Raw genomic sequence first — 108496 nt, 5'->3', positions numbered from 1 at the left:
CAGCCTGGTGCGCCGGGCCCAGACCGGCAACGTGCAGAGCTACCTGAGCGCCCTGCTCGCCGGCGCCGTGGTCCTGGCGATCGCCACCGCCGTCCTCGCCAACGTCAACGCCGGATCGTGAGCCGAGAGTCAGCCGTGATCGATATCAGCCCGTCCGTGATGCAGTTCCTTCTGGCGTTCACCGTGGCCGCACCGCTCCTCGGAGCCGTCGCGGCCTTCCTGCCCGCCCCGCCCGGGCTCAAGGGCAGGAGCCCCGAACAGGCCGTGCTCCGCCACGGCGTCACCGTCACCGGTGTCATCCTCGCCGCGGCCGTCGCCCTCACCCTGGGCTTCGACCACGACGCCCCGTCCCGCTTCCAGGCGACGACGGACATCAGCTGGATCCAGGCGCTGAACATCCGGATCCACCTCGGCATCGACGGCATCTCGCTCCCCCTCCTCCTGATGACCGCGCTGCTGTTCTTCCTCTGCGCGGTGTACAGCTACTTCAAGCTCCCCGCGGGCCCCTCCCCGAGGGCCTTCGTGGCACTGCTGCTCGTCCTGGAGTCCGGCACCCTCGCGACCTTCGCCGTCCTCGACCTGATGCTGTTCTTCCTCGCCTTCGAGATGGTCCTCATCCCGATGTACTTCCTCATCGCCCGCTGGGGCGGTGCTCAGCGGCAGGCCGCCGCCTGGAAGTTCATCCTGTACACCCTCCTCGGATCCGTGGTCATGCTCCTCGGACTGCTGCTGATCGGACTGAACAGCGGCACTTTCGACATGGTGGCACTCGCCTCTGACAACGGCCGCGGACTGACGCACACCACCCAGATCCTGGCCGTCCTGGCCATCGGCATCGGCCTCGCCGTCAAGACCCCCATGTGGCCCCTGCACAGCTGGCTGCCCGACGCCCACACCGCCGCCCCCACCGTCGGCTCCGTGCTCCTCGCGGGCGTCATGCTGAAGATGGGCACGTACGGGTTCGTCCGCATCCTGCTCCCCGTCGCCCCCGACGGCATGCACACCTTCGCCCCCTACCTCGGCGCCTTCGCCGCCGTCGGCATCGTCTACGGGTCCCTCGCCTGCCTGGCACTGACCCGCAAGGGCGCCAAGGGCGACCTCAAGCGCCTCATCGCGTACTCTTCCGTCGGCCACATGGGCTTCGTCCTGCTCGGCATCGCGACCATGACCCCCACCGGAGTCAACGGCGCGCTCTTCGCGAACATCGCCCACGGCCTGATCACCGGCCTCCTCTTCTTCCTGGTCGGCGCCCTCAAGGACCGCTACGGCAGCAGCGACCTCGACACCCTCGCCGGAGCCACCGGCGCCGCCCTCTACGGCCGCGCCCCCCGCCTCGGCGCACTCCTGGCCTTCGCCGCCGTCGCCTCCCTCGGCCTGCCCGGCCTGGCCGGGTTCTGGGGCGAGATGCTGGCCCTGTTCGGCGCCTTCGACCCGGCCGCGGGCCTGTCCCGCCCGGCCTTCCTCACCTACATGGCCGTCGGCGCGTTCGGCACCCTGCTCACCGCCGCCTACCTGCTGATCGTCGTCCGGCGCGTCTGCATGGGCGACCCGAAGGCCGGTCCCGAGCTCACCCTCGCGGACGTCCACCGCTACGAGTTCGCCGCCTGGACCCCGCTCGTCGCCCTCACCGTCCTCGCCGGCCTGTGGCCCGCCACCCTCCTCGGCCTGACCGACCCGGCCGTCCAGAAGCTCCTCGCAGGAGGCAACGCATGACGGCCCTGACGGCCCTGGCCGCCGACACCCCCAGCCTGGTCCAGTCCGTCGACTGGCTCGCGATCACGCCCGTGGTCGTCCCCGCCGCCGTCGCCCTGCTGGTCCTGGTCGCCGACCTCTTCACGCCCGAGGCCCGCAAGCCCGTCCTCGGCTGGATCTCCGTCGCCGGCCTGGCCGCCGCGACCGCCGCCCTGCTGCCGCTGCGCGCCGGCGACCGCACCACCTTCTGCCTCACCGCCGACCCCGGCGCGTGCAGCTATACCGCCGACCACTTCGCGCTCGTCGTCCAGTTCCTGGTCCTCGCCGGAGCCCTGGTCACCGCCCTGCTGTCGGTCACCGTCGTCCGCGAGGGCCGCATCCCGGCCGGCGAGTACTGGTTCCTGCTGCTCTCCTCCGCCGCCGGCGCGGCCCTGCTGCCCGCCTCCCGCGACCTGGCCACCCTGATCGTCGCCCTCGAAGTCGCCTCGCTGCCCGCCTTCGCCCTCGTCGGCATGCGCCGCGGCGACCGGATGTCCTCCGAGGCCGCCCTCAAGTTCTTCCTGTCCTCGGTCACCGCCACCGCCGTCTCCCTGATGGGCGTCAGCCTCGTCTACGCCGCCACCGGCACCCTGCACCTGACGCGGGTCGCCGAGCGGCTGGAGGACGTCCCCGCGCAGCTCGACACCCTGGCCATGGCCGGCGTCGCCCTCACCCTCGTCGGCTTCGCCTTCAAGACCGCCGCCGTCCCCTTCCACTTCTGGGTCCCCGACACCTACGTCGGCGCCCCGCTGCCCGTCGCCGGCTACCTGTCGGTGATCGGCAAGGCCGTCGGCTTCACCGGCCTCATCCTCGTCACGGTGATCGCCTTCCCCGCGTACTCCGACGTCTGGGGCCCCGCCCTGGCCGTGCTCGCCGCGCTCACCATGACGCTCGGCAACGCCGCCGCCCTGCGCCAGTCCCCGGACCGCCCGCAGAGCGCCGTCCGGCTGCTCGCCTGGTCCTCCGTCGGCCAGGCCGGCTACCTGCTCGTCCCGATCGCCGCGGCCGCCTACTCCGACCGCGACCAGATCGGCTCCACCGTCGCCTACGCGCTGATGTACGCCGCCGTGAACCTGGGCGCCTTCGCCGTCGCCGCGCTGGTCGCCCGTACCAAGCCGCTGCACCGGATCGCCGACTACCGCGGCCTGTACGCCGAGCGCCCCGCCGCCGCCCTGTCGCTGGCCTTCTTCCTGCTCTGCCTGGCCGGCCTGCCGCCGGGCATCATCGGCCTCTTCGCCAAGGTCACCGTCTTCCGCTCCGCGGTCGACGCCGGCCTGGGCTGGCTCGCCGTGGTCATGGCCGTCAACGTCGTCGTCGCCCTGTACTACTACCTGCGCTGGACGGCCCTCCTCTTCCGCACCCCGGAGGCCGAGGCGCAGACCCCGGCCGTCACCAAGGCCCCCTGGCCGCTCACGGCCGCCATCGGCCTCACCGCCGTGACCGCCCTGGTCCTGTCCGGCGCCCCGCAGCTGGTCCTGCGCTTCGCCGCCGGCACCCTCTTCCCGCTGTAGCCCACCCCCCGCCACGGGACCTCACCCGTACGGAGCAACGTCCCCCGCCGCCCCCGGTCCGTGCCACCGGGGCGGCGGCGCGCCGCCGTGCCCCGGGAACCAGACGCCGCCACCTCGCGTTGACCACAGAGGGAAGGTCCACTGGACCGAAGACCCTCAGATCCACGACGGGGCTCCCCTGACGCACCACTTGGAGGGCGTACCGTGCACCGCCGGCACAACGGGCTGAAGACCGCCGTACTCCTCGGCGGGATGTCCGCACTCATCATCGTCATCGGCAGCTTCTTCGGCCGGGGCGGCCTGATCGTCGCCGTCCTCGTGGCCCTCGGGACGAACGCGTACGCGTACTGGAACAGCGACAAGCTGGCTCTACGCGCGATGCGCGCCCGGCCCGTCAGCGAGTTCGAGGCCCCCGAGCTCTACCGCATGGTGCGCGAGCTCTCCACCTCCGCGCGCCAGCCCATGCCGCGCCTCTACATCTCGCCGACCGAGGCCCCCAACGCCTTCGCCACCGGCCGCAACCCGCGCAACGCCGCCGTCTGCTGCACCGAAGGCATCCTGCGCATCCTCGACGAGCGCGAGCTGCGCGGGGTCATCGGGCACGAGCTGAGCCACGTCTACAACCGCGACATCCTCATCTCGTCGGTCGCCGGAGCCCTGGCGTCCGTGATCATGTTCCTGGTGAACTTCGCCTGGCTGATCCCGGTCGGCCGCTCCAACGACGACGAGGGCCCCGGCATCTTCGGCATGCTGCTGATCATGATCCTCGGGCCGCTGGCCGCCTCCGTGATCCAGCTGGCCATCAGCCGCTCCCGCGAGTACGAGGCGGACGCCTCCGGGGCCCAGCTCACCGGCGACCCGCTCGCCCTGGCCGGCGCCCTGCGCAAGCTCGAAGCCGGCACCCAACAGCTTCCGCTGCCCCCCGAGCCCCGCCTGGAGACGGCGAGCCACATGATGATCGCCAACCCCTTCCGCCCGGGCCAGGGCCTCTCCAAGCTGTTCTCGACACACCCTCCGATGGCCGAGCGCATCGCCCGGCTCGAACAGATGGCAGGCCGCAGCCAGTGAAAACCATCCTGAACGTCATTTGGCTCATACTCAGCGGGATCTGGCTGTTCCTCGGCTACTGCGTGGCCGGCCTGATCCTCTGCATCACCATCATCGGCATCCCCTTCGGCGTCGCGGCCTTCCGCATCGCCGTCTACGCCCTCTGGCCCTTCGGCTACACCACCGTCGAACGGCGCGACGCGGGCGCACCGTCCTGCGTCGGCAACGTCCTGTGGCTGATCCTGGCCGGCTGGTGGCTGGCCCTGGGCCACATCGCCACCGGCATCGCCCTCTGCGTCACGGTCATCGGCATCCCCTTCGGCATCGCCAACTTCAAGATGGTCCCCCTCTCCCTGCTCCCCCTCGGCCGCGAAATCGTCCCGACGGACGCCCCCTTCGCCGCCCGGTGACGGCGGGCCCGCGCTACGCCCTGCGGGGCGAGGACGAGGACCACGACGAGGAGCGGCTGTGGGCCCTGTGCGGGGAGGCGGAGAACCTCTTCGCCGACCCGCCGGAGCCCCCGCGCCGCCACTACGAGCTGCTGGGCTGCGCCTTCGAGGGTGCGTTGCCGCAGGCGCCGGGCTTCCTGGTCCTCAAGCCGCTCGACAAGAACGGCGAGCCCCTGGGGGAGTGGTACCTGGAGGACGCCCGCGTCCTGGCGACCCGCCCGTGCGCCCGTGACCTGTCACGGCTGGACGTGACCATCGAGGCCGTCCGCGCGGAGCAGCAGCCGGACTACCCGCAACGGGTCGCCCTGTCGGTGGGCTTCGGCCTCTCGGACATCGACGACCGGCCGCTGGGCCATTTCCGGGACCTCGCCGAGGTACTGCCCGTGGCGGATCCGGAGCCCCACCCCGTCCGCCTCCTCGGCTGCTCCCTCCACGGGCCGCTGCGGGACGTGGTGGAGGGCCGGAAGACGGGGCGTCTCGCCTACCGGCGCCTCGACGCCCTCGACACCGCGGGTGAGGTCCTCTCCGTCGCGGGGCACCCGGACATCGTCGCCTGGGAGCCGTCCCCCCGCGGGCCCGGCCTCTACGACCTGACCGTGCACATGGACCCCCAGCCCCCGGTCGTCGCCGGGATCTGGCCGCTGTGGCGTGAGGGCCGCCCGGTCGTCCCCAACCTGTGGGCGGCCTTCGACGCCTCCGGCCGGGCCCGCTGGCTGGACCCGGCCCTCCACCACCGCGCCGGCCCGGACCGCCCGGCCGGCGGCACCTACCACCTCGACGGTCGGCACGTCACCGACTACGAGGGCTTCTTCTGCGCCCTCGGCGAGGCGGTCAACGGCCCCGGCGGATACTTCGGCCGCTGCCTCAACGGCGTCTCGGACGCCCTGGGCGGCGGATTCGGGGCGACGTGGCCGTTGACCCTCGTCTGGCACGACCACGAGACGGCCCGCCGCTGCCTCGGCGTACAGCCGCTGACCTTCGGCCCGGCGTCCTTCACCGAACTGCTCGACTTCTTCCGGGAGAAGCGCGTCGAGGTCGTCCTCGCCTGAGTTGTCCACAGGCCTCGGCGGCTGTCGGTGCTCTGCGTCACCATGAACACATGAACGAGACCGAGCAGTTGCTGATGCAAGTCACCGGCCGCGTACGCGACTCCGTGCGCGAGCGCGGAAAGCCCCTGCCCCCGCCCCTGGCGGAAGGGGAGACCGGCCGGGCGGCGGCCGTCCCCGGCTCCCCCCTGCCGCCCCTGCTCGCCGCGCTCCACACGCGCGTCGGCGACGGCGGATTCGGGCCCGAGTACGGACCGCTGCCGCTGCGTCAGGCCATAGCGGCGTACGAGGGGGCCGCGCCTCCGACTGGGGCCGGCCGGAGGGCATCCTGCCGATAGCAAGGCAGCTGGCCCGAGTTCAGCGTCGGGATCTGGGCAACCCGCCCCGCGCCGCGTAGGCCAGCGCGCCCAGCGCCAGTACCGCCGCACCCGTGACCGCCGCGGCGGCGGGCAGGGCGCAGGCCAGCAGGACACAGCCGGACAGCCCCACCGCTGCCACGGCACGACCCTTGACATCTGAACCGAGAGTCCATGCGGAGGCGTTCGCGATCGCGTAGTAGGCCAGCACTCCGAAGGAGGAGAAGCCGATCGCGCCCCGCAGATCGGCGGTCGCCGCGAGCACCGCCACCACCGCGCCCACGGCCAGCTCCGCGTGGTGCGGCACCTGATGCCGGGGATGCACGGCGGCCAGCGCGCGCGGCAGACGGCCGTCCCGGGCCATCGCCAGCGCGGTCCGCGACACCCCGAGCACGAGGGCCAGCAGGGAACCCAGCGCGGCCAGCGCCGCGCCCACCCGGACGACCGGGACCAGTCCGGGCCGACCGGCCGCGCGCACCGCGTCGGCCAGCGGGGCCGACGACCCCGCCAGCGCGTCGGCACCGAGCACCGACAGGGCCGCCACCGCCACGGCGGCGTACACCAGCAGGGCGATCCCCAGCGCGAGCGGCACCGCGCGCGGGATCGTGCGCTGCGGATCACGCACCTCCTCACCCAGGGTGGTGATCCGGGCGTAGCCCGCGAAGGCGAAGAACAGCAGACCGGCGCCCTGCAACAGCCCGGCGGGCCCGCCCCACGCCCCGCCGCCCAGCCGCCCCGCCCCGGCGGCCCCCGAGGTCAGGCACGCCACGACGACAGCGGCCAGCACCGCCAGCACCGCCGCCACGATCAGCCGCGCGATCCGGGCGGACTTCTGCACCCCGCCGTAGCCCGCGGCGGTCAGCGCCACCACCGCCGCCACGGCCACCTCGTGCTCCCGCCCCGGCCACACGTACGCGCCCACGGTCAGCGCCATCGCCGCGCAGGAGGCCGTCTTTCCGACGACGAAACCCCAGCCCGCCAGGTATCCCCAGAAGGGGCCCAGCCGCTCGCGCCCGTACACGTAGGTCCCGCCGGAGGACGGATAGCGGGCGGCGAGCCGCGCCGAGGAGTGCGCGTTGCAGTAGGCCACGACCGCCGCCAGGGCCAGCGCGGCCAGGAGCCCGCCGCCCGCCGCGCGCGCCGCCGGGGCGAGGGCGGCGAAGATACCGGCACCCACCATCGCGCCGAGCCCGACCACGACGGCGTCGAACACCCCCAGGGTGCGTTTCAGCTCGTTGTCCACGCGCGGAGGGTAACCGCCTCAGATGACGCCCTCACGGCCGGCCAGCGGCGTCCGCTTGCGCTCCCAGCCCTCCAGCGCCGTCAGACAGGCGTGGTCCATGTGCCGCAGGCCGCTGAGGTCGAGCCGCACCGCCGGACCGGGCGGCAGCGCCTCCAGGGAGTCCAGCAGCTTCGGCAGCCGCAGGAAGCTGGCGTTGCCGATCACCCGCACGCACAGCTCCCCGTCCTCCCACACCTCCTCGACGTGCACGTGGGAGGTCTCCCAGGCGGCCTTCGCCACGGCGAGGCACAGGCCGATCAGCACCCCCTCGAAGAGACTGGTGGCCAGGACCGAGACGGCCGTCACCACCAGCACCACCGCCTCGCCCCGGTGCGTCCGCCACAGGGCGGCCACCGCCCGCGCCGGCAGCAGCTTCCAGCCCGCGTGCAGCAGTACGCCGGCGAGCGCCGCGAGCGGCACCACCTCCAGCACCTGCGGCAGCGCCGCCGCGAACAGCAGCAGCCAGCCGCCGTGCAGGATCCGCGCCGCCCGGGTGCGGGCCCCCGCCTCCACGTTGGCGGAGCTGCGCACGATGACGGCGGTCATCGGCAGGGCGCCGAGCAGCCCGCACACCGCGTTGCCGACGCCCTGGGCGACCAGCTCGCGGTCGTAGTCCGTGCGCGGCCCGTCGTGCATCCGGTCGACGGCGGCCGCACTGAAGAGGGTCTCGGCGGAGGCGATCAGCGCGAGCGCCACCACGGTCCCCACCGCCCCCACCGAGGCCAGCGCGCCGAAGTCCGACCACCCCGGCGGCGACACGGCCGCCAGCACCCCGGTCACCCGGACCGTCTCGACTGGCAGCCGCAGCAGCACGGCCACGGCGGTGGCGGCCGCGACCCCGACGAGCGCGCCCGGCACGACCCTCAGCCGCGCCGGCACCCGCCGCCACAGCACCAGCACGGCGATGGTCCCCGCCCCGAGCGCGACGGCGGCCCAGTCGGCCCGCGCCCCGAGCGCGTGCACCCCGACCACCTTGTCCAGGGTCGCCACGGGGGCCCGCACCCCGCCGAGGGCGTAGAGCTGTCCGGCGATCAGCACCAGGCCGATCCCCGCCAGCATCCCGTGCACCACGGCCAGGGAGATCGCCCGGAACCACCGCCCGAGCCGCAGCGCGCCCAGCCCCAGCTGGACCAGGCCGGCGGCCAGCACCAGCACCCCCAGCGCGGGCAGGCCGTAGGCGCCCACGGCCTCGTAGACCAGCACGGTCAGCCCGGCGGCGGGCCCGCTGACCTGGAGCGTGCTGCCCCGGAACCAGCCGGTGACCAGCCCGCCCGCCACCCCGGTGACGATCCCCAGCTCGGCGGGCACCCCGGAGGCGACGGCGACCCCCACGCACAGCGGGAGCGCCACGAGCGCGACGACGACGGACGCCCCGAGGTCCGCTCGGAAACTGCCGGCCCCAGGCATGCGGGAACCCCCTTGTGAGCACGGTGACGGATGCCACCCAGCCTGTGGGGCGCGCCCGGCCCCGCCCAGTGGCCACCGGGGGGCCGGCCCGGGGCGTGCGCCGCACACGCCGGGCACACACCACGGGCGCCGCAACGGCGAAGGGCACAACGCGGGCGCCCGCCGGGAAGCCCCCGGCGATCCGCCCCCGTTGTGCCCCACGGGGTCCGATCGGCGCAGTACGCGCAGGTCAGCGGTAGTTCACGAACTGGATGGCGAAGTCCAGGTCCTTGCCCTTGAGGAGGGCCTGGACGGCCTGGAGGTCATCGCGGCTCTTGGAGCTGACGCGCAGCTCCTCGCCCTGGACCTGGGCCTTGACGCCCTTGGGGCCCTCGTCGCGGATCATCTTGGCGACCTTCTTGGCGTTCTCCTGGGAGATGCCCTCCTCGATCGAGGCGAAGATCTTGTACTCCTTGCCGGACAGCTGCGGCTCGCCGGCGTCCAGCGCCTTCAGCGAGATGCCGCGCTTGACCAGCTTGGTCTCGAACACGTCGAGGACGGCCTTGACGCGGTCCTCGGAGTTCGCCTCCATGAGGATCTTGTCGCCGGACCAGGCGATCGAGGCGCCGGTGCCCTTGAAGTCGTAGCGCTGCGAGAGCTCCTTGGCGGCCTGGTTGAGGGCGTTGTCGACCTCCTGCCGCTCGACCTTCGAGACGATGTCGAAACTGGAGTCGGCCATGTGCTGTGGCTCCTTGAAGTCGGCTGTGGTGTGCCCCGGAGGGCCGCGGCCGGACATCCCCGGCCCGCTCGGCAAAGCCTAGCCACCGCACCCGGGTGAAGGGCTGATCAATCCGGTGGCGAAGCACCCCCGCACATCAGGTATCGTTTACGTCGTTGCCAGGGAACGACGCCGAAAGGCGGAGAGACCCGGGCGGCATCCCATGGCGGTGTGCCCGAGTGGCCAATGGGAGCGGACTGTAAATCCGTCGGCTTAGCCTACCCAGGTTCGAATCCTGGCGCCGCCACGCGAGTGGAACCCCCGTTCATCTGCGGAAACGCAGTGGGCGGGGGTTTCTTCGCATAGCCGCGGGCAGCCCGCGCCTAGGGAGCGGCGACCGTCAGGTGATAGGTCGCGTCGACCCGGAAGCCGTTCGCGGCGGCCGCGTCGATCTCCAGGACGAACTGGCCCGGCGGAAGCGGGTCGAGGGCGCACCACAGCCCCCAGGACACCTGCGGTATCCCCATCACGGGGAAGGGCTTCGAGGTGAACTCGCGCAGGGGCAACGGCGAGCCGTTCAGCGCCGCGGACGCCCGTGACGCCTCCAGCCGCCACGGCTTCGTCAGGAACGGCACCGCCGGGCGCCTGGTGTTCAGCACTGGGAAGAACAGCGGACGCCCCGTCGGGACGCCGCACCGGCGCACCACCCGGCCGCCATGGGTCCCCGCCAGGAACCACACGTCCCCGGGCTGCCGCCGCCCGGCGTACGCGCCGGTCGCGTCCGCCACCGGGCTCTCCTCCGCCGGGGCCGACAGCACCCACTTCCACCACCGGGCCGCGAGCCGGCCCCCCTCGGCCGCGCCGACCCGCCAGTTCCCGTCGCCCATGCCGTGTCCCGGTCCCCCGTACGGCCGCCCCCTGCGGCCCGATTCCGGGTGACCCTATCGGCCGCCGCCGCGCACCGAACCGGGCGGCCGGTCGTCCACGGGGCGTGAAACGGACTCGGACCCACGCGGAACGGGCGCTCCCGTGGGCGGTCTGACGGGCCGTCGGCACCCGGGGCGGGACGGGCTCAGTTGCCCGCGACGTCCTTCACCGCGACCGGGACCGGTGTCGAGCCCGACAGGAGCTCCAGCGTCAGACCCGCCGTCGCCGGGGTCTCGACCAGCTCGGCGAGGACCGCCGCCACGTCGTCGCGCGTCACACTGCCCGGCCCCGTGCGCGCCTCCAGCCGGACCAGCCCGGTACCGGGGTCGTCGGTCAGCACGCCGGGCCGCACGATCGTCCACTCCAGACCGAGCCGGGTCCGCAGGTGGTCGTCGGCCTCGCCCTTGGCCCTCAGGTACGCGTCGAAGACCTCGCCCCCCTCGTGCCGGGAGTCCGCGCCCATCGACGAGACCATCAGGAAGCGCCGTACGCGGGCCCGTTCGGCGGCGTCGGCGAACAGCACCGCCGCGCCCCGGTCCACGGTCTCCTTGCGCGCCGGACCGCTGCCGGGACCGGCGCCGGCGGCGAAGACCGCCACGTCCGCACCCTGCAGGATCCCCGCCACGTGCTCCACGGAGGCCGACTCCAGGTCGCACAGCACCGGTTCGGCGTCGACCTCGCGCAGATCGCCACCCTGCTCGGGGTCCCGGACGATCCCGGCGACCTCGTACCCGCGCGCGGCGAGCAGGCGCTCCAGCCGCAGCGCGATCCGACCGTGTCCACCCGCGATGACGATGCGCATGTCCCGACCGTACGACGACCCGGGCGCCCCCGCCCGCGAACGCCGCCCGGACCCTCAGGGGCCGGGCTCCATACGGCCCTGCCGGGGCAGGTCCAGGGCCACCGCGACCGCCGAGTCGCAGTACTCCCGTACGGCACTCGTCCGGGCTACCACCCGGCCCCGGTGGATCACGATCCTGCTGTAGGCCAGCGACAGCACCCCCGCGATCCGCTCCCCGCGCACGGCGAGCAGCTCCGCCGGGAAGCCCGCCTCCACCCGCACCTCCGGCAGGGCCATCGCCTCCCGGGCGGCGGCGCTGACCGCGTCGTACGCCTCCGCGGCGCGCAGCCCGCCCTGGGAGGCCAGCAGGTACGCGGCTTCGAGGGGGTCGCCCCGCCCGACCGGGTTCCCCGCGTCCCGCAGCGCCCCGCTCCCGGCGGCGACCCGGACCCCGGCGGCGCGCAGTAGCCGGACGGGGGCGGTGCGCAGGCCGCGCCGCTCCAGGGCGGCGCAGTCGCCCTGCGGCAGGCAGGTGACCCGTACGCCGGCGGCCGCCAGCTGTTCGGCGGCGCGGGCGGCGGCGTCCAATGGCAGCCGGGACAGTCCGCCGCAGGGGCCGATGGTCACCCCGGGCCGCAGCCCCCCGGCCATCGCCGCGAGCCGGGCGAGCCGGCCGGGGTCGTCACCGTCCGTGTGCAGGTCCACGGGGCAGCCGTGCTCGGCGGCCAGCTCCAGGACCGCCTCGACGAAGCCCGTCGGGTCGGGGTCCAGGTCGGGACAGCCGCCGATCACCGAGGCGCCCATCTTGACGGCGTCGCGCAGCATCGCCAGCCCGTCGGCCCCGGCCACCCCGGTCAGCAGCCGGGGGACCGCCACCGTCGTCAGGTCGGTGAGCCCCCGCAGGGAGCGGCGGGCCTGGAGGGCGGCCTCCATCGGCCCCAGACCGTGTACGTCGCCGATCCGGACGTGCGAGCGCACGGCCGTGGCGCCGTGCCCGAGCTGGAGCAGAGCCGCCTCGGTGGCCCGGCGCTGCACCTCGTCGCGGGCGTACGAGACGGGCCCCTCGCCGTCGGCGGTCAGGGCGGTGTCCCCGTGTGCGTGCGGTTCGGCCGGGGCGGGCAGGAGCAGGTAGCCGCGCAGGTCGACCCGGGCCAGGGCGGGCGCCGGGAGGCTGCCCGCGGTACCGACGGCCTGGATGCGGCCGCCGCCGAGCCGGACGTCGACGGTGCGCCCGTCGGTGAGCCGGGCACCGGTCAGCAGGAGTCCCGTCGGAGGCCCCGTCTCGGGGGCGGCGCCACCGCCGGGAGTACGGGCCGGGGGGCGCCCCGGGCCGTCGGGCGGGGTGCGGCCCGGCCCGCCGGCGGAGCCCCGGCCCGGACCACCCGGGCTCCGGGAGGGGCCGCCCGCGGACCCCTTGGGCGGACCGGCGCCCGGCCCTCCGGAGGAGGTCCCGCCAGGCCCCCCGGCGGAGCCGCCGGGCGGGCCTCCCGCCGGGTTGCGGGGGGAGGGGGAGGGCTGCTGCGGCTGGCTGTCGGACATCGCGCTCCTGCGGTGGCTCGGGCGGTTCCTGTGCCGTGGCCGCAGCCCGCGGCCCAAGATCACGCAGCGTGCTCAGAGCCTAGGGCGCGGGGCTGCCCGGTTCGCGGAAGAGCGCAATAGTCGTACCGGTGTGGTGCCCGCACGCCCCGCTGCCCCCACCGCTGTGACGCCGGCCACAAAAGAGGCGGAAAATGGCCCGAGAGGCGCCGGAGGCCGATCGGGAAACGCGTGCGGACCTCGTCCGAGCCCAGGCCCCCCAAAGGATTTGGGCGATCGGCGCGCAACCGTGTAATGTCTTCCTCGCTCGCCCCAATAGCTCAGTCGGTAGAGCGTCTCCATGGTAAGGAGAAGGTCTGCGGTTCGATTCCGCATTGGGGCTCTGGTGAGAGAGGTTCCCCGCCCTCGGGCGGGGAACGGATCTCATCAAAGCGGCGTAGCTCAGTCGGTAGAGCAAGCGGCTCATAATCGCTGTGTCACCGGTTCAAGTCCGGTCGCCGCTACCAACACCCAGTAGCCGATTGCGGGGTCGGTCTCCCGATCGGCTACTCTTTTATGCGTTCATCCGTCCCATAGTCCGTCAAGGAGCACTCACGTGGCTGCCACCGACGTCCGCCCGAAGATCACGCTGGCCTGCGTGGAGTGCAAGGAGCGGAACTACATCACCAAGAAGAACCGGCGTAACAACCCGGACCGCATGGAGATGAAGAAGCACTGCCCGCGCTGCAACTCGCACACCGCGCACCGCGAGACCCGCTGATCACTGGCGAAGTCTCCGCATAGGCACCTTCACGAGGTCGTCCCCTTCCAGGGGGGCGGCCTCGTGTCGTTTCCGCACCGGTTCCCTGATCCGGAGCCCCTTCAACAGGAGGTAGTGAGCCATGGCACTCGACCAGACCTTCGTGGGGCGGACCTACCCGCCCACCGAGCCGTACGAGGTCGGCCGGGAGAAGATCCGTGAATTCGCGGTCGCGGTGGGCGACGCCAATCCGGTCTACACCGACCCCGAAGCCGCCAAGGCGCTCGGTCACCAGGACGTGATCGCCCCGCCGACCTTCGTGTTCGCCATCACCTTCGCGGCGGCCGGCCAGGTCGTCGAGGATCCGCAGCTGGGCCTGGACTACAGCCGCGTCGTGCACGGCGACCAGAAGTTCGCGTACGTGCGCCCCGTGCGCGCGGGCGACCGGCTCACCGTCACCTCCACCATCGAGGCCGTGAAGTCCCTCGCCGGCAACGACATCATCGACATCCGCGGCGAGGTCCACGACGAGTCCGGCGAACACGTCGTCACCGCGTGGACCAAGCTCGTGTCCCGCGCCCCCGAGGAGGCCTGAGATGACCGCGCAGATCCAGTACGCCGACGTCGAGGTCGGCACCGAGCTCCCGGCCGCGTCCTTCCCCGTGACCCGCGCCACGCTCGTCCGCTACGCCGGCGCCTCGGGTGACTTCAACCCGATCCACTGGAACGAGAGGTTCGCCAAGGAGGTCGGGCTGCCGGACGTCATCGCGCACGGCATGTTCACGATGGCCGAGGCGATCCGCGTCGTGACCGACTGGGTCGGCGACCCGGGCGCGGTCGTCGAGTACGGCGTCCGCTTCACCAAGCCGGTCGTGGTCCCCAACGACGACCAGGGCGCCCTGATCGAGGTCACCGCCAAGGTCGCCCAGAAGCTGGACGACAACCGCGTACGGGTCGACCTGACGGCCATGAGCGCCGGTCAGAAGGTCCTGGGCATGTCCCGCGCGGTGGTCCGGCTGGCCTGACCGGCCGCCGCCCGACCGACGGGCCGAGGCGCGGGGGGAGACCCCCGCGCCCCCCGCGACCCCTTCCCCAGCCCCACGCCCCCGCGCGGCCGCCTCCTTGACTTAGTTAGTGATTGAGTACTAACTTACTGTCCATGGCAAGGATGAGTGCGGACGAGCGGCGCGAGAGCGTCATCCGCGCCGCGATCCACGAGTTCGCGCGCGGCGGCTACCACGGGACCTCCACCGAGGCGATCGCCCAACGGGTCGGGGTCTCGCAGCCGTACCTTTTCCGCCTCTTCCCGGGCAAGAAGGCCATCTTCCTGGCCGCCGCCGGCCGCTGCCTGGAGAACACCCGCAGGGTCTTCGCCGAGGCCGCCGACGGGCTGCAGGGCGAGGAGGCCCGCGCCGCCATGGGCGAGGCGTACATCCGGCTGATCGCCGAAGAGCCGGCGATGCTCCAGATGCAGCTCCAGATGTACGTCGCCGTCGCCGCGGCCGAGGCCGCCGGCGACCACGAACTCGGCGAGCTCGTGCGGGCCGGCTGGCTGGAGCTGTGGGACACCGTCGGGATCCCGCTCGGGGACGTCCACCAGACCACGGCCTTCATGGCGCAGGGAATGCTCATCAACACCCTGTCCGCCATGGGGTTCCCGTCCGGCCACCGGATCTGGGACGGCTTCCCGGGTGCCGTCGACAAGGCGGCCGGCTCGGTGCGCCGCCCGGCGGGCGAGCGCGCGGTGTGAGGAGCGGGGCCGAACGCGGCCCCGTACCCGTCTGCCCTCGAAAGTTAGTCAGCAATAACTAACAAAACTCTTCCAGGGGGAAGCATGACCCAGCAGAAACTCGGACGGTCCGCGGTCTGGGCCCTCGTCCTCACCGGCGCCGCCGGCTTCATGGCCGCCCTCGACAACCTCGTCGTCACCACCGCCCTCCCCGCCGTCCGAGCCGACCTCGGCGGCAGGCTGGAGGACCTGGAATGGACGGTGAACGCCTACACCCTCACCTTCGCCGTCCTGCTGATGTTCGGCTCCGCGCTCGGCGACCGCTTCGGCCGCCGCCGGCTCTTCACCGCCGGCCTCGCCCTCTTCACCGCCGCCTCCGCGGCGGCCGCCCTCTCGCCCGACATAGAGCGGCTCATCGCCGCCCGCGCCGTCCAGGGTGCCGGAGCCGCCGTCATGATGCCGCTCAGCCTCACCCTCCTCACCGCCGCCGTCCCGGCCGCCCGCCGCGGCATGGCCCTCGGCATCTACGGAGCCGTCACCGGCCTGGCCGTCGCCAGCGGCCCCCTCATCGGCGGCAGCCTCACCGAGCACATCTCCTGGCAGTGGATCTTCTGGCTGAACGTGCCCATCGGCCTCGCCCTCCTGCCGCTCGCCCGCCTGCGCCTGGCCGAGTCCACCGCCCCGGACGCCCGCCTCGACCTCCCCGGCACCCTCCTCATCAGCGGCGGCCTCTTCGGCATCGTCTACGGCCTGGTCAACGCCAACGCCCACGGCTGGACCAGCGCCCCCGTCCTCACCGGCCTGCTCGCCGGCGCCGCCCTCGTCGCCGGCTTCGTCCACCACGGCTTCCGCAACGCCAACCCCGTGCTCCCCATGCGGCTCTTCCGCAACCGCGGCTTCTTCGGGATCAACGTCGCCAGCCTGCTGATGTACCTGGGCATGTTCGGGTCGATCTTCCTGCTCAGCCAGTTCCTCCAGGGCGTCGCCGGCTACTCGCCCACCGAGGCCGGCCTGCGCATGCTGCCCTGGACCGGCATGGGGATCGTCGTCGCCCCCCTCGCCGGGATCCTCTCCGACCGGATCGGCGGCCGCCCGGTGGTCGTCGCCGGACTGGCCCTCCAGGCGCTCGGCCTGGCCTGGTTCGCCCTCGTCCTGAGCCCCGGCGTCACCTACGCCGCCCAGCTCCCGGCCCTCGTCCTCAGCGGGATCGGCATGTCCCTGTACTTCGCCCCGGCGAGCCACGTCCTCATGTCCACCGTCGCCCCCGGCGACCAGGGCAGGGCCTCCGGCACCAACAACGCCCTCCGCGAGGTCGGCGGCGCCCTCGGAGTGGCCGTCCTCGCCTCCGTCTTCTCCGCCCACGGCGGCTACCGGACCCCGCAGACCTTCACCGACGGCACCGTCCCCGCCCTGTGGATCGGCGCCGCCGCCGTCGCCGTGGCCGCCGCCCTGGCCCTGCTCGTCCCGCGCCGGACGGGGCCCGCCCCCGCCCCCGCGGCCGCCCCGGAGCCCGTCCCCGCCCACGCCGCCTGACCCGGCCCACGAGAAGGAGACCCCGCCATGCCCGACATCCCCTGGTCCACGCCCACCCAGGCCTCCCCCGACGCCGAGGTCTACGTCATGGCCTCCCGCTTCGAGACCGGCACCCTCACCGGCGCCCTCAGGTTCTTCCTCAAGGCTCCCGGGATCATCGCCCAGATCCGCAAGGCCCCCGGCGCCCACGGCGTCGCCCTCCGCGCCCGCGTCCCGCGCCGGACCTTCCTCACCCTCTCCGCCTGGGAGGACCGCGAGGCCCTGTACCGCTTCGCCCGCAGCGAGCCCCACCGCTCCAGCTCCCGCGCCGCCGCCGCGTACATGCGCGAGTCCGCCTTCGCCTACTGGACCGTCCCCGCCCGCGAGCTCCCCCTCACCTGGGCGGAGGCCGAGCGGCGACTGGACGAGCAGAAGCGGGGCCACTGAGTGCCCCGCCGGGAAGCGAGGGGGACGGACCGTACTCTTGTCCCCGTGCAGGAACTCCACGACGCCCCCCTCGCCCCGCTGACCACCTTCCGCCTCGGCGGCCCCGCGGCCCGGCTGGTCACCGCGACCACCGACGCCGAAGTGGTCGAAACCGTCCGCGCCGCGGACGCGAGCGGCACCCCGCTCCTGATCATCGGCGGCGGCAGCAACCTCGTCATCGGCGACGAGGGCTTCGACGGCACCGCCCTGCGCATCGCCACCACCGGCTTCACCCTCGACGGCACCACCCTGGAACTCGCCGCCGGCGAGAACTGGAGCGACGCCGTCGCCCGTACCGTCGAGGCCGGCCTCGCGGGCATCGAGTGCCTCGCCGGCATCCCCGGCTCCGCCGGCGCCACCCCGATCCAGAACGTCGGGGCGTACGGCCAGGAGGTCGGCGACACCATCACCGAGGTCGTCGCCTACGACCGCACCACCGGCGAGACGGTCACCCTGACCGCCGCCGAATGCGCCTTCCGCTACCGCAACAGCCTCTTCAAGGACCGGCCCGACCGCTACGTCGTCCTGCGCGTGCGCTTCGCCCTGGAGGACGCCGGCGGCCTCTCCGCCCCGATCAAGTACCCCGAGACGGCCCGCGCCCTCGGCGTCGAGGCCGGCGACCGCGTCCCCGCCGCAACCGCCCGCGAGACCGTCCTGCGGCTGCGCGCCGGCAAGGGCATGGTCCTCGACCCCGCCGACCACGACACCTGGTCCGCCGGCTCCTTCTTCCACAACCCGATCCTCACCGACGAGGCCTACGCCGCCTTCCTCGCCCGCGTCCAGGAACGCCTCGGCGCCGACACCGCCCCGCCCGCCTACCCGGCCGGCGAAGGCCGTACGAAGACCAGCGCGGCCTGGCTGATCGACAAGGCAGGCTTCACCAAGGGCTACGGCACCGGACCCGCCCGCATCTCCACCAAGCACACCCTCGCCCTCACCAACCGCGGCGGGGCCACCACCGAGGACCTGCTGGCCCTGGCCCGCGAGGTCGTCTCCGGGGTCCACGCGGCCTTCGGCGTCACCCTCGTCAACGAGCCGGTGACGGTCGGCGTCCGCCTCTGAGATGAACTGCCCCCTGCACGGGGCCGGTACGGACCCCACGCGCCTCGTGGGACGCCAGATCAGCCGGGTCGTCGCCTCCTGGCACATCTGCGAGGGCGAACGCTCCGAGGCCCCGCTCGACGTCTGGCTGATCGACAGCACCGGCGAGTCCACCCGGATCACCACCGGGTCCGACCAGTGCCTCATCGTCGAGTCGGCCCCGCCCCACGAGCCCTACGACCTGGGGGAGTGGGGCCGGATCGAGGTCGGCGAGGACCTCGGCGACCACCCGTTCCTGCGCCACCTCGGCCAGACCGTCGAATCGGTCGCCGAGTTCGCCCTGCCCGAGCAGGGCCGCACCCACCTGGAGATCGGCTTCGCCGACGGCCACCGGGTACGGGCCGACTGCCACGAAGGGGACCTGCGGCTCACCCGGTGAGCCAGTGCCCGATCCCGTCCAGCAGCTTCGCCTTGACCTCCTCCGGCGCCGCCGAACCCCGCACCGACTGGCGCGCCAGCTCGGCCAGCTCCGCGTCCGTGAAGGCGTGGTGGCGGCGGGCGATCTCGTACTGGGCCGCCAGCCGCGACCCGAACAGCAGCGGGTCGTCCGCGCCCAGCGCCATCGGCACCCCGGCCTCGAAGAGGGTGCGCAGCGGGACGTCCTCGGGCCGCTCGTAGACCCCGAGCGCGACGTTCGAGGCCGGGCACACCTCGCAGGTGATCTGCCGGTCCGCGAGCCGCTGCAGCAGCCGCGGATCCTCGGCGGCCCGTACCCCGTGGCCGATGCGGGAGGCGTGCAGGTCGTCCAGGCAGTCCCGGACCGAGGCGGGCCCGGTCAGCTCCCCGCCGTGCGGGGCCGCGAGCAGGCCGCCCTCACGGGCGATGGCGAAGGCCCGGTCGAAGTCGCGGGCCATGCCCCGGCGCTCGTCGTTGGAGAGACCGAAGCCGACGATCCCCCGGTCGGCGTAACGGACGGCCAGCCGCGCGAGGGTGCGGGCGTCCAGGGGGTGCTTCATGCGGTTGGCGGCGATCAGTACCCGCATGCCCAGGCCGGTCTCGCGGGAGGCCGCGTCGACGGCGTCGAGGATGATCTCGACGGCCGGGATCATGCCGCCCAGCAGCGGGGCGTAGGAGGTGGGGTCCACCTGGATCTCCAGCCAGCCGCTGCCGTCCCGCACGTCCTCCTCTGCGGCCTCGCGGACCAGGCGCCGGATGTCCTCGGGCTCGCGCAGACAGGAGCGGGCGGCGTCGTAGAGCCGCTGGAAGCGGAACCAGCCGCGTTCGTCGGTGGCCCGGAGCTTGGGCGGCTCCCCGGCGGTCAGGGCGTCGGGCAGGCGGACGCCGTACTTGTCGGCCAGCTCCAGCAGGGTCGACGGGCGCATCGAGCCGGTGAAGTGCAGGTGCAGGTGGGCCTTCGGCAGAAGCGTGAGATCGCGTACGTGCTCCATCTGGTGATCCTGCCGCATCGGTCACCCGATTGGCAGCGGATTACCTGAACGGGACATTGCCCGAACGTGAATCCGACGGGCGCCGGGGCCCCGCCGGGCCCGGAAACGCCGGAGCGGCGCCGCCCCCGGTGGGACGGCGCCGCTCCGCGGGTTTTTACTAGGCCTTGGCCTCGGCCAGGAGGTTCTGGATCCGGGTCACGCCCTCGACCAGGTCCTCGTCGCCCAGGGCGTAGGACAGGCGCAGGTAGCCGGGGGTGCCGAAGGCCTCGCCCGGAACGACCGCGACCTCGGCCTCGTCCAGGATCAGCGCGGCCAGCTCGACCGAGGTCTGCGGGCGCTTGCCGCGGATCTCCTTGCCGAGCAGCTCCTTGACCGACGGGTACGCGTAGAACGCGCCCTCCGGGGTCGGGCAGAGGACGCCGTCGATCTCGTTGAGCATCTTGACCATCGTCTGGCGGCGGCGGTCGAAGGCCTTGCGCATCTCGGCCACGGCCTCCAGGTCGCCGGAGACGGCGGCCAGCGCGGCGACCTGGGCCACGTTGGAGACGTTGGACGTGGCGTGCGACTGCAGGTTGGTCGCGGCCTTGATGACGTCCTGGGGGGCGATGACCCAGCCCACGCGCCAGCCCGTCATCGCGTACGTCTTGGCGACGCCGTTGACGATGATGCACTTGTCGCGCAGCGCCGGGACGAGCACGGGCAGCGAGGTGAACGTCGCGTCGCCGTAGACCAGGTGCTCGTAGATCTCGTCGGTCAGCACCCACAGGCCGTGCTCGGCGGCCCACTCGCCGATCGCCTTCGCGTCGGCCTCGCTGTACACCGCGCCCGTCGGGTTGGACGGGGAGACGAACAGGACGACCTTGGTGCGCTCGGTGCGCGCCGCCTCCAGCTGCTCGACGGAGACCCGGTAGCCGGTGGTCTCGTCGGCGACGACCTCGACCGGGACGCCGCCGGCGAGGCGGATCGACTCGGGGTAGGTGGTCCAGTACGGGGCCGGGACGATGACCTCGTCGCCCGGGTCGAGGATCGCCGCGAAGGCCTCGTAGATGGCCTGCTTGCCGCCGTTGGTCACCAGGACCTGGGACGCGTCCACCTCGTAGCCGGAGTCGCGCAGCGTCTTGGCGGCGATGGCCTTCTTGAGCTCGGGCAGGCCGCCCGCCGGCGTGTAGCGGTGGAACTTCGGGTCGCGGCAGGCCGCGACCGCCGCCTCGACGATGTAGTCCGGGGTCGGGAAGTCGGGCTCGCCCGCGCCGAAGCCGATCACCGGGCGCCCGGCGGCCTTGAGGGCCTTGGCCTTGGCGTCCACGGCGAGGGTCGCGGACTCGGAAATGGCGCCGATACGGGCGGACACCCGGCGCTCGGAGGAAGGCGTTGCAGAGGTCATGCGGCCAATCGTCCCAGACGCTCCGGAAGCCCCGCACACCGTTTCAGTCACCGGACGGAGCAGGTCCGGATCTTCTCCGTTCGACGTCAGGGCCAGGACCACGTATGCTCTGCTGTCGTTGGTCCTCACCGAACGCCCCGGGGCGCGAGCACTCCGTGCACTCGCTCGGATGCGGTAGGTTGGGAGCACAAAGGGTCGTAGCTCAATTGGTAGAGCACTGGTCTCCAAAACCAGCGGTTGGGGGTTCGAGTCCCTCCGGCCCTGCTCCACACTCCTTCGGATGTGTGTGCGCAGGTACGTATTTCGATGCAACGCCGTGCGGCGCAACCGGGCGCGGCTACGGCCACGACCCGGATTCAGGTGAGAGACGTGACGGACGCCCTGGGCTCCATCGACATGCCTGACGCCGACAGCGACACGCGCGAGAAGAAGGCCCGCAAGGGCGGCAAGCGCGGGAAGAAGGGCCCCCTGGGCCGCCTCGCGCTGTTCTACCGCCAGATCGTCGCGGAACTCCGCAAGGTCGTCTGGCCCACCCGCAACCAGCTCACGACGTACACCACCGTGGTGATTGTCTTCGTCGTCATCATGATCGGTCTGGTGACCGTGATTGACTATGGGTTCCAGGAAGCCATCAAGTTCGTCTTCGGCTGATCCCCGCGGAGGGCGGCGCCTGATGGGTGCCGCCCCTTTTCGCATGTTCCACCACCTTTTTGTATCCAGGAAGAAGCAGCCACCGTGTCTGACCCGAACCTGAACGCGAGCCACGACTCCGTCGAGTCCGTCGAGGACGAGCTCGACATCGTCGAGGCGGCAGACGCTGTGGACCCGGACGAGGCCGAGCTCGCCGACGCCGAGGCCGGCGTCGCCGCCGAGGACGCCGCGCTGCACGTCGAGGACTCCGGAGACGAGACCGACTCCGACGACGACGCCGAGGCCGAGGAAGCCGACGAGGACGCCGAGGACGAGGGCGACGTCGAGGCGGCCGCCGAGGACGCGGAGGAGGCCGAGGAGGCCGCTCCCGCCGAGCCCGTCGACCCGATCCAGGCGCTGCGCGACGAGCTGCGCCTGCTCCCGGGCGAGTGGTACGTGATCCACACCTACGCGGGCTACGAGAAGCGCGTGAAGGCGAACCTGGAGCAGCGCGCCGTCTCGCTGAACGTCGAGGAGTTCATCTACCAGGCCGAGGTGCCCGAGGAAGAGATCGTCCAGATCAAGAACGGCGAGCGCAAGAACGTCCGGCAGAACAAGCTGCCCGGCTACGTGCTCGTCCGCATGGACCTGACGAACGAGTCCTGGGGCGTCGTCCGCAACACCCCCGGTGTCACCGGCTTCGTCGGCAACGCGTACGACCCCTACCCGCTGACCCTGGACGAGATCGTCAAGATGCTCGCCCCGGAGGCGCAGGAGAAGGCCGCCAAGCAGGCTGCCGAGGAGGCCGGCCTGCCGGCGCCCGCCGTCAAGCGCACCATCGAGGTCCTGGACTTCGAGGTCGGCGACTCGGTCACCGTCACCGACGGCCCGTTCGCGACGCTCCAGGCGACGATCAACGAGATCAACCCGGACTCGAAGAAGGTCAAGGGCCTCGTCGAGATCTTCGGCCGCGAGACCCCGGTCGAGCTGAGCTTCGACCAGATCCAGAAGAACTGAACCGAGGGCGGAGTGACCTGGGCTGATTGCTGAATCGGCCCAGGTCGGCCCACATAAGGCCCACATTCATCGGTCACTCCCCCTCTCAGTTCAGACGTGCACGCCGCCCCGGAAGCTTCGGCCCGGGGCGGCGTTGTCGCAGGTCAGGTCGAAACCATTACACCCTGACCGTCACCTTGTCCACACTCAGAGTGGCGGCCTGGTGAATGCGGCGTTCAGCACAGCCAGGTCGCGGAACATCTGTCCCGGCCGCAGATGGCCGTAGGTGCTCAGGGTGTAACCCGGGGTCGCGTGGCCCATGTAAAGCGACAGGGCTTCGATCGGGACGCCGTTCTCGAGGCACCACCTGGCGAAGAAATGCCGCAGAGCGTGGAACCCGTCCGTCCGCTCTTTCGAGTGATTGCGATCACCTCGGGGCCGTGGGTCGATGATCCCGGCCCGCTCCAGGGCTGGATCCCAGACCGAGCGGTTGAACGTGTTCCTGTGAAGTGCGCCACCCTTGGGGTCGGTGAAGTAGAGCGTGCGGGTCTTCTTGGGCCACCGGCTCACGTCCCGCTCGCCCTGGCCCTCGTAGAACGGCAGGGTGACCCTGGCCACCCCATGCTCCCGAGCATGCCTACCCAAGGCCGCGCTCAAGTGTTCCGTGAGCGGGACCTCGCGGTCCTCCTTGTCCTTCAGGGGCTTGAAGATCAACACCCCTGGAAGCCCTTCCTCACGCCGCTCCAGCAGCTGGACCTGCCAGCGGACGTGGACCACAGATCGCGCGTGATCTACGTCGTCGGGGCTCAGCGCGAATCCTTCGCCCTGGCGAAGCCCAGCCCAGGCCCCCGTACTCCCCAGAGCCTGGTACTGGCTCGGAAGGTTGGAGATCACGCCGGTGGCCTTGGCTTCCAGCCAAGGGATGATCTTGGCCTTGTTCGCCTTCGGCGCCTTGAGCTGGCCCAGCGCAGCGGCGTTCAGCTGGGGAGCGAGCCCCTGAAGGATTGCGCTCCGCAGCAGCATCTTGGCGGTGATCAACACGTTCCGCCGGGAGGAGGCCGCGCCGGGCAGTTCGGCTGTCCAGCGTTCCAGCGCCGCCAGGTCGAGACTGTCCAGCAGGTGCTGGCCCAACTCCGGCACGATGTGGAGGCGCAGGTGGCGCTCCCTGGCCGACCACGTCGCGGGATCAAGGCTGCGCTTCATCTCCAGCCACTCGCCGGCGTAGGTGCCGAACCTCACCTTCCGCCTCGGTGTCCCGTGCTTCCCGTTCTCCAGCTCAAGAACGATCTTCGCGAGGGCCCGGTTGGCGGCCTCCAGATCCAGTCCGGCGGGCTCGTCGATACGCCTCTGCGTGACGGGGTGGTACCCCCGCAAGCGGTACCGGTTCGCGCCGACGTGGTGCTTGCTGGACGGAACATCCCGATCGTCGGGAAGATCTCCGCAGGTGACACAGGCAGTCACGGCTTCGCCCCGCTTTCGCTTCCGGTGCCACCGGTCATCCACCCACACCTGCGCCATGCCGCTCCCACCCCGAGTCGATCTTCAGTCAGGGTGGAACCGTAGGTGTGGGGTGTGGAGGCGGAGTGGTTTTCAGCCGCCGATCGACTTGAGGTGGCCGAAGCGGGCTTGTCCTGAGTCAACCGTGAGGGGCGGCATCCCCCGCGAGACTGGTGGGGGAGGGATGGCAGCTGCAAGGCAGGCGTCATCGTGGTTAGAGTGCCCATAGGCCCTCTCTCCTGTCGTGGTGTGGGGCCCCTCGAGGCCCCGCTGTTAGGTCTGGGCTTCACCGCCCCCGGATGTTGGATCAGCGGCACGAGAGGGCCATCTCGTGCCGGGTGCTGAACCGCTTTCCGGGGGCCATTGTGTGAGCCCGCCGCATGTCTACAGCGCCCCAGTTCATGATCGGAAGCCGGGCAATGGGCGCCTCACCTGGGGAAGTCGGAGCCTGCGATCAGATCATCGGGCGGCTCAGGACCTGCTTTCCCGTCAGCTGTCGGCCGCATTGTCACCGAGCCGGTAAGCCCAGGCCACGACCTGCGCGGTTCGGCGCCCGCCGGAGCGGCGGAACGGTTCACCCGGTGCGGTGACGGCAGCATCTCGGCTCATTGACCAGGGCCGGGCAGGGGACGTCGCTGACCGCCATGCGAGGCCGGGCCCGTACGATCAGCTAGCCTCCGGGCCGGTGCGACGGCCCGCCGTATGCGGGTGCCGGTCCGGGGGCACCTCAGGTCGCTCGTTGGAGTGATGGAGGGCTTGCGCCACCTGTGCCGGCGAGGTGATGTGAGTCGCCTGCCGCGGATGTCCGCTGACCATCGCTGTATGACCAGACTCCCGATCGAGATCTTCCACGACCCCGAGCACCAAGCACTTCTCGACGTCACCCCGCCTGCCTACCTCGAAAACGTCGCTGCCTACCTAGCCGCCACCAGTGGCTTGGCCAACGAACTGGCCGCCTTCGACCGGCACAGCTTCGGCAACGCCGACATCGCCGAGGAATGCGCGGCCATCGACGGCGACCCTGTTCCCGGACCCGCCGAACAGCGGGCCGCGTCTCTCCGCACGATCCTTGATCAGGAAGAGAACATCGGAACTTGGACGGCCGCCCTCCACACCCTCGCGGGCGGGCTGGAGGACGGGGACACGGACCTGCGAGGGCTCCCGGAATTCCTCGCTGCCGAAGGCGCCGCGATCGTCTCCGCCCTCGCCTACGTCCGTGCTGAGGCACTGGCGTGGTTCCTCGCAGCGGAGGGGCACGTCTCGGCCGACCTGCTGTCCGTGGAGCGCGGCACGGTCCGCGTCGGGGGCCAGACGCTACCTGTAGGAGCGCTCCTCAACCTGCCAGCCTGATCATGCGACAGCCGGGCACCTGCCATCGGAAGCCCACCAGAGAGCGGGGCCACCGTCCCCCCGGGGTGGCCCACGGGGCTGGCGCGATGCAGACCACAGGTCGGCAGGATCCGGCTTACCCACGCTCGGCTTACTTACGCCGGGTCTAATCTCACGATCATGGACCTTGACCGGTGCCGTGCGCTCCAGGACCTGGATATCGCGATCGACCGTGTGCTCTCCGGGGTACCCAACCACCATGTGCGCTGGGTACGAGGGGAGCTCCGGCGAGCAGTCCGTGACGACCGCCTCGACAAGAACTGCTGCCGGGCCGTCACCGACCTGTTCAACCCCCACAACACCCGCCGATTCCTGGAGGCCGCCGAGCGCGACGACGTGCGGGCAAGGCCCCGCAAGAGCGGCAAACCCTCCGCCCACTCCGCCCTCAAGCGCCGTACCGTCCTACGGCGGATCGCGAAGGCGGCCGGGGTGAATCTCTCCCTACCCCCGGGGCCGCCGCAACCCGCTCAGCACCAGCCCGCAAACACCCGGCAGCGCGAGAGCCTATGGCGCTTCGTCACGGCCTACCCAGAGACACTTCCTCGAGGCTCGACGCGGTGGCGGGTCATGGTCCGCCTGGCAGCCGTCGTCGGCATCGTCATGGACACCGGAGCCCGGACCGGCGAACTCGCGAACCTCACGACCCAGTCACTCGCCATGGACCTATCGACACTGACCATCATGCGGCGAGCCCAGGGAGGCGCGCAGCTGGTCGAAACCATCCCTCTCGGAGCCAACACCCAGCACGCCGTCCGTAGATGGCTGGAGCTCCGCCGCGACATCGTCGCGAACCTTGAGGGCGGGATGAATGCCCTCCTGGTAACCGTCCACGGCGGCGGACAGCACCCCAACGGCCGCCACGGTCCGCGCCCGGCCGGGATGCCCCTGAACGAGGACACCTTGCGCGGCTGGTACACGGATGCGGTCCGCACGCTGAACACAGAGATGGCGGGGACCTACGGCTGGTGGGAACCGATGCCCCGGACGCTGGAGGCGCTGCGCCGCAGCAGTAAGCCGGTCGCCGCCTGGGCTGCGCCCCCGGGACCCTCCCCCCGAAACACAGCGGCGACGGCCGCGTAGCCACCCCCTGCGGGTGGGTTGTGTCCGGGTACGAACTGGAGCCGTGGAGGGATCGTGGGGAACAACAAGGCCCGTGAACGGGCGCCGCGTCCGCTCGATACGAACCGGCCGTCGTGGGAGCGGCAGCGCGGGGAGTCTGCGGCGACGTACCGCAGGTTCCTCGCTTTCCGGGACCTGGCCAAGCGCTCTACGCCGGAGCTGCACCGGGCGCTCACGGGCACGCCGTGGGAGGTCGGGGAGTCGCGGCTGTACGACGAGCGCAAAGCGTGGTCGTTCGAGGAGCGGGCGGCGGACTGGGACCGGCACGAGCAGCGCATCGAGGACGCCGCCCAGCTGAAGCGGGTGCGCGCCGAGCGGGATTTCCTGACCAGGCTGAACTACACGCTGGCCAAGCGGTCGGGGATGCATCTGACGAAGCTGCCGGTGGAGGCGTGGGAGGTGGGCGAGCATCTACGGGCGGTCAGCGAGGGCACCCGCAACCATGTGCTGCTGACGCGGGAGACGCCTTTGGTGCAGGTGAACGCGAAGGCGGAGGCGTCCGCGCAGGCGGTGGCCGGGGGTGGGCTGCTGGCCGGGGCGGTGGAGGGCGGGTCGTGGGAGCAGGTCCGGGGGGAGATGGAGGCGATGCTCGCCGGAATGGCGGGCGGGGCCGGGGCACTGGCCGAACGCTTCGACGCCGACGATGACGCGGAAGGTGACGGGGAGCACCCGGGCCGGCGCGGGGATGCGCGGTGAGTCCTGCGACGCGGTGGCGGCGGATGGCCCGCCTGTGGGCCGATCCGTGCACGGTGATGCGGGAGGCCGAGATCGCCCCGGACCCCTGGCAGAAGGACATGCTGCGCAGCTGCCCGGGCGGCGGCCGCTCGGGGGTTTTGGTCGGCGGCCCCGGCACCTTGAAACGGTGCATGGTCGTCGCCGGGCGGCAGCTGGGCAAGTCCAGCTCGGTGGCGGCCCTGGTCGCCCACCGGCTCCTGACCGACCCCGGCCCCCACGGGCGTGGCTGTCTGGTGCTCTTGGTCGCCCCCTCGCAGCGCACCGCCGCCGAACTCCTGCTGAAGGTGCGCGGCTACCTGAGGCTCCTGGGCGTCGCCCTGGAGCAGGACTCGGCGACGATGCTGTCCCTGGAACGGCTGGGGTCGCGGTGCGTGGCGCTGCCGGGGACGCCGGTGTCGGCGCGTGGCTGGTCGGCGGTGTCGATGGTGATCGTGGAGGAGGCGGCGTTCGTCCAGGAGGCCACCTATCTGGCGTTGCGGCCGACGCTGATCGCGTCGGGCGGAGATTTGGTGGCGATCACCTCGGCGGGGCAGCGCGGCACGTGGGCGCACCGGATCTGGACGCGTCAGGCGTCCTGGACGCGCTTGGAGGTGCCGTGGCAGGCCAGTCCGCGTTTCGCGGCACAGCCCGAGGAGATCGCCGAGCTGCGGGCGTCGATGCCCGCGCAGGTGTTCGCGACGGAGATGGAGTGCCGGTGGGGTGCGGCGGGCACGTCGGTGTTCGACGCTGCGGCCGTGGACGCCGCGCTGCGGGAGACGGGGCTTGAGGACATGCCGGTGATCACACCGCTCGCCGTCAGACTCGGACAGCAGGAGGTGGCGTAGGTGGCGGTAGTGGGCGTGGATATCGGGCAGGCCCGAGACGTGGCCGCGATCACCGTCATGGTGCCCACTGGGGCCAGGAAGCCATCACGTCGCCGGCCAGGTGACGGCCGTCACCTGCCGCGGCCCGTGTGCCTGCCGGTGTGGACGGTCACCCATTTGGAACAGGTGCCGCTCGGGACCCGGTACGACCGGCTCACTGCTCATGTCGCGGACATCGCCCGCCAGTACAGGGCCGCCGGACAGCCGGTGGTGGTGGCCGCCGACCGCACAGGGCTGGGGCGTCCTGTCGTGGAATCGCTGCGGGACCAGGCGGCCCCGGCGACCGTCCTGGGGGTGACCTGGACCAGTGGGCAGCGCGTCGGCGGGGTGTGGCCCGACCCCAACGTGCCGCGCGCCTACCTCCTGAACGCGCTCGCGCTCGCCCTGGAGCAGCAGGCCTTCCACGTCCTGCCCGGTCTCGGCGAGGGGGCCGTGCTGCGGGAACAGCTCCTCGCCCACACCCAGACCTCTCACCTCGGCGACCTGGCCGCGTCAGCGGCGCTCGCGGTCTGGACGGGGGACTGGCTGGCCGTGGCGGGGCAGAACTCCTCCGAACGGGTCAACTCGCTGGGCCGGGATGCCGATACAGGCAGGTATGGGCAAGAAGACGAAGTTTGAGCGGCCTGTGGTGGGTGTGTCGGTAGGCGGGGCGATGGCCCCCACCGGCATCGCCGTGATCCTCTCCACCTCCGCCGGGTCGATGGTGCGCGCCCACTCCGAGCAGACGAATGCCGGTACGCCGCTGCGGGCTCTTGCCGACCACCTGGCCGCCGTGTGCGGCCAGTACGAGCCCGCTCCGGTGCGGGTGGTCCTCGACATCAGCCACATCGACACCCCCGCCGCCCGTAATCTCGCGGCCGACCTGCGCGAGGTCGCCTCCGTCAAACTCGTCGCGCTCCCGGAGTCAGGGGGCGCAACCCGCCGCCCGCACGGTGTCCGGGTGATCGAGCGGCGCGATGTGATCGGGCCGTGCGCGAGCGCCCTGACCGACGGGCGACTCGCCCTGGGCCGGGGCGCCCAGGCGGCCGCTCTCGCCGATCTTCTGCACGCCTACACCCCACCCGCCCCCGGCGTCCGCGACGGTGAACGCACCGACGCCGTCCTGATGGCCCTCGCCCTGGCCGTCACCGAGAACACCACCAAGGGCGGACTGCGGCTCTTCGAGTTCTCCGACATCCCGATCGTCAGCCAGGCGGTGCGCAGCGCCGGGGGCTATCTGGCCGCGACCGGCCGGACCGCCACCGCCGCCCGCCTCAACGGCGAGGAGGTGTCCATCGAGGAGCTGGCCGCCCGCTACCCCCGCATGCAGCCCAGGCCGACGAGCTTCGCCGACATCCGCATCGACCGGAACTCCACCGACCAGGACCGCCACTCCTACGCCGACTCGGTCGGCGCATACGAGGCCCGCGCCAACCAGCGACTTCACAACCAGAGCGGGAGCCTGTGATGTTCAGGGGCTGCGGTTTCCTGCGGAGAGAGTTGACGGCGATGGCAAAGCCGACGAGGCGGGGTCAGAACAGCTGCGGCTGCTCCAAGGTCATCAGGACGCCGTCCCTCGGCTCCTCGGCGTCGGGCAGTGGCTGCTGGTACGGGCCGCCGAGTCGAACGCGAGCCATGCTGCCGGGGCACAACACCAGCGCACGCGGAACCCGTTTGTGGTCATGGAGTGCGCCGACTCCGAGCGCGGCGGTCGGGTGTGCCGCGTACACGCCGTCACAGAACGGACACCGCACGCGGGGCAGGCTGATGGGCATGGCCCCAGCGTGCCCGATCAACAGCAGTGCGCACACTCCCCTTCGCCTCAACACCTTCCACTACACCCTCACCGGCCCGCCGCAGCATGGCCAACCGACACCGGACCCCGGGCCTGCGTTCCGCGAAAGAACTGGCAGCGACGGCCGCGTAGTCGGGCTGTCGGTCGGGTGCCGGGGGGGGGGGGGGGGATGCCGGTGCCGGGCCGGAGACCGGTTCGCCGGCGCTGGTGCTGGACGTCACCTTCCCCGCGGCGGGTGACTTCCAGCACCTCGGCCGGCGCGGTGCTGGAGGTCACCTCGGGGCCGGTGCGACACGCCGGGCGTGCGCGTGCGTGCACGGGGTGCGTGCACATGCGTGAATCAGGGGAGCGGGACGGTTCGCCGTTGTCCGCTTCCCTGCTGGCTGGTGGGCCGGGGGCGTAGCCCCTGCACGCCCCGGAGGCCCCGTGCCGCCCGCCACCGCAGCTCCTCGTCCTTCTCCGCGGCCCGCGCTCCTACCGGACCCGGCCGTGCAGCCGACCGTCTCGGTCTCCCTGGCGGCCCGGGTGCTGGGCATCAGCACCCGGCACGGCTACAACGGATGCCACAACGGGGACATCCCGGCGATCCGGGTGGGCCGTGCCGTGCGGGTGCCGACGGCCCGGCTGATCGACCTCCTCAACGGCCGCACGGGGGCAGTGTGAGCGCCCCCGCCGCTGCTGCAGCCCGTCCTGGTCCGGCTCGCCTGTCGTTCGCCGCCGATCGGCCGGTGTGGTCGAGGTGACGGGAAGCATGAGGCCGGCGCGTGTGCTGCTCGTCCTGGTCGCCGGACGCCGTGGTCGAGTGCGGGCCGGATGGTGGCATGACCACGGCCGAGGGCGCCCGCTCGTCCCTGCGGGCCGTGGGCGGGTGTTCGTCGCCGAGGACGCCCGGAGCGTCACCGGGCCGGTGTTCGTCGCGGAGGCCGCCGTGTGGGCGTCGCAGGGTGTGCGTGTGGATGTCACCGCCGACGCCGGAGCCCTCGGGCAGGATCTCCTCGCGCTGCTGCGGCCGGTCGTGGCCCGGACCGGCGGCACGGTCCTGGCCCGGCATGTGGCCGCCGACGGCGTCACGGGCGGGGTGCACGTCGCCCGGCTGCGGGCCGCGCTGCGCGACCACCGGGCGACCGGCCGCTTGTCGGGCTGGCACGGGCCGGTGTGGGGGCGCGGCCGGCGGCTCGTCGCGGCGTGGGCGTGCTGGCACACCGACCGCTACCCCGTCCCCCACCGGATCCTGGCGGAGCCGACACCCCAGTGGCCCGCCGAGTTCACCGTCCCCGAGCCGCCGGTGCTGCGCGCCCCTCCCCCACGACCGGCCGCCGAGGTCCAGGCCGCCTCCGCCCGGCAGGCCGAGCTGTGGCGGCTCCAGGACCAGATCCGGGCCGACGTCGCGGCCGTACGGGCACGGGCGCCCAGGCCCGCCGTGCACGACCTACGACCGGCCCCCTCCCGGGCGCGGGCCCGGTTCATCGAGTCCCGCCGACAGACCGAACAGGAAGGATGACCCTCATGGCGAAGACCCCGGCGCAGCTGGCCCTGGACGCCCGGCTCACCGCGAAGATCAGGTTCGACAACGCCCGGCGGCACGCCGCCGAGATCGCCCAGCCCCTGCGGGACCAGCACGCCGCTGAGCGGCGGGCCCGGGAACGGGCAGTCGCCAACGGCCGCGCCTTCACCTCCGACATGCCCATGGAGCAGATCCGCCCGGTCATCGAACGCCAGCGGGCCGAGTTCCGGGCCCTGAACCTGGAGCGGGCCATCGAGGCCAAGCTCCGGGCGACCCCGGCACCGGTCGCCCCGCCCCCCGGGGCGCCCGCGCACCTCCGGCAGGCGTACGAGGCCACCGTCGCCCGCAGGGACGCCCGTGCCCGGCATGAGGCCGTCCTCGACCAGCAGTCCGCCCAGGAAGCCGCCCGCCGCGCCCACTGGGCCCGACGCGACACCGAGGCCGCCCGCCGGAGCATGGCCGACCCGCAGTCCGTCCGCTACAAGGTCACGTGGTGAACGCGGAGTCGCCCGCCGGGCGGTGCGAGTGCGCACGGCAGTGGTGCGGGCTCCGCCACGGCACCCGGGCCGCCGCCTGCCAAGGCCCCGCCACCGCGAGCCTGCCCCGCTTCGACGGCCCCGACGGCGGCCGACAGCTCCGCGTCTGCGACCGCTGCGCGCAACGCGTGGCCTGGTGGCGTACCGACCCCGAACAGCGGACCCCGGCCGAGGAGATCGGCCCCGGCATGTACGCGCTGCGCGCCGCGTCCGGGATGGCGGTACCGCTCGGACGGTCCCCGGGGTGTCTGCCCTCCAGCAGTGCGCCGGCCCGCGTGCTCGACGTCACCTCCGCCGGGAGGGCCGCGTCGTGAACGACCCGGGGCCCGGCCGCCGACGGGCACCTGCAGAACGGCCGCGCCCCGACACGCCCGCCGCCGGGGAGCGGGGCGGCCGCCGCCGTACGGCGTAGCGTCGGAGGCACCTCTTCAGCGCAGAAGAAGGTGCCCGGGGCCGGGTTGGGAGACCTCCTCCGGTCCCGGGCGCGCACCCGCGGCAGGTGCTGGACAGCACACCGCCGGCGCAGGTGTTGCCCCTCACCTCGCCCGGCCGAGATCAGAGTGGTGCTCGGTCAGAGGAACTGGGGCGAGGCTTGGGACCGTCGTGCCTGCGCGACGGACAGGTCAGGCGGGCTCAGGGCTTACGGTCACGCGCACGCTGCTGACCTTCCCTACGAAGTTGCCGGAGCGGTGAGACCCGGCGGAGAGGATTTTCGGCATGATCGATTCACCAGCGCGATGGCCAAACGCCTGGTCCACCGGCAGCAGCCCGGACTCCTGCAGCGGCGCCAGGATCTTGTAGGCAGCCCAGCTCTCGGCTTCCTCGTCTCCGGCTTCGCCGCGTCCGTGTCGGTCGTCGTACAGGGTGATGGTGACTTCCTTGGTCACATCCTTCACCCGGAAGAAGTACGCCGCGTCGTTGCCCAGCTCAGTGCCTCCGAGGTACAGCAGGTTCCCGTCGCGCAGGTTCAAGTCGCGCAGGCTCAAGGAGACCTTTTCTGTGGCGTCCTCGCCCTCCTTGCCGAAGAGCTCTAGCACGCCGTACTCGTCACTCATGTGAATTCTCCGTTCGAACGGGGCAGTCGGACATCCAACAGCCGCCCCTCACTCGCAATGTGATCACCGAGCACCCCGGAAAGGTGACTCTCCGCGACGGCTCGTCGTCATGATCGTAAAGGTGGGACATGCCAGTGCGCAGCCGTTTGACCGGTGCGGCAGCGGGGTCGCGCAGCGGTCGCCGACCCCGCCTGAGGCCGTTGATACCTTCCCCCGTGTCGTGACGGCCCGGTCGCCGACGGATACCTGCAGAACGCCTGGCCCTTCGGCACTACTCACGCGTCGACACGTCGCCCACCAGGCAGCGGAGTGTGCCGCCGGAGCGCGTGACGTCGATCCCGCCCCTTCAGCCCAGAAGATGGTGCCCGGAGCCGAGCGATTGGGAAAAGACCTCCCCGGCCCCAGGAGCGCATCCGCGGCGGGTGCTGGAGAGCACACCGCCGGCGCTGGTGCTGATCCTCACCTCATCCGGCCGGGATGGTGCGCCGTCCGGGTGACACCCGCCCAGACCGGGCACGGCCAGCAGTCGCCCACGTGTTCACCGGACATGAACGAGAACGGCCCCGCCATCCCGGCACAGGACCGACGCGACCGCCCCACGACCCCTCCCAAGCGCCGCTGGAAGTCGATCGACGCCTGGTTCGCCGACGAGGGCCTGTCGTGGGCCGACACGCGCTGGCAGGCCCGGCCCGACCGGGACACCCGGCCCCGCGAGCTGTTCCCCATCCGGTAGACGGCGGCCCACCCGGTGACGTCGTGCGCAGGGTGGCCGTGGGACGACGGCTGCGCGGACTGCGGCGGTGACGGCGAGCCCACCGCGTGGGCGTGCTGCCCCGCCTGCACCGCCGACGTGTTCGCCGTGCTGCACCGGATTCGGGCGGACGCCGTCCGCCACGGCCGACCGCTGCCCCTCCTGGACATCTGCGACGCCGAACTCACGATGCCGTCACCCTGGAACCCCTCGGTCGGGCTCAGAGGGCGTTGATGGCCCGCCGCAGTTCGTCCTTGCTGATCATGTTGTCCGCGTCCGCGTCAGCCTCCTTCATCAGCTCGCTGAGCATGTCCTTGTACTGGCCCATCTGGCCAGCAATCCCCTGGAACACGTCCGCGTCTATGCGGTCGTCCTCCCAGATGAGCATCTCCTCGATGTGCTGGAGAAGCTCGTCCTTGAACTGCTGCTGGTCCATGCCCGCCCCCTTGTAGATCAGTTGATACGGCGCACCGAGCCAACCACACCGCCCCCCAGGCCCGACAGCGGGTACCCGGCCGGGTCTGCGGCCGACACCCACCGGCCCGCGGCAGGTGACGAGCAGCACCTGCGCCGGCGCCCATGCTCCTCGTCACCTCGAGCCGGGTCACGGCGGGGATTCGGCCCACGTCTCCGGACCACCGCCGCGCCACTCCACGAACTCGCCCGGGGTGAGGTCGAAGTCCTCGGGGGACTCCATCCCGGCCTGGCGGAGCAGCTCGGGAATGTCGGACGCCTTGTAGGCGGTGCCGAGGATCGTTCCGTCGTAGCGAACCCGGCGCCAGCCCCGCTCATCGGGCGGATAGATGATCAGCTTCGGTATCGGCATGTCTCCACCCTCCCGGCGGCTCGGCCGCCCCGCACCGCGAGGAGGCCCGACCGAGGCCCGGTACCCGGCCCAGCCCTCCCGAAGCTCCCGTGAGTCCCGGGACTACTGCCCGGGGGCCAGCGGGACCAGGACCAAGCCGTAGTCGCGACTGCCGTGGTCGCTTTCGCCGCTAAGGACGGTGATGACCGCGGTGGTGGGGTGGTCAATGGTGTCGGGGGCGGTGTAGGTGAAGGTGCCGGGGTCGAACGTGCCCTGGGGCCCCGGCACATCGACGGTCCAGACGAGGTCGTCGCGGAGCTGGTCGGGCGTGCCCAGGGGGGTGTCGCTGTTGCGGTGGGTCAGGGTGAAGGTGCGCTTCTGGCCGGGGGTGAGCGCGATGGTCGGCGAGGTGGCGTCGCTGTGCAGGAACAGGTCCGCTTCCAGGTGCTTGGCGAGGATGACGGCCTGGGTCTCGGCCTGGTCGTTGCTGAAGGTGATAACGAGAAGGCTGTAGAGCAGGCCCTTGGGGTTCAGGTCACCGAGCGTCACGCTGGCGTCGATGTAGGGGGCGGAGCTCTTGGCGATCTTGTAGTCCTTGGAGACCGGGACGTGCCGTGCTTCGCCCAGGCGCTCCTCGGGCATGGTGCCGGCGGTCATGTACCCGCGCACGGTGCCGTAACCACTCTCGTTCCTCCCCATCACTTCAGCCTGGTGCGAGGTGAGCACGGCGGGAGCCGACAGCGGTTGCGGGGCCGGACCTGCGGCTTCTGCGGCCCCCAGATCGTAGACGGCGTCCTCCTTCAGCGCCGCCACCTGCTCGCGGAAGAACGGGGCGGTCGGGCCGTAGAGCCTGCCGTTCGCCTCCGGATCCATCCAGGTGCCGGTGCGGAGGTCGAGCAGCAGCTCATCGCCGCCCGTCGTCGAGGCGGCCAGTTTCACCCGTGCCCTGAAGCCGTCGTTGTCGTAGTACGTCCAGGACCTGGTGATCTCCGAAATCCACGGAAGACCGGTTCGCCGCACCGAGCGCACGTGGTGCAGGTGGCCCCCCACGATCGGGATGAGGACCATCACCGTCTGGCCCGCGGCCACCTCTCCTTCTGCCTCGATGCGGGGCGCCCCCAGCTGAACGTGTTCCAGTGCCGTCCCGTCAACCCCCGGGTCGAGCCGCAGGGTGAGGGGCGCGAGCCTGCGTTCGGCGGTGGCCGCGTGGAGCGCCGCGAGACGCGCGTTGACCCGCTGTACGGACTGACCTGCCATGTCTTCTCCTCAAGCCGAAGGCGCCGATGCTTCCATGATCAGGAACAATCGGCAGCCACTTCGGCCCAGAAGCCCGGACGCACACGCCCACCACACGCGCCAGAACGCGGGACAGTCCGGGGGAGAACGCCGAATCGACTGACCCGGTTGGTTGCGTGCTGCTAGGACTGGAGACGACGTGATCACGTTCCCGTCGTTGATCTACTTCCCGGAAGGGCGTTCTCATGACCGACCACTCCACCCCTGAATCCACTGAGGCTTCGGCCGACACACAGCCTGCGGTGGAAGTCCTCTCCTTCGAGACAATCGAGGTCGACCTCGGCCAGGAGCTTCTCATCGGAGGGAAGCCGGTCGACTGGGCCGAGTAGGTATCCCCTTGTGGAGGCTCCGCCCCAGAGGTCCGCCGCCCGGAGCCTCCACGAACAACAACCTTCTGCCCCGCAGCTACGGGCTTACGGGGCTTTGGAGGAGTTACGCCCGAAGGGCGCCCCCGCGGGGGCGCCCTTCGGGCGTAACTCCTCCAAAGCCCATCTGCGGCGAAGCCCTCAACGGATGGCCACCGGCCCGCGCCAGGTGATGGCGAGCACGTAGGCCGGCCCAGGTGCTGTCCGTCACCCGCCGCGGCCGGGTGCTCCCGAGCACCACCCCGGCCGCCGTGGGTCGTTACCCACGTGCAGGTACGCAGGTCGTGGCGAGCGGAGGCAGAGTGGCTGATGAACGGCGCGAGCGGGGCCAGCACGTGGCCTCCCTCGGCTCCTCCCTCCGCTCGGGCAGGAACTCGCTGGGCACCGTGCCCAAGCTGCTGGAAGACCTCCTCCTCAGCGGCGGGTGGCGGGACTTCACCACCCAGCTCGGAGCCCGCGTCACCTACGCCGACAACGAGTTCGCGGCCTTCGTGACCACCCTGCCCCTCCAGGGCCTGGGGTCCAGCCTGGACCTCGTGGAACGGATCATCGGCGACCGCACCGACCTCCTCGCCGAGTTCTACAAGCTCACCCCCCGCAGGGACGGCCGCCCCCGGAAAACCCTGGATAACATCCCGGGTTTTTCGGATAGAAGCGACGACGAGTCGCCGCCGCCTCGCAGGGAAAGATCGGGCGGGACGTCCAGGGAAGCCGCGATCCGCCGCCTGGAACGCGAGCGGCCCGATCTCCTGGCGAGGGTCACGGCCGGGGAGCTGAGCGCACACCGGGCAGCGGTTCAAGCGGGGTGGCGCAAGAACAGCGCCACCATCCCCCTGGACGACCCGGAGGGCATCGCGGAGGTGCTGCTGCGCAGGCTCGACCAGGTCGGGGCCGCCGCCGTCCATACGGCCCTGGGCCGAGGCCTTGCGTCCCGGGCGACGACGAGGTGAAGGCAAGCACGGGGGCCGGCGGTGTGCTCACGGTCACCTGCGAGGCGGGCGTCACGTCCCGCGTCGGCGCCGCGTTGAGCAGCTGACGAAGCACCCCACCCCGAAGGAGACCCGATGCACGACCCCGGGTTCACCGAGCGCCACCTCACCACCTGGCAGACGCTCGACCAGGCCGAAGTGCGCGGCGTCGCCGCCGTGTGCGCGGCGGCTCTCACCAAGGGCGATCTCCTGCTCGACATCGCCCCTCTCGGCGAGAAAGGCGTGAACAACGGCAGCAAGTCCGTGATCGAGCGGTTCGCGGAACGCGTCGGCATCAGCCCGTCGACCGCCATGGAATACCGGGCGGTGGCCGCCTACTGCCACGACAGTAGGCGGGCGCAGATCGCCGCCACGGGCATCACCGTCTCGTACTCCGTGCTTCGGGACGTCGCGGTGGTCACGGGCGCGTACGCGGACGACGAGGACCGGTTCCGCCTGCTGGTGCGGGTTCTCGAGGACGCGGCTGCCAGCGGCCGGGCCCGGGTCGAGAGGAACGACTACCGGACCGCCCTCGACCTCGCCTCCTGCGCCCGGCCACAGGTCGCCGCGTCCACCGTGGCCCGGCCCACTGCCGTCGCCCTGGCCGAAGTCCCCCCGCCCCGGCCCCGGGGCGAGGAGGATGCCGTCCTGCGGGCCGCTGTCACGGCTCCCGCGCCGCCCGAGGACGTCGCCATGCAGATTTTCGGCGAGGTCACCATTGCCCGGCTGGCCATGCTCCGTGCCGTGACCCTCGCCAAGACCCACAGCGTCCAGTTCAGCCCGACGCGGGCGCAAGCCATCGCCGAGATGTGGGCCGCCACGAAGGAGGCCGGAGACCTCATCGTCGGGTTCACCACGGCAACGCCCCCGGACGACGACGCCCTGCGCCGGTTCCTGGACGAGAACGAACACCTCAAGTGAGCCGCCGCGGCGGGTGACGAGCAGCACCTGCGCCGGCGCCCGTGCTCGACCTCACCCTGGATCCGGTCACGGCGGGGATTCACCCCACGTCTCCGGGCCGCCCCCACCCCACTCCACCTGGCCAGGCGACTCCCGGCCTTCCGCGACACCACGGCACTCGGGCTCTCCGGCACCGGAGCCGCTCCGTGCCTACGGTGCTCAGGTCTCGTTGGTCAGATCATGAAGAAGATGCTTGCCGCCACAGCCCTCGCACTCACGGGCCTCGCATTCGCCGCCCCCGCGCACGCTAACGACGTAGCCGAGGTAGTCACTGGAGCCGCTAAGGGCACCTTCAGCGCGTCTCAGGAACCCAGCGGTCTCCTGGAGAAGGTCGCCCAGGAGGGCGAACTCCTCAAGACGGTCACCAAGCTGGGTGACTGATAGCCAGTTGCCCTTCGAGCAGCGCCGGTCCTCCGCCGGACCGGCGCCAGCGACCGGCCGCTGCCGGGAGGTAGCCCCGGCTCAGGGCGGGGATTCGGCCCACGTTTCCGGCCCGCCGCCGCGCCACTCCACGAACTCTCCCGGCGTCAGGTCGAAGTCTTCGGGGGACTCCATCCCGGCCTGGCGGAGCAGCTCGGGGATGTCCGACTCCCGGTAGGCGGTGCCGAGGATCGTTCCGTCGTAGCGGACCTTGCGCCAGCCCCGCTCATCGGGTGGATAGATGATCAGCTTCGGTATCGACATGACCCCACCCTCGCGGCCGCCGTGCCGGGCCGCACCGTGAGGGGGCCCGACCGGAGGCCCGGTACCCGTGCGGCGGCCTCTGCCGAGTAGCGGGTGCTGGAGAGCACACCGCCGGCGGCTGTGTGGTCCCTCACCTGCCGGGCTGTGGGGCGCGTCCGGACGGCGCACGAGCGGGCGCCGTCCGGGTGGGCGTACTCGGATCGCGGAGCGTGCCGCCTCGTGATATCCGCGCTTTTCGTGATCATCAGCCGCACAGGTTTCAGATCATCGGAAAGGCGCCTTGTGTCGAGTTCTGAGAGTGGTGCTGTGCGTCGGGCCAGCACCCGGGCCGTGTCGGTGGCCATCGTCGTGTCCGTGGGGGTGTGCGGCCCCTCCGCGCTCGCCGCGACCTCGTCCGGTGGGTCTGCGGACGGCAAGGTCATCTCCCGGATCGGGCAGTTCGTCCGCAGCGGCCCGGCCGAATCGGGCCGCAAGCTCGGCGAGTACAAGCCGGGCGCCCACGTCCGCTTGAAGTGCAAAGTGCGCGGCCAGAACGTCGACGGGAACTCGATCTGGTACCGGCTCGCAGACCGCGAGGGCTGGATGGCCGCCCGCTACGTGATCAACAAGAGCGACGTGCGCTGGTGCGCTGACGGCGACGGCGGTCACGGCAAGGGCACGCCCGGCCCCAAGGGCGACAAGGGAGACCCGGGCGAGCGCGGCCCGGCCGGACCGCAGGGCGAACCCGGCCGCGACGGCCGCGACGGCACCGACGGCCTTCCCGGCCCGGTCGGACCGCAGGGCCCGGCCGGGCCCCGTGGCGAACGCGGCCAGGACGGCGCCCCCGGCGCCCAGGGCCCGGCCGGTGAGCGCGGCCCCAAGGGCGATGCGGGGGCGAACGGCGCCGACGGCCAGAGAGGCCCGGCAGGCCCGCAGGGTCCGGCAGGGCCTTCCGGCCAGGACGGCACCCCGGGCGGCCAGGGGCCTGCGGGCGAGCGCGGCCCCAAGGGTGATCCGGGGATGAACGGAGCCGACGGCCCCGTAGGACCCCAGGGCCCTGCCGGTGGCCGGGGCCAGGACGGTGCCCCGGGCATCCAGGGGCCTGCCGGTGAGCGCGGCCCGGCCGGACCGCAGGGAGTGGCCGGACCCGCCGGTGCACGCGGGACGGACGGCGCCCCCGGGGTCGCGGGACCGCAGGGCATCCAAGGCGAGCGCGGACCGGCCGGACCCCAAGGGGCGGCCGGGCGTGACGGTGACACCGGTGCGGCCGGGCCGAAGGGTGATGCGGGCGAGCGCGGCCCGGCCGGGGCCAAGGGCGACCCCGGTTCGGCGGGACCCCAGGGCACTGCTGGCCCGGCGGGCCCGCAGGGTGAGCAGGGCCGGGACGGCGCTCCCGGACCGGCCGGTGCCAAGGGCGAGCCCGGCACCACCGGCGTCAAGGGCGACACCGGCGAGCAGGGCCCGGCGGGACCGGCTGGTCCTGGTGGTGAGCGGGGCCCGGCCGGGCCCAAGGGCGATGCCGGGCGGGACGGGACTCCCGGCCAGCCGGGAGCCGACGGCCGCGACGGTGCACCCGGGGCCAACGGCCGTGACGGACGCGACGGCGCCCCCGGTGCGCAGGGCGAGCCCGGCCCGGCCGGGGCCAAGGGCACCGACGGACGCGACGGTGCGCCCGGCGCCAAGGGCGATGCGGGCCCGGCCGGAGCCGCTGGCGCCCGGGGCGAGAGCGGCGAGCGCGGACCGGCCGGAGCCAACGGTCGTGACGGAGCGGTGGGCCCGAAGGGCGACGCCGGTGAACGCGGCCCCGCAGGTGAGAAGGGCGACAGCGGCGAGCGCGGCCCCGCCGGACCCAAGGGCGACCGGGGAGACACCGGAGCCGACGGCGCCAAGGGCGATCCGGGAACGAACGGAGCCGATGGCGCCCCGGGTGCCAAGGGCGACCGGGGAGAGACCGGTCAGGCCGGACCGGCCGGTGCCAAGGGCGACCGGGGCGAAGCCGGTCCCGCAGGACCGTCCGGACAGCGCGGCGAGCGCGGGGACAGCGGCCCCGCCGGACCCGCAGGCCCACAGGGCACCAAGGGAGACACCGGCGTTGCCGGACCCAAGGGCGACCAGGGCGACCGGGGCGACACCGGAGCCGCAGGCACCCAGGGCGTAGCGGGACCCAAGGGCGACACCGGCCCGGTCGGTCCCAAGGGCGACCAGGGCGAGACCGGCGCGCAGGGCCCTGCCGGGGCCAAGGGCGACCGGGGCGAGCGCGGACCGCAGGGCGAGACCGGCACGGCAGGCGCGCAGGGACCGGCCGGAGCCAAGGGCGACACCGGCGCTGCGGGCAAGGACGGCGTCGCCCGGCCCAGCCGGATCGTCAAGGGTGCGGACGTCACCATCCGCCCGAACTCCACCGCCACGGCGACCGCGACCTGCCCGGCCGGGACCACGGTCACTGGTGGCGGCTTCGACCAGGACGACAGCGTGACCTCGTTCGTCTACGCGTCATACCCCAGCGAGGACGGCCGCACCTGGACCACGAAGCTGAAGAACACCAGCCTCTCCGCCAGTGACGGCGGCACCCCGTACGCGGTGTGCATGCCCGTCGGCTGACCCACCCCGCACAAACAACCGCGTGCCACGGCGTCCCCGAGAAGTCGTGGCACGCGGTCCCCGTTTACGCGCCCGCGGCGGGTGCTGGAGAGCACCTCGCCGGCGGACGTGCTCGCCGTCACCTCACGCGGTGACCTGCTCGCGCCCGGAGGCGCGGAGTTCGGCGAGGTCGGGGATGCGGTTGTAGAGGGTGCCGGGGCTGACGCCGAGGAGTTCGGCGATCGAAGCGATGCTGCTGTCCGGGTCCGGGAGCAGGAGGCGGGCTTTGCGGATCAGCTCGTCGTCCATCTTGCGGGGGCGGCCGCCGACCCGGCCGCGTTCGCGGGCGGCGTCCAGGCCCTCGCGGGTGGCCTCCACGATGATCTCCCGGATGAACTCCGCCAACGCGGCGAAGACGTGGAAGACGAGGCGGCCGCCGGGGGTGGTGGTGTCCAGCTTCTCCTTCAAGGAGCAGAAGCCGACGCCCTGGGCGCGGAAGTCTCCGACGATGGTGACGAGGTCCTTGAGCGACCGGCCGAGGCGGGACAGGTCGGTGACGGCCACGGTGTCCCGGGGCAGCAGGACAGCCTGGAGCGCCTTGAGCTCGGGACGCTGGGCGTTGGCGCCGGTCTTCTTGTCGACGAAGACCCGCTCGCACCCGGCGCGGGTGAGGGCGTCGGTCTGCCGGTCGAGGCTCTGGCTGCGGGTGGAGACGCGGGCATAGCCGTAGAGGTGGCCGCCGAACTCGAAGGGCCGCAGGAGGTCCTCGATGTCGATGTCGTCGGCATGCAGGATGGCCACAGGGAGCCTCTCGATCGTCAGGAAACGGTACTCCGAACCTATCTGACGGCCCATGGGTTTCTGAATAGGTTTCTGACGATCGGATGCCCCGATCCGCCCGGTTCGGCCGACCTGTCCCGCGCATCGTCAAAAAACAATCGTTTTCTGACGAGCGGGGCGGTGGCTCCGGGGCGAGGTGACGCTCAGCACGGCGCCGGCGCAGGTGCTCATCGTCACCTGCCGCGTGGAACGCCGTGTGCAACATGTGGTGGTGAACGTGAAGCGTTGTGATGACTGCTATCTGATCGTCGGTGAAGGGTGCTGCTGCGGAGTGACCGTGGACGACACGCGGGCGCCGGTGGGCTTCGTCCTGAGCCGCATTCTGATCTCGCCGACCGGCTACGGGCACGTCGAAGACGGCTGCAACCACAACGTGGACGGCGACCTCGAAGCCGCCGGGTGGGGCTGGGTCCCGGACCCGTTGGCCGGACAGTGGGCCAGCATCAGTGAGCAGACACCCCTGCACGCCTCGGACGGCAACCTTTCGACCGCCGCCAAGCGGCGCTGTAAGCACTGCGCGCACTTCCTCCCCTAGGGAGTTCCCAGGCATCCTGGGGCCATGGACGACAAGCGATCAAGCACACCCGCCGTGATCGCCGCGCACGGCGAGCTGGACACCGACACCCTCGGGCCGACCGACCGCGCCCTGATGGAGGCCGCCGCCTCCCACCTCGTGGTCGTCCTCGACGCCTCCGACATGTCGTTCGCCGACTCCTCCGTCCTGAACATGCTGCTGCGCGTCCACCAGAGCGCCGAGCTGCGGATCGCGGCGCCGCAGCACCAGCTGCTCCGGCTCCTGGAGATGACCGGCGCCGACCAGATCCTGCCGCTCTTCCCGACGGCGCAGGCAGCGACCGCCGCCGACGCCGCGTAGCCAACCGGCCGAGGTGACGGGGAGCACCCGCGCCGGCGGAGGTGCTGCCGGTCACCTGCCACGGGTAGGGCCGTACGGGTGAGGGGCGTAGCCGGGCCGGTCGCCGTGTCGGTAGCGTGTGCGGCGCAGCAGACCCCATGGCCTCGCACTCGTGCTGGCGGCCTGGCTGGTCTCCTCAGGGTGGGGCGGCATCGGATCGCCCCAACGACCGGATCCTGCCCCCATTCATGTCTGCTGTGGGGGCCCGGTCGCAGCTCGGCGAACCCCGCCCGGGGATCGTCTCGTTTGCGACCTCCAGGGAATCCCCATGTGTGATCTGACCTTGCGCGCCATGCGCGCCTACTTCCGCTCCGGCGGCACCGATCAGCCAGCCTCCTGGATCTCGGGACCGGCCGAAGCACGCGGCCGCTCGTACATCGTTCTCGGCAACATCCACGGCGTCCTGGCCGTCTACCGGGTCGGCCGGGGCGACACCCTGCGCCGCGTCCAGGACTGGCCCGGGGAGCTGGGCCGATGAGCATCCTCGTACGAAAGCCCCGGGCTTCGCGGGCCCGCGTCGCCGAGCAGCTGTTGGACGAGATCTTGGCTCTCGGTCCGAAGGCCTCGGGCAAGCAGATCGGGTCGGCCGCGCAGCTGGCCCGCCGGTACCGGTGCTCCCAGCGCACCATGCGCAACGCCCAGGAGGACTTGAAGGAGCTGGGCGCGATCCGGTCAGAGAACGGCGTGGGCTTCTTCATCGTCTGACGCCGAGGTGACGGGCAGCACGGGTGCCGGCGCCCGTGCTCCTCGTCACCTGTCGCAGGGCGGAGCAAGGCCGGTACCTGTCTGGACCAGCCACTGCTATCGCTGTTGGGTGGACGTGGCGTGCAATTTCGCGCAAACAACGTGATGTTGGAGGCAGCCATGGCACTACGGTTCGTAGGTAAGGACCCGAACAGCGACACCGGGCAGTGCCCGTCGGTGTGGGTGGACGAGGACACCGGTGACCTGCTCGTGCAGGGCTGGAAGACGACCGAGGCGGAACAGGCCGAGTGCCGAAAGAGTGGGGACATCCCCGACTCCGAGGCAGTTGTCCGTGTCCCGGCCTCGCTGAGGAAGCTCTTGAAGGAGGCGTGCGATGACGCAGACCGACGTCGTCCCGGGCTTTGACGAACTCTTCGACGGTGCCCGCGTCTCCGCCCTCCACCTTGAGATGCGTGATGCCTACGGGGTGCCCGCCGAGTCGCCCGGGTTCGCGACCTGGTTGGAGACCGGAGAGCGGGAGATGGACCCGGAGTCGGAGTACTGGAGCTTCTGGGTGGGGTTGGTGCGGCGCACCGTTGCCCGGGGCGTGATCGTGCGGCGGGCCCGGGTCGTGTCCGAGCCGCTGTCGGACTACGCCCGGTACGGGCTGGCGGGGGCAGCCGTCAACGAGCTGGCTGGCGAGGAGGTCCGGTACCTGTCGCGCCGCCGGGCGTCCGACATCGCTCTGCCGGGGAACGACTTCTGGCTGATCGACGGCCGTCTGATCCGGTGGAACCACTTCTCCGGCAACGGCGCCCCGACCGGCGGCGAGATGTCGGACGACCCGACCACGGCCGCCCTGTGCGCGTCCGCGTTCACCGCCGTGTGGGAGCGCGCCACGCCCCTGGCCGAGTACAAGCCCTGACCGACGGCCTAGCGATGTCCTCGCCCCTGTCCAGTGCTCAGGAAGCCCGTGCCGCGCTCGCGCTGCGGCTTCGGCACCTGCGCCTGGACGCGGGCCTGGCCGGGGGTGAGCTGTCGGTGCGGTGCGGGTGGAACGGGGCGAAGACGTCCCGGATCGAGCACGGCAAGGCGGCCCCCTCGGATGCCGACATCCGGCTGTGGTGCGCGGCCTGCGGCGCCGAGGACCAGGAGGCCGATCTGATCGCAGCCGCCCGTTCCGCGAACTCCATGTACGTGGAGTGGAAGCGCCTGAACCGGGCCGGGCTGACCCGGCTGCAGAACGAGATCGTCCCGCTCCTGGACCGCACCCGCTCGTTCCGCGTCTACTGCTCGCACGTCGTCCCCGGCCTGCTCCAGACCCACGACTACGCCGCCGCCGTGATCACCGCGTACGGCACCTTCCACGGCAGCCCGGACACCAACGTGGACTCCGCCGCCCGCGCCCGTCTGGCCCGCTCCCGGGTCCTGCGAAAGCGGGGGCGCACCTTCGCGTTCCTCCTGGAGGAGTCCGTACTGCGGCCCGGTGTAGCGGACGCGGCGACCACCGCCGGACAGCTCGATCAGCTGCTGGAAGTGGCCGACCTGCCGCAGGTGTCCCTCGGGATCGTCCCGGCTGGGGCTGCCCGGCCCCTGTGGTCCACGGAGTCGTTCACCGTGTACGACACCGTCCAGGTCGGCATCGAGCTGCTGTCGGCGCGGGTCAGCATCACCGCCCCCGGGGAGATCGCGGTCTACGAGCGGGCCTTCGCCCAGCTCTCTGCTGTCGCCGCTTACGGTCCTGCGGCGCGTGCCCGGATCACCCGGGCCCGTGCCGCGTGCGCCTAGTCGTCCGCAAAAACCCGCAAAACCGTTGAGGGCCCGATGCGGGGATCCCTAGCGTCGTTGGTGTCGGGAACACTGACTCCGCATACCGGGGAGGCCCCTTGATGAGCGCGCCCACGCAGCCCGCCGCCGGCCGCGGTGCTGTGCATCACCTCTTACGCCGTGGCGAGGAAGTCGACGGCCCGCTCGTCCAGCTCGGACGCGCACCGGAGGCCGCGTGTCCGGAACGGGGCGAGGTCAGCGCGCATGGTCTTGACGGCCTTGCGGGTCCGTACGGAGCGGACGCCGTCCATGTGGTCCATGGCCTCCCCGTACGTAGCGCACGCCTGCTCGATGCGCCCGCGCTTGAGGTGTATCTCCGCCCCGGCGACGAGGTCCAGGGAGACGATCCGCGCGTAGGTTCCAGCGGGCCGGGTGGAGGCGGCATGCAGGTACTCGGCGGCGGCGGCCTGGTGGTCCCCCAGCGTCTCGAAGACCTTCGCCGTGCGGGAGAACACCGACGGCGCGGCCGGGCCCCACGCCAGGCCCCAGAACGGCATCTCGTCCCCGCGCTCGCTGCCCTGCTCCAGCAGGGTGCGGGCCTGAGCGACTTCGGTAAGCGCCGCTGTGCGAGCGCCGGTCTTGGCCAGGGTGTGGGCGTGGACGACGCGGAAGAGCGCTTCGGTCTGGGCGTCGACGCGGCCCTTGGCCCGGTTCAGGCCGGTCTCGGCGAGGCCTTGGCAGTGTTCGGGCCGGTGCAGCTTGAGGCCTTGCATGGCCATGGTGCGCATCACGAACCCGTCATGGCCGCGCAGGCCGGACTCGACGGCGAGGCCGTAGCTCTGGAGGTAGTAGCGCTGGGCGAGGCCCTGCTGTCCGGCGTCGTAGGACTTCCAGCCGAGCAAGTGCACGCCCCGGCTCGCGGCCGACAGCATCTGCGCGCGGATGTCCTCGCTGCGGAAGCGGCCCCGGATAAGGGGGGCGACGTCGTCGCGGAGGTAGGTGACCAGGGCGGAGCGTCCGTGCTGGCCGCCGTGGCGTTCGTCCATCTCGGAGAACATGCCGACCATGTCTCGGACGGCGTTCACCTCGGCCATGCCGATGACGTGGCTTCCGGTGCGGGCGGCGGCGGTGCGGGCGGCGATGTCGCGGACGTGGGCCAGGGGGAGGGCGGCGGCGGCCACGGAGTAGGCGGAGGTGGCGAGGAATCGTCTGCGGTCCAACTCGGCCCTCCACATCGGGATCAGGGAGTCGAGCGGATCACCCCCCAGGTTGAGCCCGATGCTGTCATGGCCCTCCGGATCGGAGGAGGTCAGGCCCAGGTCTGCCGGTGTCAGCAGCCGCCCTAATCGGCGCGAGAGCGCGACCGCGAGGTAGCGGGCGGTCTCCGCCTGTGGTCGGGCGCCCTGCACCCAATGGTCCACGGCGGACTTGTTGGTCCGCAGGGCCGTCCCGCACTCGGCGGCCACGGCCCGGACGGCCTTCGCGACGGCCTCGTAGGTCAGCCCGGACTCCGCGATCAGGTCGCGGAGACGGTCGTTCGGTGTGCGCGCGCTCATGAAGCACCTGCCCGTATACCCGATATACCGCTTGCCCTCGGCTACACGGTACCCCCGGCCGGTCACCGTGAGTTGAATAGCCGTCAAGCCCGAAAGGACGGCCGCCAAGCGGCCTTCTCGGTGCTGCTCTCGACCGGAACACCCCGTGGACAGGAGCCAGCGAATGACCAGCGTGACGACACCTCCCCTCCCTGCCCTGCTCAGGACGCCGATCACCCTGCCGGCGCAGGTGCTTCCCCTCACCCCCGGGGACGTGTCCGAAGATGTCGAACTGGCCCTGCAGCTCGCCGAGCACGCTTCGAACGGGGCGGCGGCTGCGCAGGTCCGCACCCGACTCCGTGCCCACATCGCCGCTCTCGCCGACCCGGCCCAGCGCTACGCCGAGCAGCTGCCCGACGACCGAGCACGGGACGTCGCGCTGGACACCGTCCGGTACGCCCGGAACCTGTCCGCCGCCACCGGCGGGGACCCGGTCGCCTGCCTGCGCCTGCTCGCCAAGCTTGCCCAGCACCTGGCCCGGTACGCCGCCGCTCCCAGGGCGCCCGACGCCCGCCAGGCCGCCTGGCGCCCCGGGCCCGGCCTTGCCCCCACGGCGGCCGGTCCCGGGGACTCCACCCGGCCGCGGCAGGTGCTCCACAGCACCTGCGCCGGCACCCCGACCCCCGCCCCGGTTCCCGGGACGGGACATGGGGGCACGGGCCCGTGCCCCCATGTCGTACGACAGAAGGAAGACGAGCGTTGAGCATCACGACGGACGAGCACGCCGAAGGCCTGCGGCGCGAGATGACGACCGCCATGGTCAACGGCGACCACATCGTCACCCCGGCGGTGCTGGCCGCGTTCGAGGCGGTACACCGCCATGCCTTCGCCCCGGAGGTCACTCCGGAGCGGGCGTACGTGTGGGACCTCGCCGTGCCGACGAAGAGGAACGAGCACGGCCTCACCATCAGCTCCGTGTCCGCGCCCTACATCCAGTCGATGATGCTGGAGCAGGCCGAACTCAGGCCCCGTATGCGGGCCGGTGAACTCGGCTCCGGTGGCTACAACGCGGCCCTGATGGCCGAGATCGTCGGGCCCGACGGGGTCGTGGTCACCGGTGATATCGACCAGGAGGTCACCGACCGGGCCCGCCGCCTGCTGGATGCCAACGGCTACGGGCACGTCCGGGTCGTCCTCGCCGACGGCGAGCGGGGCCTGTCCGACTACGCGCCGCTGGACGTCCTGATGGTTACCTTCGGAGCCTGGGACATCCCCCCGGCCTGGACCGATGACCTGGCGAAGGACGGCCGCCTGGTCGTCCCGCTGCGGATGCGCGGCCTGACCCGCTCCATCGCCTTCGACAGGGACGGAGACCGGCTCGTCTCTCGGTCGGCGGAGGTCTGCGGGTTCGTCAACGCTCAGGGCGAGGGCGGGCACGAGGAGCGGCTGCTACTGCTGCGCGGCAAGGAGATCGGACTCCGCTTCGATGACGGTTGGCCCGCCGACCCCGAAGCCCTCGACGGCGTCTTCGACACCGACCGCGTCGAGGCATGGTCGGGCGTCACCGTCGCCCGCACCGAGCCGTTCACCGGCCTCCAGATGTGGCTGGCGACCGCCCTGGACGGCTTCTGCCTCATGTCCGTGGACACCGACCTGGACACCGGCCTCGTCGCCCCCCAGAACAAGCAGGCGTGCCTCGCCCTCCTCGACGGCGACTCCCTGGCCTACCTGAGCATCCGCCGTGAAGGAGACCGGGCCGAGTTCGGTGTCCACGGCTACGGGCCCCGCGCCGAAGCCGTGGCCCAGGCCCTGATGGCGGAGATCCGCACCTGGGACCGGGACCACCGTGCGAGCGAGCCGGTGATCTACGCCTACCCGATCACCACCCCCGAGACCGACCTGCCCGCCGGGCGGGTCATCACCAAGCGGCACCGCCGCATCGTCATCTCCTGGCCCTACGGGGGCCAGGCCGACCACCGCACCACCGATGACAAGGAGAACTGACCATGTCCCAGAAGATCGAGCAGGCCACCACCAGCCTCGGCGAGTTCAACCTCGACGTACGGGTGGTGGAGGCCGCCGCCCCCGTCGCGGGTCTCCTGCGGTCCACCGACGACGGCTGCGGCTCCTCCTGCGGCGGCTCCAACACCGCGTGCAGCTCCAACGTCAGCGACCCCTCCTGACCGGAGCGCCGCGAAGGTGAGGCAGAGCCTGTGGCCGGCCGCGGTGCTCCACCTCACCTGACGAACACCACCTGCCGCCGGGCGCACCCCTCGTGCGCCCGGCGGCACCACGACACGACGTAACAAGGGGGCGGGCATGGCACGCGGGGCACGGCTCTACCGGCACACCGGGGCACTGATGGTGCGGGCCACCACCCGGCCCGGGTACGGCGTCCCGACCGTGGACGTCGACCTCACCGGTCCTGATGCCGCCGAGCGCGGCCGGGCCTGGCTCGCCGCCGTGTGGGAGCACCCCGGCACCGGGCGGGCCTTGGAGGCCGCCAGCCCCACCCTGGCCGACCAGACCGCCGCCACCCTTGCCGCACCCTCCCCAGAGCTGCGGCAGGTGCGGCGGCTCGTCCACTCAACCGCCGCCTACCTCCTGCGCTGGGAAGGCCGAGCCACCCCCTTCGGGCACTTCGCCGGTATCGCCCCGGCCACCATCGGCCCCCAGCCCGAAGCCGTATGGGGCACGCGGCACCGCGCGGTGCTACGGCCGGACGCCACGTGGCTGGGAGCGGTCGCCGACCAGCTCACCGCCGACCCCACCGTCCTGGAGACCCTGGCCGTCATGGCCAACCCGGCCGCCGCCCTGCGCGGCGGGCGTCTGGTCGCTCCGGGCCGGACCCCGCCCGAGGGCCTGGCGCCGCTGGAAGTCTCCGTCACGGCCAACGGCCCCGTCCGCACCGCCATGGACGCCGCCCGCACCCCGGCCCCGTTCCCGGCCGTCGCCAAAGCTGTGGCCAACGCCTTCCCGCACGCCGACACCGCCACCGTGCGCGCGATGCTCGCCCAGCTCCTCGCCCACGGACTGCTCCTGTCGGAGCTAGATGCCATAACCACCACCCCGGACCCCGTGGGGGTGCTGCGGGCCGCGACCCGCACGGCGCCCGTAGGTCCCACCCTCACCCCCACCGGGCGGGTGACCGGCAGCACCTCGCCGGCCTGGCCGGACACGGTCCTCGACGCCGAGATCACCGTGCCCGAGGCCGTCCTGACCGAAGCAGAATCGGCCGCCACGGTCCTCCTGCGGCTCTCCCCGCACCCCTCCGGGGTCCCGGCCTGGCGGGACTTCCACCAGCGGTTCCGGCAGACGTACGGCGTCGGCACGGCTGTCCCGCTCGCCGAGCTGGTCGGGGACGACGGCCTCGGCTTCCCGCCCGGCTACCTCGGGGCCGACCGCCCGGCCCCAGCCCGGCTGCTGTCCGCACGCGACGAGGCATTCACCGCCCTCGCCCAGCAGGCTGCCCTCGACGGGGCCCGCGAGGTGGTCCTCACCGAAGACGACCTCGCCCGCCTGGCCGTCACCGCCGACCTGGCTCCGCCGCCCACCGTCGAGCTCGCGTTCCAGCTCCACGCCGCCGACGCGCAGGCCGTCCGCCGGGGACGGTTCGAGCTGTGGCTGACATCGGCAGCCCGGCCCTCCTCCTCCATGGCCGGACGCTTCGCCGACCTCCTGCCCCCGTCCGACGCCAAGACCTGGACCACGGCCCTCGCCGGACCATCGGGCCCCCTGCCCGCACAGATCGACTTCCCAGCCCGCCGCCGCCACAGCGCCAACGTCTCCCGCACCCCCCACCTCCTGGACCACTCCATTTCCCTGGGCTGGCCCGCCGACCGGCCCGGCTCGATCGGCCTCGATGACCTGGCCGTCACCGCCGACGCCCACCACCTCCACCTCGTACGGGCCTCAACCGGGCAGAGCGTGGAGCCGCGCGTCCTGCACGCCCTTGAGCCGCGCGTGCTGACCCCGCCGCTGGCCCGCTTCCTCGCCGAAGTCGCCGGAGCCCGCCGCACCGCATGGAGGCTGCCTGACTGGGGCGCCGCCTCCCGGATGCCCTACCTGCCCCGGCTCCGCCACGGCCGGACCGTCCTGGCCCCGGCCCGCTGGCTCCTGCCCACCACCGCGTTACCCGGCCCAGGTGCGGACCGGGCCGTGTGGGAGGAGGCGTTGGCCGAGTGGCGGAAGCGCCAGGGCGTCCCGGCCCGCGTGGTGCTCGTCGAGACGGAGATGCGGCTCCCGCTGGACCTGGCGGCGCCGCTCCACCGCGAACTCCTGCGCGCCCGCCTCGCCCGAGGACGGGAGGTGGAAGTGCGTGAAGCACCTGCGCCAGCCGCAGGCTCCACGTCACCTTCCGCGGGCTGCTTCATGGGCCGCGCCCACGAGTTCCTGACCGTCCTGCACTCCACCCACCCCACCCAGAGCCCGTCCGGGGCCCTTGTGGCGGCGGCGGTCCCGGAGCTGCCCGGAGTGTCCCGGATGCTGGCGGCCCACCTCCACGGACACCCGGCCAGGCAGGACGAGATCCTGACCGGACACCTGCCCGGCCTCCTTGCCGGGCGGAGTCCGACCCCGGTGTGGTGGTTCGTCCGCCACCATGACAGCGCCCACCCCGACCGGGCCCGTCACCTGACCCTCGTCCTGCGGCTGGCCGATCCGGCCGAGTACGGGCCGACGGCCGAACGCCTCGGGGACTGGGCAGACGAGCTCCGCCGCCTTGGTCTCCTCGCCCGTATGGACCTGGCCACCCACCAGCCGCAGAACGGCCGCTACGGCCACGGCCCGGCCCGGGAGGCCGCCGAGCGGGTCTTCGCCGCCGACACCTTGGCCGCCCTCGCACAGATCACGTATGCAGCGCACAGTGGCACCCCGACCGAAGCCCTCACCGCCGCCTCCCTCGCCGATCTCGCCACCGCCTTCGCCCCCACACCGGCAGACGGCTGGGCCTGGCTGGCCGACCTGCCGCGCGAGGTCGCCGACAGCCCGGACGGCGACCTGGCCCGCCGAGCCCTGGCCCTCGCCGACCCCGCCACCCCGTGGCGCAACGAAGTGCGCGGCCGGGACCTGGCTGGGGCGTGGCAGGCCCGAGCCGTCGCCCTCGCCGCCTACCGGGACGCCCTGGCCGCCCAGCGCGAGGAGCCGATGACCGTCCTGCGCTCGCTCCTGCACCTCCACCACGTCCGCGCACTCGGCGGCGGCCCCAGGCCCGAGCGCACCACCCACCGCCTCGCCCGCACCCTCGCCCTCCCGCACACCCACCCCAAGAAGGCCCGTCGATGAACCCGGCCGCCATCCTCGAGACCCGCTACGGCCGCCGTCTCGCCGCTCCCGACCCGCAGGCCGGGCCGGAGCTAGGGCAGTCCCTGGTGAAGGGCCCGGCCGGGGTCGCCCTGTGGCACATCGAGCAGGCCCTCACCGAGGCTTCCGGATGGGAGCCGGTGACGGCCTGGCTGAAGGCGGCCACCCGCACCGACATCTCCGCCGCCAACACCAGCTGCCTCGCCTACGGGGCCCCAGCCCTCGCGTTCGCCCTGCACGCGGCGGGGGCCGACGGGCAGCCCCGCTTCGAGGCAGCCCGCACCCGCCTCGACACGGCGACCGCAGCCCTTGCCCACCGCCGGGTCGAGGCCGCCCACGCCCGCATCCGCTCTGGCACGCTCCCGGCGTTCGCCGAGTACGACCTCCTGCACGGCCTGACCGGCATCGGGGTGCACCTCCTTCGCCACCGGCCGGGCGACGACGCCCTCGCCGAAGTTCTCGGCTACCTCGTCGCCCTGACCCGACCCCTGACCGTGCAGGGCGAGACGCTGCCGGGCTGGTGGTGCGCCCACGACCCGCAGCGCCGCTACACCCCCGGAGGGCACGCGAACCTGGGGATGGCCCACGGCATCACCGGGCCCCTCGCCCTCCTCGCCCGGGCCGCCCGCCATGGAGCCGTCGTGGACGGACAGGAAGAGGCCATCGCCACCGTCACCGGCTGGCTGGAGAGCTGGCAGCAGCACGCGGACGCGGGCCCGTGGTGGCCCGAGACCGTGACCCGGCCGGAAGCGGCGGCGGGACGTACGCACGCGACCGGCCCGGGAAGGCCGTCGTGGTGCTACGGCACCCCGGGCATCACGCGGGCCCTCCAGCTCGCTGCCCTCGCCACCGGCGACACCCGCCGCCAGGAGGCCGCCGAGAACGTGCTGACTGCCTGCCTTACCGACCCCGCGCAGATCCGGCGGATCGGCCAAGGCGGCCTGTGCCATGGCACCGCCGGACTCGCCCAGACCGTCTGGCGGGCCGCCCGCGACGCCCGCACCCCCGCTCTACCGGCCGCCGCCCGCCGCGCCGGTGCCGCTCTCGCCCACCAGCTCGCCCACGAGGAACCGGGCCTGCTCGAAGGAGCCGCCGGGCAGGCCCTCGCCCTGGCCACCCTCACCCGCGACCGGGCGCCCGCCTCCGGCTGGGACTCCTTCCTCCTCATCGACTGAACCCGCGGCAGGTGCTCAAGAGCACCCCCGCCGGCGCCCGTGCTGACCATCACCTCGACTGGAGAGGAACCACCCGATGACCACCCCGCCCGTACCCCAGCGGACCGAACTCGCCGTCGTCGCGGTGCTGTCCGGACAGCCCCTCGACGTCACCGCCACCCGGACCGGCATCGACCCGGCCGAACTCGCCGACGCCATCGAGCTGTACCGGGCGGCCGGAGGGGCGGCCCTCGGCAAGCAGGCCGCCTGCCGTGACTGGCACCAGGTCCGGCTGGAGTTCACGGACTTCGACCGCGCCGAAGACACCGCCGCCGCCCACCTGGCGCCCCGCCTGCGGATGCTGGAGGACGCCGGGCTCCTGGGCGGCTGGTGGTTCATCCGCAAGGCCCCGTGCTGGCGCCTGCGGCTCCTGCCCGCCCCCGGCACCGACCCGGCCCGCCTACACGTGGCTGCCGCCGAACTGCTGGGCACCCTCGTGCAGTCCGGCGAAGTCCGGCGCTGGTGGCCCACCGTCTACGAACCGGAAGTCCTCGCCTTCGGCGGGCCCGACGGCATCGACATCGCCCACCGCCTCTTCCACGCCGACAGCCGCCACTTCCTCGACCGCGCCAGCTGGCCCGCCGGTCTCGGGCGCCGCGAGATGTCGATCCTGCTGTGCATGGCGCTGTTCCGGGGCGCCGGACTGGAGTGGCACGAGCAAGGCGACGTATGGGACCGGGTGGCCCGGATGCGGCCCCTGCCCCAAGACGTCACCGCCGATCACCTGGCCACGATGGGCGAGGGACTGGGGCGGATGCTCGCCATCGACACCCGGCCCCTCCTGGCCCCCGGAGGCAGCATGGAATCCGTTGCCCCGTGGCTGGCCGCGTTCACTACCGCCGGGCAGACCCTCGGAGGCGCCGCCCAGGACGGAGCTATCCAGCGCGGACCCCGCGAGGTCCTGGCCCACCACGTGATCTTCCACTGGAACCGGCACGGCCTGACCGGCCGGGCCCAGTCCGTCCTGTCCCACGCCGCCCGTGCCGTCGTGATGAACCCTCTCCACCCGACGCGCGCGGCCTGACTCGATCCGCGGTAGGTGCTGCCCAGCACCTTTGCCGGCCGGGTGCTCCGGCTCACGACTTCGAAGACCCGGACGGGTGAAGTTCCCGGCAGTCTGAGCTGGGGGCGCCCGGCTTCTGGGCGACTCGGCAGGTCCGACTCATTGATCGTGTGAGATTCGCGGTTATAAAATAACCGCCATGCTCACACCCGAGGATGCTTCCTTCATCACGGCTGCCGTCGAGGGCCTCGCCAGTCCCCTGTATGAAGCTCTCGATCACGGCTACACGGCTGCTCACGGCCACTACGACGAGGCCGGGATGACCGGCGAGGGGTTCACGAAGGGGCGCACGGACCTCGCCCGCGATCACACCCGCCGCTTCATCGAGCGCCGCCACAAGGACAGCTTCGACCTCGGGGGCTGGGAGCCGATCCATAACTCCAGCGGGCGCCTGCACCTGCGCAGGGAGATGATGACCCTGCGGCTGCTCCACGCCACCCCGTACGACATGATCCCGGCCCCGGGCCGCAACAAGGCGAGGATCAGCTACTACTACAATCGAACGGTCGATCTATTCGGCGTCCAGAGCAGCAACCTCCTCGCCGTGTGGCTCTCCCCGCCCGAGGAGGGCGGCGAGATCTCAGTGCGGATCGTTCGCCCGATCGGGGAGTGGAAGCCGGGTCGGCCTCCGAAGTTCGACCTCGATTTCGAGCTCCCCAGGAACACTGAGTCGTTCCACGGGTGGGAGTTCGTACCGGACGACAAGGGCTTGGCTCTGCCCTTCGAGTTCGAAGAAGACCAGCGCGAAGAGGGTGAAGGAAGTGGCGCATGATCCAGCCGAGCGCATCAGGACCCTGAGACTCCTCATGGGGCTCACGCAGGGGGAACTGGCGCAGGCAGCTGGAGTGTCACAGCCGCTGATCTCGCAGATCCAAAAAGGCATCAAGCCGGTCAGTGGCGATGTGTTGGAGCGCATCGCCGCCGCCACCGGCACCCCCATGTCGTTCTTCGACGTGGACCCCACTGACCTCCCCGCCGACACGCTGGCCTTCCGCAAGAAGGCCAGCGCGTCCGCCAAAGAGGTTGCCCGGGTGGAGTCGACGGTCAGGGAGGCGTACCGCGTCGCAGTACGCCTCATGGCGGAGACCCGGGTGCGCCGCACCGCGCTCCCACGTGCTGAAGGCGACCTCACTCCTGACGGCATCGAAGACCTCGCCGCGCAGACCCGAGCCGCCCTCGGTATCGCACCGGACGGGGTCATCGGGCACGTCATCCGCGCGTGTGAGCGCGCCGGAATCCCCGTCGTCCCCCTGCTCCTCATGGACGCCAGCGGAGAAGGGGAGGAGGTCGTGGTCGGCCACTCCGGCGCTTCGTGCTGGCGAGGCCAGGGGGAGCCCGCCCTGATCAGCTACTTCGGCGCCGGGCCCGGAGACCGCCAGCGCTTCACCACCGCCCACGAGCTCGGCCACCTGGTCCTGCACCCCGCACGCCAGACCGGTCTGGACCCCAAACAGGCGGAGTCGGAAGCGCACCGGTTCGCGGGTGCGTTCCTCCTGCCGAGAGAGCGTGCGGAGGAAGCATTCAGCGGCCCTCTGATGCTGCGGGAGTTCGCGGCATTGAAGCAGCGCTGGGGCATCTCCATCCAGGCGCTCGTAAACCGCGCCCACCAGCTCGGCTACATCGACCGCGCCCGGCAGGAGAGCTTGTACAAGCAGATTGGTGCCCGGGGGTGGAGGGCCAACGAGCCCGTCGTGGTGCACCCAGAGCAGCCCACGCTGGTCCGGGCGATGCTGGGGCGTAAGTACGGGGAGCCCCCGTCGCTCCTGCAAGCCGCTGAAGACCTCGGCCTTCACCCCGTGCTCATGAGGTCGCTGGCCCCTGACGTGGCCGCCGACCCGGCGCCCCGCGCGGTTGCGCCCGTCATCAGCCTCGGTGACCGCCGTCGCAGAACCGGGCGCCTTCAGGTTCTCTGACCCGGCCGGGCGGCCGCCCGGCCGCCCGGGCCACGGGTGTGGCCCGCAGCACGTAGGCCGGCCGACGTGCTGTCGATCACCTGCCGCAGGGGAGCAGGGTCACGCAATGGCGCGCGACCGGAGCCAGGGGGTATGCCCTCGCTCCTGCTTGTTCTGCTCGCTGTCGTCGTCCTCGGTGCCCTCGCCGGGTACGCCCTCCACCGCGCGGACACTGCCGACGTCCCGGCCGTGCTTACGTCGGCAGCCCGCACCCTGCCCGTCCTCGTCCTGGGTGCCATCGCGCTCGTCCTGGTCGATCCCGCTGACGTGCCGGGCGTGCTGCGGGCCGTCCTCCCGAAGTAGCCGCTGCTCTGCGAGCACATCCGGCTCGTCGTGGCCTTCGAGCTCGCCCGCCGAGAGCGCGTCATTCGCCATGGCGGTCCACCCGCAGGTGGCCGGTGCGCCGTGACGTCGGCGCATCGACTCCGCGGCAGGTGCTGGACAGCACACCGCCGGCGCGGGTGCTGCCCGCCACCTGCCGGACCGGTCACGCGGCGGCCGCCCACTCGTGGTGTCGGCCCTGGGCGTTGCCCGTCGCGAGCTCGCGACGCCACAGGGAGCCGGACGGGCCGAGCACCCACACCTCGTCCACCGGCGTCTCGCTGGTCTCCTCCAGCCCGTTCCAGTGCGGGGCCTTCTCGCCTCGGCGGCGTATCCAGACCTCGGCCTGGGCGGTGAGGCACGATTCGAAGGAGGCGTCCTCGTAGACGGCCGTCCCGTACTCGTCCAGGTACCGGGTGCGGGGCGGGCCGAAGGGTCGGCCGTTGTAGTCGGAGCGGGCGCCGGACCGGTTCTGGACCTCGTCCATCGCGGCCTTGAGTGACGGCCACACCTCCATCGCGCCGAACTCGCTGCGGTAGTCCTCCCGGTACCGCATGTAGATCGTGAGCTGGTGGGACATCGTCTTGCGGGCGCGCAGGGCCATCGTGGTCTCCAGGGTGGTTGGTTCGGCCGGGGCCGGGGCCGGGGCCGGGGCCGGGTGGGGGTGGGTGGGTCAGGCGGCCGTGACGCGGAAGGCTTCGGGGTCGGCGTCGGCGGTGAGGGGGACGCGGTGGGAGAGCATGTGCGCGGCGGTGAACCGGGCGGCCCAGGAGTGCCCGAACAGCCGGTCGTCGCGGTCACGCGTGGCCCACATCGCGGTTTTGTTCTCGCGCTCGACGTAGCCGATGAGGTCGCCCAAGCCCCGGACGACGCGGTACTTGCCGCGTCGGTCGGTCTTCTCGAAGGCCAGGTCGTACATGGCTTCGGCGTAGGTGCCGTCGGCGTTGATGTTCTCGGCGGTGGGGGCGATGGACATCGCGGGCTCCTCTCGGCGGGGGCGGCGTCTCCGCCCCACACTCCAAAAGATATGCGTATTGCGCGCATGAAACACTGGTGGTGCAGGTGCTCCCGAGCACACCCGCCGGCCCCGCCGGTGACCGCCCCGGCTCAGCTCCGGATCGCCGCCAGGATCTCCGCCGCGCCCGCCTCGATCAGGGCCGCCGCCACGACCAGACCGAGCTTCTCCGGCTCGTCCACCGGCCCCACCCTGGACGCTGAGACCTGCCGGTCACCGCGCAGTGAGGTCACGGCCGCCAGGAGCCGCAGCCTCCCGTCCTCACACAGATGCGCGTACGCGCCGACCGGCACCGAGCAGCCGCCGTGCAGCTCCGCCAACATCGCCCGCTCCGCGCGAACCTGGGCGTCCGCGACCCGGTCTCCGATCCCGGCCAGCAGCCGGGCCGTGGAGCCGCCGGAACGGACCTGGATCCCGAGGGCGCCCTGCCCGGGGGAGGCGGGGAAGACTTCGGGGTCGAGATATTCGCTGATCTGATCCTGGAGCCCGAGGCGGTGGAGCCCGGCCGCCGCCAGGACCACGGCGTCCAACGCCCCCGCGCCCTTCAGCCGGGCGAGACGTCCGGGGACGTTGCCCCGGATCGGAATCACCTCGAGGTCAGGGCGGTGGGCGAGGAGCTGCGCGGTCCGGCGCGGGGCCCCGGTGCCGACCCGCGCCCCGGCGGGCAGGGAGGTCAGGGTGTGTCCGCACAGCGCGTCGCGGACGTCCTCTCGCGGGCCGGGGGTGCGCATCATCGTTAGCCCCGGCGGGCATGCGGTGGGCAGGTCCTTGAGCGAGTGGACCACCACGTCCACCTCGCCCGCCAGGAGCGCGGCTTCCTGGTTGCTGGAGAACGCGGAGCCGCCGGAGGTCTTGGCGACCTCGGCCAGGGTCGGCGTCAACCGGTCCCGGTCCCCACCCTCCAGGATGATTTGCTGCTTGAAGACGACGCCGGGGAACATCGGCTGCCACTGAGCCAGCATCTCCCGCACCTGGGCCCGCGCAAGTGCGCTCGCCCGCGAGCCGACCCGCACCACACGCTGCTCGTCCATCAGATCCCCTGTCGCTCCAACGGCGTTGACGCGAGAGTAAGCGCCCTGGGAGGGTCCGGATTCCGACACGATGTCGTCCGGCATCCCTGTGCCGGCCGCCGTGCTCGAAGTCACCTCACCCCGTCAGCGGCAGCTCGACCGTGCGCACCTGCCGGAACGCCACCACCGGCGAGGCCTCGACGGGCGCGCCGGTGAGCATCGGCCCCAGCTCCAGCCACCCGGCCGCGCAGGTCCCGCATGCCAGCAGTACCCCGCGCCCGAACGGCACCTCGTACGCGGTGACGACGGCGGCCGGGTGGCGCCCACCCCTGGTGCAGGCGCCCCGGAACTCGCAGGCGATCACGCCGCCGACTCCACCGGCCGGGGACCCTGCGGCCCAGCCGGGCGGGTCGGGTTCAGCGTCGCCGGGATCACCGACAGCAGCCCGCGCATCCCCGCCGGGGGCTTGGCGTACAGCGACTGGCCGAACTGGTTGCCCAGCGCCTTCGCCGCCCGCTTCACCGCGACGGAGAACGCGGCCTTGTACGCCAGCTCGTGCGCCTCGCCCTTCTTCGGCTGGGAGCCGGTCTCGATGGAGACGCCCTCGTACGGGCCCAGGACGCCGCCGTGCGGGTCGTAGGCGGTCAGCCGGACCCGGACCCGCCAGGACACCCACCACTGCCCGTACGGGGCGCCGTCCTTCTTCACCAGGTCCTCGGCGATGCACTCCTCCGCCAGCACCTCCGTGGACCACATCCCGAACCCGAACACCCGGGTCAGCTCCGACTCCACGTCGAACGCCTCCAGGTGGTTGAAGCCCTTCCCGTCCTGCCCGATCCGGGACGGGTCCAGGGGCGCGCACAGGCGCCCGTACTGCTCGGGGTTCAGGCGGACGGGCATCCGGACGGTGTTGTTCGCGTGCACGGCGTTCTCCTTGCTCGTGGTGGTGTGGGGCGGATCCTGGTCCGCGGGCAGGTGAGGTGGAGCACCGTGGCCGGCGCCCGTGCTCCGCCTCACCTCGCGGGCGATTCAGCGGCGGCGGGGCAGGACCTTGTCCGCCGGGCCCGGGGTGAAGTAGCAATCCCTCTCCACCAGTCCGAGCGGCCCGGCGGGGGTGTAGGACTCCAGCGCGACCAGGTCGCAGTAGCCCCACTCCGCGCAGTCGTCGTCCCCGTTGATCCGCGCCCAGCCGAACGCCGTGCCGGTGGCCGGGTCGACCTCGGTGACGTACCAGTCCGAGGCGGACGTGAAGTAGTGCAGGTGAACGGTGGCCTTCTCGCCCTTGCCCTCCTGGCCGTAGAGGGCGGGTATCCGGCGCAGCTGGGCGGCGGTCGGGTAGAAGCGGTGGCCGCGCCGGATCCGGTGGACCTCGGGCATGGCGGTCAGGAACGGGGCGGCGGTGCGGTCGGCGGTCACGGGGGTCTCCTCGAAGCGGTGCGGGTGGGTGGTGAGGTCCGGCGGCCGGGCCGGGGAGGGGGTGGCCCGGCCGCCGGGGTTCAGTGCCGCCAGGGGTGCTCGTCGGGCACCGAGGACTGGCAGGTCTCGCAGATGAACTCGCCGTCCTCGGTCTGCATCCAGCCGACGTCGACCGTCTCGTCCAGCAGCGCCCAGGTGTCGCAGCCGGTGCACTGGACGATCTCCAGGTCGGCGGCCTTGGCGCGGATGAGGGTGGCGGTGAACATCGGTGCTCCTGGTGGTGGTTGGTTGGGGTGTCGGGCTCTCCCCCGACACCCCAAAATCTATGCGAGATTCGCGCATTAATCACTGATGGGTCAGGTGCTCCGGGACACCTTGCCCGAAGCTGCGCGCATCGCGCGGAACCGCGTCGCCGACGCCGTGCGGGCCTCGGTCGTGCATCGCGCTCCCAGCCGCCGCAGCTCCCGCCGGGAGGGCGCCTCGGGTAGCTCCTCGACCGCGCCCGCGAGGGCGCGCGCCGCCTCCGGCCGTGCCACGTCCACCGTCACCACCCCTTCCGCCCCGGCCAGGGTGTAGGTCCAGCTCCAAGCCTCCTCGGTCAGTACGTGCTCGCTGTGACGGCCGGGCGCGGCCAGCACCTGGAAGCGGCCGGGGCGGGCGGTGAACTCCAGCACGGTGGTGAGGGTGTCCATGGGGGTCTCCTTGTTCTCGGGGTGGGAGAGGTGGTGTTCGGCACGGCCGCCGACGAGGTGCTCGCCGACACCTGCCGCGGCGGGGTCAGATGCCCGTCGGGACTTCGGCCAGCACGATCCGGATGCCGCTCCCGGTCACCTCGACCGCCTCGAACCCCTCCCCGTAGACCGGCCACAGCTCCTCGCTGACGATGTCCGCAATCAGCTCCGCGAGATCGCGCTGGGCGCGGAACTCGGACTCTCGAAAGAGGGCCCCCGTGGTCACCTCGCGGCCGTCGACGTCCACAACATGGAGCCCGATCACGTCCGGCGCCCATCCGGCCGCGCCGAAGGCGACGTCGATGTGGGTGGCGTCGGCCCATAGGTCGGCGGCCGCGTCCCGGATCTCGGCGTGGAGCTCGCGGGCCGGGGAGACCGGCGCGGTGGTGATCGTGGTGGTGCTCATCGGTGGTGCCTTTCGGTGGGCGGTGCTCCCTGACGCCCCAAAAACTATGCGTGATTCGCGCATGAAGCACTGAGGGGGTGAGGTAACCTCCCTCACAGAAGACACGCGAGATTCGCACGTACAGGAAAGGGGCCCCGTGACCGCGCCGACCAAGACCGCCCGCACCGGCCGCCGCAGCATCACGGTGGAGCGCCGCGTGTGGGAGAAGGCCGCCACCCGGGGCCGCCCCGACGGCCTGCTGTCCGCCGCCGCCGTCCTGACGATGCTCCTGGCCGCCTACGGACGCGGGGACATCGCCATCGACCCGCCCGCCTACGAACGCGGCGCCCGCCTCGCCCAGGCCCCCGAGGTCCCCGACGAGATCTGGAAGCCCGCCGCCGACCGGGCCGGGCTCGAACTCCCCGCCACCGGCACCGGACGCGCCACCCGCACCGACCGCGCCGTGGTCCGCTCCATGAGCGAACTCGCCGAAGTCCTGCTGCGCGACTACGCCGAAGGCCGCGTCCGCATCACCGCCGTGCCCACCACCCTGGCCAAGGCAGCGGCGTGACAGCCGGACCCCAACCCGGCCCCGAGCCAACCCTGGCCGACACCCCGGAGGCCATTCGGAAGGCCCTGGGGATCCACGCCCCGCAGCGGCTCCCCGAGTTCGACGCCGCCCGCGCCGAGGCCACGGTGCAGGCCCGCAAAACCGTCAGCCCCGCCCCGCTGCACCGGCTCGTCTCGCACTGGGCCGTCGAGGTCGCCCACGCCCGCCGCCCCAACCGCCTTGCCCGCCTCCGCGATCTAGAGGCCGCCGCGCAGGACGCAGACGAGGAGGAGCTGCCCCGCGTCCTTGCCGAGATCCGAGTGATCGTCCTGGAGGCGACCACCGAGGCCGGGTTCACGCGAGACGGTTCCTGACTCCCCGTCCATGTGCTGTAGAGCACCGCGGCCGGCCTGCCGCCTCTGCCGCCCGGACAGCACGGACGAGCTGGGCGGCGACGGGCAGCAGTCGAACGGCCAGTACCCCGAGCGGCCACCCCTGCTGCACAATCCGCAGCTCGTCTATCAGCCGGACGGCCTCCCGGGCGGAGGCGATGGGCCAGGCTGCGGCCCGGTCGGCGAGGGCTTCGAGGTGGTCGGCGAGTTCCCCCAGGCACATCCCGGCGTAGTCGCCCCACGGGCCGCCCGGTACCGGTGCGTGCGCGTCCAGCTCGGTGACGATATGACGGGCCAGAGCGGCGGCGTCTGCCCCGCCGGGGAAGGCCGGGCGGTAGTCGTGTGTGGTCATGGGGTGGGCTCCTTCGTGGTGGGGTGGAGGGCGCGGGCCAGGGTTCGGCGGGAGACCCCGAGGCGGCGTGATGCCTCCGCCGCGCTGATGCCGGGTTCTTGGGCCACCAGGTCGCGGTAGCTGTCGGCGAGGGCTGCGCGGCGGGCGCTTGCCTGGTCCGCGCGGTCGGCGTTGCCCTGCGCAAGCGCCCAGGGAGCGGGGTCCGCCCCGGGGCGGGCAGGCGGTTCGGGCGCAGGGTGGGCAGGCCGGACGGGGTCGACCTGCGCATGCGACGTGACCTGCGGGTTTACGGCCCGCCCACCCTGCGCGTCTCCGGCCTGCCCACCAGGGCCCTCGTCGGCCTGCGCACCCACCCCCGGGTCGCCCTGGCCACCCGGGGCGGGCAGCTTCACGTGGACGCTGGCCGGGCGCGGGGACTCGGCCGCGTACGCGGACGCCCGCACTACCGGCACCCCCGTGGCCCCGGCCGCAGGAGCGACCGGGGGCGGACTGGCGGGCGGCAGGGCCCGGGGGAGAGGCACCCCATAGGCGGCCAGCTTCAGGCGGAGCCGGTCCTCGGCTGGAGCCCGGCGCACGCGCCCGTGCTGGGCGGACAGGCGGGCCCGGTAGACGAGCCGGTCCTGCTCGTCGGCGACGACCTGTTCGGAGGACGGCACGTCCAGCAGGACCATGCGCCGCCACTGGAGGAACGTCCGGCCGGGGTCGAGGAACCAGCGGGCCGCCCGGATATGAGGGCGGGGGCGGCCCTGGGTGAGGTCGGCGAGGCGGGCCACCGCGTGCCGGGCCGCCTCGACCACCACCACGAACAGGACAGGCAGCACCGCGTGCATCCCAGCCGCGACCAAGTCGTCCCACGGCGCCGGGTCCGGCCGGGCCGCCGTCGGCGCAGGCGTGGCGGCGGCCACGTTGAAGGCGATCGTCGCCGCCGTCAGCCCCCAGCCCACCCACCGCAGCAGCGGCATCGGCGCCCGTAGCCACGTCATCAGCAGGTCCAGCGCCAGCAGCACACAGATCCCCGCGTCCACCCCGATCGGCAGCCACGCCGAGATCCGCCCCAGCCCCTTCTCCTCCGCCAGGACCCGCACTGCCCCGTACGACCCGGCGAACCCGATCCCGGCCACGACGCAGGCCCCAGCGATCGTGACCACCACGAGCCCGCCCAGCACCCAACGGGCGGCCGTCGAGGAGGCAGGGGCGGGGACGCGGTGCACGAGACGGTTCTCCAGAAGGTCGGCGGGAGCGAAGAGGGATGCGGATGCCGGCGAGGTGCTGTGGAGCACCTGCCGCGGGTGGGCGGTCATTCCTGCGCCCGCACCAGGCGGTGCCATGCCTGCGTCCCGGCCAACTCGCCGCCCCACACACCGTGGCGCTGGCCGGTCTCCAGGGCCCAGGTCAGACAGCGCTGCCGGACTGGGCAGTCCAGGCACACCGAGCGGGCCGACCGGTAGCGGGAGGCGGACGTCTCGGGGAAGAAGTCCTCGGGGTCGGCGTCACGGCAGGCGGCGAGGTGCCGCCACCCCAGTCCGGGGGCGCACACCTGGTCGGCCTCGAACCCGGCGTCTTCGGACAGGTCGCCGGCGGCCGTGCTCCCGCTCACCTTCATGCTCGGACCGGTCATGCGGACTCCCGGTGGGCTGCCGCGTCGAACCCCCACCGGCGCCGCCGGGGGTGGCCCTGAGGAGCGCGGTCGCGGATGTGCGCCCGCAGCAGCGCCCCCTCGGACAGAACGTCGTCCACCGGGTCCCCGGGCACCCCGGGGGCGGCCATGGGTTCCAGGGCCGGGGTCCGGCAGTCGCGGCAGGTACCGGACTGCCCGGCCCTCAGCGGCCGGTCGCAGCCGGGGCACACGGCCAGCCCAGCCGCCCGGAACCCGGCCACACCCGCGACCGTCTCGGACGCCCGGTCGATGACGCTCATCAGCCAGGGCATCGGGTCCCGGACCGACTCCGGGGAAGCCAGCGGGCCTCGGGTCAGCACGTGCTCGACGGCACGGGTGATGGCCTCGGCCAGCACCGACGTGTGGGCGTCGGGGGCCAGCGTGTGCGAGGCCAGGTCGCTCGCGATGTGGCGCCGCAGCCGCTCGACCTGCCAGGCAGACATCCGGCGGCCCAGGGCGGCGGGGACCGCGTCCAGGACCCGGGCGACCCGGTCGGACGTCGGGCTGTCCATCCGCCCGAAGATCTTCCGGCTGTCCGCGCGGAGCGCGCCGCTTCCGACACCACGACGGCCCGGCGCCGTTGCGGACAGGCGGCCCGGGGCGTCCTCGCGGGCGGGCGTGCCGTCGCCGATGGCGGGTGCGCCCCGATCGCCTTCGGCGGACAACCCGAGATCACCTTCATTAGAACCATCAACAGCAACCCCATCGGGGTGAACCGCGTGGATAGCGTGATGGGGCCCAGGAAACGAGGGGACTGCGATCTCAGGCTCTGCAGCCCTCGGCAGCTCGATGACCTGCGCTTCTTCCTGGAGTGCTGGGGTCCTCTTCCTACTCCTGGAAAGCGAGGGGGCTGCGAATTCGGACTTCTCGGCCTGCTGGCGGGCCCAGGCGGTGTGGGCGGCGGCGACCGCCGGGAACCCGATCCGGCCCTTGCCGTGAAGGCCGCTGCTGGTGACCTCCCGGTAGAGGGAGAGGACGCCGTACTCCTGGAGGCGGCCCAGGATGACGGCTCCCTGCCCGGCCTTCCGGCGCCCGGGCAGCAGGCGGACGAGGGTGGTGGCGGGGCGGCCGTGGCGGGGGTCCGCGTTGCCGCCACGCAGGCGCACGGTGCCGTCCGGGCGGGTCTGCAAAGCCAGCACCAGGGCGGCCAGGCGCTCGGTGGCGCGTCCCTTGCCGCCACGCGAGGTGATGAGACCGGCCGGAGTGTTCGTCCAGCCCGGGGCGAAGAGGGCTTCGATCACCCCGAGGAACGTGGCCAGGGTCGGCTTATCCAGCGATGCCAGCGGGTGGGCGGGGTCGTACTGGTACCGGGTGAGGCCGACCAGTACCGGGATGGCGATGGTGAGGTTCGAGACCGCGCCCTCCGCCCGGCTGTGGGCGCGGGCCAGCTTGCCCTTGACCTTGTAGCCCTTGGCGATGACGCCGCAGGCCACCAACTCGCTCAGGGCAGCGTCGGCGCTGGGGACGCTGACACCCAGCCAGTTCGCCAGGTCACTGCGGCGGATGTTGGTAAGTGGGGTATCGGCCGACGACTGCGTCTTCGCCAAGATCACCACGAACGCCGCCAGAGCGGTGTCGGAGCAGTGCTTGGCCGGGGACTCGTGGAGGACCCACCGCACAGCCTCGTCCAGGACCCCTCGCGTGTTGGCCTGAGCGTCCTGTGTAGAAGAGGACAAGCACAGGGCAGTCGCGCGGGCGGCGGCCCGGCGGGCTGCCCGTTCGGCGAGGTCGGTCGAGGTATCGGCATCGGTGGGGTGGTTGCGTTGGCGGGGGATGAAGATCGGCGTGATCTCGCCGGTCTCCTCGCCCGGGATGGGCTGATCGGCTACCGTGGCAGCCGGACGAACGGTCACTTGACCTTCCGCTCCGTGTGTCGCTCGGAGCTCCCAGCCGGTGTCTCGCCAAAGTCAGCCGGTCGGGAACTTGATTACGCGGAGTAGCGCCCCGCCCCCTCGCGAGAGGGGGCGGGGCGCTGTCGTTTAGGTCATGACCGCCCCCGCAGTGGCGGGGCGCGCAGCCAGGGGCCCGGCCCACACGCGGGCCCACATGGGGGCGTGACGGGTGGGGGCGCATACAACGGTGCGGGGCGCATCCGCGCAGGCCACGCGGAAAGTGGTGGTGGGAGCGCAGGTCAGCGCGATACGCTGATCAATCCCAGAAGAACTGATCCAGATCTTCTGAGCGACGCTTCCGAGACAGGTCAGACCAGCCCGAAAAAGGCGGTCTGACCTGCTCGGTTTTTAGCCCCGCACCGATACCCGTTATCGTGGTGCGGTATGCCTCCATCCGGATGACCGGATGGAAGGCTGGAAAACTCTCACTAGGACCCGGAGAGAGCAATGCCTCCCAAGAAGAAGAAGGTCACGGGGCTTATCAAGCTCCAGATCAAGGCCGGTGCGGCCAACCCGGCTCCGCCGGTCGGCCCCGCGCTCGGTCAGCACGGCGTCAACATCATGGAGTTCTGCAAGGCCTACAACGCCGCGACCGAGTCGCAGCGTGGCATGGTCGTGCCGGTGGAGATCACGGTCTACGAGGACCGCTCCTTCACCTTCATCACCAAGACGCCGCCGGCCGCGCGCCTCATCCTGAAGCACGCCGGCATCGAGAAGGGCTCCGGCGAGCCGCACAAGACCAAGGTCGCGAAGCTCACGCGTGACCAGGTCCGCGAGATCGCCACGATCAAGATGCCCGACCTCAACGCGAACGACCTGGACGCCGCGGAGAAGATCATCGCCGGCACCGCCCGTTCCATGGGTGTCACGGTCGAGGGCTGATCAGCCCCCTCGCAGTTCCCCAGTGGTAGGGCCAAGCGCTGGTCCGTACCACGACTCCATGCCTGAAGCACTTACACAGGAGCAGAAGTGAAGCGCAGCAAGACTCTCCGCGCTGCGGACGCCAAGGTCGACCGGGACAAGCTCTACGCTCCCCTGGAGGCCGTCCGTCTCGCCAAGGAGACCAGCACCACCAAGTTCGACGCCACCGTCGAGGTTGCCTTCCGCCTGGGTGTCGACCCGCGCAAGGCCGACCAGATGGTCCGCGGCACCGTGAACCTCCCGCACGGCACCGGTAAGACCGCCCGGGTCCTGGTCTTCGCGACCGGTGACCGTGCTGCGGCCGCGGAAGCCGCCGGCGCCGACATCGTCGGCGACGACGAGCTGATCAACGAGATCGCCAAGGGCAACCGCCTGAACGAGTTCGACGCCGTCGTGGCGACCCCGGACCTCATGGGCAAGGTCGGCCGCCTCGGCCGCGTGCTCGGTCCGCGTGGTCTCATGCCGAACCCGAAGACCGGCACCGTCACCATGGACGTCGCCAAGGCTGTCACCGACATCAAGGGTGGCAAGATCGAGTTCCGCGTCGACAAGCACTCGAACCTGCACTTCATCATCGGCAAGGTCTCCTTCTCCGATGAGCAGCTGGTCGAGAACTACGGTGCGGCTCTGGACGAGATCATCCGTCTGAAGCCGTCCGCCGCCAAGGGCCGCTACATCAAGAAGGCCGCCCTCAGCACCACGATGGGCCCCGGCATCCAGCTGGACTCCAACCGCACCCGGAACCTCCTCGTCGAGGAAGACCCGGCCGCGGTCTGAGCCTCACGGCTCGCCTGAACGGCTGAACGGGCCCCTCGCCTCCCCCACGGGAGGCGGGGGGCCCGTTTCGTCGTTCCGGGTGGTCGATATCCGGTACGGCTTTCCGGTCTCCCTACCGTAGGGTCGGACAGTTGATCGATCACACCAGGGGTGGGGACTCCATGCTCGTGCACCGCAAGAAGACCGCCATGGCCGCGCTGGCCGCCGTACTCCTCGTAGGCGGCGCCACGACCGCCTGTGAGGGCGGCAAGAAGGACGACGGGGGCAAGGCGGGGGCCGCGCAGTCCGCGGCGCCGTCCACGGGAGCGCCGGCGGCGGGCAAGCCCGCGGGCGGGGCCGCCGAGGCCGCGCCGGCCGCCTACCTGGAGAAGGTGAAGAAGAACTCCGAGGAGATCACCTCGCTCCACTACGCCATGACCGGTACCGCGCAGGGCAAGCCCGTCAACGCGGACGTCTCCCTGCGCGTCAAGCCGGCCGTGGCCATGGCCATGAAGATCACCTCGCCGGGCGAGGACGCGGCGGGGGAGCTCCGTCTCGTCGACGGGGTCATGTACATGGGCTCCGAGGGCGCGTGGCTGAAGATCGACGTGAAGGGCGCCAATCCGGAGGCCGCCAAGCAGCTGGACGGCCTCGGCGCCGGCTCGGGCAACGCCGCCGAGAACCCCGGCGACCGCGCCGGCGACCTGCTGAGCGCCAAGGACCTCAAGACCGTCGGCGAGGAGACCATCGACGGCGTGAAGACCCGGCACATCTCCGGCACGGTCACCATCGAGCAGATGCGGGCCTCGCTCGCCACCCTCACTCCCGAGGCCAAGGAGCGCCGGGAGAAGTCCGTCCGAAAGCTGGAGGACGAGGGCATCAAGAGCATGAACATGGACATGTGGATCGACGAGAGCGACCACACCAAGCAGGTCCGCACCCGCGCCGAGTCGAGCAAGGGCCCGATGGACATGACGATGAAGTTCCTGGACTACAACAAGCCGGTCGACATCGCCGCCCCGCCGGCCGACCAGGTGGTGGACCTCGGCGCCAAGGGCTCCGGCCAGGGCTGAGGCATCGCTCCGGGCCCGCCGTGGGGCGGGTCCGGAGGGCGATTTGCTCTCCGTCGCATGGTTCGCGTACGCTTCCACAGAAGCCAAAGACCGCTGGTCGTTGCCGCGCCCGTAGAGGGTGTGGTGGCCGAAGGATCCGCTACTGCGGACGACCCGCGCAGGTGACTGTGGAATCGTTCCTGGATTTTCATCCGGTTGAGCTACGCCCTGACGCCTGCGTCGGGGCGTTTTGTATGTCAGCCCCTTCTGAGCGGTCCTCATCACCCGGAAGGAGGCCGACGCTCTATGGCAAGGCCCGACAAGGCTGCCGACGTAGCCGAGCTTGAGGACAAGTTCCGCAGCTCGAACGCCGTTGTGCTGACCGAGTACCGGGGTCTCACCGTGAAGCAGCTCAAGACGCTGCGTCGTTCGCTCGGTGAGAACGCCCAGTACGCCGTGGTGAAGAACACGCTGACCAAGATTGCGGCTAACAACGCCGGGATCACCTCGCTCGACGACCAGTTCACTGGTCCGACGGGTGCCGCCTTCATCACCGGTGACCCGGTGGAGTCGGCCAAGGGTCTTCGTGACTTCGCCAAGGAGAACCCGAACCTCATCATCAAGGGCGGTGTCCTTGATGGCAAGGCGCTGTCCGCCGATGAGATCAAGAAGCTTGCGGACCTCGAGTCCCGCGAGGTTCTGCTCAGCAAGCTGGCCGGCGCGTTCAAGGGCAAGCAGTCCCAGGCTGCCTCGCTCTTCCAGGCGCTGCCGTCGAAGTTCGTCCGCACCGCGGAAGCGCTTCGCGTCAAGCTCGCCGAGCAGGGCGGTGCCGAGTAATTCGGCTCGCGCACTGATCTACGCCGCCTAGTGCGTGGGTCGTAGCGGGCCGTTACGCCCGCCTCTCTATACATCCGGCACCTGCCGAATTAGTGGAAGGATCGCCCATCATGGCGAAGCTCTCTCAGGAAGACCTCCTCGCCCAGTTCGAGGAGATGACCCTCATCGAGCTCTCCGAGTTCGTGAAGGCCTTCGAGGAGAAGTTCGACGTCACCGCCGCCGCGGCCGTCGCCGTTGCCGCCCCGGGTGCCCCCGGTGCCGCTGCCCCCGAGGTCGAGGAGAAGGACGAGTTCGACGTCATCCTCACCGGCGCCGGTGACAAGAAGATCCAGGTCATCAAGGTCGTGCGCGAGCTGACCTCCCTGGGTCTGAAGGAGGCCAAGGACCTCGTCGACGGCACCCCGAAGCCGGTCCTGGAGAAGGCCAACAAGGAAGCCGCTGACAAGGCCGCTGAGGCCCTCAAGGCCGCTGGCGCCTCGGTCGAGGTCAAGTAACACCTCTGAGGCCGTCTGACGGCCTCAACCAAGGGCGATCACCCGTAAGGGTGGTCGCCCTTTGGCGTATGCGCAGTGCCTGACTTGCCCTGGTCTCGTTGGGGAGTAGGGTGATCTTCGTTGCCCCGACGCAGGGTCCGGAGATGATCCGCTCGGAGCACGGGGCCTTGACGAACGGCCAGCGGCGCGCAATTCTCAGTCCCGTCGTGAGGTCGCCCGGTTCGATCCGAGATCCGAGGCATGGATCGACTACGAAGAGGGCAGTACTCATACGCGCTCTGTGTGCGGGCGCTGCGGCAACGGCCGCGGTGTTGGTTGGACGCGGTGTTGGTTGAGGACGTGGGGAAGGGCCTGTTGCCGGTTGCCGGAAACCTGGTCTGGACATCAGTGAGCCAAGTGGCTACACTGACCCTTTGCGCTGCCTGTTAGCTGTCCCCTGCCCGTCGCCAGGGGCATGCCCACGCTAGAGCACACCGGATTGATACGCCCTGACCTGGTCTTTTAGTCCAGCTGGGGAGGTTCTGTCTTCTGTGTCGGCTGGGACCGGTACGCGCGTAGTGAGTCCGAGCCCTCGGAAGGACCCCCTCTTGGCCGCCTCGCGCAACGCCTCGACCAATACGAACACCGGTGCCAGCACCGCCCCGCTGCGCATCTCCTTTGCAAAGATCAAGGAGCCTCTTGAGGTTCCGAACCTCCTGGCGCTGCAGACCGAGAGCTTTGACTGGCTGCTCGGCAATGCCGCCTGGAAGTCTCGCGTCGAGTCGGCGCTTGAGAGTGGACAGGACGTCCCCACCAAGTCCGGTCTGGAAGAGATCTTCGAGGAGATCTCGCCGATCGAGGACTTCTCCGGGTCGATGTCGCTGACGTTCCGCGACCACCGGTTCGAGCCGGCGAAGAACTCCGTCGACGAGTGCAAGGAGCGCGACTTCACGTACGCGGCGCCGCTCTTCGTCACCGCCGAGTTCACGAACAACGAGACCGGTGAGATCAAGTCTCAGACGGTCTTCATGGGCGACTTCCCGCTCATGACCAACAAGGGCACCTTCGTCATCAACGGCACCGAGCGCGTCGTCGTGTCGCAGCTCGTCCGTTCCCCGGGTGTCTACTTCGACTCCTCCATCGACAAGACGTCCGACAAGGACATCTTCTCCGCCAAGATCATCCCTTCCCGGGGTGCCTGGCTGGAGATGGAGGTCGACAAGCGCGACATGGTCGGCGTCCGCATCGACCGCAAGCGCAAGCAGTCCGTCACCGTCCTCCTCAAGGCCCTCGGCTGGACCACCGAGCAGATCCTTGAAGAGTTCGGCGAGTACGAGTCCATGCGCGCCACCCTGGAGAAGGACCACACCCAGGGCCAGGACGACGCGCTGCTCGACATCTACCGCAAGCTGCGCCCGGGCGAGCCGCCGACCCGTGAGGCCGCTCAGACGCTGCTGGAGAACCTCTACTTCAACCCGAAGCGCTACGACCTCGCGAAGGTCGGCCGCTACAAGGTGAACAAGAAGCTCGGCGCCGACGAGCCGCTCGACGCCGGTGTGCTCACCACCGACGACATCATCGCCACGATCAAGTACCTCGTGAAGCTCCACGCGGGCGAGACCGAGACCGTCGGCGAGTCCGGCCGGGAGATCGTCGTCGAGACCGACGACATCGACCACTTCGGCAACCGTCGTATCCGCAACGTCGGCGAGCTCATCCAGAACCAGGTCCGTACGGGTCTCGCCCGTATGGAGCGCGTCGTGCGCGAGCGCATGACCACCCAGGACGTCGAGGCGATCACGCCGCAGACCCTGATCAACATCCGGCCGGTCGTCGCCTCCATCAAGGAGTTCTTCGGCACCAGCCAGCTGTCGCAGTTCATGGACCAGAACAACCCGCTGTCGGGCCTGACGCACAAGCGTCGTCTCAACGCCCTCGGCCCGGGTGGTCTGTCCCGTGAGCGGGCCGGCTTCGAGGTCCGTGACGTCCACCCGTCGCACTACGGCCGCATGTGCCCCATCGAGACGCCCGAAGGCCCGAACATCGGTCTGATCGGCTCGCTGGCCTCCTACGGTCGCATCAACCCGTTCGGCTTCATCGAGACCCCGTACCGCAAGGTCGTCGAGGGTGTCGTCACCGACGAGGTCGACTACGTCACCGCCGACGAGGAAGACCGCTTCGTCATCGCCCAGGCGAACGCCCGCCTCGACGACGACATGCGCTTCACCGAGAACCGCGTCCTGGTCCGCAAGCGTGGGGGCGAGGTCGACTACGTCGAGCCGTCCGACGTGGACTACATGGACGTCTCGCCGCGCCAGATGGTGTCCGTCGCGACCGCGATGATCCCCTTCCTCGAGCACGACGACGCCAACCGTGCCCTCATGGGCGCGAACATGATGCGCCAGGCCGTTCCGCTCATCAAGGCGGAGGCCCCGCTCGTCGGCACCGGCATGGAGTACCGCTGTGCGGTCGACGCCGGCGACTCGATCAAGGCGGAGAAGGACGGTGTCGTCCAGGAGGTCTCGGCCGACTACATCACCGTCGCCAACGACGACGGCACGTACACCACGTACCGGGTCGCCAAGTTCTCCCGCTCGAACCAGGGCACCTCGGTCAACCAGAAGGTCATCGTCAACGAGGGCGACCGGATCGTCGAGGCCCAGGTCCTCGCCGACGGCCCGGCCACCGAAGAGGGCGAGATGGCCCTCGGCAAGAACCTGCTCGTCGCGTTCATGCCGTGGGAAGGCCACAACTACGAGGACGCGATCATCCTGTCGCAGCGCCTCGTGCAGGACGACGTCCTCTCCTCGATCCACATCGAGGAGCACGAGGTCGACGCCCGTGACACCAAGCTCGGCCCCGAGGAGATCACCCGGGACATCCCGAACGTCTCCGAGGAGGTCCTCGCGGACCTCGACGAGCGCGGCATCATCCGCATCGGTGCGGACGTCGTCGCCGGTGACATCCTGGTCGGCAAGGTCACGCCCAAGGGTGAGACCGAGCTGACCCCGGAGGAGCGCCTGCTCCGCGCGATCTTCGGTGAGAAGGCCCGCGAGGTGCGTGACACCTCGCTCAAGGTGCCTCACGGTGAGATCGGCAAGGTCATCGGTGTCCGCGTCTTCGACCGCGAGGAGGGCGACGAGCTTCCTCCGGGCGTGAACCAGCTGGTCCGCGTCTACGTGGCCCAGAAGCGCAAGATCACCGACGGTGACAAGCTCGCCGGCCGCCACGGCAACAAGGGTGTCATCTCCAAGATCCTCCCGATCGAGGACATGCCCTTCCTTGAGGACGGCACCCCGGTCGACATCATCCTGAACCCGCTGGGTGTCCCGTCCCGAATGAACCCGGGACAGGTCCTGGAGATCCACCTCGGCTGGCTCGCCAGCCGCGGCTGGGACGTCTCCGGCCTCGCGGACGAGTGGGCGCAGCGCCTCCAGGCGATCGGCGCCGACCAGGTCGCCCCGGGCACCAACGTTGCCACCCCCGTCTTCGACGGTGCGCGTGAGGACGAGCTGGCCGGCCTGCTCCAGCACACCATCCCGAACCGCGACGGCGAGCGCATGGTGCTCCCGACCGGTAAGGCGCGCCTGTTCGACGGCCGCTCCGGCGAGCCGTTCCCGGACCCGATCTCGGTCGGGTACATGTACATCCTCAAGCTGCACCACCTGGTCGACGACAAGCTCCACGCCCGTTCGACCGGTCCGTACTCGATGATCACGCAGCAGCCGCTGGGTGGTAAGGCGCAGTTCGGTGGTCAGCGCTTCGGTGAGATGGAGGTGTGGGCGCTTGAGGCTTATGGCGCCGCGTACGCGCTCCAGGAACTCCTGACGATCAAGTCCGACGACGTGACCGGCCGCGTGAAGGTCTACGAGGCCATCGTCAAGGGCGAGAACATCCCCGAGCCGGGCATTCCCGAGTCCTTCAAGGTGCTCATCAAGGAAATGCAGTCGCTCTGCCTCAACGTGGAGGTGCTGTCCTCGGACGGCATGTCCATCGAGATGCGCGACACCGACGAGGACGTCTTCCGCGCGGCGGAGGAGCTCGGTATCGACCTGTCCCGGCGCGAGCCGAGCAGCGTCGAAGAGGTCTGACGGGCCTGGCCGGGGGATCGCACCACGATCCCCCGGCCGCCCCCGGGACCGTTCAGACCATGATTGAGACTCGACCCCGAAAGAGGGATTGACGCACAGTGCTCGACGTCAACTTCTTCGACGAGCTGCGGATCGGCCTTGCCACCGCGGACGACATCCGAACCTGGTCACACGGCGAGGTCAAGAAGCCGGAGACCATCAACTACCGCACCCTCAAGCCCGAGAAGGACGGACTCTTCTGCGAGAAGATCTTCGGTCCGACCCGGGACTGGGAGTGCTACTGCGGCAAGTACAAGCGTGTCCGCTTCAAGGGCATCATCTGTGAGCGCTGTGGCGTCGAGGTCACGCGCGCCAAGGTGCGTCGTGAGCGCATGGGCCACATCGAGCTCGCCGCTCCCGTCACCCACATCTGGTACTTCAAGGGCGTCCCGTCGCGCCTGGGCTACCTGCTGGACCTCGCGCCGAAGGACCTTGAGAAGGTCATCTACTTCGCCGCGTACATGATCACGTTCGTCGACGACGAGCGCCGTCAGCGCGACCTGCCGTCGCTGGAGGCCCACGTCTCCGTCGAGCGCCAGCAGATCGAGAACCGCCGCGACGCCGACCTCGAAGGCCGCGCCAAGAAGCTTGAGAGCGACCTGGCCGAGCTGGAGGCCGAGGGCGCCAAGGCCGACGTGCGCCGCAAGGTGCGCGAGGGCGCCGAGCGCGAGATGAAGCAGCTCCGCGACCGCGCCCAGCGCGAGATCGACCGCCTCGACGAGGTGTGGAACCGCTTCAAGAACCTCAAGGTCCAGGACCTGGAGGGCGACGAGCTCCTCTACCGCGAGCTGCGTGACCGCTTCGGCACGTACTTCGACGGTTCCATGGGTGCGGCTGCTCTGCAGAAGCGCCTGGAGTCCTTCGACCTGGAGGAGGAGGCCGAGCGCCTCCGCGAGATCATCCGTACCGGCAAGGGCCAGAAGAAGACCCGTGCGCTCAAGCGCCTCAAGGTCGTCTCCGCGTTCCTGCAGACCAGCAACAGCCCGAAGGGCATGGTTCTGGACTGCGTCCCGGTCATCCCGCCGGACCTCCGTCCGATGGTGCAGCTCGACGGTGGCCGCTTCGCGACCTCCGACCTCAACGACCTGTACCGCCGCGTCATCAACCGCAACAACCGCCTGAAGCGCCTTCTCGACCTCGGTGCCCCCGAGATCATCGTGAACAACGAGAAGCGCATGCTCCAGGAGGCCGTGGACGCGCTCTTCGACAACGGTCGTCGCGGCCGCCCGGTGACGGGCCCCGGCAACCGCCCGCTCAAGTCCCTCAGCGACATGCTGAAGGGCAAGCAGGGTCGATTCCGTCAGAACCTCCTCGGCAAGCGCGTGGACTACTCCGCGCGTTCCGTGATCGTCGTCGGTCCGCAGCTGAAGCTGCACCAGTGCGGTCTGCCCAAGGCCATGGCGCTGGAGCTCTTCAAGCCGTTCGTGATGAAGCGCCTGGTCGACCTGAACCACGCGCAGAACATCAAGTCGGCGAAGCGCATGGTCGAGCGCGGCCGCACGGTCGTGTACGACGTGCTCGAAGAGGTCATCGCCGAGCACCCGGTCCTGCTGAACCGTGCGCCCACGCTGCACCGTCTCGGCATCCAGGCCTTCGAGCCCCAGCTGGTCGAAGGCAAGGCCATCCAGATCCACCCGCTCGTCTGCACCGCGTTCAACGCGGACTTCGACGGTGACCAGATGGCCGTCCACCTGCCGCTCTCCGCGGAGGCGCAGGCCGAGGCCCGCATCCTGATGCTGTCCTCGAACAACATCCTCAAGCCGGCCGACGGCCGTCCGGTCACGATGCCGACGCAGGACATGGTCCTGGGTCTGTTCTTCCTGACCACCGACGGTGAGCTCCGTGACGTCAAGGGCGAGGGCCGCGCGTTCGGCTCGACCGCCGAGGCGATCATGGCGTTCGACGCCGGCGAGCTCGCGCTGCAGTCGTCCGTCGACATCCGCTTCCCGGTGGGCACCATCCCGCCGCGCGGCTGGGTGCCGCCGGTCGCCGAAGAGGGCGAGCAGGAGTTCCAGCCGGGCGACAGCTTCCGTCTGAAGACCACCCTGGGCCGCGCGCTCTTCAACGAGCTGCTGCCCGAGGACTACCCGTTCGTCGACTACTCGGTGGGCAAGAAGCAGCTCTCCGAGATCGTCAACGACCTGGCGGAGCGCTACCCCAAGGTCATCGTGGCGGCGACGCTCGACAACCTGAAGGCGGCCGGCTTCCACTGGGCGACCCGTTCGGGCGTCACCGTGGCCATCTCCGACGTCGTCGTGCCCGAGGCCAAGAAGGCCATCGTCGCGGGCTACGAGGCGATGGACGAGAAGGTCCAGAAGCAGTACGAGCGCGGTCTGATCACCAAGGACGAGCGCACGCAGGAGCTCATCGCGATCTGGACCAAGGCGACCAACGAGGTTGCCGAGGCGATGAACGCGAACTTCCCCAAGACGAACCCCATCTTCATGATGGTTGACTCGGGTGCCCGAGGAAACATGATGCAGATGCGACAGATCGCCGGTATGCGTGGTCTGGTGTCGAACGCGAAGAACGAGACCATCCCGCGTCCGATCAAGGCGTCCTTCCGTGAGGGCCTCACCGTTCTGGAGTACTTCATCTCCACGCACGGTGCCCGTAAGGGTCTGGCGGACACCGCCCTGCGTACCGCCGACTCGGGTTACCTCACCCGTCGTCTGGTGGACGTCTCGCAGGACGTCATCATCCGCGAGGAGGACTGCGGTACCGAGCGCGGCCTCAAGCTCAAGATCGGTACCAAGGACGAGGCGGGTGTCCTCCGCAAGGCGGACGACGTCGAGACCTCCGTGTACGCCCGCATGCTGGCCGAGGACGTCGTCATCGACGGCAAGGTCATCGCGCCGGCGAACGTGGACCTCGGTGACGTGCTCATCGACGCCCTCATCGCGAACGGCGTCGAGGAGGTCAAGACCCGCTCGGTCCTGACCTGTGAGTCCGCCGTCGGCACCTGTGCCTTCTGCTACGGCCGCTCGCTGGCCACCGGCAAGCTGGTCGACATCGGTGAGGCGGTCGGCATCATCGCCGCCCAGTCCATCGGTGAGCCCGGTACCCAGCTGACGATGCGTACCTTCCACACCGGTGGTGTGGCCGGTGACGACATCACGCAGGGTCTGCCGCGTGTCGTCGAGCTCTTCGAGGCCCGTACCCCGAAGGGTGTCGCCCCGATCTCCGAGGCCGCCGGCCGCGTGCGGATCGAGGAGACCGAGAAGACGAAGAAGATCGTCATCACGCCCGACGACGGCAGCGAGGAGACGGCGTTCCCGATCTCCAAGCGCGCCAAGGTCATCGTGCACGAGGGCGACCACGTCGAGGTGGGCCAGAAGCTCACCATGGGTGCCACCAACCCGCACGACGTGCTGCGCATCCTCGGCCAGCGTGCCGTCCAGGTCCACCTGGTCGGCGAAGTCCAGAAGGTCTACAACTCGCAGGGCGTGTCGATCCACGACAAGCACATCGAGATCATCATCCGGCAGATGCTGCGCCGCGTGACGATCATCGAGTCCGGCGACGCGGAGCTCCTCCCGGGCGAGCTCGTCGAGCGCTCCCGCTTCGAGACCGAGAACCGTCGTGTGGTCACCGAGGGCGGTCACCCCGCCTCCGGCCGTCCGCAGCTGATGGGTATCACCAAGGCCTCGCTGGCGACGGAGTCCTGGCTGTCGGCCGCCTCCTTCCAGGAGACGACCCGAGTCCTGACGGACGCGGCGATCAACGCCAAGTCCGACAGCCTCATCGGCCTCAAGGAAAACGTCATCATCGGTAAGCTCATCCCGGCCGGTACGGGTCTGTCCCGCTACCGCAACATCCGGGTCGAGCCGACCGAGGAGGCCAAGGCCGCGATGTACTCGGCCGTCGGCTACGACGACATCGACTACTCCCCCTTCGGCACCGGCTCCGGCCAGGCTGTCCCGCTGGAGGACTACGACTACGGCCCGTACAACGGCTGAGTCGCAGACGCGTAGCAACCGCAGGGCGGTCACCCGACAGGGTGGCCGCCCTGCGGCGTTACCGGCCCCGGGGCTCCAGGTACCGCTGGAGGTGGTGGAGGCGGGTGCGGGAAGGCGGGTGCGGGGCGAGCAGGAGCCGCAGCAGGCCGGCCCCGTCCTCCTCCGGCTGGGCCGTGAGCACCCGGGCGAGGTCCGGCCCGAAGCCCAGCGCTGCGGCGTGCCGGTCCGCCCGCAGTTCGGTGCGGCGGCCCACGGCGGCGATCAGGAAGGGCAGGGCGGCCAGGAGCAGCGGCAGGCCCAGGGTGAGCGTCAGCATCCGGTAGGCGGCCAGGCCGACGAGTGCGGCCGCCGCCACGACGGCGTACGTCGGCACGCCCCCGACCGCGCGCCGGCCCGAGCGGACGGTTGCGGCCAGCGCCCACCCGGCGAGCCTGCCGGGCAGCGCGTACCACCAGCCCAGCAGCTGGGCCCAGGAGTGCCCCGCGGTGTGGTGCCCGAGCTCGTGGGCGAGGACCGCCGCCAATTGGGAGGTCGGCAGGGTCTCCAGCGCGTGCCTGGTGACGATGACGAGATGCCCGCCGGCCCCGGAAGCCGTCAGTTCCCCGCTCTCCTCGATCCACAGCTGGTAGTGGCTGCCGTCCACTCCGGCCCGGGCCGTCACCTCGCGCCATACGGGTGCCAGGACGGCCAGCTCGTGCGGCAGGGGGCGCCCGAGCCGCAGCAGGTACCGGGCGAGCAGGGCTTCGGCGGGCCGGTGGAACGCGAGGGCCCCGGCCGCGAGCCACAGCCCGAGGGGCACCCCGTACGGAAGACCGGTGGCGGACTGGAGACCGCGGGCCAGCAGGCCGACCAGCACCAGGCTGAACAGGGCCCCGGGCAGGTGGAGGGCGAGGCGGCCGACGGCCGCGAGGTCGGTGGCGCGGCTCCGCGCCCGGTAGTGGACCCGGGTGCCGGGGGCGTGCCGGTAGGCGAGGTCGTCGCCGGGCCGGGAATCCTTGTCCACGGTCACCCCTTGGCCGGGTCGACGGGCGTCAGGCCGTAGCCGGGCGGCAGGTCCTTGACGGGGGGCTGGTCGGTCGTCCCGGACGCGGCGTCGGCCGAGCTGCCCGGGAAGCGTTGGGTGAGGACCTCCGTCAGTGCCCGGAAGGCGTGCCTTCGGGGCTCCGCCAACTCGTGGGTCTCGGCCTCCGCCGACTCGAACAGTTTCGTCACCAGGTCCAGCTGCGTCTGGACCAGCTGCCTCTGGTCCTCCCGCAGATTGGCCATCACCGTCTGGGTGTCTTCGGGGCTCTGGCTGAGGTACCAGGCCCAGGCGCGGGCCCCGCCCTGCTCCAGGTAGTGCTCGTACAGGCCGACCTTCTCGGACTGCAGCCGCAGGAGGGCGGCCCTGCGCTGCTCGGCCGCGGCGTCCGCGTCCTGCCCGAGGACGTCGGCGAGGATCTTGGCCTCGGCGTCCTGTCCGATGGCCTGCAGGTGGATCTGGTGCTCCACCGCCTGCTGGTTGCGGCGCAGGCGCAGCGTCCAGGCCGTCTTCAGGCCCGCCTCCGCCCCGAGCCGGGGCCAGTCGGCGGCGGATTCCAGGAGCTCTGCCTCGGCGGCGGCGCTGTCGGTCACCAGGTGCCGCCGTACGAGGCCCCGTGCGCGCTGTTCGAGTTCTCCCCGCAGGAGTGCCGGGACGTCGCGCTGCCCGCTGCCGACGAAGCGGATCGGGTCCTCCACCTGCCAGCGCAGCTCGACCTCGGCCTGGAACTCCAGGGCGTCGTTCGCGCTGGGCAGCGCGAGCTCGGTACGGACGAAGTGGACGCCCAGGTCCACCTCGTACACGGCGCTGTAGCGGGCGGTCGCTCTGGGACGGTGGGGTGGGCGGAACTCCACGTACTCGCCCTGATGTGTCGCGTAGACCAGGCAGTGGTCGAACCGGGTGTGGCGCTTGCGCCGCAGGTCCCACCAGGCGAGCTGGCGGACGCTGAGGACCGGGTCGATCAGCTCGGAGTGCCGGTCGGCGGCCTGTAACCAGTCGAAGTGTGCCGGTGACATGTGGGGCTCCTTGGGGTCAGGCACGGTGCAGGGCCGTGAGGAGGTCGTCTGCCGCGGCCGGGCGCGGGCCGCCGTCGTCGCCGCGCACTGTCCGCAGGAGGTGCTCGATGCGCTGTCGCGCGGTGGCGTCGTCCGCCAGCTTCGGCAGCAGGTCGGCGAGGGCCCAGGAGGTGGCGTCGTCCCGGTCGGCCGCGAGGACCCAGCCGCGCAGGACGTCCAGCGCGTTGGTGGTGAAGGCGGAGTCGCCGAGGGCGGCCCTCCACAGCCTGGGGATCCCGTGGGCGGCCGGTGTGCCGTCGAGGCGGGCCCGCCGGTACGTGCGCAGGACGAGCGGCAGGTCGGGCGTCTCTTCCCCCATGTGCCCGCAGGCGCCGAGGAACCCGGCCACGGAGACCTGGAACACCGAGCGATGGTCGTCCAGGGTGCGCAGGACCTCGGAGAGGACGTCCTCCGCCGCCTCGGAGAGCAGCAGCAGCTCGACCGACTGGGCGATCTCGTTCTCCAGCGGTCCGCGCCCGTCGGGGACGTACTGCTTGCGCGCCTGGACACGGAGCGCGGCGAGCGCCTCGCGGGGGCGTTCGGCGCCCAGCAGGCCCTGGACCCGGATGCCCACCCAGGAGAGCCTCGGGGCGTCGTCGGCGGTCCAGCTGTCGGTGATCCGCAGGATGTTCGGAGCCCCCACCCGGTGCGCCAGGGCCAGGGCGCCGACCGCTCCGACCCGCTGCTGGGCGTTGGGGGACAGCGCCCAGGGCTCGATGACCAGCGCCATCGCGGACGGCAGGTCGGTGAAGGCGAGCGCCCCGACGGTGGCCGCGGCCCGGGTACGGACGAAGGGCCGGCCGTCGACGATGAGCTTTCCGAGCCAGGCGACCAGGGCCGGACGGGCCGAGGGGTGGCCCGTCCACACCTCGCGCAGCAGGACGAAGGCGGTGCGGCTGTCCAGGAACTCGGCCTTGAGCTGCTCCACGGGACCCCACTCGGTCACCTCCTCGGCCGGGTAGGGGCGCGCGCGGGCCGTCCTCAGCCGGTTGTGGATATGGGTGCCGAAGACGGGGACGGCCTTGGGCCGGCCGGAGTCGACGGTCGCCTGGAGCTCCTGGAACAGCAGGTCGCTGAGTTCGGCGGTGAGGGCGTACGGGCCGGCGTCGAACGCGGCGAGGGCGATGAGGAACGCCTTCTCCCGTAGGTGGAGCGTGGCATCGTCGGCCTCGAACCACTTCCGCACCTGCTCGTCCAGCAGTTCCGCGGTCTTCTCCCGGAGGGCGTCCTCCTGGACCTCCCCCTGAACGAAGCGCTGGAGCTCGTGGACGTACGCGACCACCTCGCGCGGCTGGTGGGCGCGGGTGAGGAACGTGCGGGTCTCGGACAGTTCCAGCAGCCTGCGTGCGGTGGGTTCACCGACGGCCCGCTCCAGGTGGGAACGGAGGAGGCCCTCCGTTTTCGGTGCGGTCCAGGACCAGGTGCGGACGTCCTCCTCGATCCAGGGCCGCAGACCCGTGGTGATCACGAGGTGGCCGTCGTGCTTCAGGAGGTGGTCGCGGAGCGACAGCAGATGGGTCTCGCGGAGCGGCTCCTGGCGGGAGGTCACCAGGTCACACAGCACGTGGCCGGTGGCCTCGCCCTTCTGGATCTGCTCCAGGAGCGCGCCCGGGGTCGTCTCCCGGTCGATCGCGTGCACCGGGGTCGCACCCGCCCGTCGCAGCAGCATCAGGGCGGCGGTGCGGCGTCCGGTGGAGGGAACGCCGGTCAGCACCAGGACCCGCTCCTTGCGCAGGCGCTCCACGAGCTCCTCGAAGGGGGTGCCCTCGGAGACGAACGTGAGGGCCAGCCGGTCCAGCTCCTCTCCCGGAATCTCCCCGGAGGTCCGGGCGGGGCCGGAGGAGCCGTAGTAGTGGTGCTCGGTCTTGGTGACGTTGCCGTTGATCTCGCCGGCGACGACCCCGCTGTTGCGCCCGGTGAACCGGGCGGAGGCCGGGGCGTGCCGGACGATGTCGCGCAGGGTGTCCCAGGCGCGTTGCGGCGGGGCTTCCTCCCGCTGCGGGGCACCCTTCTCGTCGGAGCCCTGGTCAGGGCCGTCCTGATCAGCGGGTTCGGCCTGCTTGTCCGCGTCCGCCTTGGAGTCGGCGTGATCCGGGGCGGGCGTGGTCATCGGCCGTCACCCGGGGTCCCGTGGAAGGTGACTCCGCCGTTGATCACCCCGCCCTGGATCATCGGACCGTTGATCTGTCCCGCGACCACCCCGCTGTTCGTGCCGTGGAACTCCACCGCGCCGCCCCCGTCGGCGGCTGCCCGGTCCTGCCGCCGCGCGGGCGCGGGGTCCTGCGCGGGCGGGGCGGCGCCGGCCGCCGCGGGCACCGGGCCGTGGAGCCAGGCCTTCAGGGGACCGTTCTTGCTCTGCACCGTGACGGGATGGAAGGAGTCGGCCGGAATGCCCTGGTGGTCGTGGCGCACGATCCCCGCGTGTACGGACTCGGACACGCACAGGGCGATGTCCGAGCTCCCCTCGCGCAGTGCGGCGCGCAAGGTGTCGGCGTCCAGGAGGCGGCACGCCTGGTTGAGGTCGGTGCCGACCCAGCCGTCGACGGCGTCGACGGTGACGAAGCCGGTGGCGACCACCGCGCGCAGCCGGATCTGGGCCGCGCTCGACGCCATCCGGTTGACCTCCCTCAGCCGGGCCGGGGCCTCGGTGAGCAGGACGCGCAGCAGCAGCGGCAGCGAGGCGTTCGCGTCGATCATCACGAGTACGCCGTCGCCCCGGTCGGCGCGCAGGTGGAGCGTCTGGTCGATGCCGGCCGACTGCAGGACGCGCTCGACGACGTCGTAGAGCATGCGGCGCAGGTACGTCTGTTCCACGTCGTCGCGGTCGCTGAACTTCTCGATGTCGAGCAGGAGCAGGGTGCGGTTGAGCGGGTGGGTCATGGCTGCCTCCCAGGTCGCTTTCCGGTGCCGCTCCAGGGTGGGGGCGGCGGCGGGCGCGGTGTGAGGGCAGATGACCCACTGCGACTGTGACCGTGTGCACTGAACGCTCAGGCGTCGAGGCGGCCGATCCGCCGCAGGACGTCCGGCCGGACGATCACCACCGTGCGGCGTCCGGTGGAGACGACGCCCCGGTCGCGGAGGTCCTTGAGCGCGCACTGGACCATCTCGCGTGAGGCCCCGACCGCCCCCGCCAGCTCCTGCTTGGTCAGCGGTACGGCGATGTCCACCCCCTCCGTGCCGCGACGGCCGTGGGTGCGGGCGAGGTCGAGCAGCAGGGTCGCCAGGCGTTCGCGCACGCTCATCGAGGCGTGGGCCAGCTGCCGGCGGTCCGAGGCGCGGGTGCGTTCGGCGGTCAGGCCGAGGAGCGTGAAGGAGGCCGAGGGGCTGCCGGCCAGGAACTCACGGAACGCCCGGTGGTCGATGGCCACCGCCCGGACCCGTTCCAGTGCGGTGACGGTGGCCGACCGTGGACTTCCCGTGACGGCGGCCGATTCGCCGACGATGTCCCCGGGTCCGCGCAGCGCCAGGAGGGCCTGGTAGCCGGTGGGCGCCGAGGCGGTGACCTTGGTCCAGCCGCTCAGGATGAGCAGGACGTGCGTGGACGGCTCGTCCTGCTGGATCAAGGGGGAGCGTGGAGCGAACTGCAGCTCGCGCCCCAGCTTGCGTAACGCCGTGCCGTCCTCGTTCTCCAGGCGGGCCAGGAACGGGACGCGGTCGTCCAGTCCTCCGTCGCCCGGGAGGTATGCCGGATCCATGTGGCCCCCCGATCCATCGCGGGCGGTCAATCTACTGACCCAGGGGCCCTCCGGTCTGCGGAAACGGCGGGATTGGCGCCCCGGGGCCGGGTCCTGCCGGGGGTCAGACGCGTTCGCGCCGCCGGCGGACGTAGCCCGTCGTGGAGACCGAGGCCAGGGTGAGGAGGGCCAGGGTGGCTGCTGTCAGGCCTGGGGTGAGGCCCCTCGGGGTGTAGGTGCAGGAGAGGTGGTGGGTGCCCGGGGGGATGGGGATGGCCAGGAGGCCGTGGAAGTTCGTCGTGGGGGCGGTGCACTGCCAGCCCGGGATGTCCGTCATCGCGAAGACGGCGGTGCCGGTGGCGGTCGGGGGGAGGGTGGCCTCGATGGTGTGGCCGCCCACCCGGACCGATGTGGCGCCCGTGGTGGTGAGGCCGTGGACGCGGGTGTTCAGGGCCGTGCGGTTCAGGCAGCCGATCGGGTTCGGGCCCGCCGTGGCGTCTTCGGTGCGGGTTTCCGCCGTCGCGGTGACCGTGCCGGACGCGGGGACCGGGCCCAGGGGGAGGACCCCGGTCATGCGGTCCTCCAGGGGGAGGGTGCGGTCGCCGGTGCGGAGGGTGCCGTAGAGGGCGGGGGAGTACCAGTAGGCCTCTGAGCCCGGGGTGCAGGTGGCCGTGTACGTCTGGGAGGTGGCGGTGCCGGTGCGCGTGGCGTCCGGGACCTCGTAGAGCGTCGCGCCCAGGACCGTCTCCTGGCGGGCCCAGACGCTCGACGCCGGGTGGGGGGAGGTGTAGGGGGCGGGGCGGAGGGTGACCAGGGGAGGGGCGGGCTGCTTCGTCGCCGTCCAGGTGCCGGGGGCCGTACCCGGGCGGACGCGGGCGCCGATGGAGAAGATCGCGTCGAGGACCGGGTTGTCGGCGCCGAAGAAGGTGCGGCCGTCGTTCTTGTAGCCGTATCCCAGGGGCTCCAGGGCCTGGTACGTGGCCTCCGGGAGGTAGCTGCTGTAGTACTGCGGGCCCTCGGCCCGGAGGGCCAGGGCGTCGTTGTACGAGGTCTGCGGCGCGCCCGAGTCCGTCCGGTAGGCGGGCCAGCCGTCCACCATCCGGACCGCTTCGTAGTGGTTCGTGATCGAGCGGCTGGAGGTGGCGGCCGGCGCCGCCCAGCGTTCGCGGGAGCGGCGGGCGTCCGCGTTCGCCGCCGCGACCGTGGATTCGGCGAAGACCACCCCGATCATGAGGACCGCCGCCAGGGGGAGGAGGGCGCGGTGCCGTCCCGACAGGGACAGGAGCGTCAGGGCCAGGAGGGAGACGGCGCCGCCGGCCAGGACCGCCGGCCAGGTCCAGCCGCCGAAGTCGTCGGTGTGGCGCAGGACGAACGTGGCGACGACGAGGAGGCCGGCCGCCAGGGCCAGGTGCAGCGGGCGCGGCCGGTTGGCCAGGGCCAGCCAGGCCAGGACCACCACCATCCCGCTGAACACGAAGGCCTCGCGGTACGGGTTGCCGTTCGGGACCGCCAGGCCGTGCCACACGTACTGGGTCGGCGGGAACTGGAACGAGACCAGGACGAGCAGGGTCGCCGCCGCCCAGACCAGGCGGGTGCGGGCGGCGATGCGCGTGTTGAGCAGGAAGGAGCCCGCCAGGATCAGGCCCAGCGAGGCCACGTACAGCCGCGGCCGGCCGCCCCACAGGTGGGTGGCCGGGAGCATGCCGGCCAGGAAGACGTCGATGCGCACCGGGTCGAAGGCCGCGGCCTTCGTCGGCTGCGAGGCGCCGCTGGAGAGGAAGGACGGGAGGAGCAGGGGGAGGGTGAGGAGGATGCCCGTCGCGGCGGCCGTCGCCGCGCGCCACACGGCGCGCAGGCGCTGCGCCCCCGTCATCTCCAGGGTGAGCAGGCGGACGCCGAGCAGCACGCAGGCGGCCATCGTGGCCATCATCGCGGTGTAGAAGTTGCCGTACCAGGCGAGCGCGACCAGCAGGGCGGCGCCCGGCCAGCGCCGGCCCTCCAGGCACCACTCCACGGCGATGCCGAGGAGGGGGAGGGCGACCAGGCCCCACAGCCACATCGGGATGTACGAGGCGTCGCTCAGCGCCCACCCGCACAGGCCGTAGCAGGCGCCGAGGACCCCCCGCTGCCACCACGGGCCGGCCTGGAGCCTGCCCAGGTAGACCGTCATCAGCGCGGCGGCGGCGCCCATCGTCACCGGGGTGATCAGGAAGACGGCCAGGTCGACGTGGGCGCGCGGGACGAGGACGGCGAGCCAGGAGAACGGGTTGCCGAGGTAGGTGTAGTAGTCGGACAGGAACTGCTGTCCGAAGCCGCCGCGCCAGCTGAACAGGACGTCGCCGGCGGCCTGCCCGTGGACGAGGTCCCACAGGGCGCGGTGGAAGGGTACGTACTGGTTGGCCTGGTCGTTGACGGCCCGGCCGGTGTTGCCGAAGGGGAAGCTGCCGCGGGCCGCCCAGGCCGCGCAGAAGGCGCCCGAGGTGAGGAGGAAGGCCAGCAGGGGCCCGTACAGGCGGGAGAGGGCGCGCCCCCGCCGCGGCGGGGGCCCGGAGGGCGGGCTTCCGGCCGTCGTCGGCTCCGAGGTGACCGTCCCCAATGTCCTGCTCCTGGCGCTCGTACGTTTTGAACTGACTCGCTGGGATTCGCTGGCAGTGTAGTTCGCCCGCCCTACCATGCCGGTGTGGCCTGCGCACGGCCGCCCCGGCTCGGGCGGGCCACACCCAAGGGGCGCCTGAGCTGCGCGGCCGTGCGGGCGGTGGCTCCGGGGCCTATGTTTTGACCGGAGTGGATGCGGTGGGTACGCTCAGACCTTGTGCCTGGGGTGTGCCTGGGCTCCTGTGCGTGTCCATCAACCGCACGGCGAGCCGTATCGGCCACCGAGATTCATGCGTCTCCGTGCTTGCGCGGAGCTCCGCCGGATCCGACACACCCGACCGCGTGGGTCGGGAAAGTTCCAGGTTAGCTTCACTACACGGCACACAGAAACCGGAGAAGTAGTGCCTACGATCCAGCAGCTGGTCCGGAAGGGCCGGCAGGACAAGGTCGAGAAGACGAAGACCCCCGCGCTTGAGGCTTCGCCCCAGCGTCGTGGTGTCTGCACGCGTGTGTTCACGACCACCCCGAAGAAGCCGAACTCGGCGCTCCGTAAGGTCGCGCGTGTGCGTCTGACCTCCGGCATCGAGGTCACCGCTTACATTCCGGGTGAGGGTCACAACCTGCAGGAGCACTCGATCGTGCTCGTGCGTGGTGGCCGTGTGAAGGACCTGCCGGGTGTTCGTTACAAGATCATCCGCGGTGCGCTTGACACCCAGGCTGTCAAGAACCGCAAGCAGGCCCGCAGCCGCTACGGCGCCAAGAAGGAGAAGTAAGAATGCCTCGTAAGGGCCCCGCCCCGAAGCGCCCGGTCATCATCGACCCGGTCTACGCCTCTCCTCTGGTGACGTCGCTCATCAACAAGATCCTCCTGAACGGCAAGCGCTCCACCGCCGAGCGCATCGTTTACGGCGCCATGGAAGGCCTCCGCGAGAAGACCGGCAACGACCCGGTCATCACGCTGAAGCGCGCGCTGGAGAACGTCAAGCCGTCGCTTGAGGTCAAGTCCCGCCGTGTCGGTGGCGCGACCTACCAGGTCCCCGTCGAGGTCAAGCCGGGTCGCCAGTCGACCCTGGCCCTCCGCTGGCTCGTGGGTTACTCCCGCGCCCGCCGCGAGAAGACCATGACCGAGCGCCTGATGAACGAGCTTCTCGACGCCTCGAACGGCCTCGGTGCGGCCGTCAAGAAGCGCGAGGACACGCACAAGATGGCCGAGTCCAACAAGGCCTTCGCGCACTACCGCTGGTAGTCGCAACCCACATCGAGACCGAGAGAAGACTGAAGCCTTATGGCTACCACTTCGCTTGACCTGGCCAAGGTGCGCAACATCGGCATCATGGCCCACATCGACGCGGGCAAGACGACCACCACCGAGCGCATCCTGTTCTACACCGGTGTGTCTTACAAGATCGGTGAAGTCCACGACGGCGCTGCCACGATGGACTGGATGGAGCAGGAGCAGGAGCGCGGCATCACCATCACGTCCGCCGCGACGACCTGTCACTGGCCGCTCGAAGACGTCGACCACACCATCAACATCATCGACACCCCGGGTCACGTGGACTTCACGGTCGAGGTGGAGCGTTCGCTCCGCGTCCTCGACGGTGCCGTCACCGTGTTCGACGGTGTCGCCGGTGTGGAGCCGCAGTCCGAGACCGTTTGGCGTCAGGCGGACCGCTACGGCGTCCCGCGCATCTGCTTCGTCAACAAGCTCGACCGTACCGGCGCCGAGTTCATGCGCTGCGTCGACATGATCAAGGACCGCCTCGGCGCGGTTCCGATCGTGATGCAGCTGCCGATCGGTGCCGAGGCGGACTTCCAGGGCGTTGTCGACCTGGTCCGCATGAAGGCCCTCGTGTGGTCCGCCGAGGCCACCAAGGGTGAGATGTACGACGTCGTCGACATCCCGGCCTCGCACACCGAGCTGGCCGAGGAGTGGCGCGCCACCCTCGTCGAGCAGGTCGCCGAGAACGACGAAGAGATGATGGAGCTGTTCCTGGAGGGCGTCGAGCCCACCGCCGAGCAGCTGCATGCGGCCGTCCGCCGCATCATCCTCGGCTCCGGCAAGGGCAAGGGCGAGCCCACGATCACCGCGGTCTTCTGCGGTACGGCGTTCAAGAACAAGGGCGTCCAGCCCCTGCTCGACGCCGTCGTGCGCTACCTCCCGTCGCCGCTCGACATCGAGGCCATCGAGGGCCACGACGTCAAGGACGCCGAGGTCGTCGTGAAGCGCAAGCCGTCGGACGAGGAGCCCCTCGCCGCGCTCGCGTTCAAGATCATGAGCGACCCGCACCTCGGCAAGCTCACCTTCGTCCGGGTTTACTCGGGCCGCCTGGAGGCCGGCACCGCGGTGCTGAACTCCGTCAAGGGCAAGAAGGAGCGCATCGGCAAGATCTACCGCATGCACGCGAACAAGCGTGAGGAGATCGACGCGGTGGGCGCCGGCGACATCGTCGCCGTCATGGGCCTGAAGCAGACCACCACCGGTGAGACGCTGTGCGACGACAAGGCGCCCGTGATCCTGGAGTCCATGGACTTCCCGGCTCCGGTCATCCAGGTCGCCATCGAGCCCGCCTCCAAGGGCGACCAGGAGAAGCTGGGTGTCGCCATCCAGCGTCTCGCGGAAGAGGACCCGTCGTTCCACGTCCACTCGGACGAGGAGACCGGCCAGACCATCCTCGGCGGTATGGGCGAGCTGCACCTCGAGGTGCTGGTCGACCGTATGAAGCGCGAGTTCAAGGTCGTCGCCAACGTCGGCAAGCCGCAGGTCGCGTACCGCGAGACGATCCGCAAGGCCGTCGAGCGTCACGACTACACCCACAAGAAGCAGACCGGTGGTACCGGTCAGTTCGCCAAGGTGCAGATCGCGATCGAGCCGATCACGGACGCCGATGGTCCGGCGTACGAGTTCGTGAACAAGGTCACCGGTGGCCGCGTGCCGAAGGAGTACATCCCTTCGGTCGACGCCGGTGCGCAGGAGGCCATGCAGTTCGGCATCCTGGCCGGCTACGAGATGACGGGCGTCCGCGTCACGCTTCTCGACGGTGGCTACCACGAGGTCGACTCCTCCGAGCTCGCCTTCAAGATCGCCGGTTCGCAGGCCTTCAAGGAGGCCGCGCGCAAGGCTTCTCCCGTGCTCCTTGAGCCGATGATGGCCGTCGAGGTCACCACGCCCGAGGAGTCCATGGGCGACGTCATCGGTGACATCAACTCCCGCCGTGGCCAGATCCAGGCCATGGAGGACCGTCACGGAGCCAAGATCGTCAAGGGCCTCGTGCCGCTTTCGGAGATGTTCGGCTACGTCGGAGACCTCCGCAGCAAGACCTCGGGTCGCGCCAGCTACTCGATGCAGTTCGACTCCTACGCCGAGGTTCCCCGGAACGTCGCTGAGGAGATCATCGCGAAGGCCAAGGGCGAGTAACTCTTCCGAGTACACGCTTTAGGCTTGCCACCGGAGCCTCTGGGGCAACAGGAGCAACCCTCCCGTTGCCCCGGGGGAACCGGCTATCCAGCAAAGATCACCTGGCGCCGACGATCATCAAGGCGTACAGAACCACTCTCAGGAGGACCCCCGTGGCGAAGGCGAAGTTCGAGCGGACTAAGCCGCACGTCAACATCGGCACCATCGGTCACATTGACCACGGTAAGACGACCCTCACGGCCGCCATTACCAAGGTGCTGCACGACAAGTACCCGGACCTGAACGCGGCGTCGGCGTTCGACCAGATCGACAAGGCTCCTGAGGAGCGCCAGCGCGGTATCACCATCTCCATCGCGCACGTCGAGTACCAGACCGAGGCGCGTCACTACGCCCACGTCGACTGCCCGGGTCACGCGGACTACATCAAGAACATGATCACCGGTGCCGCGCAGATGGACGGCGCCATCCTCGTGGTCGCCGCCACCGACGGCCCGATGCCGCAGACCAAGGAGCACGTGCTCCTGGCCCGCCAGGTCGGCGTTCCGTACATCGTCGTCGCCCTGAACAAGGCCGACATGGTGGACGACGAGGAGATCCTGGAGCTCGTCGAGCTCGAGGTCCGTGAGCTGCTCTCCGAGTACGACTTCCCGGGCGACGACCTTCCGGTCGTCCAGGTCTCCGCGCTGAAGGCGCTTGAGGGCGACAAGGAGTGGGGTGACAAGCTCCTCGGCCTGATGGACGCCGTGGACGAGGCCATCCCGACCCCGCCGCGTGACACCGACAAGCCGTTCCTGATGCCCGTCGAGGACGTCTTCACGATCACCGGTCGTGGCACCGTCGTCACCGGCCGCATCGAGCGTGGTGTCCTGAAGGTCAACGAGACCGTTGACATCATCGGCATCAAGCAGGAGAAGACCACCACCACGGTCACCGGCATCGAGATGTTCCGCAAGCTGCTCGACGAGGGCCAGGCCGGCGAGAACGTCGGTCTGCTCCTCCGTGGCATCAAGCGCGAGGACGTCGAGCGCGGCCAGGTCATCATCAAGCCCGGTTCGGTCACGCCGCACACCGAGTTCGAGGCCGCCGCGTACATCCTGTCGAAGGACGAGGGTGGCCGTCACACCCCGTTCTTCAACAACTACCGCCCGCAGTTCTACTTCCGTACCACGGACGTGACCGGCGTCGTGACCCTCCCCGAGGGCACCGAGATGGTCATGCCGGGCGACAACACCGACATGTCCGTCCAGCTGATCCAGCCGGTCGCCATGGAGGAGGGCCTGAAGTTCGCCATCCGTGAGGGTGGTCGTACGGTCGGCGCCGGCCAGGTCACCAAGATCACGAAGTAATTCGTGTTCTGACCTGGTAGCTCGCACCAGCGGGCACCATGTGTGACAGAAGGGCCCCTTCCCCACCGCTCCGGCGGCGGGGGAGGGGCCCTTCTGCGTGTCGGGGAGACGCCTGGGGGAGGCCGTGACGGGGTCCGGGAGGCTCCGGGAGGCCGAGGCGGCGGGAGAGGGCCGGCGATGCGCCGGGGAGGGCCGTCTGGCCTGGGAGAACTCCGGCGCGCCGAGGGGTCCGCGGTTTGACGTGATCGCTCCGAGGGGTATTCTCTTCGGCCCGATTGGCCAGGTACGTGTCTCGTATGGCAGACTACTCAAGTTGCTCGGCTGTGTGCCGATGCTGCGCGCCTCCCGCCGGGAGGACCGGAAGCGAGTCCCACAGTACTCGTCGTCCTTAATCTGCCTCTCGGGGCAGCAATGAGGGCGGACGTACGGGAATCTTCTGGGAAGTGTCAGCACGGTCCGCACCAGGCACCCGGTGGGTGTTTCTCCCCCGATGCGCGGCCCAGGGCCGCACCCCCTTTGATGAGGGAGTTCCCGTATGGGGATTTTCTCGGAGGGAGTGCGACACGCCCGACCGCGTGGGTCGGAGGAGGGGCCGCGGAACCCCGTTCCGCAGCCGACCGGGAGCCAGAGCGTTTCCACACGAGACAGGACTACGGAGTAGCCATGGCGGGACAGAAGATCCGCATCCGGCTCAAGGCCTACGACCACGAGGTCATCGACTCCTCGGCGAAGAAGATCGTCGAGACGGTGACCCGCACTGGTGCGTCGGTCGCGGGCCCGGTGCCGCTGCCCACTGAGAAGAACGTGTACTGCGTCATCAAGTCGCCGCACAAGTACAAGGACTCGCGCGAGCACTTCGAGATGCGCACGCACAAGCGCCTGATCGACATCCTCGACCCGACGCCCAAGACCGTTGACTCGCTGATGCGCCTGGACCTTCCGGCCGGCGTTGACATCGAGATCAAGCTCTGAGAGGCGTCGAGAAGATGGCTAAGCAGATCAAGGGCGTCCTGGGCGAGAAGCTCGGCATGACCCAGGTCTGGGACGAGAACAACCGTGTCGTCCCGGTGACCGTAGTCAAGGCCGGGCCCTGTGTCGTTACCCAGGTCCGCACCAACGACAACGACGGCTACGAGTCGGTCCAGATCGCCTTCGGCGAGATCGACCCGCGCAAGGTGAACAAGCCCCTCAAGGGCCACTTCGCCAAGGCCGACGTGACCCCGCGCCGCCACCTGGTGGAGCTCCGTACCTCCGACGCCAGCGAGTACACGCTCGGCCAGGAGATCACGGCTGCCGTGTTCGAGTCCGGCGTCAAGGTTGACGTCACGGGCAACAGCAAGGGCAAGGGCTTCGCCGGTGTCATGAAGCGCCACAACTTCCGGGGCCTCGGCGCCGGTCACGGTGTGCAGCGCAAGCACCGCTCCCCCGGTTCGATCGGTGGCTGCGCCACCCCTGGGCGTGTCTTCAAGGGCATGCGCATGGCCGGTCGCATGGGTAACGAGCGCGTCACCACCCAGAACCTGACCATCCACGCGGTTGACGCGGAGAAGGGTCTGCTCCTCATCAAGGGCGCGGTCCCCGGTCCGAACGGCGGCCTCGTCCTGGTCCGTACCGCGGCCAAGGGGGCTTGAGGTAATGAGCACCATTGACATCCTTTCGCCGGCAGGCGACAAGGCCGGTACCGTCGAGCTCCCCGCGGAGATCTTCGACGCGAAGACCAGCGTTCCGCTGATCCACCAGGTCGTCGTCGCCCAGCTGGCCGCTGCCCGTCAGGGCACGCACAAGACCAAGACCCGTGGCGAAGTCCGTGGTGGTGGCAAGAAGCCGTACCGCCAGAAGGGCACCGGCCGCGCCCGTCAGGGTTCGACCCGCGCTCCGCAGTTCGCCGGCGGTGGCGTCGTCCACGGCCCGCAGCCGCGTGACTACTCGCAGCGCACCCCGAAGAAGATGAAGGCCGCCGCCCTCCGCGGTGCCCTCTCGGACCGTGCGCGTCACTCCCGCATCCACGTCGTCACCGGCGTGGTCGAGGGTGCCGCCTCCACCAAGGCCGCGAAGACGCTGTTCGGCAAGATCTCGGAGCGCAAGAACCTGCTCCTGGTCGCCGAGCGCTCCGACGAGCTGGCGTGGCTGTCCGCCCGCAACCTGCCCCAGGTTCACATCCTGGAGCCGGGCCAGCTGAACACGTACGACGTGATCGTCTCTGACGACGTGGTCTTCACCCAGGCCGCGCTTGAGTCCTTCGTGTCTGGCCCCAAGGCCGATGAGACCGAAGGGAACGAGGCCTGATGTCTGAGGCGACCGTTACCAGCAAGACCTTCACCGACCCGCGCGACCTGCTGATCAAGCCGGTCGTCTCGGAGAAGAGCTACGCGCTGCTGGACGAGAACAAGTACACGTTCATCGTCGCGCCCGGCGCCAACAAGACCCAGATCAAGCAGGCCGTCGAGGCGGTCTTCTCGGTCAAGGTCACCGGGGTCAACACGATCAACCGTCAGGGTAAGCGCAAGCGCACCAAGACCGGTTTCGGCAAGCGTGCCAACACCAAGCGCGCCATCGTGACCCTTGCCGAGGGCAACCGTATCGACATCTTCGGCGGCCAGGCCTCCTAACGGAGGTCTAGTCGTCCGGAATCGGACGAGGACTGAGAAATGGGTATCCGCAAGTACAAGCCGACGACCCCGGGCCGTCGTGGCTCCAGCGTCGCCGACTTTGTCGAGATCACGCGGTCCACGCCGGAGAAGTCGCTGGTTCGCCCCCTGCACAGCAAGGGCGGCCGTAACAACACCGGTCGGATCACCGTTCGCCACCAGGGTGGCGGACACAAGCGCGCCTACCGAGTGATCGACTTCCGTCGTCACGACAAGGACGGCGTGCCGGCCAAGGTCGCGCACATCGAGTACGACCCCAACCGCACCGCGCGCATCGCGCTGCTGCACTACGCCGACGGCGAGAAGCGCTACATCATCGCGCCGCGCGGTCTGCAGCAGGGTGACCGGATCGAGAACGGCCCCACGGCCGACATCAAGCCGGGCAACAACCTCGCGCTCCGCAACATCCCGGTCGGTACCACGATCCACGCGATCGAGCTCCGCCCCGGTGGCGGCGCCAAGTTCGCGCGTTCGGCCGGTGCCTCCGTGCAGCTGCTGGCGAAGGAGGGCGTGATGGCCCACCTCCGCATGCCGTCCGGCGAGATCCGTCTCGTCGACGCCCGCTGCCGCGCCACGGTCGGCGAGGTCGGCAACGCCGAGCAGTCGAACATCAACTGGGGCAAGGCCGGCCGCATGCGCTGGAAGGGCGTTCGCCCGACCGTCCGCGGTGTCGCGATGAACCCGGTTGACCACCCGCACGGTGGTGGTGAGGGCAAGACCAGCGGTGGTCGCCACCCGGTCTCCCCGTGGGGTCAGAAGGAGGGTCGTACTCGCTCGCCGAAGAAGGCTTCGAGCAAGTACATCGTCCGCCGCCGCAAGACGAACAAGAAGCGCTAGGAGCGGGTTTAGATGCCGCGCAGTCTCAAGAAGGGGCCCTTCGTCGACGACCACCTCGTAAAGAAGGTGGACGCCCAGAACGAAGCCGGCACCAAGAACGTCATCAAGACCTGGTCCCGTCGCTCGATGATCATCCCCAGCATGCTGGGTCACACCATCGCGGTGCACAACGGCAAGACCCACGTCCCGGTGTTCGTCACCGAGTCGATGGTCGGCCACAAGCTCGGCGAGTTCTCGCCGACTCGCACCTTCCGCGGCCACGTCAAGGACGACCGGAAGTCGAAGCGCCGCTAATCGCGGGGTGGTTACGACTATGACTAACACCGAAGGGACAACCATGGAAGCCAGGGCCCAGGCGCGGTACATCCGCGTCACGCCCATGAAGGCCCGCCGCGTGGTGGACCTCATCCGTGGCATGGATGCCACGGAGGCTCAGGCGGTCCTGCGTTTCGCCCCGCAGGCCGCGAGCGTGCCGGTCGGCAAGGTGCTGGACAGCGCCATTGCCAACGCCGCACACAACTACAACCACCCGGACGCCTCCACGCTGGTCATCAGCGAGGCGTACGTGGACGAGGGCCCGACCCTGAAGCGGTTCCGTCCGCGTGCCCAGGGCCGTGCCTACCGGATCCGCAAGCGGACCAGCCACATCACCGTGGTCGTCAGCAGCAAGGAAGGTTCCCGGTAATGGGCCAGAAGGTAAACCCGCACGGGTTCCGACTCGGCATCACCACGGACTTCAAGTCGCGTTGGTACGCCGACAAGCTGTACAAGGACTACGTCAAGGAAGACGTCGCCATCCGTCGGATGATGACGTCCGGCATGGAGCGCGCCGGCATCTCGAAGGTTGAGATCGAGCGCACCCGTGACCGCGTGCGTGTGGACATCCACACCGCCCGTCCCGGCATCGTCATCGGCCGCCGTGGCGCCGAGGCCGACCGCATCCGCGGTGACCTCGAAAAGCTCACGGGCAAGCAGGTCCAGCTGAACATCCTCGAGGTCAAGAACCCCGAGCTCGACGCTCAGCTGGTTGCTCAGGCCGTCGCCGAGCAGCTCTCCTCCCGCGTCTCCTTCCGTCGTGCCATGCGCAAGAGCATGCAGGGCACCATGAAGGCCGGCGCCAAGGGCATCAAGATCCAGTGCGGTGGCCGTCTCGGCGGCGCCGAGATGTCCCGCTCCGAGTTCTACCGCGAGGGTCGTGTGCCGCTGCACACGCTGCGCGCGAACGTGGACTACGGCTTCTTCGAGGCCAAGACCACCTTCGGCCGTATCGGCGTGAAGGTCTGGATCTACAAGGGCGACGTCAAGAACATCGCCGAGGTTCGCGCCGAGAACGCTGCGGCCCGTGCGGGTAACCGCCCGGCCCGTGGTGCCGGCGCTGGCGACCGTCCCGCCGGCCGTGGTGGCCGTGGTGGCGAGCGCGGCGGCCGTGGTGGCCGCAAGCCGCAGCAGGCTGCTGGTGCCGAGGCCCCCAAGGCCGACGCCCCCGCCGCCGCTCCGGCCGAGAGCACCGGAACGGAGGCCTGACCGACATGCTGATCCCTCGTAGGGTCAAGCACCGCAAGCAGCACCACCCGAAGCGCAGCGGTATGGCCAAGGGCGGTACTGAGGTCTCGTTCGGCGAGTACGGCATCCAGGCGCTCACCCCCGCCTACGTGACGAACCGCCAGATCGAGGCGGCTCGTATCGCGATGACCCGCCACATCAAGCGTGGCGGCAAGGTCTGGATCAACATCTACCCGGACCGCCCGCTGACGAAGAAGCCCGCCGAGACCCGCATGGGTTCCGGTAAGGGTTCCCCCGAGTGGTGGATCGCGAACGTGCACCCGGGCCGGGTCATGTTCGAGCTGTCCTACCCGAACGAAAAGATTGCGCGTGAGGCTCTCACTCGTGCGGCCCACAAGCTGCCGATGAAGTGCCGCATCGTCAAGCGCGAGGCAGGTGAGTCGTGATGGCGACGGGAACCAAGGCGTCCGAGCTCCGCGAGCTCGGCAACGAGGAGCTCGTTGCCAAGCTTCGCGAGGCCAAGGAAGAGCTGTTCAAGCTCCGTTTCCAGGCGGCCACCGGTCAGCTGGAGAACAACGGCCGGCTCAAGTCCGTCCGTAAGGACATCGCTCGCATCTACACCCTGATGCACGAGCGTGAGCTCGGTATCGAGACGGTGGAGAACGCCTGATGAGCGAGAACAACGTGACTGAGAAGACCGAGCGCGGCTTCCGCAAGACCCGTGAGGGCCTGGTCGTCAGCGACAAGATGGACAAGACCGTCGTCGTCGCCGTCGAGGACCGCGTCAAGCACGCGCTGTACGGCAAGGTCATCCGCCGTACGAACAAGCTCAAGGCTCACGACGAGCAGAACGCTGCCGGCGTCGGCGACCGCGTCCTCATCATGGAGACGCGTCCGCTGTCGGCGAGCAAGCGCTGGCGCATCGTCGAGATCCTCGAAAAGGCCAAGTAATCAGTCCGAGGGGCTTCCCTCGGATTCGTTCCGCCAGGCTCGGCCGGGGCTCCTTCACGGAGCCCCGGCCGGGAACCGGCAGACAAACAGGAGATAGACGTGATCCAGCAGGAGTCGCGACTGCGTGTCGCCGACAACACTGGTGCCAAGGAGATCCTTTGCATCCGTGTTCTCGGTGGCTCCGGTCGCCGCTACGCGGGCATCGGTGACGTCATCGTCGCCACCGTCAAGGACGCGATCCCCGGCGGCAACGTGAAGAAGGGTGACGTCGTCAAGGCCGTCATCGTTCGCACCGTCAAGGAGCGCCGCCGCCAGGACGGCTCGTACATCCGCTTCGACGAGAACGCCGCCGTCATTCTGAAGAACGACGGCGACCCTCGTGGCACCCGTATCTTCGGCCCCGTCGGCCGTGAGCTGCGCGAGAAGAAGTTCATGAAGATCATCTCGCTCGCGCCGGAGGTGCTGTAAGCATGAAGATCAAGAAGGGCGACCTGGTCCAGGTCATCACCGGTAAGGACAAGGGCAAGCAGGGCAAGGTCATCGCGGCCTTCCCGACCGAGTCCCGCGTCCTGGTCGAGGGTGTCAACCGGGTCAAGAAGCACACCAAGGCTGGGCAGAACCAGGCCGGCGGCATCGTGATCACCGAGGCCCCCGTCCACGTGTCCAACGTCCAGCTGGTCGTGGAGAAGGACGGCAAGAAGGTCGTCACCCGCGTCGGTTTCCGCTTCGACGACGAGGGCAACAAGATCCGCGTTGCCAAGCGCACGGGTGAGGACATCTGATGGCTACCACTCCGCGTCTGAAGACCAAGTACCGCGAGGAGATCGCGGGCAAGATGCGTGAAGAGTTCTCCTACGAGAACGTCATGCAGATTCCCGGCCTCGTCAAGATCGTCGTGAACATGGGTGTCGGCGACGCCGCCCGTGACTCGAAGCTGATCGACGGTGCCATCCGCGACCTGACGACGATCACCGGTCAGAAGCCGGCCGTCACGAAGGCCCGCAAGTCCATCGCGCAGTTCAAGCTGCGTGAGGGTCAGCCGATCGGCTGCCACGTCACCCTCCGTGGTGACCGCATGTGGGAGTTCCTGGACCGTACGCTGTCGCTCGCGCTGCCGCGTATCCGTGACTTCCGTGGTCTGTCGCCGAAGCAGTTCGACGGCCGTGGCAACTACACCTTCGGTCTCACCGAGCAGGTCATGTTCCACGAGATCGACCAGGACAAGATCGACCGTACCCGGGGTATGGACATCACCGTGGTCACCACGGCGACCAACGACGCTGAGGGCCGCGCGCTCCTCCGTCACCTCGGCTTCCCCTTCAAGGAGGCGTAAGCGAGATGGCGAAGAAGGCTCTCATCGCGAAGGCTGCCCGTAAGCCCAAGTTCGGTGTGCGTGCGTACACCCGCTGCCAGCGCTGCGGTCGCCCCCACTCCGTGTACCGCAAGTTCGGCCTCTGCCGCGTGTGCCTCCGTGAGATGGCTCACCGTGGCGAGCTGCCGGGCGTGACCAAGAGCTCCTGGTAAATCCCTCTCACCCTTTGGGTGTTGAGGTTTTCCAGACGCTCTCGGTAAGCATCAGGTCGGCGGACCGCCCTGCCCGCATGCCGTAGGCTTGTGGGGTTGGGCGTCCGCCGCCCTATCGACTTACTACGCCGTAGGTCCCCGTGCCGCACCCGTCCCGCCACCGAGTGGGGAGAGGGATGGCACATACAGGAAACCCCGGCGAGAGAGGCCGAAGGCCACTTTCATGACCATGACTGACCCGATCGCAGACATGCTCACGCGTCTGCGTAACGCTAACTCGGCGTACCACGACACCGTCGTGATGCCGCACAGCAAGATCAAGTCGCACATCGCGGAGATCCTCAAGCAGGAGGGTTTCATCACCGGCTGGAAGGTCGAGGACGCCGAGGTCGGCAAGAACCTCGTCCTCGAGCTGAAGTTCGGGCCGAACCGTGAGCGCTCCATCGCGGGCATCAAGCGGATCTCGAAGCCCGGTCTGCGCGTGTACGCGAAGTCCACCAACCTGCCGAAGGTCCTCGGTGGCCTGGGCGTGGCGATCATCTCCACGTCGCACGGTCTCCTGACCGGTCAGCAGGCAGGCAAGAAGGGCGTAGGTGGGGAAGTCCTCGCCTACGTCTGGTAGTCGGGAACGGAGGAAAAGCAATGTCGCGAATCGGCAAGCTCCCCATCCAGGTTCCCGCCGGTGTGGACGTCACCATCGACGGCCAGACGGTCGCTGTGAAGGGCCCCAAGGGTTCCCTCACGCACACCGTCAAGGCGCCGATCGAGATCGTCAAGGGTGAGGACGGCGTTCTGAACGTCACCCGTCCGAACGACGAGCGTCAGAACAAGGCCCTGCACGGCCTGTCCCGCACGCTGGTGGCGAACATGATCACCGGCGTGACCGCGGGTTACGTCAAGGCCCTTGAGATCAGCGGTGTCGGTTACCGCGTGGCCGCGAAGGGCTCCGACCTGGAGTTCCAGCTCGGCTACAGCCACCCGATCCTCGTCGAGGCGCCCGAGGGCATCTCGTTCAAGGTCGAGTCGCCGACCAAGTTCTCGGTCGAGGGCATCGACAAGCAGAAGGTCGGCGAGGTCGCCGCCAACATCCGCAAGCTGCGGAAGCCCGACCCGTACAAGGCCAAGGGTGTCAAGTACGCCGGCGAGGTCATCCGCCGCAAGGTCGGAAAGGCTGGTAAGTAGCCATGGCATACGGTGTGAAGATCGCCAAGGGCGACGCGTACAAGCGCGCTGCCAAGGCTCGCCGCCACATCCGCATCCGCAAGAACGTCTCGGGTACGGCGGAGCGTCCGCGCCTCGTCGTGACGCGTTCGAACCGCAACATCGTTGCTCAGGTCATCGACGACCTCCAGGGCCACACCCTGGCGTCCGCGTCGACCCTGGACGCTTCGATCCGCGGTGGCGAAGGCGACAAGAGCGCCCAGGCCCAGGCCGTCGGCGCGCTCGTCGCCGAGCGTGCGAAGGCTGCCGGCGTCGAGACCGTCGTCTTTGACCGCGGTGGCAACCGATACGCCGGGCGCATTGCCGCTCTGGCTGACGCCGCCCGCGAAGCCGGGCTGAAGTTCTAAGCCCCGGTTCCGGGACTCACGGACGTAACAGAGAGAGGTAATCCAATGGCTGGACCCCAGCGCCGCGGCAGCGGTGCCGGTGGCGGCGAGCGGCGGGACCGGAAGGGTCGCGACGGTGGCGCTGCCGCCGAGAAGACCGCTTACGTTGAGCGCGTTGTCGCGATCAACCGCGTCGCCAAGGTTGTCAAGGGTGGTCGTCGCTTCAGCTTCACTGCGCTCGTCGTGGTGGGTGACGGTGACGGCACCGTAGGTGTCGGTTACGGCAAGGCCAAGGAAGTTCCCGCGGCCATCGCCAAGGGCGTCGAGGAAGCCAAGAAGAACTTCTTCAAGGTTCCCCGCATCCAGGGCACCATCCCGCACCCGATCCAGGGCGAGAAGGCGGCCGGCGTTGTCCTGCTGAAGCCTGCTTCCCCCGGTACCGGTGTGATCGCCGGTGGCCCGGTGCGCGCCGTTCTGGAGTGCGCCGGCGTTCACGACATCCTGTCGAAGTCGCTCGGCTCCGACAACGCGATCAACATCGTGCACGCGACCGTGGAGGCCCTCAAGGGTCTGCAGCGTCCCGAGGAGATCGCGGCTCGCCGTGGTCTGCCGCTTGAGGACGTCGCCCCCGCGGCTCTGCTTCGTGCGCGTGCAGGGGCGGGTGTGTGATGGCTCGCCTCAAGATCACGCAGACGAAGTCGTACATCGGCAGCAAGCAGAACCACCGCGACACCCTCCGTTCGCTCGGGCTCAAGCGCCTGAACGACGTGGTCGTCAAGGAGGACCGTCCCGAGTTCCGCGGCATGGTGCACACCGTCCGCCACCTCGTGACGGTTGAGGAGGTTGACTAATCATGGCTGAGAACAGCCCGCTGAAGGCTCACAACCTCCGTCCGGCCCCCGGTGCCAAGACCGCGAAGACCCGTGTCGGTCGTGGTGAGGCGTCGAAGGGTAAGACGGCTGGTCGTGGTACCAAGGGTACGAAGGCCCGCTACCAGGTTCCGCAGCGCTTCGAGGGTGGGCAGATGCCCCTCCACATGCGCCTGCCGAAGCTGAAGGGCTTCAAGAACCCGTTCCGCACCGAGTTCCAGGTGGTCAACCTGGACAAGCTCGGTGCCCTCTACCCCGAGGGTGGAGAGGTCACGGTGGCCGACCTGGTCGCCAAGGGCGCGGTTCGCAAGAACAGCCTCGTCAAGGTCCTGGGCCAGGGCGAGATCTCCGTGGCGCTGACGGTTTCGGTTGACGCCGTCTCCGCCTCCGCCAAGGAGAAGATTGCCGCCGCCGGCGGCACCGTGACCGAGCTCGTCTAAGACGAACTCTGTGACAAATAGCTAGAAACCCGACCGGGGATGCCTCACATATGGGGCATCCCCGGTTGGTCGTTCCACGGGGGGCGCAGTCGCCGGTAAGGTGGCCTGCACCTTTGCTTGTACGTAATCGTCGATCCTCAGACCGTCACCTCTGACGCAGTAGCGCGGGGGTCGCAGGAGGCACCGTGCTCACCGCGTTCGCCCGGGCGTTCAAGACGCCCGACCTGCGCAAGAAGCTGCTCTTCACGCTCGGCATCATCGTGCTGTATCGGCTCGGGTCCCACATCCCGGTACCCGGCGTGAGCTACAAGAACGTTCAGATCTGTGTGGACCAGATGGGGAGCAGCAACAGCCTCTTCGGCCTGGTCAACATGTTCAGCGGCGGCGCGCTGCTGCAGATCACGATCTTCGCGCTCGGCATCATGCCGTACATCACCGCCAGCATCATCCTGCAGCTGCTGACCGTGGTCATCCCGAAGCTGGAGAACCTCAAGAAAGAGGGACAGGCCGGCACCTCGAAGATCACTCAGTACACGCGCTATCTGACGGTCGCGCTCGCGATCCTCCAGGGCACCGGCCTGGTCGCCACCGCGCGTACCGGCGCCCTGTTCGGGACCTGCCCGGTCGCTCGCGAGATCGTCCCGGACCGTTCGATCTTCACCACCATCACGATGGTGATCACCATGACCGCCGGTACCTGCATCGTCATGTGGCTCGGTGAGCTCATCACCGACCGCGGCATCGGCAACGGCATGTCGATCCTGATGTTCATCTCGATCGCCGCCGGTTTCGTCACCGCCCTCTGGACGATCAAGCTCCAGGGCAAGATCGCCGATGGCTGGGTGGAGTTCGCGGTCGTCATCCTCGTCGGTCTCGCGATGGTGGCCCTGGTGGTCTTCGTCGAGCAGGCCCAGCGCAGGATCCCCGTCCAGTACGCGAAGCGCATGATCGGTCGCCGCGCCTACGGGGGCACGTCCACCTACATCCCGCTCAAGGTGAACCAGGCCGGTGTCATCCCGGTCATCTTCGCCTCGTCGCTGCTGTACATCCCGGCCCTGATCGTGCAGTTCAGCGGCTCGACCGCGAGCTGGGCGACCTGGATCCAGAAGCACTTCGTCAAGGGCGACCACCCGTACTACATCGCCGCCTACTTCCTCCTGATCGTCTTCTTCGCGTTCTTCTACGTGGCGATCTCGTTCAACCCCGAGGAAGTTGCCGACAACATGAAGAAGTATGGTGGGTTCATCCCGGGCATCCGCGCCGGCCGGCCCACCGCTGAGTACCTGAGCTACGTACTCAACCGGATCACCTGGCCGGGGTCGCTGTACCTGGGTCTCATCGCTCTGGTGCCGACAATGGCGTTGGCCGGCTTCGGAGCGAACCAGAACTTCCCGTTCGGCGGGACGAGCATCCTGATCATCGTGGGTGTGGGTCTGGAAACCGTGAAGCAGATCGAGAGCCAGCTCCAGCAGCGCAACTACGAAGGGTTCCTCCGCTGATGCGAATCGTCCTCGTCGGACCCCCCGGGGCGGGCAAGGGAACGCAGGCCGCGTTCCTCGCCAAGAACCTGTCGATCCCGCACATCTCCACGGGCGACCTCTTCCGCGCCAACATCAGCCAGGGCACGGAGCTGGGCGTGCGCGCCAAGGCGTTCATGGACGCCGGCGAGCTCGTCCCGGACGAGATCACCATCGGCATGGCCAAGGACCGCATGGAGCAGCCGGACGCCGCGGGCGGTTTCCTGCTCGACGGCTTCCCGCGCAACGTCGCCCAGGCCGAGGCCCTCGACGAGATGCTCGTGGGCGCCGGCATGAAGCTGGACGCCGTCCTCGACCTGGAGGTCGAGGAGGACGAGGTCGTCAAGCGCATCGCCGGCCGGCGGATCTGCCGCCAGAACTCCGCGCACGTCTTCCACGTGATCTACGCGGCCCCGAAGACCGAGGGCGTCTGCGACCAGTGCGGCGGCGAGCTGTACCAGCGGGGCGACGACTCCGAGGACACGGTCCGCAACCGGCTTGAGGTCTACCACACGCAGACCGAGCCGATCATCGACTACTACAAGGCCCAGGGTCTGCTGGTGACCATCTCCGCCCTCGGCGAGGTGCACGAGATCACCAAGCGGGCGATGGACGCCCTGAAGAAGTAGTCACCCCCCAGCAGTGCCGGTACGGCCGCGGTGTCCCCAGGACATCGCGGCCGTACTGTTGAAGCGACCCGTTTTCGAAGGTGGAAGGTCCGTCCATGGTTCAGCTCAAGACCCCCGAGCAGATCGCGAAGATGCGCGAGGCAGGGCTGGTCGTCGCCGCGATCCACGCGGCGACCCGTGAGGCGGCCGTTCCGGGTGCCACGACGCGGGACCTGGACATGGTGGCCCGCAAGGTGATCGCGGACGCCGGGGCGAAGTCGAACTTCCTCGGCTACGGCGGTTTCCCCGCGACCATCTGCACGTCGGTGAACGAGGTCGTCGTCCACGGCATCCCGGACGACAAGACGGTCCTCAAGGACGGCGACATCATCTCCATCGACGCCGGCGCCATCGTGGACGGCTGGCACGGCGACGCGGCGTACACGGCGTTCGTGGGCACGGGTCACGCTCCGGAGCTGGTCGAGCTCTCCCGGGTCACCGAGGAGTCGATGTGGGCCGGCATCGCGGCCATGAAGGCCGGCAACCGCCTGGTGGACATCTCGAAGGCGATCGAGGGCTACATCAAGCGCCAGCCCCGCCCGACCACCGGTGAGCACAGCCTCGGCAAGTTCGGGATCATCGAGGACTACGGCGGCCACGGCATCGGCACCGAGATGCACATGGACCCGCACCTGCTGAACTACGTCTCGCGCAAGCGGGGCAAGGGCATCAAGCTGGTCCCGGGCCTCTGCCTGGCGATCGAGCCGATGGTGTCCCTGGGAACCGCCCAGACGGAGGTACTCGCCGACGACTGGACGGTCATCACCACGGACGGCACCTGGTCCTCGCACTGGGAGCACTCGGTGGCCCTCACCGAGGCCGGTCCGATCGTCCTGACCAGCCCGGACTGCGGCAAGGCGAAGCTCGCGGAGTACGGCGTCACGACGGCTCCCGACCCCCTCGGGTAGCCGCCGGTTAATGATCTAGACTCTGGGGCAAACTTTCCGGATTCGTCTTTCTGGGTGCCCTGACGTAGACTGACTCGTCGGCTTACGTGCATTCCCATGTCCGTGAGCCGATCAAGGTAGCCGATTCGAAAGGCGAAGCGTGGCCAAGAAGCAAGGTGCCATCGAGATCGAGGGCACCGTGATCGAGTCCCTCCCGAACGCCATGTTCAAGGTGGAACTCCAGAACGGTCACAAAGTCCTCGCGCACATCAGCGGCAAGATGCGTATGCACTACATCCGCATCCTTCCCGATGACCGGGTCGTTGTGGAGCTGTCTCCCTACGACCTGACGCGTGGCCGGATCGTCTACCGATACAAGTAGATCTTGCCCCCGCACCCCGCTCCGGCGCGGGTGGTGGCACTGACCCGGAGAACCTCACCAACATGAAGGTCAAGCCGAGCGTCAAGAAGATCTGCGACAAGTGCAAGGTGATCCGCCGTCACGGCCGGGTCATGGTCATCTGCGACAACCTGCGCCACAAGCAGCGCCAGGGCTGACGCACGCCGACCGACCTGCCTTCCGCAGTTCTTCGCGCGACGTAACAAAACGTACATAAGCAGAACCCGCCCAGCCCTGAGAGGGGCCGGCGGCACCTCCGGCGGGGGCCGGGGACCCGGACGTACCACCGCCCATTCGGGTGGTCGGCGGTCGGGAGCGGTTCTGTTGCAGACCCCCGAACACACAGGAGCCATTGAATGGCACGCGTTTCCGGTGTTGACATCCCGCGCGAAAAGCGTGTGGAGATCGCACTCACCTACGTCTTCGGTATCGGGCGCACCCGGTCCAAGGAGATCCTCGCCTCCACCGGCGTGAACCCGAACACCCGCGTTCGTGACCTGGCCGAAGAGGACCTCGTCAAGATCCGCGAGTACGTGGACGCCAACCTCCGTACCGAGGGTGACCTCCGCCGCGAGATCCAGGGCGACATTCGCCGCAAGATCGAGATCCAGTGCTACCAGGGCATCCGCCACCGTCGTGGCCTGCCGGTGCACGGTCAGCGCACCAGCACGAACGCGCGTACCCGCAAGGGCCCGCGTCGCGCGATCGCCGGCAAGAAGAAGCCGGGCAAGAAGTAGTCCTGTTCAGCGGTCTTGCGCTGTAGGACCGACCACCTCCCGTAGGAGTAAGAGATGCCCCCCAAGGGTCGTCAGGGCGCTGCCAAGAAGGTGCGCCGCAAGGAAAAGAAGAACGTCGCTCACGGGCACGCCCACATCAAGAGCACGTTCAACAACACGATCGTCTCGATCACGGACCCCTCGGGCAACGTGATCTCCTGGGCCTCCGCCGGCCACGTCGGCTTCAAGGGCTCGCGCAAGTCCACCCCCTTCGCCGCGCAGATGGCCGCCGAGTCGGCCGCCCGCCGCGCGCAGGAGCACGGCATGCGCAAGGTCGACGTCTTCGTCAAGGGTCCCGGCTCCGGCCGTGAGACCGCGATCCGCTCCCTCCAGGCCACCGGCCTCGAGGTCGGCTCGATCCAGGACGTCACCCCCACCCCGCACAACGGCTGCCGCCCGCCGAAGCGGCGGCGCGTCTGACCCTAGGTACGTTACGTACCTGGGTTGACGTGGGATTTTCGGGCGACATGCCCCTGAAAGGGGGCGTGTCGCCCGTACCCTTGTAAGTCCGCGGCCCCCCGGCCGCACCTGTCGGGCGTCAAATAGTGGGCGTCCACGACTTGAAGGAACAGACATGCTTATCGCTCAGCGTCCTTCGCTGACCGAAGAGGTCGTCGACGAGTACCGCTCGCGGTTCGTGATCGAGCCGCTGGAGCCGGGCTTCGGCTACACCCTCGGCAACTCCCTGCGCCGTACCCTCCTGTCCTCCATCCCGGGTGCCGCTGTCACCAGCATCCGCGTGGACGGCGTCCTGCACGAGTTCACCACCGTGCCGGGCGTCAAGGAAGACGTCACGGACATCATCCTCAACATCAAGCAGCTGGTCGTCTCCTCGGAGCACGACGAGCCGGTCGTGATGTACCTGCGCAAGCAGGGTCCCGGCCTGGTCACCGCTGCCGACATCGCGCCCCCGGCCGGTGTCGAGGTGCACAACCCGGACCTGGTCCTCGCCACGCTCAACGGCAAGGGCAAGCTGGAGATGGAGCTGACCGTCGAGCGCGGTCGCGGCTACGTCTCCGCCGTCCAGAACAAGCAGGTGGGCCAGGAGATCGGCCGTATTCCGATCGACTCCATCTACTCGCCGGTGCTGAAGGTCACCTACAAGGTCGAGGCGACCCGAGTCGAGCAGCGCACCGACTTCGACAAGCTCATCGTCGACGTCGAGACCAAGCAGGCCATGCGCCCGCGCGACGCCATGGCGTCCGCCGGCAAGACCCTGGTCGAGCTGTTCGGTCTGGCGCGCGAGCTCAACATCGACGCCGAGGGCATCGACATGGGCCCGTCCCCCACGGACGCCGCCCTGGCCGCCGACCTGGCGCTGCCGATCGAGGAGCTGGAGCTCACCGTTCGGTCGTACAACTGCCTCAAGCGCGAGGGCATCCACTCCGTGGGTGAGCTCGTCGCCCGCTCCGAGGCGGACCTGCTCGACATCCGCAACTTCGGTGCGAAGTCGATCGACGAGGTCAAGGCGAAGCTCGCCGGCATGGGCCTGGCCCTCAAGGACAGCCCGCCCGGATTCGACCCGACCGCCGCCGCCGACGCCTTCGGCGCCGACGACGACGCGGACGCCGGTTTCGTCGAGACCGAGCAGTACTAAGCAATGACTTTCCCGGGGCGTCCGCCCCGGGGGAACTGACACCGGTACCTGACACGGCCGGTGCAGATATGAAGGAGTAACACCATGCCGCGTCCCGCCAAGGGTGCCCGTCTGGGCGGCTCCGCCGCGCACGAGAAGCACCTTCTCGCGAACCTCGCGAAGGCGCTCTTCGAGCACGGCCGCATCACCACCACCGAGGCCAAGGCCCGCCGCCTGCGTCCCTACGCCGAGCGTCTGGTCACCAAGGCCAAGAAGGGCGACATCCACAACCGTCGCCTGGTGCTGCAGACGATCACGGACAAGAGCATCGTGCACACGCTGTTCACCGAGATCGCCCCGCGCTACGAGAACCGCCCCGGTGGTTACACGCGCATCACCAAGATCGGCAACCGTCGTGGCGACAACGCCCCGATGGCCGTGATCGAGCTGGTCGAGGCCCTCACGGTCGCCCAGCAGGCCACCGGTGAGGCCGAGGCCGCCACCAAGCGTGCGGTCAAGGAGGCGGAGGCC

General features: G+C 70.5%; 126 protein-coding genes and 4 tRNA genes (2 of these 130 only partly in view). 94 read left to right on the top strand and 36 right to left on the bottom strand.

The genetic code is table 11. The features are described 5' to 3' along the window. The 7 genes from ACZ5NJ_RS17750 to ACZ5NJ_RS17720 form a co-directional block, all read left to right on the top strand. Positions 1–121: the final stretch of an NADH-quinone oxidoreductase subunit 5 family protein gene (locus tag ACZ5NJ_RS17750; RefSeq protein WP_468765890.1), read on the top strand. Its footprint begins 1883 nt before the window's first position; 121 of the gene's 2004 nt are visible here — the last part of the coding sequence; the start codon falls outside the window, past its left edge; its stop codon occupies positions 119–121. 38 nt (positions 122–159) lie between these two features. Further along, complete coding sequence (locus tag ACZ5NJ_RS17745) at positions 160–1713, top strand: complex I subunit 4 family protein (RefSeq protein ID WP_468765943.1); 1554 nt, start codon at positions 160–162, stop codon at positions 1711–1713. After that, positions 1710–3242: an NADH-quinone oxidoreductase subunit N gene (locus ACZ5NJ_RS17740; RefSeq protein WP_468765888.1), complete on the top strand. Its 1533-nt coding sequence runs from the start codon at positions 1710–1712 to the stop codon at positions 3240–3242. The genes ACZ5NJ_RS17745 and ACZ5NJ_RS17740 overlap by 4 nt, the downstream gene beginning before the upstream one ends. Before the next feature lie 204 nt (positions 3243–3446). Beyond that, positions 3447–4310, top strand: a complete 864-nt coding sequence (gene htpX / locus ACZ5NJ_RS17735) for a zinc metalloprotease HtpX (protein WP_468765886.1) — start codon at positions 3447–3449, stop codon at positions 4308–4310. Next, the gene (locus tag ACZ5NJ_RS17730) at positions 4307–4699 is read left to right on the top strand and encodes a YccF domain-containing protein (protein WP_468765884.1); all 393 of its coding nucleotides are present in this window, start codon (positions 4307–4309) and stop codon (positions 4697–4699) included. Before htpX ends, ACZ5NJ_RS17730 begins: the two co-directional genes overlap by 4 nt. Beyond that, on the top strand, positions 4696–5787 hold the full coding sequence (locus ACZ5NJ_RS17725) for a barstar family protein (RefSeq protein ID WP_468765882.1): 1092 nt from the start codon (positions 4696–4698) through the stop codon (positions 5785–5787). Before ACZ5NJ_RS17730 ends, ACZ5NJ_RS17725 begins: the two co-directional genes overlap by 4 nt. Before the next feature lie 50 nt (positions 5788–5837). Further along, positions 5838–6122, top strand: coding sequence for a hypothetical protein (locus ACZ5NJ_RS17720; protein WP_468765880.1), 285 nt, complete (start codon positions 5838–5840; stop codon positions 6120–6122). Positions 6123–6141: 19 nt separating this feature from the next. Here ACZ5NJ_RS17720 and ACZ5NJ_RS17715 read toward each other — a convergent pair whose 3' ends face one another. The 3 genes from ACZ5NJ_RS17715 to ACZ5NJ_RS17705 form a co-directional block, all read right to left on the bottom strand. Beyond that, on the bottom strand, positions 6142–7383 hold the full coding sequence (locus ACZ5NJ_RS17715) for an APC family permease (protein WP_468765878.1): 1242 nt from the start codon (positions 7381–7383) through the stop codon (positions 6142–6144). A gap of 18 nt (positions 7384–7401) precedes the next feature. After that, on the bottom strand, positions 7402–8829 hold the full coding sequence (locus ACZ5NJ_RS17710; RefSeq protein WP_468765876.1) for a SulP family inorganic anion transporter: 1428 nt from the start codon (positions 8827–8829) through the stop codon (positions 7402–7404). A 229-nt stretch (positions 8830–9058) separates the two neighbouring features. Beyond that, positions 9059–9547: a YajQ family cyclic di-GMP-binding protein gene (locus ACZ5NJ_RS17705; protein ID WP_365152762.1), complete on the bottom strand. Its 489-nt coding sequence runs from the start codon at positions 9545–9547 to the stop codon at positions 9059–9061. Positions 9548–9751: 204 nt separating this feature from the next. Here ACZ5NJ_RS17705 and ACZ5NJ_RS17700 point away from each other — a divergent pair. Further along, a tRNA-Tyr gene (locus ACZ5NJ_RS17700) sits at positions 9752–9833 on the top strand. A gap of 76 nt (positions 9834–9909) precedes the next feature. On the opposite strand, the gene ACZ5NJ_RS17695 is transcribed toward ACZ5NJ_RS17700, so the two are convergent. From ACZ5NJ_RS17695 to ACZ5NJ_RS17685, 3 genes are all read right to left on the bottom strand, one after another. Beyond that, a complete protein-coding gene (locus ACZ5NJ_RS17695; RefSeq protein ID WP_468765874.1) occupies positions 9910–10413 on the bottom strand; it encodes a hypothetical protein in 504 nt (167 codons plus the stop codon). Positions 10414–10598: 185 nt separating this feature from the next. Then, positions 10599–11255 carry an SDR family oxidoreductase gene (locus ACZ5NJ_RS17690; RefSeq protein WP_468765872.1) on the bottom strand — a complete coding sequence of 219 codons (657 nt, stop codon included), beginning with the start codon at positions 11253–11255 and terminating at the stop codon, positions 10599–10601. 54 nt (positions 11256–11309) lie between these two features. Continuing rightward, on the bottom strand, positions 11310–12773 hold the full coding sequence (locus ACZ5NJ_RS17685; RefSeq protein WP_468765870.1) for an amidohydrolase family protein: 1464 nt from the start codon (positions 12771–12773) through the stop codon (positions 11310–11312). Positions 12774–13079: 306 nt separating this feature from the next. Between ACZ5NJ_RS17685 and ACZ5NJ_RS17680 the strand changes: the two genes are divergently transcribed. The 10 genes from ACZ5NJ_RS17680 to ACZ5NJ_RS17635 all read left to right on the top strand — a co-directional run bounded on the left by ACZ5NJ_RS17680 (position 13080) and on the right by ACZ5NJ_RS17635 (position 18716). Next, positions 13080–13152: transfer RNA gene (locus ACZ5NJ_RS17680), tRNA-Thr, on the top strand. 48 nt (positions 13153–13200) lie between these two features. Then, positions 13201–13276, top strand: a tRNA-Met gene (locus tag ACZ5NJ_RS17675). Positions 13277–13365: 89 nt separating this feature from the next. Beyond that, complete coding sequence (rpmG, locus tag ACZ5NJ_RS17670; RefSeq protein WP_007265873.1) at positions 13366–13530, top strand: 50S ribosomal protein L33; 165 nt, start codon at positions 13366–13368, stop codon at positions 13528–13530. Between the two features lie 121 nt (positions 13531–13651). After that, positions 13652–14104 carry a MaoC family dehydratase N-terminal domain-containing protein gene (locus ACZ5NJ_RS17665; RefSeq protein ID WP_042818570.1) on the top strand — a complete coding sequence of 151 codons (453 nt, stop codon included), beginning with the start codon at positions 13652–13654 and terminating at the stop codon, positions 14102–14104. 1 nt (position 14105) lies between these two features. After that, positions 14106–14534, top strand: a complete 429-nt coding sequence (locus ACZ5NJ_RS17660) for a MaoC family dehydratase (protein ID WP_365152774.1) — start codon at positions 14106–14108, stop codon at positions 14532–14534. Positions 14535–14668: 134 nt separating this feature from the next. Beyond that, a complete protein-coding gene (locus ACZ5NJ_RS17655) occupies positions 14669–15259 on the top strand; it encodes a TetR/AcrR family transcriptional regulator (RefSeq protein WP_468765867.1) in 591 nt (196 codons plus the stop codon). Between the two features lie 84 nt (positions 15260–15343). Continuing rightward, complete coding sequence (locus ACZ5NJ_RS17650; protein ID WP_468765865.1) at positions 15344–16771, top strand: DHA2 family efflux MFS transporter permease subunit; 1428 nt, start codon at positions 15344–15346, stop codon at positions 16769–16771. A 27-nt stretch (positions 16772–16798) separates the two neighbouring features. Then, a complete protein-coding gene (locus ACZ5NJ_RS17645) occupies positions 16799–17197 on the top strand; it encodes a DUF3291 domain-containing protein (protein ID WP_468765863.1) in 399 nt (132 codons plus the stop codon). Positions 17198–17242: 45 nt separating this feature from the next. Beyond that, positions 17243–18298, top strand: coding sequence for a UDP-N-acetylmuramate dehydrogenase (locus ACZ5NJ_RS17640; RefSeq protein ID WP_468765861.1), 1056 nt, complete (start codon positions 17243–17245; stop codon positions 18296–18298). 46 nt (positions 18299–18344) lie between these two features. Next, complete coding sequence (locus tag ACZ5NJ_RS17635) at positions 18345–18716, top strand: hypothetical protein (RefSeq protein WP_468765859.1); 372 nt, start codon at positions 18345–18347, stop codon at positions 18714–18716. Here the strand turns inward: ACZ5NJ_RS17635 and ACZ5NJ_RS17630 are convergent. Together ACZ5NJ_RS17630 and ACZ5NJ_RS17625 are read right to left on the bottom strand one after the other, a co-directional pair. After that, the gene (locus tag ACZ5NJ_RS17630; RefSeq protein WP_468765857.1) at positions 18706–19725 is read right to left on the bottom strand and encodes an adenosine deaminase; all 1020 of its coding nucleotides are present in this window, start codon (positions 19723–19725) and stop codon (positions 18706–18708) included. The two genes, ACZ5NJ_RS17635 and ACZ5NJ_RS17630, sit on opposite strands and share 11 nt — an antisense overlap. A 157-nt stretch (positions 19726–19882) precedes the next feature. Next, positions 19883–21109 (bottom strand): pyridoxal phosphate-dependent aminotransferase, encoded by a 1227-nt coding sequence (locus ACZ5NJ_RS17625; RefSeq protein WP_468765855.1) that lies wholly within the window; start codon positions 21107–21109, stop codon positions 19883–19885. Between the two features lie 191 nt (positions 21110–21300). Here ACZ5NJ_RS17625 and ACZ5NJ_RS17620 point away from each other — a divergent pair. The 3 genes from ACZ5NJ_RS17620 to nusG all read left to right on the top strand — a co-directional run bounded on the left by ACZ5NJ_RS17620 (position 21301) and on the right by nusG (position 22756). Then, positions 21301–21373, top strand: a tRNA-Trp gene (locus tag ACZ5NJ_RS17620). Between the two features lie 105 nt (positions 21374–21478). Continuing rightward, positions 21479–21760 carry a preprotein translocase subunit SecE gene (gene secE / locus ACZ5NJ_RS17615; RefSeq protein WP_045945273.1) on the top strand — a complete coding sequence of 94 codons (282 nt, stop codon included), beginning with the start codon at positions 21479–21481 and terminating at the stop codon, positions 21758–21760. Between the two features lie 84 nt (positions 21761–21844). Next, positions 21845–22756 (top strand): transcription termination/antitermination protein NusG, encoded by a 912-nt coding sequence (nusG, locus tag ACZ5NJ_RS17610; RefSeq protein WP_468765853.1) that lies wholly within the window; start codon positions 21845–21847, stop codon positions 22754–22756. Between the two features lie 186 nt (positions 22757–22942). On the opposite strand, the gene ACZ5NJ_RS17605 is transcribed toward nusG, so the two are convergent. Next, positions 22943–24253, bottom strand: coding sequence for a tyrosine-type recombinase/integrase (locus ACZ5NJ_RS17605; RefSeq protein ID WP_468765851.1), 1311 nt, complete (start codon positions 24251–24253; stop codon positions 22943–22945). Between the two features lie 801 nt (positions 24254–25054). On the opposite strand from ACZ5NJ_RS17605, the gene ACZ5NJ_RS17600 reads away from it, so the two are divergent. The 10 genes from ACZ5NJ_RS17600 (at position 25055) to ACZ5NJ_RS17555 (ending at position 32466) form a co-directional block, all read left to right on the top strand. Then, positions 25055–25582, top strand: coding sequence for a hypothetical protein (locus ACZ5NJ_RS17600; RefSeq protein WP_468765849.1), 528 nt, complete (start codon positions 25055–25057; stop codon positions 25580–25582). 159 nt (positions 25583–25741) lie between these two features. After that, positions 25742–26701, top strand: coding sequence for a hypothetical protein (locus ACZ5NJ_RS17595; protein WP_468765847.1), 960 nt, complete (start codon positions 25742–25744; stop codon positions 26699–26701). A 54-nt stretch (positions 26702–26755) separates the two neighbouring features. Further along, positions 26756–27436 (top strand): hypothetical protein, encoded by a 681-nt coding sequence (locus tag ACZ5NJ_RS17590; RefSeq protein ID WP_468765845.1) that lies wholly within the window; start codon positions 26756–26758, stop codon positions 27434–27436. After that, positions 27433–28299 carry a terminase large subunit domain-containing protein gene (locus ACZ5NJ_RS17585; protein ID WP_468765843.1) on the top strand — a complete coding sequence of 289 codons (867 nt, stop codon included), beginning with the start codon at positions 27433–27435 and terminating at the stop codon, positions 28297–28299. The genes ACZ5NJ_RS17590 and ACZ5NJ_RS17585 overlap by 4 nt, the downstream gene beginning before the upstream one ends. Before the next feature lie 156 nt (positions 28300–28455). Next, positions 28456–28956, top strand: coding sequence for a hypothetical protein (locus tag ACZ5NJ_RS17580; protein ID WP_468765841.1), 501 nt, complete (start codon positions 28456–28458; stop codon positions 28954–28956). Positions 28957–28990: 34 nt separating this feature from the next. Next, a complete protein-coding gene (locus ACZ5NJ_RS17575; RefSeq protein ID WP_468765838.1) occupies positions 28991–29785 on the top strand; it encodes a hypothetical protein in 795 nt (264 codons plus the stop codon). Between the two features lie 816 nt (positions 29786–30601). Then, entirely contained in the window at positions 30602–30775 is a 174-nt protein-coding gene (locus tag ACZ5NJ_RS17570; protein WP_468765836.1) for a helix-turn-helix domain-containing protein, read from the top strand. Between the two features lie 88 nt (positions 30776–30863). Further along, positions 30864–31613: a hypothetical protein gene (locus tag ACZ5NJ_RS17565; protein WP_468765834.1), complete on the top strand. Its 750-nt coding sequence runs from the start codon at positions 30864–30866 to the stop codon at positions 31611–31613. 5 nt (positions 31614–31618) lie between these two features. Next, entirely contained in the window at positions 31619–32113 is a 495-nt protein-coding gene (locus tag ACZ5NJ_RS17560; RefSeq protein WP_468765832.1) for a hypothetical protein, read from the top strand. Further along, on the top strand, positions 32110–32466 hold the full coding sequence (locus ACZ5NJ_RS17555; protein WP_468765830.1) for a hypothetical protein: 357 nt from the start codon (positions 32110–32112) through the stop codon (positions 32464–32466). The genes ACZ5NJ_RS17560 and ACZ5NJ_RS17555 overlap by 4 nt, the downstream gene beginning before the upstream one ends. Before the next feature lie 309 nt (positions 32467–32775). Here ACZ5NJ_RS17555 and ACZ5NJ_RS17550 read toward each other — a convergent pair whose 3' ends face one another. Then, positions 32776–33207, bottom strand: coding sequence for a hypothetical protein (locus ACZ5NJ_RS17550; protein ID WP_468765828.1), 432 nt, complete (start codon positions 33205–33207; stop codon positions 32776–32778). A 547-nt stretch (positions 33208–33754) separates the two neighbouring features. On the opposite strand from ACZ5NJ_RS17550, the gene ACZ5NJ_RS17545 reads away from it, so the two are divergent. Beyond that, entirely contained in the window at positions 33755–33940 is a 186-nt protein-coding gene (locus tag ACZ5NJ_RS17545; protein WP_468765826.1) for a hypothetical protein, read from the top strand. Positions 33941–34178: 238 nt separating this feature from the next. On the opposite strand, the gene ACZ5NJ_RS17540 is transcribed toward ACZ5NJ_RS17545, so the two are convergent. The 3 genes from ACZ5NJ_RS17540 to ACZ5NJ_RS17530 all read right to left on the bottom strand — a co-directional run bounded on the left by ACZ5NJ_RS17540 (position 34179) and on the right by ACZ5NJ_RS17530 (position 36020). Then, positions 34179–34394: a hypothetical protein gene (locus tag ACZ5NJ_RS17540; protein WP_468765824.1), complete on the bottom strand. Its 216-nt coding sequence runs from the start codon at positions 34392–34394 to the stop codon at positions 34179–34181. Positions 34395–34562: 168 nt separating this feature from the next. Continuing rightward, the gene (locus ACZ5NJ_RS17535) at positions 34563–34784 is read right to left on the bottom strand and encodes a hypothetical protein (RefSeq protein ID WP_468765822.1); all 222 of its coding nucleotides are present in this window, start codon (positions 34782–34784) and stop codon (positions 34563–34565) included. Between the two features lie 102 nt (positions 34785–34886). Continuing rightward, the gene (locus ACZ5NJ_RS17530) at positions 34887–36020 is read right to left on the bottom strand and encodes a hypothetical protein (protein ID WP_468765820.1); all 1134 of its coding nucleotides are present in this window, start codon (positions 36018–36020) and stop codon (positions 34887–34889) included. 224 nt (positions 36021–36244) lie between these two features. Between ACZ5NJ_RS17530 and ACZ5NJ_RS17525 the strand changes: the two genes are divergently transcribed. The 4 genes from ACZ5NJ_RS17525 to ACZ5NJ_RS17510 all read left to right on the top strand — a co-directional run bounded on the left by ACZ5NJ_RS17525 (position 36245) and on the right by ACZ5NJ_RS17510 (position 38733). Beyond that, complete coding sequence (locus ACZ5NJ_RS17525) at positions 36245–36388, top strand: hypothetical protein (protein WP_468765818.1); 144 nt, start codon at positions 36245–36247, stop codon at positions 36386–36388. A 338-nt stretch (positions 36389–36726) separates the two neighbouring features. Continuing rightward, positions 36727–37374, top strand: coding sequence for a hypothetical protein (locus tag ACZ5NJ_RS17520; RefSeq protein WP_468765816.1), 648 nt, complete (start codon positions 36727–36729; stop codon positions 37372–37374). 114 nt (positions 37375–37488) lie between these two features. Continuing rightward, entirely contained in the window at positions 37489–38313 is an 825-nt protein-coding gene (locus ACZ5NJ_RS17515) for a hypothetical protein (protein ID WP_468765814.1), read from the top strand. A 219-nt stretch (positions 38314–38532) separates the two neighbouring features. Then, entirely contained in the window at positions 38533–38733 is a 201-nt protein-coding gene (locus tag ACZ5NJ_RS17510) for a hypothetical protein (RefSeq protein ID WP_468765812.1), read from the top strand. Between the two features lie 81 nt (positions 38734–38814). Here the strand turns inward: ACZ5NJ_RS17510 and ACZ5NJ_RS17505 are convergent, their stop codons facing one another. Continuing rightward, the gene (locus tag ACZ5NJ_RS17505) at positions 38815–39036 is read right to left on the bottom strand and encodes a hypothetical protein (protein WP_468765810.1); all 222 of its coding nucleotides are present in this window, start codon (positions 39034–39036) and stop codon (positions 38815–38817) included. 306 nt (positions 39037–39342) lie between these two features. On the opposite strand from ACZ5NJ_RS17505, the gene ACZ5NJ_RS17500 reads away from it, so the two are divergent. Then, entirely contained in the window at positions 39343–41616 is a 2274-nt protein-coding gene (locus ACZ5NJ_RS17500) for a hypothetical protein (protein WP_468765808.1), read from the top strand. Between the two features lie 123 nt (positions 41617–41739). Here the strand turns inward: ACZ5NJ_RS17500 and ACZ5NJ_RS17495 are convergent, their stop codons facing one another. Further along, positions 41740–42396, bottom strand: a complete 657-nt coding sequence (locus ACZ5NJ_RS17495) for a recombinase family protein (protein ID WP_468765806.1) — start codon at positions 42394–42396, stop codon at positions 41740–41742. A 175-nt stretch (positions 42397–42571) separates the two neighbouring features. On the opposite strand from ACZ5NJ_RS17495, the gene ACZ5NJ_RS17490 reads away from it, so the two are divergent. The 6 genes from ACZ5NJ_RS17490 (at position 42572) to ACZ5NJ_RS17465 (ending at position 45820) form a co-directional block, all read left to right on the top strand. Then, on the top strand, positions 42572–42970 hold the full coding sequence (locus tag ACZ5NJ_RS17490; protein ID WP_468765804.1) for a hypothetical protein: 399 nt from the start codon (positions 42572–42574) through the stop codon (positions 42968–42970). Between the two features lie 24 nt (positions 42971–42994). Next, a complete protein-coding gene (locus ACZ5NJ_RS17485) occupies positions 42995–43309 on the top strand; it encodes an STAS domain-containing protein (protein ID WP_468765802.1) in 315 nt (104 codons plus the stop codon). Between the two features lie 307 nt (positions 43310–43616). Then, positions 43617–43826: a hypothetical protein gene (locus ACZ5NJ_RS17480; protein WP_468765800.1), complete on the top strand. Its 210-nt coding sequence runs from the start codon at positions 43617–43619 to the stop codon at positions 43824–43826. Continuing rightward, positions 43823–44053 carry a hypothetical protein gene (locus ACZ5NJ_RS17475; protein ID WP_468765798.1) on the top strand — a complete coding sequence of 77 codons (231 nt, stop codon included), beginning with the start codon at positions 43823–43825 and terminating at the stop codon, positions 44051–44053. The genes ACZ5NJ_RS17480 and ACZ5NJ_RS17475 overlap by 4 nt, the downstream gene beginning before the upstream one ends. Positions 44054–44426: 373 nt before the next feature. Beyond that, positions 44427–44957 (top strand): DUF6879 family protein, encoded by a 531-nt coding sequence (locus ACZ5NJ_RS17470; protein WP_468765796.1) that lies wholly within the window; start codon positions 44427–44429, stop codon positions 44955–44957. Between the two features lie 14 nt (positions 44958–44971). Beyond that, the gene (locus ACZ5NJ_RS17465) at positions 44972–45820 is read left to right on the top strand and encodes a DUF5753 domain-containing protein (RefSeq protein WP_468765794.1); all 849 of its coding nucleotides are present in this window, start codon (positions 44972–44974) and stop codon (positions 45818–45820) included. 152 nt (positions 45821–45972) lie between these two features. Here the strand turns inward: ACZ5NJ_RS17465 and ACZ5NJ_RS17460 are convergent, their stop codons facing one another. Next, the gene (locus ACZ5NJ_RS17460; RefSeq protein WP_468765792.1) at positions 45973–47355 is read right to left on the bottom strand and encodes a hypothetical protein; all 1383 of its coding nucleotides are present in this window, start codon (positions 47353–47355) and stop codon (positions 45973–45975) included. 163 nt (positions 47356–47518) lie between these two features. Here ACZ5NJ_RS17460 and ACZ5NJ_RS17455 point away from each other — a divergent pair, with 163 nt between their 5' ends. From ACZ5NJ_RS17455 to ACZ5NJ_RS17420, 8 genes are all read left to right on the top strand, one after another. After that, on the top strand, positions 47519–48097 hold the full coding sequence (locus ACZ5NJ_RS17455) for a hypothetical protein (protein WP_468765790.1): 579 nt from the start codon (positions 47519–47521) through the stop codon (positions 48095–48097). Next, the gene (fxlM, locus tag ACZ5NJ_RS17450) at positions 48094–49338 is read left to right on the top strand and encodes a methyltransferase, FxLD system (RefSeq protein WP_468765788.1); all 1245 of its coding nucleotides are present in this window, start codon (positions 48094–48096) and stop codon (positions 49336–49338) included. The genes ACZ5NJ_RS17455 and fxlM overlap by 4 nt, the downstream gene beginning before the upstream one ends. Positions 49339–49340: 2 nt before the next feature. Further along, entirely contained in the window at positions 49341–49517 is a 177-nt protein-coding gene (locus ACZ5NJ_RS17445; protein ID WP_468765786.1) for an FxLD family lanthipeptide, read from the top strand. 136 nt (positions 49518–49653) lie between these two features. Next, positions 49654–52617, top strand: a complete 2964-nt coding sequence (locus tag ACZ5NJ_RS17440) for a lantibiotic dehydratase (RefSeq protein ID WP_468765784.1) — start codon at positions 49654–49656, stop codon at positions 52615–52617. Then, positions 52614–53810, top strand: coding sequence for a lanthionine synthetase C family protein (locus tag ACZ5NJ_RS17435; RefSeq protein WP_468765782.1), 1197 nt, complete (start codon positions 52614–52616; stop codon positions 53808–53810). Before ACZ5NJ_RS17440 ends, ACZ5NJ_RS17435 begins: the two co-directional genes overlap by 4 nt. 76 nt (positions 53811–53886) lie before the next feature. After that, positions 53887–54873: a thiopeptide-type bacteriocin biosynthesis protein gene (locus tag ACZ5NJ_RS17430; protein ID WP_468765780.1), complete on the top strand. Its 987-nt coding sequence runs from the start codon at positions 53887–53889 to the stop codon at positions 54871–54873. A 178-nt stretch (positions 54874–55051) separates the two neighbouring features. After that, positions 55052–55684: a hypothetical protein gene (locus ACZ5NJ_RS17425; protein ID WP_468765778.1), complete on the top strand. Its 633-nt coding sequence runs from the start codon at positions 55052–55054 to the stop codon at positions 55682–55684. Next, entirely contained in the window at positions 55665–56825 is a 1161-nt protein-coding gene (locus tag ACZ5NJ_RS17420) for a helix-turn-helix domain-containing protein (protein WP_468765776.1), read from the top strand. The genes ACZ5NJ_RS17425 and ACZ5NJ_RS17420 overlap by 20 nt, the downstream gene beginning before the upstream one ends. A 99-nt stretch (positions 56826–56924) precedes the next feature. On the opposite strand, the gene ACZ5NJ_RS17415 is transcribed toward ACZ5NJ_RS17420, so the two are convergent. The 10 genes from ACZ5NJ_RS17415 to ACZ5NJ_RS17370 all read right to left on the bottom strand — a co-directional run bounded on the left by ACZ5NJ_RS17415 (position 56925) and on the right by ACZ5NJ_RS17370 (position 61763). Then, on the bottom strand, positions 56925–57239 hold the full coding sequence (locus ACZ5NJ_RS17415; protein WP_468765774.1) for a hypothetical protein: 315 nt from the start codon (positions 57237–57239) through the stop codon (positions 56925–56927). A gap of 112 nt (positions 57240–57351) precedes the next feature. Continuing rightward, positions 57352–57789 (bottom strand): hypothetical protein, encoded by a 438-nt coding sequence (locus ACZ5NJ_RS17410; RefSeq protein ID WP_468765772.1) that lies wholly within the window; start codon positions 57787–57789, stop codon positions 57352–57354. 69 nt (positions 57790–57858) lie between these two features. Beyond that, entirely contained in the window at positions 57859–58161 is a 303-nt protein-coding gene (locus ACZ5NJ_RS17405; RefSeq protein WP_468765770.1) for a hypothetical protein, read from the bottom strand. Positions 58162–58292: 131 nt separating this feature from the next. Next, a complete protein-coding gene (hemC, locus tag ACZ5NJ_RS17400) occupies positions 58293–59231 on the bottom strand; it encodes a hydroxymethylbilane synthase (protein ID WP_468765768.1) in 939 nt (312 codons plus the stop codon). Between the two features lie 115 nt (positions 59232–59346). Next, positions 59347–59574 carry a hypothetical protein gene (locus ACZ5NJ_RS17395; protein ID WP_468765766.1) on the bottom strand — a complete coding sequence of 76 codons (228 nt, stop codon included), beginning with the start codon at positions 59572–59574 and terminating at the stop codon, positions 59347–59349. Then, entirely contained in the window at positions 59571–60134 is a 564-nt protein-coding gene (locus ACZ5NJ_RS17390; RefSeq protein ID WP_468765764.1) for a Rad52/Rad22 family DNA repair protein, read from the bottom strand. The genes ACZ5NJ_RS17395 and ACZ5NJ_RS17390 overlap by 4 nt, the downstream gene beginning before the upstream one ends. A 105-nt stretch (positions 60135–60239) precedes the next feature. Beyond that, positions 60240–60626 carry a DUF2958 domain-containing protein gene (locus ACZ5NJ_RS17385; RefSeq protein WP_468765762.1) on the bottom strand — a complete coding sequence of 129 codons (387 nt, stop codon included), beginning with the start codon at positions 60624–60626 and terminating at the stop codon, positions 60240–60242. Positions 60627–60706: 80 nt separating this feature from the next. After that, complete coding sequence (locus ACZ5NJ_RS17380; RefSeq protein WP_468765760.1) at positions 60707–60892, bottom strand: hypothetical protein; 186 nt, start codon at positions 60890–60892, stop codon at positions 60707–60709. Between the two features lie 90 nt (positions 60893–60982). Beyond that, positions 60983–61318 (bottom strand): hypothetical protein, encoded by a 336-nt coding sequence (locus tag ACZ5NJ_RS17375; RefSeq protein ID WP_468765758.1) that lies wholly within the window; start codon positions 61316–61318, stop codon positions 60983–60985. Between the two features lie 85 nt (positions 61319–61403). Continuing rightward, positions 61404–61763, bottom strand: a complete 360-nt coding sequence (locus ACZ5NJ_RS17370; RefSeq protein WP_468765756.1) for a hypothetical protein — start codon at positions 61761–61763, stop codon at positions 61404–61406. 136 nt (positions 61764–61899) lie between these two features. Between ACZ5NJ_RS17370 and ACZ5NJ_RS17365 the strand changes: the two genes are divergently transcribed. Next, positions 61900–62313, top strand: a complete 414-nt coding sequence (locus ACZ5NJ_RS17365) for a hypothetical protein (RefSeq protein ID WP_468765754.1) — start codon at positions 61900–61902, stop codon at positions 62311–62313. Beyond that, entirely contained in the window at positions 62310–62666 is a 357-nt protein-coding gene (locus tag ACZ5NJ_RS17360) for a DUF6247 family protein (protein ID WP_468765752.1), read from the top strand. The genes ACZ5NJ_RS17365 and ACZ5NJ_RS17360 overlap by 4 nt, the downstream gene beginning before the upstream one ends. Here ACZ5NJ_RS17360 and ACZ5NJ_RS17355 read toward each other — a convergent pair. From ACZ5NJ_RS17355 to ACZ5NJ_RS17340, 4 genes are read right to left on the bottom strand one after another with little or no spacing between them, the layout of a single operon-like run. Next, positions 62647–63036 (bottom strand): hypothetical protein, encoded by a 390-nt coding sequence (locus ACZ5NJ_RS17355; RefSeq protein ID WP_468765750.1) that lies wholly within the window; start codon positions 63034–63036, stop codon positions 62647–62649. The genes ACZ5NJ_RS17360 and ACZ5NJ_RS17355 overlap by 20 nt on opposite strands. Continuing rightward, the gene (locus tag ACZ5NJ_RS17350) at positions 63033–64337 is read right to left on the bottom strand and encodes a DUF2637 domain-containing protein (RefSeq protein WP_468765748.1); all 1305 of its coding nucleotides are present in this window, start codon (positions 64335–64337) and stop codon (positions 63033–63035) included. The genes ACZ5NJ_RS17355 and ACZ5NJ_RS17350 overlap by 4 nt, the downstream gene beginning before the upstream one ends. Next, complete coding sequence (locus tag ACZ5NJ_RS17345; RefSeq protein WP_468765746.1) at positions 64334–64654, bottom strand: WhiB family transcriptional regulator; 321 nt, start codon at positions 64652–64654, stop codon at positions 64334–64336. The genes ACZ5NJ_RS17350 and ACZ5NJ_RS17345 overlap by 4 nt, the downstream gene beginning before the upstream one ends. Beyond that, positions 64651–66312: a helix-turn-helix domain-containing protein gene (locus tag ACZ5NJ_RS17340; protein ID WP_468765745.1), complete on the bottom strand. Its 1662-nt coding sequence runs from the start codon at positions 66310–66312 to the stop codon at positions 64651–64653. The genes ACZ5NJ_RS17345 and ACZ5NJ_RS17340 overlap by 4 nt, the downstream gene beginning before the upstream one ends. 720 nt (positions 66313–67032) lie before the next feature. On the opposite strand from ACZ5NJ_RS17340, the gene rplK reads away from it, so the two are divergent. The 7 genes from rplK to ACZ5NJ_RS17305 all read left to right on the top strand — a co-directional run bounded on the left by rplK (position 67033) and on the right by ACZ5NJ_RS17305 (position 78713). After that, the gene (gene rplK / locus ACZ5NJ_RS17335) at positions 67033–67467 is read left to right on the top strand and encodes a 50S ribosomal protein L11 (RefSeq protein ID WP_351878424.1); all 435 of its coding nucleotides are present in this window, start codon (positions 67033–67035) and stop codon (positions 67465–67467) included. An 87-nt stretch (positions 67468–67554) separates the two neighbouring features. Further along, entirely contained in the window at positions 67555–68283 is a 729-nt protein-coding gene (gene rplA / locus ACZ5NJ_RS17330; RefSeq protein WP_468765743.1) for a 50S ribosomal protein L1, read from the top strand. A gap of 131 nt (positions 68284–68414) precedes the next feature. Beyond that, a complete protein-coding gene (locus ACZ5NJ_RS17325) occupies positions 68415–69335 on the top strand; it encodes an SCO4651 family lipoprotein (RefSeq protein WP_468765741.1) in 921 nt (306 codons plus the stop codon). A gap of 285 nt (positions 69336–69620) precedes the next feature. Continuing rightward, the gene (gene rplJ, locus ACZ5NJ_RS17320; protein ID WP_468765739.1) at positions 69621–70151 is read left to right on the top strand and encodes a 50S ribosomal protein L10; all 531 of its coding nucleotides are present in this window, start codon (positions 69621–69623) and stop codon (positions 70149–70151) included. Positions 70152–70261: 110 nt separating this feature from the next. After that, complete coding sequence (gene rplL, locus ACZ5NJ_RS17315) at positions 70262–70645, top strand: 50S ribosomal protein L7/L12 (RefSeq protein ID WP_388945498.1); 384 nt, start codon at positions 70262–70264, stop codon at positions 70643–70645. Between the two features lie 587 nt (positions 70646–71232). After that, on the top strand, positions 71233–74715 hold the full coding sequence (gene rpoB, locus ACZ5NJ_RS17310; RefSeq protein ID WP_468765737.1) for a DNA-directed RNA polymerase subunit beta: 3483 nt from the start codon (positions 71233–71235) through the stop codon (positions 74713–74715). Between the two features lie 98 nt (positions 74716–74813). Then, positions 74814–78713 carry a DNA-directed RNA polymerase subunit beta' gene (locus tag ACZ5NJ_RS17305; RefSeq protein ID WP_042818551.1) on the top strand — a complete coding sequence of 1300 codons (3900 nt, stop codon included), beginning with the start codon at positions 74814–74816 and terminating at the stop codon, positions 78711–78713. A gap of 58 nt (positions 78714–78771) precedes the next feature. On the opposite strand, the gene ACZ5NJ_RS17300 is transcribed toward ACZ5NJ_RS17305, so the two are convergent. From ACZ5NJ_RS17300 to ACZ5NJ_RS17275, 6 genes are all read right to left on the bottom strand, one after another. Next, entirely contained in the window at positions 78772–79716 is a 945-nt protein-coding gene (locus tag ACZ5NJ_RS17300) for a M48 family metalloprotease (RefSeq protein WP_468765734.1), read from the bottom strand. 2 nt (positions 79717–79718) lie between these two features. After that, on the bottom strand, positions 79719–80750 hold the full coding sequence (locus tag ACZ5NJ_RS17295) for a hypothetical protein (protein ID WP_468765732.1): 1032 nt from the start codon (positions 80748–80750) through the stop codon (positions 79719–79721). 16 nt (positions 80751–80766) lie between these two features. Further along, positions 80767–82899, bottom strand: a complete 2133-nt coding sequence (locus ACZ5NJ_RS17290; RefSeq protein ID WP_468765730.1) for a hypothetical protein — start codon at positions 82897–82899, stop codon at positions 80767–80769. Next, a complete protein-coding gene (locus tag ACZ5NJ_RS17285; protein WP_468765728.1) occupies positions 82896–83669 on the bottom strand; it encodes a hypothetical protein in 774 nt (257 codons plus the stop codon). The genes ACZ5NJ_RS17290 and ACZ5NJ_RS17285 overlap by 4 nt, the downstream gene beginning before the upstream one ends. A 107-nt stretch (positions 83670–83776) precedes the next feature. Next, entirely contained in the window at positions 83777–84484 is a 708-nt protein-coding gene (locus tag ACZ5NJ_RS17280) for a Crp/Fnr family transcriptional regulator (RefSeq protein ID WP_468765726.1), read from the bottom strand. Between the two features lie 103 nt (positions 84485–84587). Beyond that, on the bottom strand, positions 84588–87059 hold the full coding sequence (locus ACZ5NJ_RS17275) for a YfhO family protein (protein ID WP_468765724.1): 2472 nt from the start codon (positions 87057–87059) through the stop codon (positions 84588–84590). A 400-nt stretch (positions 87060–87459) separates the two neighbouring features. Between ACZ5NJ_RS17275 and rpsL the strand changes: the two genes are divergently transcribed. From rpsL to rplQ, 34 genes are all read left to right on the top strand, one after another. Then, positions 87460–87831, top strand: a complete 372-nt coding sequence (gene rpsL, locus ACZ5NJ_RS17270; protein ID WP_007265893.1) for a 30S ribosomal protein S12 — start codon at positions 87460–87462, stop codon at positions 87829–87831. Positions 87832–87833: 2 nt separating this feature from the next. After that, a complete protein-coding gene (gene rpsG, locus ACZ5NJ_RS17265) occupies positions 87834–88304 on the top strand; it encodes a 30S ribosomal protein S7 (protein ID WP_007265894.1) in 471 nt (156 codons plus the stop codon). 39 nt (positions 88305–88343) lie between these two features. Next, complete coding sequence (gene fusA / locus ACZ5NJ_RS17260; RefSeq protein ID WP_042812323.1) at positions 88344–90476, top strand: elongation factor G; 2133 nt, start codon at positions 88344–88346, stop codon at positions 90474–90476. A 152-nt stretch (positions 90477–90628) separates the two neighbouring features. Then, entirely contained in the window at positions 90629–91822 is a 1194-nt protein-coding gene (tuf, locus tag ACZ5NJ_RS17255) for an elongation factor Tu (protein WP_042812325.1), read from the top strand. Positions 91823–92485: 663 nt separating this feature from the next. Next, positions 92486–92794, top strand: coding sequence for a 30S ribosomal protein S10 (rpsJ, locus tag ACZ5NJ_RS17250; protein WP_003948644.1), 309 nt, complete (start codon positions 92486–92488; stop codon positions 92792–92794). Between the two features lie 14 nt (positions 92795–92808). Further along, a complete protein-coding gene (gene rplC / locus ACZ5NJ_RS17245) occupies positions 92809–93453 on the top strand; it encodes a 50S ribosomal protein L3 (RefSeq protein ID WP_468765721.1) in 645 nt (214 codons plus the stop codon). Positions 93454–93457: 4 nt separating this feature from the next. Next, positions 93458–94108, top strand: coding sequence for a 50S ribosomal protein L4 (rplD, locus tag ACZ5NJ_RS17240; protein WP_007265900.1), 651 nt, complete (start codon positions 93458–93460; stop codon positions 94106–94108). Next, positions 94108–94431 carry a 50S ribosomal protein L23 gene (gene rplW / locus ACZ5NJ_RS17235; RefSeq protein ID WP_007265901.1) on the top strand — a complete coding sequence of 108 codons (324 nt, stop codon included), beginning with the start codon at positions 94108–94110 and terminating at the stop codon, positions 94429–94431. The genes rplD and rplW overlap by 1 nt, the downstream gene beginning before the upstream one ends. Positions 94432–94470: 39 nt before the next feature. Next, positions 94471–95307 carry a 50S ribosomal protein L2 gene (gene rplB, locus ACZ5NJ_RS17230; protein ID WP_125822122.1) on the top strand — a complete coding sequence of 279 codons (837 nt, stop codon included), beginning with the start codon at positions 94471–94473 and terminating at the stop codon, positions 95305–95307. A 12-nt stretch (positions 95308–95319) separates the two neighbouring features. Further along, positions 95320–95601, top strand: a complete 282-nt coding sequence (rpsS, locus tag ACZ5NJ_RS17225) for a 30S ribosomal protein S19 (protein ID WP_007265903.1) — start codon at positions 95320–95322, stop codon at positions 95599–95601. Between the two features lie 43 nt (positions 95602–95644). After that, entirely contained in the window at positions 95645–95992 is a 348-nt protein-coding gene (gene rplV / locus ACZ5NJ_RS17220; protein ID WP_007265904.1) for a 50S ribosomal protein L22, read from the top strand. Continuing rightward, positions 95992–96831: a 30S ribosomal protein S3 gene (rpsC, locus tag ACZ5NJ_RS17215; protein WP_007265905.1), complete on the top strand. Its 840-nt coding sequence runs from the start codon at positions 95992–95994 to the stop codon at positions 96829–96831. The genes rplV and rpsC overlap by 1 nt, the downstream gene beginning before the upstream one ends. Before the next feature lie 5 nt (positions 96832–96836). Further along, positions 96837–97256 carry a 50S ribosomal protein L16 gene (gene rplP / locus ACZ5NJ_RS17210; RefSeq protein WP_007265906.1) on the top strand — a complete coding sequence of 140 codons (420 nt, stop codon included), beginning with the start codon at positions 96837–96839 and terminating at the stop codon, positions 97254–97256. Then, positions 97256–97480 (top strand): 50S ribosomal protein L29, encoded by a 225-nt coding sequence (gene rpmC, locus ACZ5NJ_RS17205; RefSeq protein WP_007265907.1) that lies wholly within the window; start codon positions 97256–97258, stop codon positions 97478–97480. The genes rplP and rpmC overlap by 1 nt, the downstream gene beginning before the upstream one ends. Next, positions 97480–97761 (top strand): 30S ribosomal protein S17, encoded by a 282-nt coding sequence (gene rpsQ / locus ACZ5NJ_RS17200; protein WP_030008467.1) that lies wholly within the window; start codon positions 97480–97482, stop codon positions 97759–97761. The genes rpmC and rpsQ overlap by 1 nt, the downstream gene beginning before the upstream one ends. A 99-nt stretch (positions 97762–97860) precedes the next feature. Continuing rightward, positions 97861–98229 (top strand): 50S ribosomal protein L14, encoded by a 369-nt coding sequence (gene rplN, locus ACZ5NJ_RS17195; protein ID WP_003956455.1) that lies wholly within the window; start codon positions 97861–97863, stop codon positions 98227–98229. A 2-nt stretch (positions 98230–98231) separates the two neighbouring features. Then, positions 98232–98543: a 50S ribosomal protein L24 gene (gene rplX / locus ACZ5NJ_RS17190; RefSeq protein WP_007265909.1), complete on the top strand. Its 312-nt coding sequence runs from the start codon at positions 98232–98234 to the stop codon at positions 98541–98543. After that, complete coding sequence (rplE, locus tag ACZ5NJ_RS17185) at positions 98543–99094, top strand: 50S ribosomal protein L5 (RefSeq protein ID WP_358893649.1); 552 nt, start codon at positions 98543–98545, stop codon at positions 99092–99094. Before rplX ends, rplE begins: the two co-directional genes overlap by 1 nt. Before the next feature lie 5 nt (positions 99095–99099). Further along, positions 99100–99285, top strand: coding sequence for a type Z 30S ribosomal protein S14 (locus ACZ5NJ_RS17180; RefSeq protein ID WP_003956452.1), 186 nt, complete (start codon positions 99100–99102; stop codon positions 99283–99285). A 223-nt stretch (positions 99286–99508) separates the two neighbouring features. Further along, on the top strand, positions 99509–99907 hold the full coding sequence (rpsH, locus tag ACZ5NJ_RS17175; protein WP_007265911.1) for a 30S ribosomal protein S8: 399 nt from the start codon (positions 99509–99511) through the stop codon (positions 99905–99907). A 20-nt stretch (positions 99908–99927) separates the two neighbouring features. Further along, on the top strand, positions 99928–100467 hold the full coding sequence (gene rplF, locus ACZ5NJ_RS17170; RefSeq protein ID WP_390687615.1) for a 50S ribosomal protein L6: 540 nt from the start codon (positions 99928–99930) through the stop codon (positions 100465–100467). Between the two features lie 2 nt (positions 100468–100469). Further along, complete coding sequence (gene rplR / locus ACZ5NJ_RS17165) at positions 100470–100853, top strand: 50S ribosomal protein L18 (protein WP_030026334.1); 384 nt, start codon at positions 100470–100472, stop codon at positions 100851–100853. 45 nt (positions 100854–100898) lie between these two features. After that, complete coding sequence (gene rpsE, locus ACZ5NJ_RS17160) at positions 100899–101501, top strand: 30S ribosomal protein S5 (RefSeq protein WP_007265914.1); 603 nt, start codon at positions 100899–100901, stop codon at positions 101499–101501. Beyond that, the gene (rpmD, locus tag ACZ5NJ_RS17155) at positions 101501–101683 is read left to right on the top strand and encodes a 50S ribosomal protein L30 (RefSeq protein WP_005313525.1); all 183 of its coding nucleotides are present in this window, start codon (positions 101501–101503) and stop codon (positions 101681–101683) included. The genes rpsE and rpmD overlap by 1 nt, the downstream gene beginning before the upstream one ends. A gap of 2 nt (positions 101684–101685) precedes the next feature. Further along, positions 101686–102141 carry a 50S ribosomal protein L15 gene (rplO, locus tag ACZ5NJ_RS17150; protein WP_344163495.1) on the top strand — a complete coding sequence of 152 codons (456 nt, stop codon included), beginning with the start codon at positions 101686–101688 and terminating at the stop codon, positions 102139–102141. Between the two features lie 185 nt (positions 102142–102326). After that, a complete protein-coding gene (gene secY, locus ACZ5NJ_RS17145) occupies positions 102327–103640 on the top strand; it encodes a preprotein translocase subunit SecY (RefSeq protein ID WP_468765716.1) in 1314 nt (437 codons plus the stop codon). Then, the gene (locus ACZ5NJ_RS17140) at positions 103640–104287 is read left to right on the top strand and encodes an adenylate kinase (RefSeq protein ID WP_468765714.1); all 648 of its coding nucleotides are present in this window, start codon (positions 103640–103642) and stop codon (positions 104285–104287) included. The genes secY and ACZ5NJ_RS17140 overlap by 1 nt, the downstream gene beginning before the upstream one ends. Before the next feature lie 95 nt (positions 104288–104382). After that, entirely contained in the window at positions 104383–105234 is an 852-nt protein-coding gene (gene map / locus ACZ5NJ_RS17135) for a type I methionyl aminopeptidase (RefSeq protein WP_468765712.1), read from the top strand. 139 nt (positions 105235–105373) lie between these two features. Further along, positions 105374–105595 carry a translation initiation factor IF-1 gene (gene infA, locus ACZ5NJ_RS17130; RefSeq protein ID WP_003956442.1) on the top strand — a complete coding sequence of 74 codons (222 nt, stop codon included), beginning with the start codon at positions 105374–105376 and terminating at the stop codon, positions 105593–105595. Positions 105596–105657: 62 nt separating this feature from the next. Continuing rightward, positions 105658–105771: a 50S ribosomal protein L36 gene (gene rpmJ, locus ACZ5NJ_RS17125; RefSeq protein ID WP_003956441.1), complete on the top strand. Its 114-nt coding sequence runs from the start codon at positions 105658–105660 to the stop codon at positions 105769–105771. Positions 105772–105969: 198 nt separating this feature from the next. Then, positions 105970–106350, top strand: a complete 381-nt coding sequence (gene rpsM, locus ACZ5NJ_RS17120; RefSeq protein WP_007265919.1) for a 30S ribosomal protein S13 — start codon at positions 105970–105972, stop codon at positions 106348–106350. A 54-nt stretch (positions 106351–106404) separates the two neighbouring features. Next, positions 106405–106809, top strand: a complete 405-nt coding sequence (gene rpsK, locus ACZ5NJ_RS17115) for a 30S ribosomal protein S11 (protein ID WP_003956432.1) — start codon at positions 106405–106407, stop codon at positions 106807–106809. Between the two features lie 154 nt (positions 106810–106963). Continuing rightward, positions 106964–107986, top strand: a complete 1023-nt coding sequence (locus ACZ5NJ_RS17110; RefSeq protein WP_215023456.1) for a DNA-directed RNA polymerase subunit alpha — start codon at positions 106964–106966, stop codon at positions 107984–107986. Between the two features lie 84 nt (positions 107987–108070). Further along, on the top strand, positions 108071–108496 hold the 5' portion of the coding sequence (rplQ, locus tag ACZ5NJ_RS17105) for a 50S ribosomal protein L17 (RefSeq protein ID WP_007265921.1). It continues 51 nt past the right edge of the window; 426 of the gene's 477 nt are visible here — the first part of the coding sequence; the start codon lies at positions 108071–108073; its stop codon lies off the right edge, out of view.

The organism is Streptomyces sp. NPDC032091 (genome assembly GCF_055580265.1).
Note: the sequence above shows the minus strand (reverse complement) of the source record. Positions and strands in the feature narration are given on the sequence as shown.

Bases quoted from the DNA above. Each gene is read 5' to 3' on its own strand.
- rpsS (WP_007265903.1), top strand. From the start codon at position 95,320: ATGCCGCGCAGTCTCAAGAAGGGGCCCTTCGTCGACGACCACCTCGTA.
- ACZ5NJ_RS17510 (WP_468765812.1), top strand. From the start codon at position 38,533: ATGAAGAAGATGCTTGCCGCCACAGCCCTCGCACTCACGGGCCTCGCA.
- ACZ5NJ_RS17690 (WP_468765872.1), bottom strand. From the start codon at position 11,255: ATGCGCATCGTCATCGCGGGTGGACACGGTCGGATCGCGCTGCGGCTG.
- rpsC (WP_007265905.1), top strand. From the start codon at position 95,992: ATGGGCCAGAAGGTAAACCCGCACGGGTTCCGACTCGGCATCACCACG.
- ACZ5NJ_RS17440 (WP_468765784.1), top strand. From the start codon at position 49,654: ATGGCACGCGGGGCACGGCTCTACCGGCACACCGGGGCACTGATGGTG.
- ACZ5NJ_RS17655 (WP_468765867.1), top strand. From the start codon at position 14,669: ATGGCAAGGATGAGTGCGGACGAGCGGCGCGAGAGCGTCATCCGCGCC.
- ACZ5NJ_RS17565 (WP_468765834.1), top strand. From the start codon at position 30,864: ATGAGGCCGGCGCGTGTGCTGCTCGTCCTGGTCGCCGGACGCCGTGGT.
- ACZ5NJ_RS17435 (WP_468765782.1), top strand. From the start codon at position 52,614: ATGAACCCGGCCGCCATCCTCGAGACCCGCTACGGCCGCCGTCTCGCC.
- rplW (WP_007265901.1), top strand. From the start codon at position 94,108: ATGTCTGAGGCGACCGTTACCAGCAAGACCTTCACCGACCCGCGCGAC.
- ACZ5NJ_RS17530 (WP_468765820.1), bottom strand. From the start codon at position 36,020: ATGGCAGGTCAGTCCGTACAGCGGGTCAACGCGCGTCTCGCGGCGCTC.
- ACZ5NJ_RS17290 (WP_468765730.1), bottom strand. From the start codon at position 82,899: ATGACCACGCCCGCCCCGGATCACGCCGACTCCAAGGCGGACGCGGAC.
- rplF (WP_390687615.1), top strand. From the start codon at position 99,928: ATGTCGCGAATCGGCAAGCTCCCCATCCAGGTTCCCGCCGGTGTGGAC.
- ACZ5NJ_RS17370 (WP_468765756.1), bottom strand. From the start codon at position 61,763: ATGAGCACCACCACGATCACCACCGCGCCGGTCTCCCCGGCCCGCGAG.
- ACZ5NJ_RS17375 (WP_468765758.1), bottom strand. From the start codon at position 61,318: ATGGACACCCTCACCACCGTGCTGGAGTTCACCGCCCGCCCCGGCCGC.
- ACZ5NJ_RS17460 (WP_468765792.1), bottom strand. From the start codon at position 47,355: ATGAGCGCGCGCACACCGAACGACCGTCTCCGCGACCTGATCGCGGAG.
- ACZ5NJ_RS17540 (WP_468765824.1), bottom strand. From the start codon at position 34,394: ATGGACCAGCAGCAGTTCAAGGACGAGCTTCTCCAGCACATCGAGGAG.
- rplR (WP_030026334.1), top strand. From the start codon at position 100,470: ATGGCATACGGTGTGAAGATCGCCAAGGGCGACGCGTACAAGCGCGCT.
- ACZ5NJ_RS17535 (WP_468765822.1), bottom strand. From the start codon at position 34,784: ATGCCGATACCGAAGCTGATCATCTATCCGCCCGATGAGCGGGGCTGG.
- ACZ5NJ_RS17600 (WP_468765849.1), top strand. From the start codon at position 25,055: ATGACCAGACTCCCGATCGAGATCTTCCACGACCCCGAGCACCAAGCA.
- ACZ5NJ_RS17645 (WP_468765863.1), top strand. From the start codon at position 16,799: ATGCCCGACATCCCCTGGTCCACGCCCACCCAGGCCTCCCCCGACGCC.
- rpmJ (WP_003956441.1), top strand. From the start codon at position 105,658: ATGAAGGTCAAGCCGAGCGTCAAGAAGATCTGCGACAAGTGCAAGGTG.
- ACZ5NJ_RS17465 (WP_468765794.1), top strand. From the start codon at position 44,972: ATGTCCTCGCCCCTGTCCAGTGCTCAGGAAGCCCGTGCCGCGCTCGCG.
- ACZ5NJ_RS17650 (WP_468765865.1), top strand. From the start codon at position 15,344: ATGACCCAGCAGAAACTCGGACGGTCCGCGGTCTGGGCCCTCGTCCTC.
- rplP (WP_007265906.1), top strand. From the start codon at position 96,837: ATGCTGATCCCTCGTAGGGTCAAGCACCGCAAGCAGCACCACCCGAAG.
- rpsE (WP_007265914.1), top strand. From the start codon at position 100,899: ATGGCTGGACCCCAGCGCCGCGGCAGCGGTGCCGGTGGCGGCGAGCGG.
- ACZ5NJ_RS17625 (WP_468765855.1), bottom strand. From the start codon at position 21,109: ATGACCTCTGCAACGCCTTCCTCCGAGCGCCGGGTGTCCGCCCGTATC.
- rpsM (WP_007265919.1), top strand. From the start codon at position 105,970: ATGGCACGCGTTTCCGGTGTTGACATCCCGCGCGAAAAGCGTGTGGAG.
- rpsK (WP_003956432.1), top strand. From the start codon at position 106,405: ATGCCCCCCAAGGGTCGTCAGGGCGCTGCCAAGAAGGTGCGCCGCAAG.
- ACZ5NJ_RS17410 (WP_468765772.1), bottom strand. From the start codon at position 57,789: ATGGCCCTGCGCGCCCGCAAGACGATGTCCCACCAGCTCACGATCTAC.
- ACZ5NJ_RS17525 (WP_468765818.1), top strand. From the start codon at position 36,245: ATGACCGACCACTCCACCCCTGAATCCACTGAGGCTTCGGCCGACACA.
- ACZ5NJ_RS17545 (WP_468765826.1), top strand. From the start codon at position 33,755: ATGAACGAGAACGGCCCCGCCATCCCGGCACAGGACCGACGCGACCGC.
- ACZ5NJ_RS17425 (WP_468765778.1), top strand. From the start codon at position 55,052: ATGCTCACACCCGAGGATGCTTCCTTCATCACGGCTGCCGTCGAGGGC.
- ACZ5NJ_RS17280 (WP_468765726.1), bottom strand. From the start codon at position 84,484: ATGGATCCGGCATACCTCCCGGGCGACGGAGGACTGGACGACCGCGTC.
- ACZ5NJ_RS17180 (WP_003956452.1), top strand. From the start codon at position 99,100: ATGGCGAAGAAGGCTCTCATCGCGAAGGCTGCCCGTAAGCCCAAGTTC.
- ACZ5NJ_RS17550 (WP_468765828.1), bottom strand. From the start codon at position 33,207: ATGAGTGACGAGTACGGCGTGCTAGAGCTCTTCGGCAAGGAGGGCGAG.
- ACZ5NJ_RS17355 (WP_468765750.1), bottom strand. From the start codon at position 63,036: ATGACCACACACGACTACCGCCCGGCCTTCCCCGGCGGGGCAGACGCC.
- hemC (WP_468765768.1), bottom strand. From the start codon at position 59,231: ATGGACGAGCAGCGTGTGGTGCGGGTCGGCTCGCGGGCGAGCGCACTT.
- rplO (WP_344163495.1), top strand. From the start codon at position 101,686: ATGGCTGAGAACAGCCCGCTGAAGGCTCACAACCTCCGTCCGGCCCCC.
- ACZ5NJ_RS17705 (WP_365152762.1), bottom strand. From the start codon at position 9,547: ATGGCCGACTCCAGTTTCGACATCGTCTCGAAGGTCGAGCGGCAGGAG.
- ACZ5NJ_RS17405 (WP_468765770.1), bottom strand. From the start codon at position 58,161: ATGTCCATCGCCCCCACCGCCGAGAACATCAACGCCGACGGCACCTAC.
- rplX (WP_007265909.1), top strand. From the start codon at position 98,232: ATGAAGATCAAGAAGGGCGACCTGGTCCAGGTCATCACCGGTAAGGAC.
- ACZ5NJ_RS17720 (WP_468765880.1), top strand. From the start codon at position 5,838: ATGAACGAGACCGAGCAGTTGCTGATGCAAGTCACCGGCCGCGTACGC.
- rpsJ (WP_003948644.1), top strand. From the start codon at position 92,486: ATGGCGGGACAGAAGATCCGCATCCGGCTCAAGGCCTACGACCACGAG.
- rpmC (WP_007265907.1), top strand. From the start codon at position 97,256: ATGGCGACGGGAACCAAGGCGTCCGAGCTCCGCGAGCTCGGCAACGAG.
- ACZ5NJ_RS17380 (WP_468765760.1), bottom strand. From the start codon at position 60,892: ATGTTCACCGCCACCCTCATCCGCGCCAAGGCCGCCGACCTGGAGATC.
- rpsG (WP_007265894.1), top strand. From the start codon at position 87,834: ATGCCTCGTAAGGGCCCCGCCCCGAAGCGCCCGGTCATCATCGACCCG.
- ACZ5NJ_RS17685 (WP_468765870.1), bottom strand. From the start codon at position 12,773: ATGTCCGACAGCCAGCCGCAGCAGCCCTCCCCCTCCCCCCGCAACCCG.
- ACZ5NJ_RS17475 (WP_468765798.1), top strand. From the start codon at position 43,823: ATGAGCATCCTCGTACGAAAGCCCCGGGCTTCGCGGGCCCGCGTCGCC.
- ACZ5NJ_RS17445 (WP_468765786.1), top strand. From the start codon at position 49,341: ATGTCCCAGAAGATCGAGCAGGCCACCACCAGCCTCGGCGAGTTCAAC.
- ACZ5NJ_RS17350 (WP_468765748.1), bottom strand. From the start codon at position 64,337: ATGACCGCCCACCCGCGGCAGGTGCTCCACAGCACCTCGCCGGCATCC.
- ACZ5NJ_RS17505 (WP_468765810.1), bottom strand. From the start codon at position 39,036: ATGTCGATACCGAAGCTGATCATCTATCCACCCGATGAGCGGGGCTGG.
- rpsH (WP_007265911.1), top strand. From the start codon at position 99,509: ATGACCATGACTGACCCGATCGCAGACATGCTCACGCGTCTGCGTAAC.
- ACZ5NJ_RS17710 (WP_468765876.1), bottom strand. From the start codon at position 8,829: ATGCCTGGGGCCGGCAGTTTCCGAGCGGACCTCGGGGCGTCCGTCGTC.
- ACZ5NJ_RS17345 (WP_468765746.1), bottom strand. From the start codon at position 64,654: ATGACCGGTCCGAGCATGAAGGTGAGCGGGAGCACGGCCGCCGGCGAC.
- rplC (WP_468765721.1), top strand. From the start codon at position 92,809: ATGGCTAAGCAGATCAAGGGCGTCCTGGGCGAGAAGCTCGGCATGACC.
- rplD (WP_007265900.1), top strand. From the start codon at position 93,458: ATGAGCACCATTGACATCCTTTCGCCGGCAGGCGACAAGGCCGGTACC.
- ACZ5NJ_RS17740 (WP_468765888.1), top strand. From the start codon at position 1,710: ATGACGGCCCTGACGGCCCTGGCCGCCGACACCCCCAGCCTGGTCCAG.
- map (WP_468765712.1), top strand. From the start codon at position 104,383: ATGGTTCAGCTCAAGACCCCCGAGCAGATCGCGAAGATGCGCGAGGCA.
- ACZ5NJ_RS17470 (WP_468765796.1), top strand. From the start codon at position 44,427: ATGACGCAGACCGACGTCGTCCCGGGCTTTGACGAACTCTTCGACGGT.
- ACZ5NJ_RS17745 (WP_468765943.1), top strand. From the start codon at position 160: ATGCAGTTCCTTCTGGCGTTCACCGTGGCCGCACCGCTCCTCGGAGCC.
- ACZ5NJ_RS17660 (WP_365152774.1), top strand. From the start codon at position 14,106: ATGACCGCGCAGATCCAGTACGCCGACGTCGAGGTCGGCACCGAGCTC.
- rplK (WP_351878424.1), top strand. From the start codon at position 67,033: ATGCCTCCCAAGAAGAAGAAGGTCACGGGGCTTATCAAGCTCCAGATC.
- ACZ5NJ_RS17560 (WP_468765832.1), top strand. From the start codon at position 31,619: ATGGCGAAGACCCCGGCGCAGCTGGCCCTGGACGCCCGGCTCACCGCG.
- fusA (WP_042812323.1), top strand. From the start codon at position 88,344: ATGGCTACCACTTCGCTTGACCTGGCCAAGGTGCGCAACATCGGCATC.
- rplL (WP_388945498.1), top strand. From the start codon at position 70,262: ATGGCGAAGCTCTCTCAGGAAGACCTCCTCGCCCAGTTCGAGGAGATG.
- ACZ5NJ_RS17140 (WP_468765714.1), top strand. From the start codon at position 103,640: ATGCGAATCGTCCTCGTCGGACCCCCCGGGGCGGGCAAGGGAACGCAG.
- rplE (WP_358893649.1), top strand. From the start codon at position 98,543: ATGGCTACCACTCCGCGTCTGAAGACCAAGTACCGCGAGGAGATCGCG.
- ACZ5NJ_RS17595 (WP_468765847.1), top strand. From the start codon at position 25,742: ATGGACCTTGACCGGTGCCGTGCGCTCCAGGACCTGGATATCGCGATC.
- rplJ (WP_468765739.1), top strand. From the start codon at position 69,621: ATGGCAAGGCCCGACAAGGCTGCCGACGTAGCCGAGCTTGAGGACAAG.
- ACZ5NJ_RS17295 (WP_468765732.1), bottom strand. From the start codon at position 80,750: ATGTCACCGGCACACTTCGACTGGTTACAGGCCGCCGACCGGCACTCC.
- rpsQ (WP_030008467.1), top strand. From the start codon at position 97,480: ATGAGCGAGAACAACGTGACTGAGAAGACCGAGCGCGGCTTCCGCAAG.
- ACZ5NJ_RS17575 (WP_468765838.1), top strand. From the start codon at position 28,991: ATGGCCCCCACCGGCATCGCCGTGATCCTCTCCACCTCCGCCGGGTCG.
- ACZ5NJ_RS17630 (WP_468765857.1), bottom strand. From the start codon at position 19,725: ATGGAGCACGTACGCGATCTCACGCTTCTGCCGAAGGCCCACCTGCAC.
- ACZ5NJ_RS17515 (WP_468765814.1), top strand. From the start codon at position 37,489: ATGCACGACCCCGGGTTCACCGAGCGCCACCTCACCACCTGGCAGACG.
- ACZ5NJ_RS17485 (WP_468765802.1), top strand. From the start codon at position 42,995: ATGGACGACAAGCGATCAAGCACACCCGCCGTGATCGCCGCGCACGGC.
- ACZ5NJ_RS17695 (WP_468765874.1), bottom strand. From the start codon at position 10,413: ATGGGCGACGGGAACTGGCGGGTCGGCGCGGCCGAGGGGGGCCGGCTC.
- ACZ5NJ_RS17480 (WP_468765800.1), top strand. From the start codon at position 43,617: ATGTGTGATCTGACCTTGCGCGCCATGCGCGCCTACTTCCGCTCCGGC.
- rplV (WP_007265904.1), top strand. From the start codon at position 95,645: ATGGAAGCCAGGGCCCAGGCGCGGTACATCCGCGTCACGCCCATGAAG.
- ACZ5NJ_RS17605 (WP_468765851.1), bottom strand. From the start codon at position 24,253: ATGGCGCAGGTGTGGGTGGATGACCGGTGGCACCGGAAGCGAAAGCGG.
- ACZ5NJ_RS17665 (WP_042818570.1), top strand. From the start codon at position 13,652: ATGGCACTCGACCAGACCTTCGTGGGGCGGACCTACCCGCCCACCGAG.
- ACZ5NJ_RS17110 (WP_215023456.1), top strand. From the start codon at position 106,964: ATGCTTATCGCTCAGCGTCCTTCGCTGACCGAAGAGGTCGTCGACGAG.
- ACZ5NJ_RS17285 (WP_468765728.1), bottom strand. From the start codon at position 83,669: ATGACCCACCCGCTCAACCGCACCCTGCTCCTGCTCGACATCGAGAAG.
- rplB (WP_125822122.1), top strand. From the start codon at position 94,471: ATGGGTATCCGCAAGTACAAGCCGACGACCCCGGGCCGTCGTGGCTCC.
- rpmD (WP_005313525.1), top strand. From the start codon at position 101,501: ATGGCTCGCCTCAAGATCACGCAGACGAAGTCGTACATCGGCAGCAAG.
- ACZ5NJ_RS17415 (WP_468765774.1), bottom strand. From the start codon at position 57,239: ATGGCGAATGACGCGCTCTCGGCGGGCGAGCTCGAAGGCCACGACGAG.
- ACZ5NJ_RS17455 (WP_468765790.1), top strand. From the start codon at position 47,519: ATGACCAGCGTGACGACACCTCCCCTCCCTGCCCTGCTCAGGACGCCG.
- ACZ5NJ_RS17430 (WP_468765780.1), top strand. From the start codon at position 53,887: ATGACCACCCCGCCCGTACCCCAGCGGACCGAACTCGCCGTCGTCGCG.